Raw genomic sequence first — 115,343 nt, 5'->3', positions numbered from 1 at the left:
GGGCCTCCCCAACCGCCATCGTAGATGCACACGTCCCAGGTCTCGGTCTCGCACAGAAGCGTTCCATCGGAGGAATAGGAGCGCCCTGTCTGCTTCGACAAGCACCCGCGGCCCTCACCGCGGTCGTAGAGCGCGTCCTGCGTGACAAACGTCTCCACGCGGTCGCTCATCTTGAAAGGCGCATGCAGGCGGATCTCGAAGCCGTAGTGGAGCGAGCCGTCGTAGTTGTAACCGTAATCGAGCGTGCGCGTCATCTCCTCGTGCACCGTCAGCGGCACGCCGAAGATGGGCAACACCTTCAAATCGGGGTTCGCCGCGTCGTGCTCGTTCACATACTCGAGGTCGGTCCGGCCGTCGTAGCCGGCATTGCAGCCGAGCGCGCATATCTCCAGGTCTTTGAACGTGTATTCCCGCACGAACGGCCCGAACTCCCTGCCCACGATCTCAGTGCTGATAGCCATATGCTTTCTCCTTAATCTCCCAAGCCCTCCAAAAAAGGGCTTCTGAGCAACCGAAGATGTTGTCACCTCGAGCGACGACTAGGCTGGGCCGGACGGGCGGTGCCCATCAAGCGAGTTCAGCAGCGAAGCGAGTGCTGCTCGAGCGACTGGGCACGGCCCGTCCGGCCCAGCCTAGTCGTCAGGTGGGTTACCGAAGTAGCTTCTTCTCGATCTTCATGGAGCACGTCCGTGGAAAATCTTCCACGAACTCGATGATCGAGGGCACCTTGAATGCGGCCAAGCGCTCCTCGCAGTGCGCGCGCACCTCCTCCTCGGTCAGACGCGCACCGGATTCGAGTCGCACGAACGCCTTGACGGCCTGATCGCGGATGGGGTCGAGCACGCCGATCACCGCCGCTTCAGCGATGGCCGGATGACATTCGAGTACCTGCTCCACCTCGCCGGCGGAAATGTTCTCGCCCGCTCGCTTGATCATGTTGGCCTTGCGGTCGACGAAAAAGAACCAGCCGCTTTCGTCGACATAGCCTTTATCGCCGGTGCGCAGCCACCCATCGGGGGTGAACGCCTGGGCCGTAGCTTCGGGGTTGCCGAAATACTCCTTCATTACCGTGCGACCAGGTATGCCTTTGACCTGGATCTCCCCCACTTCGCCGACGGGTGCCTCAGCGCCGTCGTCGGCCACGATACGCGCCTGGTACCCAAGCCCCACGCGGCCCACGCTCGGCCAACGCCGCGGGCCTGTGGGCGGATCGGTGAGCACCCAGCCGATGGTTTCGGTCGAGCCGTAGGTATTCATGATGCGCACGCCGAAGCGACGCTCGAACGCCTCCTTTTCCTCCGTCGTCACCGGCAAGAAATAGAGGATCTCGCGCAGCTCGTGATCGCGCTCAAGCGCGTCTTCGGGTTGCAGCATGAGCGTACGCAGCATCATGGCAACGCACTGCGTGACCGTAGCCCTGAACTCGCGTATCTGCGACCAGAAGCGGCTCGCGCTGTATTTCTCGATCACGATAAGCTCGGCACCAGCGGTGAGCACGGGCATAAGTGCCGCCATCTGAAAGTTCGAGTGACAGGCCGGCATCGTGGTGAGCAGTCGATCGTCACGCGTGAGCGAAACCTCCCAATCTGCATACAAACCGCTGAATAGGATATTCGCATGCGTGAGTACGACACCCTTCGGACGCGAGGTGGTGCCAGACGTGAAGATGATCTCCGCAGGATCGTCTGAAGAAAGCGCACAGCACTCGGCCAGCTCGACTGCAGCCCGTGCGCGCAGCGCCGTGAAATCGCGCAGCAGCGGATCGGAAGCCAGCGCCTCACGCGCCGCATCCGCACCCTCGACGTCTTCTTCGTTCATACGCGCAACGAAGAGCCCCTTGGGCAGGCGCCCAGCCTCGTCGCGCAGTCCGCAGTAGAGCCCAAGGAACTTCGGCTCGATGACTGCGCAGGTGGCGTCCGTCTTTTCAAGCACGTAGTCCGCCTCTTCAGCGAGGTATTGGTCGTTCATCGGCACCATGACCGCGCCGATCTTCGCAAGCCCGAAGAGCGCGATCATGAACTCAGGGCACGTGCACAGCTGCACGGCCACGCGCTCGCCATGCTTGACGCCGAGCGACAAGAACACGTTGGCAGCCCGATTGATCTCCTCGTTGAAGGCGCGGTACGTAAAGGCGCGCGTCTCGTCGGCGCGGTTGCGGAACCTCAGGAAGGTACGGTCGCCGCAGGCCGCCACGAGACCGTCCCAGAGACTGCGCACCGTTTCGTTTCCCACGATGTCCGTCACTCGACTCACCCTTCTTGTCGTCAGATCCGGATGCGCGGCGCCCGCTTCTGCTCGAGGCCGCGCATCCGAATGCGCCGAGAGGTTCACCCCTCGGCGCGCATCAGCGCTACTCGCCCACTTTGACGACGCCGGCTGCGGCCAGCTCGTCGATCTGCTCTTTGCTGTAGCCCAGCTTCGTCATGACGTCGACGGTGTCGCCGCCCTGATGCGGCATCGGACGCCAGATCGTCCCGGGGTTGTTCTTAAACTTCGGGAACACGCCAAGGCCGTGGAACGTCTCGCCGTCGGCCGTCTCCCAGTCCACCCACGTGTTGCGGAGCTTGAGGTGCTCCTCCTCGACGAGATCCTCCATGTCGTTGACCACCTGGGCGGCGATGCGATGCGCCGCAAAGTCCTCTTCGATGTCGTACTTGGAGTTGGCCAGGCAGTAGTCCTCGAACGCCTTCTGAATCTCGTCGGCGTGCGGGTTGGACAGCCACAGCCCGCTCGTGTCCTCGGGGATGTCCTCGGTGCCCCAGAGGTGCCCCAGGCCGATCGTCTCGAGGAAGTACTTGTTCTGGTCGACGCCGTACAGGCACACGCCCAAAAAGCCGTCCTTGCACTTGAACTCGCCTATGCCGCAGAGGTTTTGGTTGCGGGCGCCGGGACGGGGCCACTTGATACCCTCGTTGAGGTAGTCCACCAGGTAGTACTGGCCGATGGCCAGCAGCGTCTCGTACATGGCCAGGTCGATGGACTCGCCCTTGCCGGACTTCTCGGCCTTGTAGAGGGCCGCGAGTGCCGAGGAGGCGATCATGAGCGTGTTGAAGTAGTCGCCGGCATAGGGTCCGGGAAGCATGGGCTGCTCCTCCGTGCCGTTCTGCATGATGATGCCGGAGTAGGCCATGACCGTCAGGTCGTAGGCGGCGCGCTTGACCATCTTGGGGTCGCCCTCCTGGCCGAATCCGGAGACGTGCACGATGACCATTTTGGGGTTGATCTCCCACAGCACGTCATCGGTGATGCCCTTGCGGGCCCAGGTACCGCCCTTGGAGGCCTCCATGAAGATGTCGGCGTCGCGCACGAGGTCGAAGAAGACCTTCTTGCCCTCTTCGGAGAAGTAGTTCAGGGCGACGGAGCGCTGGTTGCGGCGCTCTGCCTGCTTCACGTACGGAGTGTCGCGGATCGTGTCGCCCGCGCCCGTGTTCTCGAGCCAGACGACGTCGGCGCCCCAGTCGGCCATGAGGTCGGCTGCCTTCGGGCACGCCAGCTCCACCGCTGCGTAGACAACCTTGACGCCGTCGAGGGGGCCGTAGGACGGCTTTTCAGTGGGAAGTGCCATGGTGGTGTCCTCCTTGTTCACATTAGTGTCTTCGATGCGGGGGGGGGCATCGCCCCCCCCGCGGTCGTGCGGACCGGCTACTTCTGCTTGTACTTGATGGAGGCGCCCTTAGAGGTGGCGAGGATCATCATCTCGTCGGTGCCGCCGGAAACGCGATCGACGCGGAGATCGCGCCAAATGCGCTGAATGCGGTGCTCGCCTGCCACAGCCACACCGCCCATCACCTGCATGGCATCGTCGACCACCTTGAAGGAGGCGTTCGCGCAGTAGTACTTGCACATCGCGGCCGCAGCGGCATCGAAGTTGCCGCCGTCGTTATCGGCGTTCCATGCAGCCTCGTAGAGCATGTTCTTCATGTTGGTCAGCTTGATGCACATCTCGGCGATCTTGAGCTGGTTGAGCTGGAAGCGGCTGATAGGCTTGCCGAAGGCGATGCGGGTGTTCGCATGCGCCATGGCATCCTCGAACGCGCAGATGGCGGTGCCGTAGTCGCAGGCGCCCACAAGCCAGCGCTCGAAGTTGAAGTCGGATACGCCGCGGTTGAAGCCATTGCCCTCTTTGCCGAAGATGTCGGACTCTTCAAGCTCGACGTTGTCGAGGTAGACCTCGCAGCAGCTATCCATGCGCAGACCGAGCTTCGGCAGGGGCCCCAACTTCACGCCGGGCTTGGACATGTCGACGAAGAATTCGGTGAACACCTCGGGGTCGTCGGCATTTTTCGCCATGATGACGAGATACTTCACGCCAGCAGACGAGGTGATGAAGGTTTTCGTGCCGTTGAGGTAGATCTTGCCGTTCTCGCGCTTGTAATTCGTGGTGAGCGAGCTCACGTCGGAGCCAGCGCCCGGCTCGGTGCAGGCGGAGTTCCAAATCTGCTCGCCCGTGCCAAGCGTGGCCATGACGGCGTCGATCTGCTCCTGCGTGCCTTCCCGGATGATGGTCTCGAAACCAGGAAGCTGGTAGAGCACGTAGGTGGGAGCGCCGTAGCGGCCGAGCACCTCGTAGACGGCCATGAGCGTCACGCAAGGTTGCTCAAGGCCGAGCCCGCCGTGGCTCTCGGGCAGCATGATCTGGTCGAAACCCAGCTCGCAGAGGCCGCGAACCCAACGCAGGGGGTACTCGTGCTTCTCATCGCACTCGGCGAAATACCCTTCCCAGTTCTCGCTTTCCATGTAGTCGCGATAGCTGTCGACCATCAGCTCCTGCTCGTCCGTCAACTTGAAATCCATGACGATCCTCCTTTTAGTGTGTCGGCACCTCCGTGATGCCGTTGAACCCTGGTTTGATACGTAGTTTCGACTCGGGCTTTCGACCTCTGCTCGTCCCGATCGGAAGCTAGAGTCCCAGCTGCTGGCGGTAGAAAGCCGCTCCGTGCTCGAGGGCGTCGTTCGCCTCGTCAAGCATCTTGGTGTAGTGCAGAAACGCGTGGATGACACCCTTGAACACCTCGTAACGATACGGCGTGCCGTACTGTTCGCAGATGGCGGCAAGCGTCGCCGAATCGTCGCGCAGCGGGTCGTACTCCGCGGCGGCGATATAGCAGGGCGGCACAGCGTGCTCCAAATCGTTCAGGAACAGGTTCGCATACGGACTCGTCGCGAGGCCGGCGGGGTCTTCGGCGTACATGCTCAAATAGAACTGCCAGTCCTGCTCGGTGAGACCGTCCCATGGGCCTCCGAGAAGGCGCATCGAGGACGAATCGGTCAGACCGAACCAACCGTAGAACAGCAACAGGCACTTCACGAAGGCGCTGTCGCCCTGCTCCTCTCGCAGATACATCGTCGCCGCCAGCCCCAAGTGCGCACCGCCGGAATCGCCCGCGAACGCCAGGCGTTCGCCGTCGATGCCGAACTCCGCGCCGTGCTCATGCAGATGCCCTGCAACAGCGGCCACTTCTTCGACGGCGCTCGGGTACTTGGCCTCGGGCGAGAGGCGATAGTCGACAGCGACTACCGAAGCGCCGGTCTTTTCGGCCAGAATGCGGCAGATCCGATCATGGGTGTCGAGGTTGCCGAGGACGAACCCGCCTCCGTGGACGTACACAATGCCCGGCGTCGAGCCCTCACCCGCCGCGGCGGCCGAAGCAGCCTCGGCAGTCGGATAGTAGCAGCGCAGCGGGATCGGGCCATGGGGACCGGCAACCGCAACGTCGGACTTTTCAGCCATGACGGGGCCGCCTTCGCACCAGAATGCGCGCCCGGCCACATAGTTCTCGCGCATCTGCTCGAATCCCACGGACGTGTCGTTCGCATCGCCAGCCAGCTCGTCTTCTTTCGCGAGCACGGCCTTCATCTGCGGGTTGATCAGATTCAGCACGTCGAGCTTGTTCATGTGGAACTCCCTTTCGCTTGAGCTTTGCGCGTACCGTCGGACCTCGGCCGGGTGCGCGGGGGTGCTTCGCACGACGCCCCCGCGCCCCGATGGCAAGGCGCCTAGGCCGTCGTCGCCTCGTTCTCGGCCTCGTTCTCGGCCTCCGCGGCTTTCTCACCGAAGTGCTTCTTCAGGGTGCGCAGCACCATGACAAGGCAGAAGCAGCCGACGACCGCGAACATGATCTCGAAGCCGAAGATGGCGTTGAAGGCGGCGGTGCCCTGGGCGTCGATCATGCCGCCATACCACGTGTGGATGAACACGTCGGGAAGGAAGCCGATGACCGACAGCAGACCGGAAGCGGTGCCGAAGATGGCCATCGGAATCTTGACCTCGGAGAGGGGCGACGAGCCGATGGAGAAGGCGCCGTAGGTAGTGAAGCCGAACACGACCACCAAGATAGAGGCGACGATGGCGCCCGAGGGATCCTGTGGGAACAGGATGAAGCCGACGAGAGCCGCGATCGAGAGGATGAAGCCTCCCAAGATGGCCTTCGAGGGGCTCTTGATCTTCGTGGCGATCCACCCGACGACCGGGCCTGCGATGAGGCCGATTCCGTAGGTGCGGATGAGGCCCACGATGTTCACAAGGTTGCCATCGGCATTGAAGCACTGGGTGAGGTACGGAGTGGTGTAGGTAGCGCCCTGGTACACAGCGTACACGCAGAAGTAGGCGACGCAAGCCCAGATAACGCCCGGATGCTTAATGGCCTGGAGGGCCTCCTTGATGCTGAACAGCTTCGCATCCTTGTTGATCTCGCCCTTGAAGTCCGGGATGAGGAAGAAGGCGGCGACGCCCAGGAGAGCGATCATGACACCCAGAAAGACGAGCATGGCCTGCACGCCAGCCGAACCGGAAATAGCGGCGATGATGCCTGCGTTGATAAGTCCGATCACGAGGCCAGTCACGCCGTAGATGGAATAGCTGATGCCGATTTTGCTGGCGTACTCGTTTTCCTCACAACAAAGGCGAATGACTTTAAAGCGAGTGCCCCACCAAATCAGGATCGAGGTGACGCCCATCAAAACGAACAAGACGAGGCATACCGTGACGGAAGGAAGCATCGCGTAGACGAACACGAGTACCGCCGTCGCGAGAAAGCCCACCCAGGCCAGCGTGCGCATGCGAAACTTGTCAGCCACGATGCCGGAGGGCAGGTAGCAGATCATGGCGGCGATGCCGTAGGCCGACACCATGAGGCCCAGATCGGCGTTGGTCGCACCGAGCGCCTGCATCAGGGGATCGTAAAACACGTTCTTCAGATACATGGGGGCGTAGATGATCGACGAGCCCATCGAAATGAGCACGACGAGCGCCCACTTGTGCACTGTGGTGAGCTCCTTGTAGGTCACCTCACCTTTGCTCTTGGCAAGCAACGACATCGTTCTTCCTTTCTCGTTGTTTTGCCCGGCTTCACAATCGGTCGTCGGCCTATAGTATCCGGCGACCGGTCGTCAACCGAACCGTTGCCCGCATTGTGTGCGCATGCTGCAGATTTGCCATCGCAAAGTAGCCGTGAATATCTGATTACTCATGTTTTGACGAGGAGCAGTCCGAAACGCACGTGCTCCCGACTGAAACCGTCGATCGTCTTACTCACGAGTTGGCGAGGTTTTGCCGCCATCGCCAATTCGCCATGAAAGGCCGAATACTTATTTTTTTGCGAGGCAGACCAATTCATGCTAGTGATACATTTCTCGTCGTGGCACAATAGATGCCAGGGGTTGCATGAACGTGCTGTACCTCGCGGTTTAGGCAGTTCAGAGGCATCGTTATCCATCGCAAACTGCTGATAGAAGGGTGTCGGGCATGGGGACTACGTCTGGACAGGGCAAAACCGCCGGCAGAGGGGAAGGCCCGCTTGCCGCCTTCGCGAAGCGCCCCATGCTGAAATACGCCGGCTTCTCGCTTCTGCTCGCCTGGCACTACACACTCTGGTTCGTCCCGCATTCTTTCGCATTGGTGCCGTTGCTCGACGACCGCGTCACCTATTCATGGCTCGTCAACTTGGGATCTACCGTCGTCTTCCTGCTCCTCATCGCCCTCGCCCTCGGTCGCAAGCAGCGGCTGTCGAACTACCGGTGGCTGCGCATCGCGGCACCGACGCTCATGTGTGTGGGCACGCTCGCGCTCACCCTGTGGGCGGTATCGCTTCCTACCCCGCTGCTCGCTTACGCCATTGCGTTCCTGCTGGGACCGGCAGAGGCGGCGCTTTGGATCCTCTGGGGCGAACGGTATGCCTGCGTCAAAGCGAATTTCTCAATTCGCCATATTGGCACCGTATTCGGTATCACCATGATCGTGTGTATGGTGATAGCCTGGGCGCTGCCCGCATATGCATCGAGCGCGTTCACGTCGCTTCTGCCCCTTGCCTCGGGCGCCCTGCTGATCGTCTCGCAACGGGATGGACAACGCCGCTTCCCAGTGCTCTTGCCCGAGCAGGCAAGCCGGAGCGGCCTCAAAAACATGGCCATGGTGAGCACCATCACGTTCTTGGCGAGCGTCGCGTGCTACTTTCTCGTGGCCATCATCCCCTGGGAGGTTTTACCCACCGGCGACACGAGCTTCACCATCGGCACGCTGTGCGGCGGCGCCATCATGCTCGCCATCGCCGGCGTCTGCGCACTTTCAAAGGATAGAACCAACGTCTTCAAGCTCTACCCCTGGCTCCTCGTATTCGAGATCGTCGCGTTCTCGCTGTTCCTGTCCGATGAAGCGGCCTTCTTCCCCGCCTTCTTCGTAGCGCTCGGCATCTCAGCGCTTTTCGAGATCCTGCTCATCATGTACTTTGGCATCCTCACCTCGAAGGGCTACACGACCCCCGCCGTCGCGTTCAGCTTCTCAGGGAGCTTTGCACGCGCCGGCATAGCCGTCGGCAACACGCTCGCCGTGTCGTACGAGCATACACCCGAGCTTGCCGCCGCCATCACCCCCGAAACGTGCCTCGCGTTCATCTGCGTCCTCGCCGCACTGCTCATCCCCCTCGTCCGTCAGGAATACAACATCGTGGCCCTCACTGCAACGCCCCCCTCTAAAGACGAGATCGGCGAGATTTGCGCAGAAGTAGCTGAGGAGTTCGGCTTATCGGCTCGCGAGCGCGAAATCCTGCTACTCATCGCGCGCGGCTACACGACGAACAGCATGGCCTCGAAACTGGTCATCTCGCCCTACACCGTCAACACCCATATCCGCCACATCTACGACAAGATGCAGATACACAAACGAAGCGAGCTTCTGAACTACCTCAATATGCAGCGCAGCGACTACTAGCCGCTACCGGCACGACGCTCGACCGTCCCGTTTCGAGCCCTTCAGCTTGATGTCTTTTGGCGGTTTCGACCACGTGGGCCTTCCATCCGGCGCATGCGCCAGACGCACACCAAAATCCCGATCCATGCAGCCGTCCTGCTATAATGACCGATGCGAGAGAACAGACGCGCGCAGCCTGAGGGCTGCTCCGTGACGAGGAGGATACAATGAGCAAGAAAGACGAGAAACCGGCAACCAAAACAGCATCGGATGTGAGTCCGACGCGCACAAAGGCGACGTGGAAGCCCGGGGTGACCGACGACTCCATACCCTTCTTCCGCTGCGCCACGTGCGGATCGGTCGTGCAGGGCATCGACGGGCCGAATGGTCCGACATTCTCCGGACTGGTACGCCGACCCGACGTCAAGCTTCCCTATGCTACCAACTCGTTCGCCCCGTCGTGTTGCGGCGCCCCCATGGAGCCTCTCACCGGCCCAACGGCCCAAACGAGCGCGGCTTTCGAGCTCCGCTACGACATCGTGGGCGGGTTCGACGAAAACGCGCTGCGCGTGTACTGGACGTCGAACGAGGGGGCCGCGCCTCGCTGGATCGCCCTCAAGACATTCATGGGCTCTCAGCTCAAGTACGTGATGCCCGACAAGCAGCCCCCCCTCGTGTTCGCCCTCGGCGACGAGGACGCGTATGCCTATTGCGATGAGGATCCCTGCGTCTGCTGCACGTTCCATTGCAAGCGCGGCTTTGAGATTTACGCCTACGTCGACGGCATCGGGCTGGTCTCGATGCCCATCCATCGCGAGGATCTGCTCGGGTAAGCAGGCTGTCGTTCCCCGCAGGAGAAGCCTTTGCAGACACGCGGGTACGCACAAAAGCCGGCCCTTCATCGAAGCGGCCGGCTTTTGTGCGTTCTCAGGCCGTGCGCGCGAGCGAAGCCGCGCCTCACCGCGCTTCGCGCGATGCGCGGGCAAGGCAGTGCCCCCGCCGGCCGAAGCCTGCGGGGGCACCTAAGAAGCACGCTTGAGTTATCGAACGAAGTGCACTCGATTCCTCATATCAAGCACATGCGCTTACTTGCCTTCCTTCTGGAGATCCTCGTCGTCGACGATAGCGCCGGACTTGAGAGCCTCCATGCGGATGCGCAGAGCCTCGAGCTGGCGAGCGGTTTCCTCGTCCTCGATGCGCTGATGATCCTTGTTCCAAGCATAGTCTTCGCGGATCTTCTGGTTGTTGGCGATGATCAGATAGAACGCGATAGCCGCAGGAAGGGCGATCTGGGCGCCGCGGGCCACGAAGAAGCCTGCGCACATACCGGCGATACCCTTGTCGAGAACCTCGCGACCTTCCATGAGGCCGAAGGCGATCGTGGCGCACGCCCAACCCTGCACGACCAGGATGACCACCAGCAGTGCAGCGGAGGCGGCCAGGGAGGCCTCGTAGAGCGGGAAGATAAACAGGCCGACGACCGTGAAGATCAGGTTCGTGCCGGAGCCGTCATAGATGGAGTCCATGCCCTCGCGACCGTCCTGCTTGTAGCGCGCATAGGTGGCGATGCAGTACGGGGCGCTCAGCGGGCCGGCAAGTGCCGGGTATGGAGCGAACAGGGCCAGGATGACGTTACGAATGCCGCAGATGACGTTCGTGCGGTTCGCGTCGAACTCGATGTGCTCGTCCTCGCGGACGGAGGACATGCCGAGTTCCTGCACGGTGACGAAGTCGCCGTAGGCGATGATCCATGCGGTGAGTGCATAGGGCAGGGCCATGAGCCACACGCTCGGCTCAGCGAAGCCGATGAAGAACGGGCAGACAGCCATGAACAGGCCCATGAAGTCGGGCACCTTGAAGATCTCGCCGGAGAAGTTGTACTGGACTTCACCGGAGAGGCCGCCGACCAGGAACAGCACGATAACGGCCCACAGGAAGCTGTAGTTGCCCATGAAGGAGAGAACCTTGTTGCTGTTCATCTTGTTACGGACGCGCTGGCTGAACATGAACAGGCAGACAACGACCAGGCCGCAGATGCAGGCGATGGTCATCGTGTCGGTGGCGCCGCCTTCCTTGAGGCGCGAGACGACGGCGTTGATGCCGGCGCCCAGCACGATGCCTGCTTTCAGCGCTGGCGGTACCAGCGTGTTCAGCTTTTTCGATAGGCCTGTAAATCCGAGTATTATGAATAAGAGGCCTAATTCAAGCTGGATCGCTGTCAATGCCTGCAGTCGCGCCACCCCTTCCGGCAAAGTCTCAAGGAATAGCACCATAATGGCCATAGCGGGAGTGATCCAACCGCAAATGGAAGGCTCACCGAGCAACCAGTTCAGCGTGTACATAGCCGTTTCGAACACGACCAGCGCCCACGCGACCTCGGGATCGAGGCCCAAAGTGGTAATGAGAACGGCGAGCGCTCCATAAGAGGTACAGGCGTTCATGAGGCCCGTAACGATCTCCGGAGGAGAAATCTTAAAGTGGATGAAAGGAATACGAATGCGGAAGATACCCGCACGAATGCAGGGCTGGATACCGCCGTATTCACGTTTTAAAGCCATCGATAAACCCCTTTCTTTCCTCGTTCCCCGGAAGGGAACGAGCGTTCCCGAGTAAGTGCGAGCACCTCCTCCTTCCTCTCGTGCCGACGGGAATCAGCCGCAGTGCCTGAGCCGACCCCTTTCTTTCCTCCTTGTATCTGGATGAGGAAGATTCCTCAAAATCCACGATCCCGCCCCTTCGACGGATGGCGCTTCCGATCGCATCGCATTCTTCCATTCACAGAGAAATAATCGATAGGATCGAACCCTTGCAATTATCATCCCCGACGAATGCTTTAATCCAATCGATTTTAAATGGGTTTCGATCGTAAACGAAAATATCATTCTCAGAAGCTATCGTTTTACCACCCATCGATAGGAACTACCCTATTGATACAGCGAAACAGAAAGAAAGAGGACCATCAGATAAGATGGTTTGTCCCATATTTTTACGTCAACTATTCTCAGAATCAATAAATGGGCATGCGCATGGGAGGAACGATCGGATTGACGGTTGAGAATGTGCTTCGCTATCATGCATCGAACGTTGTCGAATCGTCATGGAGCACCGACGGTTCAGCCGCGATTCTTCGCTTTCAGCACGGCTTGGCCGCGAAGGATGCGTCATTGCCTGCCTACGACAAGGAGCGTGTCCCCCTCATGATTGCCCTGACCACGGCACAAATCATCTCGATCGTTGTATTCGTCGTCGTAATGGCCCTCGTCGTTTCCGAGAAGGTCCATCGCGCGACCGCGGCGCTTGCCGGCGCCGTCGTCCTCATTCTGCTCGGCATTGTCAGCTTCGATACCGGCATGGAGCACATCGACTTCAACACACTCGGCGTGCTGGTGGGCATGATGATGTTCGTCGCCGTCGTGAAGTATTCGGGCATCTTCGAATACCTGGCCATCAAGTCGACGAAACTTGCGAAGGGCAACCCGTGGATCATCATGATCCTGTTCTCGTTGATCACGGCCGTCCTTTCGGCTTTCTTGGATAACGTGACCACCGTGCTGCTCATCGGGCCGGTCACATTCACCGTCTGCCGCATGCTCAACATCAACCCCATCCCCTTCTTCATCACCGAGATCATTGCATCCAACGTGGGCGGTACCGCCACGCTTATCGGTGACCCGCCCAACATCATGATCGGCTCGGCGGCCGGCTTGTCGTTCTTCGACTTCCTCATATATAACGGACCCGCCGTCGTCATAATGATGGCCGTATGCATCGGCATCTTCTACGTTCTGTACGGACGCAAGATGGGCGTGGCCGATGCCGAGAAAGCAGCCGTCATGAAACTGAACGAGAAGGAGGCCATCAGCGACCCGCGCCTCTTCAAGAAAAGCGTTGCGATGACCGTCATCGTGGCGATCGCTTTCATTGCGCACGGCGCCTTCCATATCGAACCGAGCGTCATCGCGCTGACTGCGGCCGCCGTCATGCTCATCATCAGCCGCACGGACATCGAGAAGATCATCAACGATGTCGAATGGACGACGATCGGTTTCTTCGCCGGCTTGTTCATCGTCGTCGGCGGCATGGCGGAAACTGGCGTCATCGAGTTGATGGCCCACGCGCTCATCAACGCGACAGGCGGCGATCTCATGATCACCATCATCGTGCTGGTATGGGCCTCCGCCATCCTCTCCTCCTTTCTCGACAACATTCCGCTGGTGGCTACGCTCATCCCTATCATCACAACCATGGAGATGAGCGGCATCGACGTAGGGCCTCTGTGGTGGTCCATCTCGCTCGGCGCTTGCGTCGGCGGCATCGGCACCCTCATCGGCGCCTCGGCGAACGTCGTGCTGGCCTCCATCTCCACGCGCAACGGCTGCCCGCTTACGTTCATGGAGTACACCAAGGTGGGCTTCCCGGTTATGATCGTGCTTACGGCTATCTCCTGCGTGTATCTCGTTTTGCGCTTCGTCGTCCTGGCTTAGCGACGAAGCTGCGCCGAACATACGCCGAGAATCCGGGCGTTCGAAGGGAAGCGGTCTGCCGAAAGCGGGCCGCTTTCCTTCGCGAACAGCGCGTTCGACATGACGAAGGCGGCGCCGATTTGATCATCGGGAGGACGATGGATATACTGAACGCCGACACGAGCGAAGGGACGTACCGGGATGGATTTTGAGCTCAACGACAAGCAGGAACGGCTTGTTGCCGTTTTCCGCGAGTTCGGGCGAACGTACTTGAAAGATGCGCAGGTCATGCAATGGTGCCGGGATCAGGGTCTGCCCGATGAAGTTGCGCAGGGCTTCGTCAGCCTGTACTTTAACCTGCCCGAACTATGGGACAACGACACGAACGACGCTTTCACCCTCACGTCGCAGGCCCTGATCCTCGAGGAGCTGTCACGTTGTGCCGGTGCGACGCTGCCGTTTCAAAACGATCTGTTCAACCTTCGTATCATCGAGGAGTTCGCGACGAGCGGCGAGTTCCTCCCCATCCTCGAAGATTACCGTCATACGGGCCGGCTGCTGTTTGGTCTCGCCATCTCGGAACCTGATGCTGGCTCGGACTGCATGAACATGCAAGCTTGCACGCGCACCGTAAACGGCAAACCGGTGTTGAACGGCGTGAAGACCTACGTAAACAACGGCGAGTACGCACCGTTCATCCTCGTAGCGGCCATCGACCAGGACGAGGAGGAGCCGGGGAAGTACCCTTCGCTCGCCTTCTGGCTCGTCCCACGCGATCTGCCGGGGATCACCGCCTACCCCATCAGCAAGATCGGCCAGTCGATGCTGCCGTTCGCCACCATCGTATTTGACGGGGTTCAACTCTCTCCCGATTTTCGCCTGACGGGCGGCTCCGGCGGCTTCCGGCAGCTCTTCCGGTTGCTTGAGATCGGACGCGTGTTCACGTGCGCTTCGTCGGTGGGGATGGCGAGCGCCGCCATGCACGACGCGGTAAACCATGCATGCCGCCGGACGGCGTTCGGAGCCAACATCGGTAGCTTCCAGCAGATCGAGCTCATGCTGACCGACATGGAGGTGAGCCTGTGCAACATGCGCTCCATCCTCTACCGCGCCGCACAGGGCATCGACAACCGCGCCCTCGACGAGCGGCTGAACGTGGCCCTTATGAAGCGCTTCGTACCTGAGACCGCCACCAAAGTGGCGAGCGACGCCATGCAGATCCTCGGTGGCGGAGGTTATTCCGAGCGGTGCAGGACAGGCCGTATCTGGCAAGACTGCAGGGGCAACCAGATAGCCGAAGGCACCGACGAGATCATGGTGTACATTGCCGCACCGCTCATCTTGGAAAAATACCGCGAGGATGAATCTGCGGCCGGCTTCGATGGAGACTTCCGCGCGTAGCCTCGAAGGCTTCGCGCATTCTGCCCGACAGCGACACGAAAGGCCGCGCATGTCGAAGAAGAAGAACAAAACCAAGCCGACGCCTCAGGCGACTCCGGCGAACCCCTACCGCAAGATCGTCCTCATCTTGAATCCTCTCGTTCTCGTGGTGCTGGCCGCCTGCATCTACGCCGGCTTGCCGCTCGAGGCGATCGTCTCCCTCGGCGTCGTCGGATACGGGATATGGGGATACCTCTTCTTCAAAGCCCGTCGCGTGGACCGCGAGAACCTCGGACGCTGAACACGCCGCGCCCGCCGCTTCAGAGGCAATAGCTCCCAAGCCAGCGGCGAACACTAGTCATTTCAAATCATCTGTGTGACCGCCAATGGCGTGCTTTTCGCCGAGTCAAGTGGTCTCGGTTGTTTGCGGGCGGGCTGTTTCCCCACAATCTTACAACTGTCCATAGAATGGGCTGCTGTTCCATGAGATTATACGATTGGGTTTACACTCATACTGCGAAATTCGAGGCACATAGGTTACGAAAGGGGAAAATGCGCATGTCAGTTACCGAAAAGCTGAACGGCTACGGCCCGCTCGCGGGCATCAAAGTGGTCGAGGTGTGCACGTACGTCGCGGCCCCCGCGACCGTTCGCGTCCTGTCCGAAATGGGCGCCGAGATCATTAAGGTCGAGTCGTTTGCCGGCGACACCCAGCGCACGCAAGGCCCGGGTTTCGGTTGCGAACTCACCGAGACCGAAGATCCCACCATCGATCTCAACAACACGAACAAGAACTGGGTCTCCCTGAACCTCAAAACCGAAGAGGGCCTGACCATTCTGAAGAAGCTGATCGCCGATGCCGACGTCTTCATGAACAACATGCGCACCGGAGCCCTCGAGAAGCTCGGCCTCGACTATCCCACCCTCTCCAAGGAATTCCCGAACCTTATTTGGGCCCAGATGCGCGGCTATGGCGAGTTCGGCGAGTTTGCACACTCCCCCGGCTACGACGCGGTCTGCTGGGCCGCTCGCGGCGGCGTCTCGGGCACGTTCCCCGAAAAGGACACGGCTCCGGCCATCCCGCCGCAAGCCTTCGGCGACTACAACGCCGCCATCATGATGGCGGCCGGCATTCTGGGCGCGCTCGTAAACAAGCTGCGCACCGGCAGGGGCGACAAGGTCGTCGTCAACCTGTACCATGCGGCTATTTGGGCTGGCGGCATCGGCTTGGTCGCTCAGCAGTTCGGTGCCGACTACCCCAAGTCCCGCAAATCCGTGCCGAACCCGTTCAACAACACGTATAAGACCGCTGACAACAAGTGGCTCTACATCTGCCAGCCCGAATACAACCGTTACTACAACGACATGATGAAGATCATCGGGCGCGACGATCTGGTCGACAACCCGGCGTATTGCACGATCGAGACCGTCAAGCAGAACGATTCGCAGCACGAGGTCATCAACATCCTCGAAGACGGTTTCGTTCACAAGGAACTGGAGGAGTGGCTGAGCATCCTGGCCGAGTGGCAGGTGCCGAGCCAGAAGGTATTCCGCTTCACCGACATTCTCAAAGATGACGAGGCGTATGTGAACGACGCGCTGCGCAAGGTCGAGTACAACGCCTTCGGCGAGCATGCCATTACCACCACGCCTATCCGCTACGCGAACTTCGGCGATCCTCCGATGATCCTGTCCAAGCCCATCGGCTATCACACCGCTGAATACCTGCATGGCCTCGGCTACGACGACGAGCAAATTGACGCGCTCGAGGAGCAGGGCGTTGTCAAGTGCTGGCACGGCGAAGACGTACCTGACGTAATCTTCAAGTCCCAGCGTCAGGCTGCAGGCGAAGCCGAGTGCAAGTGGTAAGTCCTGAGTGAAATCGTTTGTCGAGCGGGTTCCAAACCGCTTGCATATGGAAAAGGGGCTGCGAAGCCCCTTTTCCATATCATGTCGAACGCACCCTCCGTCGGTCTTGATACGTGCTCGGGAAGGATAGGGCACGGAAGCGTCTGCCCAGCGGCCTGCCCGGAGCCGTATCCCCGGCACGGCCTACGGCGCCGAGAGCCCTCCGCTTCGGCTTGCAACGCTCATGCTGAGCCGGCTCCGCATGAGCGTGAACCTGAAAGCCGCTCGGCGAGTTCGACCAAATCGCCTCCCAGTTGACGCGCACAGGCGAATGCGGCGGCATCGCGCTTCACCGAGCGCCAAATAGGCTTCCCTTCCTCATCGAGACCCGCAAAGCCGGTCGCAGTTGCACCGCTGCCCAAAACCGGCCCCGCAGGACGCGCATGAACGACGAGCATCTCGTGGGTTGCAAACCAGCGTTCCATGGCGGCCATGGTTTCCTCGATGCCGCAATTATCGAGTCCCGCCGTAGCTACCATGCCCCCTACCTTGCCCTTGAGCGCGTTCTCCACCATATGGAGGGGGCGCGTGCGCTCCATGAAGGATTTCATGCGTGCCGTAATGCTCGAGAAATAATCAGGAGATGCCAAGACGATGCCGTCGGCCTCCCGCATCTTTTCGATGAGGATGTCCATATCGTCGTGGAGCGCGCATGCCGCCTTACCGAGACATGTATTGCATCCGATGCAGAAGCCTATCTCAAGCTCGGCCAACTCGACCTGCTCGACGTCAGCCCCCTGCTCCTGCGCTGCCTCCAGAACCGCCCCCAAAAGAGCCGCTGTGCCCCTGCCAGGCCTATGGCTGCCGTTGATTCCCAGGATCTTCATGCGAGAGAGCCCCCTTTGCCTGCTCATCGCGCTTGCACGCCTTCGACGAAGGCATGCAGTCGCCAGATCGCCCGAATGCCCGCATCCAGACGATCCGATCCAATAACGAGGAACGCCCCCGCCAACGTTCGACGGGGGCGTTCCTGTGCGCGTCGACATCAAGCCGGCGCGATCGACCCGCCGTCCTACATGTTGTGGAACGCGTACTTATCAGGGTTCGCCTTGACGTCCTCTTTGTTCTTCGGGTTCATCTTCAGCGTGCCCATGATGCCGTCGTGCGTGTTGGATGCGAGCACCTGGTTGCGGTTCTCCATCTTGATCTGGGTCTCAAAGCTCGTGCCGTCAAGCGAGGACTTCAGAGCCTCCTTCGTGAGGCGCAGACCGAACGGAGCCGTCGAATCGCAAATCTGCTGGCCGAGCGCAACGGCCTCTTCGACGACGTCGTCATCGGCGACAACCTTGTTGGCGAAGCCCCACTCGTAGAGCTTTTCGGCACCGAAGCGCTTGGGGTTCATGAGGATCTCGCACGCGCGGGCGTACCCGACGATCTTCGGCAGATAGAACGAACCACTCATGTCCGTGCCGGTGTAGCCAATGGACAAGTAGCCCGCGTTCATCTTGAAAGACTCGCCAAGGATGCGCATGTCGCAGGCGCACGCCAGGGAGAGCCCGCCGCCCACGGCGTAACCCTTGAGAGCGCCGATGATGGGCTGCTCGCAGCGGTGCATGTTGACGACCTGATCGGAGCACATGCGCTGCATGACGTAGAAGTCGCGCTGGATGCGGCCCATATCCTCAGGCGGATCGAGCGCAAGATCGTTGAGGTTGAAACCGGCGCAGAAGGACTTGCCTTCGCCCGTGAGGACAATCACGCGGCAATCCTTGTCCAGACGCACCTTGATGAGGAAGTCGTTGAACTCGCTCATCTGCTGGTACGACATGGCGTTGAGGTTTCCGGCGTCGTTGAACGAGCAGACGTAGACCGGACCGCGCTTGTCGATCAGCAGCTTCTCGTAATCGTAGTCGAACTCCGGCAGATGGTAACTCTCCTGGTACACGCTCATAGGTTCAGAACCCCTTTCCCTGTGCTCCACTTCTCTACTTTCGATCAGGCTGATCGGCTTTCACAGACACAGTTGTAGCATATAATCACACGACGCGCGCAGGCTTGCCATGGGCAATTGAAACCTATTGTTGACCGCCCGAATCGCCGCGGCGGACACAGTTCGTCCAAACTGTTCAGCCTCGCCCGACCACAGCGGCCGCAATCGGGCCCCTCGGGCCGGACGCGTCTTCATCTGACCTATAAAATACTTTTTGACCAGGTGTTTCCGTGCACGTCGTTCCAGAGTGCTGCGCCGGCCGTCGCCGTACCCCCAAAAGACAACAAAGACTTTCCTACCTTATATTTGCAGTTTCTATGGTTTCATAGAAACTGCTGATGGAAGATCATGCGATTCACCGATCGGTTTTGCCGTTGAGCGTCCTACAATAGCAACATGCATGTTCCAAGGGGGAGCACCGAATCCAACCGTCGGATCGCGCCTCCCTCCGACGGAACAGGGAGTCACGTCTATGCCGAACGACGTCCGAAACGCCTACGGGCCGGGCAGCCTCGCGCAGCCGAACCGTCCGTGGCGTGCGGCCAGGAGAGGACATCAAGGCGATGATAACGGATCTTAAGATCAACGACGAACGTAAGAACCTGTACTACGAGCAAGGCTACTGGACGGAACAAACCCTCGGGGATATCTGGCTCGAACAAGCCGCGCGTTTCCCCGATCAGGAGTATGTGAGCGACGATCAAGGTTCGCGCTTCACCTATCGGGAAGTGGATGATCGCGCGTCGCGCTTGGCGGCATGGCTTGTCGAACAAGGCGTTCGACCCGGCGACGTCGTATCGTTTCAATTGCCGACCTGGGCAGAGTTTTGCATCGTGTATGTGGCCGCGCTCAAAACGGGGGCCGTCATGCATCCCGTCCCGCGCAAGTACAACGACGCCGATCTAATCTACGACATGAACCTCGTAAGCACGAAGGCGTTCATCTGCCCCACGAAGGTGGCGAAGATCGATTTCGAGGAACAGATACTCAGCATCCTCGAAAGCATACCGTCGCTTGGGCCGGTGGCACTCGTGGACAAAGCCGCGCCCAAGCACTCCGACCTGCCCACGATCGACGAGATCTGCGCACGCTACGAGCCGCTCGTCGAACGTCCTGCCATCACCTCCGACGACGTAACCTGCATCCTTTCGACGTCCGGCACAACCGGAAAGCCAAAAGCGGTACTGTTCACCCACAACAATCTCATCTTTTCGGAGAAGTCATTCGTGGCAGGAGCCGAGCGCACCCGGGATGATGTCATGTTCATGGCGTCGCCCCTCAATCATGCGACAGGGTTTTTTCACGGGCTAATCTCGCCTATGCTGCTGGGGGGGCGGACGGTCCTGCAGCAGGACTTCCGCCCGGCGAAAGCTCTTGAGATCATGAATACCGAACGCTGCACCTGGTCGATGGGCGCTACGCCGTTCATCTACGACATGCTCAAGTGCATCGAGCTGGGTGAAGGACCGCGCCTGGAGACGCTCAAGGTCTTCATCTGCGGCGGAGCCCCCGTGCCGAGTTCTCTGGTGCAGTGCGCGTTTCAGCACGGCGTGCTCCTGTGCGAGTGCTACGGCTCGACGGAAAGCTGCCCGCACATCCTGGTGCCGCCGTCGGAGTGCATGGAATGGAACGGCGCCTGGTCGGGCGTGGCCCTCCCCGGCATCGAAACGCGCATCGTCGATGCGAACCGCATGGATGTGCCGCTCGGCGAGCAGGGCGAGGAGATCTCCCGCGGCCCGCACCAGTTCGTCGGCTATCTCAACGAACCCGAACGAACGGCGCGCGCCCTCGACGACGACGGCTGGTTCTACAGCGGAGACCTCGGCTTTATGGACGCGCGCGGCCGCATCCGCATCAACGGTCGCAAGAAGGAGATCATTATCCGCGGCGGTGAGAACATCTGCGCGAACGAGATCGATGACGACCTCATCGGCTGTCCCGGCCTCGACGAGACAGCCACTATCGGCATGCCCGACGAGCGGCTTGGAGAGCGCATATGCACGTTTGCGGTGCCCTCGGACGAACGCCGCCCCACCGTGGCCGATGTCACAGCCTATCTTGCCGAGAAGCATGTTGCAAAGCGTCTGTGGCCCGAGCGCATGGAATACATCGACGCCATCCCCAAAACCGCGACAGGCAAGGTCAAGCGCCACGAGCTGGCCGACGAGCTGGCGCGCCGCATGCAAGCCGAGCAGTGCTTGTAGAACGGCGCCTCATCGACGGAATACGGCAAGGCCCTCGCGCGAGGGCCTTTTTCGTTATCGTTTGTTCGCACGAGGAAGGCTCTCGCGTGCTCGTGCGGTCGTCTCGGCTCGTTCGAAGAACAGCCTCCAACAGCCGTTACAGCTCGCCGTGTTCTTCGAGATAGGCGAGTTGGGCTTGGATGTTGCACCGCACCGCCGCATTCAAACGCACATCGACCCCCTGGTAGACGCGCTCCGTGATACGTTCGATGTCGCGCCCTGCGCCCTCTTCGATCACAGCCCTGACCCGGTCGAGACGGCGTCTGCGATGTGCCTCCTGACGTTCGATCGCAGGAAGCGGATCGACAATGGGAAGCCCATGCGCCGTGAGCAGCCGCTCGATCCCCTGCTGACTGACGACACGATGCAGCGCATCGAGGCTCTCCAAGTACGCCGACAGGCTGCCATCGGGCCAACATATGAGCGTCGAGCTCTGAAGGAAGATGAAGTCACCGGTGACGATGGACGCATCGGCGGGGAACACGAGGCCGATTGAGTCGCTCGAGTGGCCTGGTAGCGATAGCACTTCAAGGAGCGGCCCCGGCTTCTCAAGGCGAAGCGGGCCATCCTGCAGCGTCCCCTCGCGACGCCCCACGATCGGCGCCCCGACGGTATCGGCAAAAGCTTGCGCACCCTGAGCGTGGTCGATGTGGTCGTGCGTGAGCACCACGAGAACCACCTCGAGGCCGTCCTCGTCAACGGCGGCTTGCACCGCGCGCAGATGGGCCTGCTCGGCAGGACCCGGATCGACTACGACGCAGCCCGAACAGCCCGGCTCGGACAGAATCCACGTGTTCGTGCCAAGATACGTCAACGGCGACGGATTGTCCGCCAGCACGCATCGCGCGCGCGGCGACAGCCGCCCGCCCGTCCATGTATCGGGAGCCCTCTCGATGATATCCGGTGCGCGGCGGGCGGCGTCCGCTAGCGTCGGCGGCGTGGCGCCGCCTGGCTGCTCTAGGGAAGTCGACATCTGAGCACCGCCTCCCCCGTCTCACGCCGGGAGGGCTCCAGCATGATGCGCTCGACTCGCGGTACGCCCGCAACGAAATCCTCGGCGCCCAGCGAACGCGCATACTGCGCAAGATTGTACGCGGTCGGAGGCATGAGTAGCACCTTGCCGCGCTCTCCTCCTTCAAGGATGCGGCGCGCATCAACCCATCCTGCCCCGTTTGCTTCAGTCGTGCGATCATCGGGCACCTGGCCTTCGGGCGCCAAAGCCGCGAAGAAGTATGTATCGTAGCGACGGGGTTCGTATACCGGTGTTAGCCAGTGCGAACGCAGGCCCAGCAGGTCGGCGCGCAGCACTAATCCATGACGCATCAGCACTTCGGCGAACGACGATTCATGCTCGGACAGGCGCTGGCGCTCCTCTCGCCACTCGGGCCGGCCCACATCGGAGACCACGCTCCCGCCCTCACCGGCCAACAGCACCCCGCATTCTTCGAACACCTCGCGGGCCGCGGCCACTACAATGCTTCGAGCCGTCTGCTCGTCGACTCCCATCCGATGCGCCCATTCGCCGGACGTCGGTCCCGTCCACGGCAGGCGCTCGTCCGCATCGCGTGGATCGACGCCGCCGCCGGGGAACACCACGGCATCCGGCACGAAGGCCATCGTCTTAGCACGGCGGAGCATGAAGACTTCCTGCGATGCATCGTGGAAGGAGTCGGCACGCGGTGCCTCCTTTTTCTGTCCGGGACCGCGGACGAGCATCACCGTCGCCGCAAGCCGCGGCGCAACGGGTTCTGCGCGGTGCTCGAGAAACGATCGATACGTCTCCAGAGACGACGCCTCCATCGGCACCTCGAGCAGTTCCCCCGGCAGCCAAGCATCCATCAGCCCTCTCCTTTCCGCCGCGGCGCCTCTTCGACGCCTTGGCCGTTCGCCGTTCTCGATTGTATCGCAAACGCAACGCGAACGGGCGGCCCTAGGGCCGCCCGCTTCTGGCGATTCGGTATGAGGCGATCGGTCGCCCCCGTCGGCTTTGCAGCAGGCAGACGGGATCGCGGCGAGCGCCTGGACAAGCCTGAGGAGTCCTAGAAGGCCATACCCGCCTCGTAGCCGCCCTTGGTGGCTTCGAGCGTGCGGTAGACCTTGCCCTCGGGGGTCGTGGCGTCGCCGATGAGCTTGGCGTTCGGGAACTCCTTGACGATCTTGTCGTAGAGGTCGGTGTTCTGCTCGACGCCGAGCGAGGTGAGCACGGTATCGCACTCGATGAAGGTCTCCTCGCCGGTCTCGACGTTCTGGACGCGCGCACCCTTCTTCGTGACCTCCACGAGCTTCGTGAGGGGCATGAGCTTGACGCCCTTGGACTTCACGAGATTGATGGTGGGGTTCTTGTCGATGATGCCAATGCCGTTGCCGAGCTTCTTGGCCTCTTCGATGACCGTGATCTCGCGGCCCTCGCACATCGACTCGGCGCACTCCAGGCCGGCGAAGCCGCCGCCGACGATGACCACGCGCTTTCCAACGATAGCCGTCGGGCCCGTGGACATGTTCAGGCCGAAGCGCATGAAGCCGACCGTACCGCCCTGCGCCTTGATCGCAGCCACAGCGGCCTTCCAGATCAGGCCTTTGCCCTCGGGCACATGTCCGGCCACCATGGCCTTGATATCCTCGGACTTCACGACGTTCTTGCCGTCGATGCCGGGCACGTCGATCTGGATGACGCCGCCGCCGGGAGCGACGACAACCTCGTCAGGATTGAGCGCTTTGATATCGGCTGCGGTGACCTCCGTCTTGAGGCGCAGATCAACGTTGGGATGCAGCTTGATTTCGTTGCCCCACCACGTGACGAACGGCTCCATGTTGGCGTTGAGAACCTGAGCCATATTGAGCAGGCCGCCGACACGGTCGGCCTTGTCGATGAGCGTGACCTTATGTCCGCGCAGCGCAGCAACGCGGGACGTCTCCAGGCCACCAGGGCCGGCGCCAATGACGACGATGTGCTTCTTCTGCTCGGCCGGCTTGTCCTGAGGCAGGCCCACCTCGGCGCCCTGCCACACATTGGCGTTGACCGAGCACTGGCACGGCTTGCCGATGAAGATATTGTCAAGGCAGCGGCTGCACACGATGCAGGGGCGAACCTGCTCGGGATGGCCAGCGGCCACTTTGCCGGCGGTCTCGGGATCGGCTATAAACTGACGGGCCATACCCACCGCGTCGCCGTATCCCTGCGTGACGACCTTCTCGCACATGTCAAGCGAGTTGATGCGCGTACCGGGGAACACAGGCTTGTTCGTGACGGACTTGACCTCCTTGGCCAAATCGATGAACTCGCCTTCGGGCACGATCTGGTTCGCCACGGGGCGCGGCGCTTCATGGAAGCCTGCCTGGACGCTCCAGGCATCCACGCCGTGGGCTTCGATGATGGGAACGAGCTCCTTGGTGTCCTCGATGCGGTTGCCGCCGGGCATGAGATCGTCGGCGGAGATGCGGATGAGGATGGGCATGTCGTCGCCGCAGGTCTTATGCACCTCATCGATGATCTCGGTAAGCAGACGGGCGCGATTCTCGGGGCTTCCGCCATATTCATCGGTACGATGGTTGGAGTACTTCGACAGAAAGCGCATGACCATGTAGCCGATACCGGCATGAATCTCGATGATATCGATGCCCGCATCCTTGGCGCGCTTGGCGGCCTCGCCGTATTGCTTCACGACGATGGCGATCTCCTCTTTGGTGTACTCGCGTTCGGGCATTCCCACGAACGGGCCGCTCTGAACGTCTTTGGAAGGAGCATACGACAGCAGCGGGTCATCTCCCGATGCACGCCACTCGTAGCACAGCTGCAGCTGAACAGCCACCTTGGTGCCGTGCTTGTGGCAAACCTCGGCGACACGCTGGAGACCGGGGATGAACTGGTCGTCCCAAATACCGCAGGCACCGGTGGTGGTATGGTACTTCGGCTCGGTGTCGAAGCAGTCGCACACATAGGCGCTGCCAATCTCGATGAGGCTCACGCCGCCCTTGGCGCGCTGCTCGTAGAAGTCAATCAGGTCGTCGGTCACATGATAGTTGTCGACCTTCTCGATCGTCATGGGCAGCATGACGAACCGATTGCGCAACTCGACGTTGCCGATTGAGAACGGCTCGAGCAGCTTCTGATACTTTGCCACGTCAAAACCCCTTTCCGCTTCGCTTTGCAAAGCGTTCTTACCTGCGGTATGCCCCGTGCGGCGCTCGTAAAGCCCCGGGAGCGCGCGGCGCCGATCCTTCTCGTCTCGCGATCCCCGTCGGATGCCCTCGGTGCACTCTCGCCCACGTCCACGCGGAACATCTGATTCCGCGCAGTCTCTAAGTATGTATTGTACGTGATCGTTATTCGAGTGACGATGGACAGATGGGATGTATTGTTGGATCGAATCGGCGCTTTAGCGGCTTCTTTGCAACAATCGGTCGTATCACAAGGCCGCTTTAGGACATACTTCCTGCACTTCTGGGGGTTTACGAAAGGAAGTTTTGCACATATACTACTTTTTGTCCAACAGCACCGATCGCCACGTACGACGATGCCTGAGAACGCGCTTTAGCACTGCAATCGAGAGTGAGGCAAGGTCCATCATGAACGCGCTCAGCACGATGCTCCTCATCGCGGACACGTTCGTCGAGCTCTGCGACGAAACGCCGCTGAAGAAGGTATCGATCAGCGACATCATCGAACGAACCGGCAAGAACCGCAAGACGTTCTACTATCATTTCGAGAACAAGGATTCCCTCATCACATGGATCTTCCGCTACGATCTTGGGCAGGAGCTGAAGAAACGGTTCCCCGAGAGCGCGCTCGTATACGAGGAGAACATCGGCGATTCGGCGTCGCAGTTCCCCTACTACATCCTACAGAAGTCCGGTGTCCGCTCGCTCGACCATTCCGATTTCTTCGAGTGCTTCGGCAACGTCCTAGAGGCGAAACGCACTTTCTACACCCAGGCTCTCATGGACAACAATCCTTATTCGCTCCGCAATTACCTGTACAATCTCTACCTGCCGGCGTTGCGCCGCGATATCCACATCATCCTATCGAACCGCTACCTCCCCGAGGAAAACATCCAGTTCCTGGCGGAGTTCTACACATGCGCGTTTCTGTACTACCATATCCGCAAATGCGACCAGCCCCTCTCCGAGCGGCTGACAGGCCAAGCCGGCCCGTTCGCCAACATCATACATAGCTCCATCGAGATGCAGATCAAGGAAGCCCAGCTGCGGCGCAATCTTTGACGTCCGTCAACGGAACGGAAACGGAGGCGCACGGAGCGCAGGAGCTGTTACACTGCTGCCATGCGGCCTTGCGTCGCCCCAACCTGAATCCGCTTATGGGAAAGGAATGCATATGGAAAACGGAACCCCGGATCCCTTCGCGATGCCCTCCGGCATGGGAGGGGCCTTCTCCGCGTACTCCGCCCTCGCCGGCCTCGGATCGACCCGCTTCATCGAAGGACCCGACGGCACGCGCGTCGTGTTCTACGAGCGATCGAACGTCGTCGACGAGTCGGTTCCCGACGTCGAGACGCGCATGACGTTCGCAGGGCACTTCGCCGTCAATGATAGGTTCTTTACGCCGGGCGCACCAAACCTCGACGGCGGTCTCGGAGCCGACTTCCAAGACGAAGGCGAGCCTGTGGCAGCCTGGGTCTGGCTCAAGGAACCTGCCGACGAAGAGAATCGCGCTAAGCTCGAGGCGTTCTTCGACTCCTCCTTCGGCGAAGACGGACTGCGCATGGACATCGCTCCCGAAGCGTTTCTGGACTTCGCGGACTCGAACTCGTGGGATGCCGACTCGGACAGCGAGGATGAATCCCTGTTCGAATAAGTGCGGCATTCGATCTGCATGCTCGAATCCGGCCTGCGCGCATGTCGCACGAGGGCAACGGCGGCGAAGAAGCCGCCGCACGCCCGGACGCAGAAACCAAGGATCGAACGGAACGGGGCCCGGCATACTTGCCGGGCCCCGTCTCATACCGTGCTGGAAGGAAGCGCTAGCTCTCAGGGTAGAACCCGCTGGGCTCCTCGCCGAGGTTGATCATGATGTTCTTCGTCTGGGTGTAGTGCTCGAGCATGACCTTGTGCGTCTCGCGACCGATGCCGGACTCCTTATAGCCTCCGAACGGCGCGCCGGACGGGATCTGGTTGTAGGTGTTCACCCACATGCGGCCCGTGCGCACGCCCTGCGCCACGCGGAAGGCGCGGTTGATGTCACGGGTCCACACGGCGCCGCCCAGGCCGTAGACCGAGTCGTTGGCCAGGTCGATGACCTCCTGCTCGTCCTTGAACTTGATGACCACGGCCACGGGGCCGAAGATCTCCTCCTGCGCCACGCGGCACGAGTTGTTGGGCACCTCGATGAGCGTCGGCTTGAGGAACGCGCCTTTGGCCAGCTCGCCCTCGGTGGCGCGCTCGCCGCCGCAGAGGACGCGTCCGCCCTCCTGCTTGGCAATCTCAATGTAGTCGAGGATCTTGTTCATCTGGCCTTGGTCGATCTGGCTGCCCATCTGGGTGTCGTCCTCCCAAGGCATACCGACCTTCACCTTCGAGAACGCCTCGCACGCGTCCTCGACGAACTTGTCGTAGATGTCCTCGTGCACGAAGATGCGGCTGCCGGCGCAGCACACCTGGCCCTGGTTGAACAGGATACCCAGCTGCACGCCGTCCAGCATCATGTCCCACTTGCAGTCGGGGAAGATGATGTTGGCGGACTTGCCGCCCAGCTCCAGCGTGGCTGGGATCAGGCGCTCGGCAGCCGCACGGGCCACGTCGCGGCCCACCTCGGTGGAGCCGGTGAACGCGAGCTTGCTGATCTTGGGATTGTCGAGGATGTACTGGCCCGACTTCGAGCCGCGGCCCGTGACCACGTTGAACACGCCGGCCGGGATGATACCCTCGGTGAGCTTCGCCAGCTCCAATACCGTGAGCGAGGTGGTGGACGACGGCTTGAACACCGTGCAGTCGCCGGCGGCGAGCACCGGGGCCAGCTTCCAGGCGGCCATGAGGAATGGGAAGTTCCACGGCACGATCTGGCCCACGACACCGATGGGCTCGTGCAGCACGAGGGACATCATATTGCCGGGAAGCATATCGGCCTCGCCGGTGTCGGCCAGGAGCACGCCGGCGAAGTAGCGGAAGTGGTCGACGGAGTACGCCACGTCGATGGCGCGCGTCTCGCGGATGGGCTTGCCGTTGTCGAGCGACTCGAGCAGCGCGAGCTTCTCGGCGTTGGCCTCGATGACGTCGGCGACCTTGTTCAGGATGATGGCGCGCTCGGCCTTGTCGGTCTTGCCCCAGATCTCGAAGGCCCTCCACGCCGCGTCGACCGCGCGGTCGACGTCGTCTTTCGTGGCGTCGGCGATGGTGGAGAGCTGCTCGCCGTTGGCGGGGCAGAACACATCGAGCGTGCCCCCGTCCGAGGCGTCAACCCATTGGCCGTCGATGTAGAGCTGGTAGGATTTCTGAGCGGGATTTTCCATTCGTGCATCCTTTCTTCCGGCGACGGGCGCGCCGCCACTCCCAACCTCGCGGCCAGCATGACCGCTGCCCTCAGCATACCGCGCGCCTCCCCCGCGTGTCAGTCGACGTTTTATGGAAAGCCGTCAACGGTCGAGAAACGCTGCTGATGAAGTAACATTCGGAGCGTCCGACGAGCCGACGGTACGTCGGCGCCCATGAACGACCGACCGCGCGAAGGTAAAAGCTCTGTTAAATCGGCGGGTGCAAGGGCCGAGCGGGTTTACCATGCGGGGCAACGATCCGAACCGCAAAGGAGCCCGCATGCAAGACATCCTCCCGTTCGCCAAGCTGCAAGGCTTGGGAAACGATTTCATCCTGCTCGACGGGCTTGCGAAGGGCATCGACCTCTCGCCCGGCCAGATAGCGCATATGTGCGACCGTCATTTTGGCATCGGGGCCGACGGCGTGATCGTTGTCCGTCCTTCCCCGCAACCCGGATGCGCAGCCTACATGCACTACGTAAACGCCGACGGCACGCCCGCCCAGATGTGCGGCAACGGCGTACGCTGCTTCGCGAAGTTCCTGGTCGACAACGGATACGTGCCGGCGGCGAACGGGAAGCTCGTGGCCGACACACCCGCCGGCCCGCGGCCCATCGCATTCGAGGTGGACGCCGCGGGGATGCTGACGCGCGCCACGGTGGATATGGGGCGGCCCGTGCTCGACCCGGCGCTCGTGCCGGTGGACGCCGAGCCCGATGCGGTGGCGCTCTTCGGCGAGCCGTTCGCGGGCGCGCTCTCGCTCGACTCGCCCTGGGGGCCGTTCGCGTTCGCGTGCGTGTCGATGGGCAACCCGCACGCGGTGTGCTTCCTGGACGACGTCGATCTCGACGTGTTCGACGTGGACACGATCGGGGCGTTCTTCGAATCTCACCCCGCCTTCCCCGAGAAGGCGAACGTGGAGTTCGCCGTCGTCGGGCCGCACGGCATCGCGATGCGCGTGTACGAGCGCGGGTGCGGCGAGACGCTCGCCTGCGGCACGGGCGCGTGCGCGACGGCCGTGGCGGCCTGCCTGACCGGCCGCGCGACTCGCGAGACCGACGTGCTGCTGCGCGGAGGCGCGCTGCACATCCGTTGGGCCGACGACGGGCACGTCATGATGACCGGCCCGGCCGCAGAGTCGTTCCGCGGCACCGTATCCCTGCGAGAAAGGAACCCTGCATGAGAACCGCCGCCTGCCTCGACCGCATGGCACCCTACCTGTTCGCCCAGATCGATGCGAAGCGCGACGCGCTCAGAGCGCAGGGCGCCGACGTCATCTCCCTCGGCATCGGCGACCCCGACACGCCCACGCCGCCACATATCGTGGAAGCCATGGCCGCCGCCATCCGCAAGCCGGAAAACCATCGGTATCCCGACTACGCCGGCTCGCTCGCGTACCGCACGACCTGCACCGACTGGATGCGCTCACGTTTCGGCGTGGAGGTGGACCCTGAGCGCGAGGTGCTCGCGCTCATCGGCAGCAAGGAGGGCATTGCACACTTGCACACCGCGTTCGTGGATCCCGGCGACTGGGTGCTCGCGCCGTCCATCGGCTACCCTGTGTACTCCGGCGGCGCTACGCTGCAAAGTGCGAACACCTTCTTCATGCCCATGCGCGAGGAAGACGGCTTTCTGGCCGACTTCGCGCAGGTGCCCGCCGACGTGCTGGCGAAGGCGAAGATCATGTTCCTGGGCTACCCGAACAATCCCACCGGCGCCTGCGCCACCGAGGGGTACTTCGACACCGCCATCGCGTTCTGCCTCGAGCACGACCTGTTGCTCGCGCACGACAACGCCTACTGCGACATCTGCTTCGACGGCTACCGCGCGCCCTCCATCTTGGAGCGGCCGCGCGCGAAGGAGTGCTGCATCGAGTTCTTCAGCCTGTCGAAGTCCTACAACATGACCGGTTGGCGCATCGCGTTTTGCTGCGGCAACGAGGCCGCCGTGCAGGCATTGGGTATGGTGAAGAACAACCTGGACTCCGGACAGTTCGCCGCCGTGCAGGACGCCGCCATCGCCGCGCTTTCCGGCGACCAGCAGTGCGTGGCCGACCTCTGCGCGCTCTACCGGCGCCGTCGCGATCTGGTGGTGGAGGCACTGCGCGCTATCGGGCTTTCGTGCGATGCGCCGAGGGCCACCATCTACGTGTGGGCGAAGGTGCCCGCCGGCGAGACGAGCGAGTCGTTCGCCACGAAGCTGTTGGTGCGCGCGCACGTCATCGTCACGCCGGGCAGCGGCTACGGCCCCGGCGGCGAGGGCTACGTGCGCATCTCGCTCACCACGCCCGACGATCGCCTGCTCGAGGCCGTTCGCCGCATCAAGGAGACGATGGCGTAGAAGCGAGGGAGCAAGCGGACCCCCCCCCGGTTCGCAGCAAGCCGGGGGGGTCCGAAGGATACCAGCTCCCGTCTTCTGCAGAAGCCGGCTATCCACGGGCAGACGCCTTTTCCTCGCATAGATATAGTACGCAAAGGTAGAAAAAGGGCAAGATCGGAACTAAGGGCCCTTCGCAGCGTCGAGTAGTTTCGGCGGCTGGCAAGCCGCCGAAACCTTACATGTAGAACAGCAGGTCGTTGTAGGTGGGCACGGGCCAGTGGTCGCGGTCGACGACGACCTCGATGGCATCCACGGCGGCGCGGAGCTTCTCCATGATAGGGAGGACGCGGTGCGCGTTGTCGCTCGCGCGCTCCTGTTGGTCGGCGATCTCGACATTGGCGTGATGGGCCGCGTCGAGCGCTTGCAGCTGCGCGTCGATCTCGCGCACACCGGCCAGCAGCTTCTCCAGCAGCTTCTCCTGTTGGCCCACCTCGGCATCGGCGTTCACGGCGCGCACCGCGCAGATGTGACCGGCCACCTCGGCCGCGTAGCCGTTGATGGCGGGCAGGTAGGCGCGGCGCACCATGCGCTTCATCGTGCGTGCCTCGATGTTGATGAGCTTGTTGTACTTCTCCAGCTTCACCTCGTAGCGGCTGTGCACCTCGGCCTCGGTGAGCACGCCGAACTCCTCGAACAGCGCGATGCTCGCAGGCGCGACGAAGCACGGCAGCGCGTCGGCCGTCGTGCGGTGATTCGCCAGGCCGCGGCGCTCGGCCTCCGCCGGCCATTCGTCGGCGTAGCCGTTGCCGTTGAAGATGATGCGTCGGTGCGCGACAAGGACGTCTTTGAGGTAGGCGAGGGCGGCCGCCTCGAACTCCTCGCCGGACTTGCCCTCCATCGCGTCGGCGAAGCTTTTCAGGCTCTTCGCCATGGCCGTGTTGAGGATCATGTTGCAGTCCGACAGGTTCACGGCCGAGCCCGGCATGCGGAACTCGAACTTGTTGCCCGTGAACGCGAACGGCGAGGTGCGGTTGCGGTCGGTGTTGTCCTTGAGGAAGTTCGGCAGCACGGCCACGCCCAGATCCATGGCCACCTTGTCGGCCGAGGTGTAGACGTGGTCGTCGATGAGCGCGTCAACGATGGCCCCCAGCTCATCGCCCAGGAAGACGGAGATGATGGCGGGCGGGGCCTCGTTCGCGCCGAGGCGATGGTCGTTGCCGGCCGAAGCCACCGACATGCGCAAAAGCTCCTGGTAGTCGTCCACCGCCTGGATGACGCCCGTCAGGAACACGAGGAAGCGCAGGTTGTCCATGGGCGTCTCACCCGGGTCGAGCAGGTTGGTCTTGCCGGCCGATATGGACCAGTTGTTGTGCTTGCCCGAGCCGTTGATGCCCTCGAACGGCTTCTCGTGCTGCAGGCACACCAAGCCGTAATGGCTGGCCAGCAGGCGCATCTTCTCCATCGTGAGCAGGTTCTCGTCGATGGCGCGGTTGCTGTTGGTGAAGATGGGTGCCAGCTCGTGCTGGGCGGGGGCCACCTCGTTGTGCTTGGTCTTGGCGGACACGCCGATCTTCCACAGCTCGTCGTCGAGCTCCTTCATGAACTCATTCACCGACGGGCGGATGGCGCCGAAGTAGTGCTCCTCGAGCTCCTGGCCCTTGCAGGGCGGATAGCCGAACAGCGTGCGGCCGCACATGATGAGGTCCTGACGCTTCGCGTAATCCTTCTCTGAGATGAGGAAGTATTCCTGCTCCGACCCCACGGTGGTGGTCACGCGGGCCGGTGCCTCCCCGAACAGCTCGAGCACGCGCTTGGCCTGCTCGTCGATGGCGCTCATGGAGCGCAGAAGCGGCGTCTTCTTGTCAAGCGCCTCGCCGGTATAGCTGCAGAACGCAGTGGGGATGCACAGCACCTCATCCTTGATGAACGCGTAGCTCGTGGGGTCCCAGGCCGTGTAGCCGCGGGCCTCGAAGGTGGCACGCAGGCCGCCGGAGGGGAACGACGACGCGTCCGGCTCGCCCTGGATCAGCTCCTTGCCAGAGAAGCTCATGATGGCGCGGCCGTCGGGGCCGGGATCGATGAAGCTGTCGTGCTTCTCCGACGTGATGCCGCTCAAGGGCTGGAACCAGTGCGTGAAGTGCGTGGCGCCCTTCTCAATTGCCCACTCCTTCATGGCGTGGGCCACGACGTTGGCCACCTCTATCTCCAGCGGCTCGCCTTGCTTCATGGTTTTGAGCAGGCTCTTGTACGTCGCCGAGGGCAGACGCTCCTGCATCGTGTGCTCGTTGAACACCATCGAGCCGTACGTATCCGAAACTCGTGCCATAGGGTAGCTCCTCACTCGTCGATGCCGGCCCACCTTCGCCAGCCTTGCCGTTCCCACTTCCCCATCCACGCTACCGTCGCTGTGTTTCAAGGGGTTTTCCACTTGGAAAACTCCTGTTACGTCGAGGCGTCCATCCGGGTCATGCGGCGACACCGTGTTTCCAACAGGTGAAATCATGTGGCGAGCGCCACGGAGACTGCATCGGGCGCGTACAATCGAAAGACGTTTGGAGAACGCCTTTGAACGTGAGGAGACCCATGGCAAAGCACATTTTCGTAACCGGCGGCGTCGTCTCGTCGCTCGGCAAGGGCATCACCGCAGCCTCGCTCGGCCACCTGCTGAAAGCGCGCGGCTACCGCGTGACCATGCAGAAGATGGATCCCTACCTCAATGTGGATCCCGGCACCATGAGCCCCTTTCAGCATGGGGAGGTGTTCGTGACCGAGGACGGCCATGAGGGCGACCTTGACCTTGGGCATTACGAGCGCTTCATCGACGAGAACCTCTCGCGCGAATCCAACTTTACGCAGGGATCTATCTATCGCTCACTCATCGCGCGCGAGCGGCGCGGCGACTTCCTCGGCGGCACGGTGCAGGTGATCCCGCACGTCACCGAGGCCATCAAGGAACGGCTGCAGCGCATCGCCAAGCAGTCGGGCGCCGACATCGTCATCTCCGAGATCGGCGGCACCATCGGCGACATCGAGTCGCTGCCTTTCATAGAGGCCGCACGCCAGTTCAAGAAGGAGCGCCCCGTCGGCGACGTGCTGTTCGTGCACGTTACGCTCGTGCCCTACATCGCCGCGGCCCACGAGGTGAAGACGAAGCCCACGCAGCATTCGGTGAAGGAGCTGCGGTCGCTCGGCGTGCAGCCAGACTTCATCGTGTGCCGTAGCGACCATGCCGTCACCAAGCCTGTTCGCGAGAAGATCGCGCTGTTCTGCGACGTGCGGCCCGAGGAGGTGCTGGCCTGCGTCGACGCGGAATCCATCTACGAGGTGCCGCTCATGCTGCACGACCAGCGTTTCGACGAGTTGGCGCTCGCGCGGATGGGGCTCGAGGCGCCCGAGGCCGATCTTGCGCCCTTGCGCTCGTTCATCGGGGCCTCGCGCGCCTGCGAGGGCCAAGTGCGCATCGCGGTGGTGGGCAAGTATGTGAGCCTGCCCGACGCCTACCTCTCGGTGATGGAGGCGCTCGGGCACGCGGGCGTTGCCTGTGGACGCCATGTGGACGTGCGCCTCGTGGACGGCGAGGAGGTCGGAGACGGCAACGCCGCCGATGTGCTGGCAGACGTCGACGGCGTTCTCGTGCCGGGAGGCTTCGGCGAGCGCGCCTTCGAGGGGAAGATAGCCGCCGCACGCTATGCGCGCGAGAACGGGTTGCCCTTCCTCGGCATCTGCCTTGGGTTGCAGGCCGCCGTATGCGAGTTCGCGCGCCACGTGGCCGGCATGCCGGGCGCGACCTCCGCCGAGTTCGACGCGGAGGCGGCCTTCCCCGTGATCGACCTCATGCCCGAGCAGGAGGATGTGGAGGATAAGGGCGGCACCATGCGCTTGGGAGCCTACCCCTGCCGCGTGATGCCGGGCACACGCGCGCACGGGGCATACGGGGAGGAAGTGGTCTACGAACGGCATCGCCATCGCTACGAGGTGAACAACGCGTATCGCGATGCGTTGCAAGAGGCGGGGCTCGTCGTATCCGGCGTGTCGCCCGACGGCCGGCTCATCGAGATGGTAGAGCTGGAAGAGCATCCCTGGTTCGTGGCCAGCCAGGGCCACCCCGAGTTCAAGAGCCGTCCCACCCGCCCGCATCCGCTGTTCCTGGGGTTGGTCGAGGCGGCCGTAGCGAGACGGGGCGGAATGCCGTCTTGAGCCCCCCCCCGACGATCTCGGCGCCGCCGCTCAGTTTGCGTACAGGGCGGCGTAGGGTCGGACGGTGGTGGGCCTCAAGCGGTGGAAGCCTTCACCGGACTCGTCCAGAGGCTCGTCGAGGTCGGCGGCAAAGCACTCGTTATAGCGCCTGAGCAGCGCGCCGATGACCGTGCGATCCACTTCGTCGGCAGGCTCCTGCACGAGGCCCGCGGACACCTCGTCCTCGCCGATCGGGTGCCTCAGGTAGATCACGCCGCCGTGCATGCCGGTGGCCAGATGCCTTCCCGGCTTCCCCAGAAGCACGATGATGCCGCCGGCCAGGTACTCGCCGAGAAAGCTGCCCGCGTCGCCGCCGATGACGATGGCAGGGCGCTTGCCCTCGAACTGCTTCATGTGGATGCCCACGCGCCAGCCGCAGCCGTCGCGCACGAGGATCTGCCCGCCGCGCATGCCGTATCCCGCCGCGTCGCCGCAGCGGCCGTGCACCACGATGCAGCCGTCGTTCATGGTGTTGCCGATCTGGTCCTGCGCGTTGCCGAACACCTCGATCTCGCCGCCGTCCAAATAGCAAGCCAAGTCGTTGCCGGGGACGCCGTGTATCCTGAGCGTCTTGCCCGCCGGCATCGCGCAGCCTAGATAGCGCTGGGCGAACACCCCGTTCACTTCTACCGTATCGTTCTGCGAAAGGGCCTCGCGCACCGTCGCGTTCGCCTCGGCGAAGTGCGCGGTGCCCAGCGTCACGGAAACCGTCTTGCCCATCGTATTCCTCACTCTCCCGCATGCTTCACGCCGAGGATCTCCCGTTCCTTATCGCTCAGCCCCACGCCGCGCAGCATGAGGCGGTTGCCCCGAAGGCTGTCGATGGCGTTGATGCCCATGCCGCCCATCATCTCCTGGATCTCGTGGTTCCAGGCGCGCACGAGGTTGACCACGCGCTCGGCGGCGATCTCCGGGTTGAGCCGGCGCGTGAGCTCGGGACGCTGCGTGGCGATACCCCAGTTGCAGCGGCCGCTCGCGCAGTCCTGGCACTGGTGGCACCCGAGCGCGATGAGCGCAGCGCTCGCGCAGTACACGGCGTCGGCCCCGAGCGCGACCGCGCGCACCACATCCGCCGAGTTGCGGATGGATCCCGCGGCCACGAGGCTCACCTTCGAGCGAATGCCCTCGTCGCATAGGCGCTGGTCGACCGCCGCGAGCGCGAGCTCCAGAGGAATGCCCACGTTGTCGCGAATGCGCAGGGGCGCCGCTCCCGTGCCGCCGCGGAAGCCGTCCAACACGATGACGTCCGCGCCGGCGCGCGCCATGCCGCTGGCGATGGCGGACGCGTTGTGCACGGCGGCGATCTTCACGGCGACGGGCTTCTCGTAGCGCGTGGCCTCCTTGAGCGAGTAGATGAGCTGGCGCAGATCCTCGATGGAGTAGATGTCGTGATGCGGCGCGGGCGAGATGGCGTCGGTGCCGCGCGGAATCATGCGGGTCTGCGAAACCTCCTCGTTGATCTTCTCGCCGGGCAAATGGCCGCCGATGCCCGGTTTCGCGCCCTGGCCGATCTTGATCTCAACCATCGCGCCCGCGTTCAGATAGCGCGCGTCCACGCCGAAGCGGCCGCTCGCCACCTGCACCACGGCGTGTTCCCCGTAGCACTCGAGGTCTTTATGCAGGCCGCCCTCACCGGTGTTGAAGTAGGTGCCCAGCTCCTCGGCGGCCATGGCGAGCGCCTTCTGCGTGTTGAGCGAGATGGAGCCGAAGCTCATGGCCGAGAACATCAGCGGCACGTCGAGCTTGATCTGCGGCGGCATCTTCGACATCACCCGGCGCCCGCACTCGTCCACCTTGAGCGCATCGGGGCGGCTGCCCAAGAGCACACGGGTCTCCATGGGCTCGCGCAGAGGATCGATGGACGGGTTCGTCACCTGGCTCGCGTTCAGCAGCAGATGATCCCAGTAGAGGGGATAGGGCTGCGGGTTGCCCATCGACGAGAGCAGCACCGCGCCGGTCTGCGCCTGTTTGGCGATGTCCTGCATTGCGCCGAGCGTCCAGTTGTTCGAGCCGTTTCCCACCTGGGGCCACCGCGTGATGGCGAGGGCCTGCGTAGGGCACATGACCACACAGCGCTGGCAGTTCACGCACGCGCGGTGGTTGGCGATGACGCGTCCGAGCTCCTCGTCCACCTTGTGTACCTCGTTGCTGCACGAGCGCTCGCACACACCGCACCGGACGCACTGGTCGGCGTCGCGCAGCACCTTGTAGCGCGGAAGCAGGTAGTCCTGCATGCCCCTCACGCCCCTTTCTCACGTTGAACCACGAAAGGCTCGCCGCCTTCGATGGAGCGCACGTTCTGCACGTCGGGGCAGACCACCTCGATGGCAGCCTGCTCGGAAGCGAGGTACACCATGCTGCCCTTCTCGCCCGCCATGAGCGCGCGCAGCTTCAGGCGGTCGTTGAGCGCGAGCAGCCCCTCGTCCGAGCCGAGGATCACCGACATCGGGCCGTTCACGAGCGCGCTCGCGTACACGCAGCGCAGCGCCGTCTCGAACGCGGCACGCCCGGATTCCATCTTGTCGATCTCGTCCCAGGCGCTCGCGCACATGATGTGTGCGGCCATCTCCTGCGAGAAGCCGTGCCGGCGCACCAGCAGGTCGAACAGGTACGTGATGACCTCGGTGTCGGTTTTGAGCGTGCAATCATAGCCGAACTGCTCGACGTAGCGGCGGTTGGCGTCGTAGCTGGATATCTCGCCGTTGTGCACGATGGACCAGTTGAGCAGCGTGAACGGATGCGCGCCGCCCCACCATCCAGGTGTGTTCGTGGGAAAGCGCCCGTGCGCCGTCCACAGCCATGCCCCGTATTCCTCGATGCGGTAGAACGCGCCGATGTCCTCGGGATAGCCCACGCCCTTGAACGCGCCCATGTTCTTGCCCGACGAGGCCACGAACGCCCCGGGGATGTCCGCGTTGATATGGAACACGTGCTGCATGGTGTACTCGGCCTCGTCGAGGCCGCTCAGCGAGAGCTTTATCGGATGCGGCGCGAGGAAGTAGCGCCAGACGTCCGGCGGATCCTGGATGCCCTTCACCGGCTCGGTGGGGATGCGCTCCTGTTTCTCGCTCGTGAAATGCTCGTCAAGGTATGCCTCGGTGCGGTCGCGCGCCTCCTTGCTCTCGTACATGACATGGAACGCGTGCAGCTCCGCGAACTCGGGGTAGATGCCGTAGGCCGCGAACCCGCCGCCCAGTCCGTTGCTGCGATCGTGCATGAGCGCGATCGATTTCAGGATGTCGCTGCCGCCATGGCGCGCACCGCTTCTGTCCATGATGCCGGCGATGGCGCATCCGGAGGGAATGCGCACGTCGCCTTCGCGCAGTGTCGCCCGCTTTCTCATCGATGGGCTCCTCGTCTCTTGCATGCGTCTCACGTTGGTCTCCTGAGCGGAAACAGAGGCTGCATCCTCGCAGAAAGGCGCGGGCAAGGGAGGTCCGCCAAAAGCACCGCGCCTTTCCATGAGGATGCATGGCCCTCGTTTCCGCTATGACTTCAGCTTACGGGGTCAATGTTTCCGCCGTGTAGAGCCCCTGTTTCGATCGGGTTTCAACGTGAAAGAGGGCGGCATCGCTGCCACCCTCTTTCACCAACGCGCCCTGTTCTTTGCGCGCTCATCGGTTTCGTCCGTCCCGAGACGGTCGGTCTTTTCGACGCCGCCCTAGCCGCGCTTGCCCTGCTTGTCGTTCAGCAGGCGGTTGAGCGCGTTCAGATACGCCTTGGTGGATGAAACCACGATGTCGCCGTCCGCCCCGCGGCCCGTGTATACGTCGCCGTCCGGCGCGGTCACGCGGATGGTCACCTCTCCAAGGGCGTCGATGCCGCGGGTGACGGACTGCACCGAGAACTCCGTGAGATCATTGTCGACCTGGACAATCTTGTTCACGGCCTTGCACATGGCGTCGACCGGGCCCGTGCCGAACTCGCACGCCGTGACCACTTGGTCGGCCTGATTGCGAAGCGTAACCGTCGCCGTGGGCGTGAGCGGGAACCCGCAGCTGATCTGCACGCCTTCGAGCGAGTACAGCGCGCTCTCGTTGCGCTCGCGCTCGTTGACCAGGCTCTCGAGATCCTCGTCATACACTTCCTTCTTCTTGTCGGCCAGATTGAGGAAGGCGTCATACACCTGGTCGAGCGGCTCGCCCTCCAGCTCGTAGCCCAACTCCTCCAGGCGGTGCTTGAGCGCCGCATGGCCCGAGCGCGCCGTGAGCACGATCTGGCTCTGGCCTGCGCCCACGTCAGCCGGGTCGATGATCTCGTAGGTATCGCGCTTTTTGAGCACGCCGTCCTGGTGGATGCCGGAGGAGTGCGCGAAGGCGTTGGCCCCTACGATGGCCTTGTTGGCCTGCACGCCCATGCCGGTGATAGATGATACGAGACGGCTCGCCTTTATGAACTCACGCGTGTTGATGTCGGTGTGGGCGTCCAGCTCCTCGCCATGCATCTTTATCGCCATGACCACTTCCTCCATAGCGGTGTTGCCGGCGCGCTCGCCCAAACCGTTGATTGTGCATTCGATCTGCGCTGCACCGCATCTTACGCCGGCAAGCGACAACGCCGTAGCCATGCCAAGGTCGTTATGGCAGTGTACCGACACGGTGGCGTTCTCGATGCCGTCCACATGATTCATGAGGTATTCGATACGCGCGCCGAACTCCTCGGGAAGAGAATATCCCGTCGTGTCAGGAATGTTCACCACCGTCGCACCGGCTTTGATGACGGCCTCGATGACGCGCGCCAGAAAAGCGTAATCGCTGCGCCCGGCATCTTCGGCATAGAATTCAACATCCTCGACGTACTTCTTGGCGTAGGCGACGCACTTCACAGCGCGCTCGACGCACTCGTCCTCGGTGATGCGCAGCTTGTCGCGCATATGGCTGGGGCTCACGCCGATACCGGTATGAATGCGGGGACGCTTGCAGTACTTGAGCGCATCGGCCGCCGAATCGATATCCTTCTCGACTGCGCGCGTGAGGGCGCAGACGGTAGCCTGATCACCGGCAAGTTCAGCGATGCGACGCACGGACTCGAAGTCGCCAGGGCTCGAGATGGGGAAGCCTGCCTCGATGACGTCGACGCCCAAGCGTAGAAGCTGACGCGCGATGACCAGTTTCTCCTCGGTGTTCATGGATGCGCCCGGCGATTGCTCGCCGTCGCGCAACGTGGTGTCGAAGATGGCAATCTTGCGCGTCATATGCGTACTTCCTTTCCGTGTTGTGCCAGCCGCAGCGTGCCTCTCTGCACGGCGGCCCTATCAAGTACCTGCACCATCATAACAAAGCAGCACCCCGCCAGTCGCGGGATTCGCGCCGCTCGCTCCGAAGCTACAATCTGATGTACCAGAGGTTCGCAAGGCCGCTCACGCCTTCGCGCAGCTCGGCGAGCACCGTATCGTCCACGGCGCCTTCAACGTTCACGTATACGAGCGCTCGCTGCTCGTCGGGTTTCGTGCAGATTTGCATCGTGGTGATATTGATGCCCTGCTCGCCCAGGATCGTGCCGATAACGCCGACGCGACCCGGAGCATCCTCGTACTCGAACACGAGCGATTGCCCAGCTGGAGCGATGTCCAGCTTATAGCCAAGCAACGAGACCAGACGGGCGCCGTGAGCCTCATCCGCGAGCGTGCAGGCTATCTCGGTACCGTCGGCCACGATGGAAACCGCCGAGGCATAGCCCTCCGCGTCGGCATGCGACAACGTTTCGACCTTGATGCCGTGGCGCTTCGCCATAGACTCGGCGTTCACCGGCGTGACCATGGCCACCCGCTTGTACGAGAGCAGGCCCTTGAGCGTGCCCGCTACGAGGATGGACAGGTCGACCGTGGAGAGCGATCCGGCCGCAGTGAGCTTGAGGTACTGGGGTATCTCGCCATCCATCTGGGCAAGGATGCTACCCATCATCTGGCAAGCGGGCACATAGGGTCCTACCGCATCCATGACCTCGGGCGGCAGCGGCGCCATGTTGAGAGCCGTGGGCACAATGGACCCATCGAGACCTGCGGCCACGTACTCGGCCGTCTGCACGCCGGCGCGGCGCTGGGCTTCAACGGTGCTCGCGCTCAGATGGGGCGTGAGGATGGCGTTCTCGAACTCATGGAGCGGGCTTTCCGCACAGGGCTCGTCCTGGAAGACGTCCAAACCGACCGCGCCTATCTTGCCGGCAGCCAGGAAATCGGCAAGCGAGTCGACGTTGTAGATGCCGGCCCGAGCCGTATTGATCAGGATGACGCCGTCTTTCATACGGGCAAACTGATCGGGACCGAACATGCCTATGGTCTCCTTCGTCTTGGGAAGGTGCACCGTGACGAAGTCTGCAAGCGGCAGAATCGCCTCCACGTCGTCGTACAGCGTTACGCCCAGCTGCTCCGCGCGACCAGGGCTGCAGTACGGGTCGTAGCCGATAAGCTTCATACCGAACGCTTTGGCCCGCTCCGCCACGAGCCCGCCGATGCGGCCCAGGCCGAAAATGGCGAGCGTCTTCTCGTACAGCTCGGTGCCGACGAAGCGGTTGCGCTCCCATTTGCCCTCATGCATGGAAGCATTCGCCTGCGCGATGTTGCGCGCGCAGGCCAGCATAAGCGCCATCGTATGCTCGGCCGCCGACACGAGGTTGGAAGTGGGAGCATTGCATACGATGATCCCGCGCTCAGTGGCGGCATCCAGGTCCACGCTGTCGACCACCACGCCCGCGCGCCCGATGACGCGCAGCTTCTCGGCGGCTTCGATAACGTCGCGCGAAACCTTCGTAGCCGACCTGATAACGAGCGCATCGTAGTCGGGGATGGTCGCTATAAGCTCCTCTGGCGTCATGTCCAGCCTGACGTCGACCTCAAGCCCTCTGTCGCGCAGAGCCTCGAGTCCGGCGTCAGCTACCTTCTCGGTCACGAGCACTTTTTTTGCTGCCATACCAATACGCTCCCATCCTGCCGACGACGATTCCACCGGTTCGATATTCTACCGCGCGTACAGCGCACTCGACACAGAATATAACGAACGACATGAGAAAACGCCGCTGCCGGCACCTGCCGACAGCGGCGGCGCGTTCGGCAGAGCGATATGATCGCCTCACCGGTACGCGTCGGGCTTCCGCAACGCCCAGAAAGCGATCATCGCTCGCGGAAGTCGGCATCCCGAAGATCGCTCTGCTTTCCGGGTGGCACGCAACCCGAGCGCGGCGCGCAGCACATCCCTGTCGGACGGCACGTCGGGCAACATGCGTCCCGGCCTACCTCCGCACGAAGGAGAACATGGAGCGAATGCTCTCGCCCACCTGCTCGATCGGGGCCTGGGCGTGCTCATCGCGCTGCTCCTTCAGCCATGCCTGGCCGTTCTCGGAGTCCTCCATGAACTCGTGGGCGAAGCTGCCATCCTGGATGCGCTCGAGGATGGTCTTCATCGCAGCCTTCGCCTCGTCGGTGATCACCTGGGGACCGGCGTAGTAGTCGCCATACTCGGCCGTGTTCGAGATGGAGTAGCGCATGTTCGACATGCCGCCCTCGTACATGAGGTCCACGATGAGCTTCATCTCGTGGAAGCACTCGAAGTAGGCCATCTCGGGCGGGTAGCCCGCCTCGACGAGCGTCTCGAAGCCGGCGTTGATGAGGGCCGTCACGCCGCCGCAGAGCACCGCCTGCTCGCCGAACAGGTCGGTTTCCGTCTCGTTCTTGAACGTGGTCTCGATGACGCCGGCGCGCGCGCCGCCGATGCCCCACGCGTAGGACAGCGCCACGTCCTTGGCTGCGCCCGACGCGTCTTGGCTCACGCAGATGAGGCACGGCACGCCCGCGCCCTCGGTGAACACGCGGCGCACCATGTGGCCCGGGCCCTTCGGCGCGATCATGACGACGTCCACGTCCGCGGGCGGCTCGATGTAGCCGAAGTGGATGTTGAAGCCGTGCGCGAACGCGAGGGTGTCCCCCGCCTTGAGGTGCGGAGCGATGTCGGCCTCGTAGGTGGCGGCCTGGGTCTCGTCGGGCGTGAGGATCATGATGAGGTCGGCTTCCTCGGCGGCCTCGGCGACGCCCATCACCTTGAGGCCCGCCTCCTCGGCGGCCGCGCGCGACTTCGAGCCATCGCGCAGGCCCACGCGCACGTCGACCCCCGAGTCCTTCAGGTTGAGCGCGTGGGCGTGGCCCTGGCTTCCATACCCGATGATGGCCACCTTCTTGTCTTGGATGAGCTGGGGGTTCGCGTCGTTCTCGTGGTAGATCGTAACAGCCATGGTTGGTTTCCTTTCTGTTGGCTGAGGTTGCTAAGGTCAAACTGGTCCGGCAATGTCAGCGAGGAGCATCGGCCCGTTCCGCCGTTCGGCACGTGCGCTTTGCGCTACCCCGCGGGGAACGGCGGAATCTCATACGTCCTTGCTGTTGCGGGACATGGCGATCTTGCCGGTGCGAATGATCTCCTTGATGCCGTAGGCGCGAAAAAGGTCTTCCATACCTTTAAGCTTGCTCTCGTCCCCGGTCGCCTCGATGGTGAGGGAGCTCTTCCCCACGTCGACGATCTTCGCGCGAAAGACATTGGCGATCTCGATGATCTCGCTTCTGCGCTCGGGCGTGGCGTTCACCTTGAACAGCACGAGCTCGCGCTCGATGGCGCCCTCGTCGGTGAGGTCGTTGATCTTGTGCACGCTGATCAGCTTGTGCAGCTGCTTGGTGATCTGCTCGTAAGCCACCTCGTCGGCGTTCACGATGGCTGTGACGCGCGACATGGTGGGGTCCTCGGTGGGGCCCACCGACAGCGACTCGATGTTGAAGCCGCGCCGCGAAATGAGCCCCGTCACGCGCGAGAGCACGCCCGGCTTGTTCTCCACCAAAACGGATAGAATGTGCCTCATCGGGTGCCCCCTTTCCCGCCCGCAGCGCCGTCCGCCTCGGGCACGTCCGTGCGCACGGCCCCCACTGCCGCATCAATGGCTCCAATAACGTCATCGAGCGCACGGCCGGGCGCCACCATGGGGAATACGTTCTGGTCGCGCGAGATGGCCACGTCCAGCAGGTACGGCCCCTTGGCCGCCAGCATCGCTGCCAAGGCGGCGTCCAGCTCGTCGGGGCCCTCGACACGCGCGGCCTGCCAACCGTACGCGTCGGCCAGCTTCACGAAGTCGGGGTTGGCGTCGAGCAGCGTCGACGAGTAGCGCTCGCCGTAGAACAGGTGCTGCCACTGGTGCACCATCCCCAGGCAGCGGTTGTCCATGACGAGCACCTTCACCGGCACGCCGTGAATGCCCGCCGTGGCCATTTCCTGGCTGTTCATCTGGAACGACCCGTCGCCAGCCACGCACACCACCGTCTTGTCGGGACACCCGATGGCGGCTCCGATGGACGCCGGGAAGCCGAAGCCCATCGTGCCCAGGCCGCCCGACGAGATGAACGAGCGCGGGCATTCGCGCGCGATGTGCTGGGCGGCCCACATCTGGTGCTGTCCCACCTCGGTCACGACGATGCTCTGCTCAGGATCGAGCGCAGCGGAGAGCTTCTCCATCACCACCTCGGGCACGATCTCATCCGGAGCGTCGCCGACGTTCGGATGGTAGAACGGGTGGCGAAAGCGCCATTCGGCGATCTGCGCGAGCCACTCGGCCGTTCGAGGTTGGGCGTTCTCTTTCACGAGCTGGGCAACGACGTTCGCGAGAACGCCTTTGAGGTCGCCCACGATAGGGATCTGCGCCTCGCGCACTTTGCCGATCTCGGCCGGGTCGATATCGATATGGATGACCTCGGCATGCGGCGCGAACTCGTCGAGTCGCCCTGTCACACGATCGGAGAAACGAGCACCTGCCGCGATGATGAGATCGCTTTCCGTCATGGCGAGGTTCGCGTACTTCGAACCATGCATGCCCACAGGTCCGAGGTTCAGCTCATGCGACGCAGGGAACGCGCCTTTGCCCATAAGCGTGGTGACCACCGGGATGCGCATAAGTTCGGCAAGCGCCCTGAGTTCTTCCGAGGCGCCGGAGGACACCACGCCGCCGCCCACGTAGAGAACGGGCCGCTCGGCGCGGCGGATGCGAGCGACCGCCTGCCTGACCTGCTTGGCGTTGCCGCGGTAGGTGGGCTTGTATGAGGGCAGGCTCACCTCGTCGGGATACTCGAACACCAGCTCCTCACTGGCGAGGTCGCTCGGCACGTCGATGAGCACGGGGCCGGGACGCCCGGTCTTGGCGATATGGAACGCCTCCCGGAACGTAGCCGTCAGCTCGTCGGTGGATTGCAGCAGGTAGCTGTGCTTCACCACCGGCATGGTGATGCCCACGATGTCGGATTCCTGGAACGAGTCAGTGCCGATGACGCCGCGCGGCACCTGGCCCGTGATCACCACGAGCGGCACGCTGTCCATATAGGCCGTCGCGATGCCCGTCACCGTGTTCGTGGCGCCCGGGCCGCTCGTGACGATGGCCACGCCCACGTTGCCCGTGGCGCGCGCATAGCCGTCGGCCTCGTGCACGGCGCCCTGCTCGTGGCGCGACAGTACGTGCCTGATCCGGTCGGAGTCGTACAGCGCGTCGTAGATCTTGATGGCCTGCCCGCCCGGGTAGCCAAATACGAGGTCGACACCCTCGGCCTCGAGCGAGGCGACGACCGCCTGAGCTCCCGTCATCGTCATGCCCTGTTTGGGATTCTTGCTGCCAAGCCCTCGCGGCGCGCCCTTGGCCGCCGCCGTCGCGCCAGGCCGCGCGGCCGGCTGCTCGCGGCCCTCAGACGCGGCGGTCTCGGCGCCCTCCGATTGCTTGCGTGTATTCGTCATGACACATACGCCCCCTTGTCCGCTGATGAGACCAGTCTCGCGTACTTCGCGAGCACGCCATGGTCGTGCTTCGGCGCCGGCGGCGTCCAGACCGCGCGGCGGCGTTCGAGCTCGGCATCGTCCACGCGCAGCGTGAGCGCGCCGCCCTCGATGTCCACCGTCACCTGGTCGCCCTCCTCGATGAGCGCGATGGGGCCGCCCGCGGCCGCTTCGGGGCTCACGTGTCCCACGGCCGGGCCCTTCGTCGCGCCCGAAAAGCGCCCGTCGGTGATGAGCGCCACGCTCGTGGACAGGCCCATCCCCACGATGGACGAGGTGGGCGTCAGCATCTCGCGCATGCCCGGGCCGCCCTTCGGCCCCTCGTAGCGGATGACCACCACGTCGCCCGCCACGATCTTCCCGGCGTTGATGGCGGCGCAGGCCTCCTCCTCGCTGTCGAAGCAGCGCGCGGGGCCGGTATGCGTCATCATCGAGGGATCGACGGCCGACTTCTTCACGATGGCGCCATCGGGAGCGATGTTGCCGTGCAGCACCTTGAGCGCGCCCACTGGGGAGAAGGGGTTGTCGTGTGCGCGCACCACCTCGCCGTCCGCGCCGGCGCAGTGCTCGGCCATGTAGTCGAGGTAGTCCCCCATCGGGCCCATGCAGGTGAGCGCGCTGCGGTCGATGAGCCCTAAGCGGTCGAGTTCCGCCATGACCACGGGCACGCCTCCCACCTCGTACAGGTCGGTGAGCGGGCGCGGCCCCGAGGGCGCGAGCTTCACGAGGTGCGGCGTGCGCGCGCTCGCCGCGTCCCAGTCGTCCATCGTGATGGGATGGCCCGCCTCGCGGGCGATGGCCGTGAGGTGCAGCACCGTGTTCGTGGAGCCGCCGAAGGCCATGTCGCACTCCATGGCGTTGCGGATGGCGGCCTCGTTCACGATGTCGCGCGCGCAGACCCCCTGCTCCAAGAGCTCCATCACCTTCATGCCCGCGTGCTTCGCCAAGCGGATGCGCTCGGAGTACACCGCGGGGATGGTGCCGTTGCCGGGAAGCGCGATGCCGAGCGCCTCGGTGAGGCAGTTCATGGAGTTCGCCGTGAACATGCCTGAGCAGCTGCCGCAGGTGGGGCACGCCGTGTCCTCGTAGAACTTGAGCTCGTCCTCGGTCATCGTGCCGTTCGTGACCTGGGCCGCCCCGTCGAACAGTGTGTTGAGGTCGGTGGAGGGGCCGCAGCCGCCCGGATGGGTGCCAGCCAGCATCGGGCCGCCCGACACGAACACCGTGGGAATGTTCACGCGCAGCGCGCCCAGCAGCATGCCCGGCACGATCTTGTCGCAGTTTGGGATGCACACGAGCGCGTCGAAGGCGTGACCCTGCACCGCGCACTCCAGCGAGTCGGCGATGGCCTCGCGCGACACGAGGGAGTAGTGCATGCCGTCGTGGTTCATGGCGATGCCGTCGCACACGCCGATGGTTGATATCTCGAACGGCACGCCGCCGGCCATGTAGATGCCGGCCTTCACGGCCTCGGCGATCTTGTCGAGGTTGTTGTGCCCCGGGATGATGTCGTTTCGGGAGTTGAAGACGGCGACGAGCGGCCGCTCCAGCTCCTCGTCGGTGATCCCGTCGGCCTTGAGCAGGCTGCGGTGAGGGGCGCGCGCCGTGCCGCATCGTACGGCATCGCTGCGTAGCTGCATGTCCGATCCCTTCTCTCTGGATGCCCGGTTCCGGGTTCCGCCCATAAAAAAATCCTGCTGCAAGCAACGAGCTGCACCAGGACCACGGTTGCGAGAAAGGATGCACGACGGTCTAGCCGCAGCGCACGCTTAGACAAGTAACGGTTGTCGCCGGTTCAGCCCTACTTGCCCCGCGCACCGGACCGGAGATCGTCCATCCGCGCGCGAAACGTTCATGCCGAACTGCTCGGAGGGGGCTTTCGGACCGTCCACCGCCGGCTCGCAGCTTTCCGCCGGCTCTCTGGAAGATGGATTCGTCCCTACTGGTCCTCGTCATCGCATTTCGATCTATGAGGTTGTTGGACGCCAGTATACCTCTCGTTCGAGCAGCCGCAAGCAAAACTTCGACGATCGAAGGATTCCCGCAGCAAATCCACATGGCCGCGGTCGATGAGAAAAAACGCCGTCGGCCCACGATCGGACTCAGGCGGCGTCCCTGAGAAGATGCGAGCGAGAAGGTCAGTGCATGCTGGCCATGATCATGATGGCGACGGCAGCCTTGGCACCCTCCACCGACTCAAGAAAGCGGTCAACGTCCTCGTCGGTGTTGTACAGCGCCAGGCTCGCGCGACAGGTGGCCCGCTCGCCGAGGAAGCGCACGAGGGGCTCGGCGCAGTGCGCCCCCGCACGGACGGCGACGTTGTCGCGCGCGAGCGCAGCGGCCACGTCGTTCGCGTCCACGCCGCTGACGTTGAACGAAACGACGCCGCAACGCAGAGGCTCGTCGTCCTCGAACGTTCCGTCCGCCCGCGTCGCGCCATGCACGCGCACACCCGGAACGGCCGCGAGGCCCGAGAGCAGGCGCTCGAGCAGATGCCGCTCATGGTCGCGCACCGCATCGTAGCCTAGCTCCAGCATGAACCGCATGGCCTCGGCCAGGCCCACGGCTCCAGCGATGTTCGGCGTGCCGGCCTCGAATCGCGCGGGAGCGAGCGCGAACGCGGCATCCTGCTCGAACACGCTCTCGATCATGCCGCCTCCTCGCAGCAAGGGCTCCATGCCCTCAAGGAGCTCGCGACGGCCGTACAGCACTCCCGTACCCAGAGGCCCGAACATCTTATGCGCAGAAAACGCCAGGAAGTCGGCCCCGAGCGCGGAGACGTCGACCGGCAGATGCGCCACGCTCTGCGCACAATCCGCCACCAGCACGCCGCCCACCGCATGCACGGCGTCGGCGATGCGCCGCACAGGCTGCACGCTTCCCAGCACGTTCGACACGTGGGCCACGGCCGCGATCCTCGTCCGCGGGCCCACCTTTTCCGCAATCTCCTCGTCCGAGATGCGGCCCTCCTCGTCGGGCAGCAGGTACACGAGCTTCGCTCCCGTGAGCTTCGCCACGGCCTGCCAGGGCAGGAGGTTGCTGTGGTGCTCGGCCATGGTGATGGCCACCTCGTCGCCCGGCGCCAGGCGGTTCGCGCCGTACGAGAAGGCCACGAGGTTGAGCCCCGCTGTCGCTCCCGACGTAAATATGATCTCGTCGTCGGCCGCGCCGATGAAGGCGGCCGCCATGCGCCGCGCCTTCTCGTAGAGCTTCGTCGACGTCTTCGCCAGCGAGTATACGCCACGCGAGGCGTTCGCGTTCGCACACCGGTAGAAGTACTCCTGCGACGACAGAACGCATTCGGGCTTGTGCGTAGTGGCGGCGTTGTCCAAATACGCGAGCGGCCGCTTGAGCTGCTGCCCCGCCGCCACGAGCGGAAACTGCGCGCGCACGGCCGCCACGTCGAGCGAGCCCGCGCCCCCCGAGGCGGAGCTCGCCGCCGGGCGCGGCGCCGAGCTCCTCTCGGGGAAAGTATTGTGGTTGGTGGGAAGTCCCATCCTCTCCCCTATTCTCCGAGCTTGCCGAGCTCTTGCAGGCGCTGCGCCACGTCGTCGAGCCCATATTTCGCAAGCTCTGACTTCTTCGGATAGCCTTTCTCGTTCAGGCCGTCATGGGCGTAGAGCTTCGTCTTCACCTCTTCGAACTTGTCGCGGTCGAGCGTGCGGCCCATGTTCGTGCTGTACACCCACTCGCCGTTCTCGACGGCGGGCATGAAGTACGGCGTGCTCGTGGGCACATCGTAGATGTACTTCGCGAACTGCTCGTCCTCCCGCTCGCGACCCTGCTCGATCCAGATGGCGCGGTCGAGGAGGAGAAACTTGCGGCCGTAGTCCAAGCTCTCCTCGTATGTCAGCTCTCGCCCGGTGACCGCCTTGAAGAATCCCAGCTCGAAGCGCGGGGATGCGCCGCCGTAATCGTCCGGGCTGAAGTTCACGAAGTTCACGAGGTTCGGCCAGGCCCAATCGCACATGCCCATGCTCTGGATCCAGAAACGTCCGTGGTAGCGGTACCATTCGGTAGTCTCCACCATGAGGTCGGAGTACATGCCCTCCTCGCTGAAATCGAGGCACTTCGGATCCGAAAGCCCCACGAGTCCCGTGATCTCGGACACGAAATCCTCGGCGGAGAGCCAGTCGCCTCCCAGGCCCTTCCACAGCATGGGCGTCCAATGGATGATCCAGTTGAGGCCATGCTCGTTGATGTCGCGCTCGTTCAGGATGGTGGCGTAGCCCCACTCCGCCTCGACGCGCGGGTCGTAGTGCATGCAGTAGCCCCAGTACGGGCGCTCGAGCAGCCCCGTAGCGGTATCCTCCTCCCAGCGTCCCCACTTCATGGCCGCGCGCGCCAAGCCTTCGGCCAGATCGTCGCCGATCTCTTCGCGGTACGCGATGCGCTTGATCAGCGTATCGGGAAAGACCACGTTATCGAACCGGTCGAAGGGTAGATCGGTGTCTATTTCCATACCCTCGCCCAAAACGCCCATCTTGTTGAGGTTGCGCAGATACGGGAGGAAATCGACCTCGAATGCGTCGATGCCCAGGTCGTTCAGGATCGTGTTCACGTACAGCTGATCCTCCGTCTTACCGCTCGCAGTGTAGTACAGGCTGGAGTTGCACGTGGCTTCATTGCCGACGCGGCCCGCTACGTTGATGCGGCAGTTGCGGAAGCAGCCGAGGCATCCTTCGGGACGGCCCGTGGTGTCCTTGAGGGTCAGGTTGAACGTGCTGAAACCGGGCTGACGGATGATCTCGCCCATGGCGCCGAACGACAGGCTCGCCAGCTCGGCAGTGGGGTTGTCCACATGGTAGCCATAATCGCGCTGCAGTTCGATGCGCAGGTCGATGAGGGTCGCAGGATCGGCCACCTCGAAGCTCTTCGATCCGAGGAAGCTGATCGCCTTCAGGTTCTTCGCGCCCCACACAGCACCGAAGCCGCTTTGGCCGGCCACGTGGCCGGCGTCGTGCGTGATGGTGGCCGTGCGCACGAGATTCTCGCCAGCCGGCCCGATGGCCAGAACCGAGGGCCTATCCGTCGAGCGGCCGCCGTCGCGGCTGCGGGTGAACTCGAACCAGCCGCCGTCGGGAGTCTGGTGCGTCACCTCGCTCCAGATCAGCTCCTGGGTTTCCCATGTGCCCTTGCCCCAGAGCCCTTCGGCATCGTGGAAGGTCACCTCGTCGTTCACCACGCTCACCCATACGCGCCGCTCGGCTTTGCCGAGGACGACGCACGCGTCGAAGCCGGCGGCCTTCATCGAGCCTGCGATGCGCCCGCCAATGCTCGATCGCGTGTACCATTCAGGATACGCGAAGGGCCCGAGCCCCGTCATTTCGATGCGGGCCGAGGACGCCGGGACGAGCGTGCCGGAGAAGGGGTTGCACGAGAAGACGATGACGTTCTTCGGGTCGTAGGCCTGCACGCTCTTGTCCTCGCAATAGTCCCAGAACAGCTTCGAGCACAGGCCGTGCCCGCCTATCCACTCGTCGACGTAGGGGGCGCTGTCGACGATCTCGTAACTCTCGTCGGCGAGGTTGATGACGAGGATGCCCCCCGCGTAACCGTATTTCGTATCAGACATCGTGGTCCTTCCTTCCCGTTAGGCCTGAGGTTGCGGACTCGGCGTGATCGAGTCGATGTACACTTGGGCGGGAATCTTCGCCTCGTCGTCGACGGGGAACGCCATCCTCGCATAGTGAACGGTGCGTAGGTTCACGTCATAGCCCTGGTCGGTTTGCACGGGAATATCATTGGTGAACTTGATGGCGTCCATGGGGCACACCTTCACACACGCCTGCTCGCCCTTCGGGCCGCCCTCGTGGTTCCAGAACGGCGTGTTCTTGCACAGGTCGCACTTCTGTGCGTGCCGCTCCTCGAAGTTCCACTGAACGCGCGAAGGGGTGAACGGACACGCCTCCACACAGCGCTCGCATCCGATGCACTTGCCCTCGTTCACGGTGCGGACGTTCGTATCGGGATCGACGTGCATGGCGCCCGTCGGGCAGGCGTTTACACACGACGGCTCGGGACACTGACGGCATTGGTACTGGAAGATGTCCTCGCCGAAGCCCTTCAGAACGTTCTTGCTCACCTGGATGCGCGACAGCGATAGGTTCTCCTTGCCGCTGTGCACGAGCGAGCAGGCCAGCATGCAGCTTTGGCAGCCGGCGCATTTTTTCGTGTCGACAAGCAGGTAGCCATCGGACGCCTCGATGGCGTACACGCCGTCGGGCAGCAGCAGGCCCACGATGCTGCCGCCGATGACGGCGCCGATGCCCAAACCGCCCAGTCCGACGAGGAACTGGCGGCGGGAAAGACCGCTCGGCTCGATCTGGGGAGAGGGCGGCTGCGGCATGCCCTCGGTCGCGCTCTGTTCGGTGTTCGTCATGCTTGCTCCTCCTCGTTTTCGTCCTCGTCCGCACCTTCGTCGCCCGCGCCCTCGCCTTCGTCGGAAGGCAGGTAGGGCCGATACTGCGTCATGCGCAGGTCGAGCAGTTGGCGCAGCACTTCTATCTTGTCGTTGTAGGTCTCGCACCCACCCAGGCGCTCCTCGAGCACGTTCGCGAACGCGGTGTCTCCAAGAACGTCGCGCAGCCACGCGACGAACCGGTCGAACTCCACCCACGCGAACGACCCCGACGAGCCCAAGCTCGCGCTGCCGCTGTTGCCGTCGAGAAGGAACGCTGCCGCCTCGCGCAGACTGTACAGGTACATCGTCGAGTTTCCACGGGCCGCCGCCATGCGAGTGCACACGAAATGCTCGCCCCAGACGAGGTCGCGCAGAGCATGCTCCGCCTCCTCGGGCGTGGGCGGGGCGAACAAGCGGTCGGCTTCGGGAACCTCGAAAGCATCCTCGCCCAGGCCGGTCTCGTCCACGGCCGGAACCGTTGCATCCTCAGTGCTCATTGTGCACCTCCGTCCTCGATGGGCGTGTTCACGGCGGGCGCCTCGGCACCCTGCGGATCCTCGATGACGCGGCCGGACTCCTTGAGGCGGCGCACCCAGATCTTATGCTCGCGCTCGGCCTCCTCGCGCGGCATCCAGCCGAATATCATCGAAGGGAACGTCTTCCATGAGAAGGGCACCACGGCTGCGAAGAACACGTGCGCCAGGAAGAACAGAAGCATGAGCGCGGCAGCGACATCGTGAGTCCACGTGATGACGTTCATGAACGGATCGGGCAGCGTGAGCACCACATGCGCGAGCGCCTTCACTAAGCCGGACACCACCAGCAGCACCGAGCAACCCAGCGCCATGAGGTAGGCGATCTTCTCGCTCTCGAAGTACTTGTCCTCCTCGACGGGCGAGAGCTTCTTGAAGCCCAGTTTGCGCCCATAGTGGTGGATGGTGGTGACCACGGCATCGCGCGTGGGAAGGTGCTCCTTGAAGCGATGACTCGAAATGACTGTGTTGCCCAGGTAGAAGAACGTCCCGAACAGAAACGATACGGCAGCCACGAAGTGCACGTTCATCCAAAGGACGGCCTCGGGGCCGTCGGTCACGAACGCGGGCGTAAACCGAAGACCCAGGACGATGCCGGAGATGAGGCACACGGCAACGCCCAGTGCATGGGTCCAGTGCGAGACGCGAGCCGGCGGGTCGTGTCGGTAAACCCGATCCCCCGCAATCATCGGATCGCGCCGCTTGACGAGCGCCGCGCAGAAAAAGCCCGCGAACGGCGCCAATGCCACGAGCCACGGCAGTTGGTCGAACCAAGGCATAGCTGCTCCTTCCCTTCGGACCGACGTTTGATCATCGGCTTCTCTGCGACCATGATGCGATCCTGCGATTTTCTTTAGCAGGCTTGCGAAGTTGATCGGCACGTCATCGGATGATGAACGGTGAATTTTTTGAGGATTTTTCCGTAAGCGGATGACAAACGGAGACTACTGGTGTTTGTCATGATGCCGTTCACCTCGGTTTCCCGGCCGGCCGCTTGGACAAATGATTTTTTCTCTCCGCACGTTCGATAGAGCCGCAGCCCGACAAGCTCGTCCACACCGGCATGCGGTCCACCATGCGCGCGCCGCCTTCCACGTCGGCGCGCGCGATGCGAGGCTCTCCGAGCGGATTCGCCGCGCCGCCGCATGGCGATGCCGTCTCTGCACTCCGCCGGAGCCTTTCCGGTCGATGCCGGGTTTCCGACAGACCCGCGACAACGTTTCGGCTTCCTGACCGCTCGCTCTACAGGGGGAAACGGCTCGAAGGGGCCGCGAGCGCGCAGCGCACGTCGCCCTACACTCACGTAATGCAAACCAACGGCTTCTTTCCCCTCTGGGGCCGAAGCCTCGACACCGTACCGATAATCGAATGAGCGGAAGGAGGCGTCCGTGCCGTACCGGGGCCTACCCTACATCGTCACCCAAAAAGCCGACTACAACAGCCGCGTCGACCTGTACGCGAGCGAGCACCGCCGCCTCCCCAGCAGCACGCATGGCATCCGCTACTCGTCCACCCCTCGTCGCAAGCCGAGCATCGCCACATTCACGCCCTCCGAAACGGTAAGGCCTCTTGCAACGGAGCCGGATTCTCGCGGTGAACTCAAGCTCGAGCGCGTAAATCCCAAGCGCGCGCTCGCGGCCATTGCGGCCATCGTCCTCTTCGCCCTTGCGTGCGCGTTCGCCGGCGTCTTCGCCGCGCGGGCCATCACCGGATTCGTAGGCGGCGGAGAGGCCAATCCCTATGGCAACGACAATGCCACGAGAGCCGCAAGCCTCAGCGAATCCCAGTCAACCTGGAAGAAGGGATCGGTTCCCACGCTTTACCAGGACGACCCGCAGTGGGCTGATCGCCCGTATGGTTCGGGCACGGTCGCTTCGGCAGGCGCTGCACCGTTATGCCTGGCCATGGTGTATATCGAATCGACCGGGGACGTCCAGACCGATCCGGTCGAAGTGGCTTCCTTCTCCCAGCGCAGCGGATTCGCCGACTCGTCCGATGCGGCACCGCTCCTCACCGACGGGGCCGCTGAACTGGGCTTGGCCGTCGAACCGGTGGAGGCAAGCGAGTCTTCCATCCGGCACGCTCTTGTGGGAGGCCGGCCCGTTATCGCCGCAGTCGGGCCCGGTGCTTTCGGGGACGAAGGCACCTATATCGTGCTTGCCGACATCGACGAGCATGGCATGCTCATCGTTCACGACCCCCTGAGCAGCGAGCGCTCGAGTCGCCATTGGTCGTTCGAAGAGATCTGCTCGCAGTCGAAAGCCCTGTGGTGCTATCAAGCCTCCTAGGCCCGCCGCACCGCGCAGTGCGCGCGCTCGCGCCGTTCCTCGCCTTTCTCATCGGCGCGATGCCCCTATAATGGCCTTCGTCGAAAACCCGCGACCGATCGTCACGGCGCGCCATCATCCACGGAGGAGAGAGCATGGAGGACTACTACCGGCTGAGCATCGATCCCGAAGCGCGCATCGCGCCCAACGCCACCCTCGTGGGCGATATCGCGCTTGAAAGGGACGTGACCATTCTGTTCAACGCCACGCTGCGCGCCGAAAAGGGCGGGCGTATCGTGGTTGGCGAAGGAACAAACATCCAGGAGCAATGCTGCCTGCACATCGAATACGGCCGCACCCTCACCGTCGGCCGGGGAACGACCGTGGGTCACGGCGCCATCCTGCACGGCTGCACGATCGGCGACAACACGCTTGTAGGCATGGGCGCCATCGTCATGAACGACGCGGTGGTAGGCGACAACTGCCTCATCGGCGCGGGCGCCCTCGTTCCCAACGGCATGAGCATCCCCAATGGAACGCTCGTGGTTGGCATGCCGGCCAAACCGCGTCGCATGCTCACCGATCAGGAGATCGCGGCCAACCGCCGTTCGGCTGAAGGCTACGTTGACGACGGAATCAACCTCGCCGAGAACGGCATCATCTTCAGCGGAGCGAACCTGCCGGCCACAAGCATGACCATCGCCATCAGGTAGCCCGTCGCCGGCCCCGAGCAAGCGGGCGCATGCTACAATACGTTGCGTTTTGCGCGCTGGGGCCTGTCGGCTGCGGCCGCGACCAGGGGGATACCGCAAGCGAGAACGAGGATGCGACCGTGATCTACAACAATGTGCTGGAAGCCATGGGGCGCACGCCCCTCATCCGCCTTAACCGCCTCGCCGAACCCGGCGCCGCCGAGATACTGGTGAAGTTCGAAGGCGTGAACGTGGGCGGATCGGTGAAGACCCGTACGGCTTTTCAGATGATCGAAGAGGCCGAAAAGCGCGGCGAGATCGGCCCGGACAGCATCATCGTCGAGCCGACGAGCGGCAACCAGGGCATCGGCCTGGCGCTCGTATGCGCGGTGCGCGGCTACCGCGCGCGCATCATCATGCCCGATAGCGTATCGGTCGAGCGTCGCAAGCTCGTGCAGCATTACGGCGCGGAGGTGGTCATCGTGCACGACGACGGCGACATCGGCAAGTGCATCGCCGAATGCATCGCCATCGCCGAACGTATGGCGGCCGAGGATCCGCACGTCTACGTGCCCCAGCAATTCGAGAACGAAGACAACCTGTTCGCCCACAAATACCACACGGCTCTCGAGATCGTGGAGGACGTGGAGGGTCCAGTACACGGATTCTGCTCGGGCATCGGCACGGGAGGCACCATCTCGGGCGTCGGCCAGATTCTCAAGCGCCTGTACCCCGAGGTGCGCATATGGGCCGTCGAACCCGAGAATGCAGCCATTCTCTCGGGAGGGGGCATCGGAACGCATTTGCAGATGGGCATCGGCGATGGCCTGATCCCTGACATACTCGATCAGCATATCTATGACGACATCTGTATCGTCTCCGACGAGGAGGCCATTGACACTGCTCGTGCGCTCGCACGCGAGGAGGGCCTGCTCTGCGGCGTATCAAGCGGCACGAACGTGGCGGCCGCACGCCGTCTGGCGCGCACACTCGGTCCTGGCAAGACGGTGGTCACGCTGCTGCCCGACACCGGCGAGCGCTACTTTTCGACCGCGCTGTTCGACGGCGAATAGCGAGGGCAGCGCGTAGCCGAGCGTGAACTACCGAATGCTCACGAGCATAGACTGATAGGCCGCCTGCACGCGCGCGCCGTGGCTCATCCGGGCGCACGCCGCAGCCAGCGCATCGACGGGAAGGCGATAGGTGTTGTTGTTCTGCGAGATGTGCATAGCCACCACCTGCTCGAGGCGGTCCGACAGCAGCGTCTCCAGCTCGGCGGCAGCCTGATCGTTTGACAGGTGCCCTGCATCCGATCCCACTCGACGCTTGACCGGGTAGGGATACGGACCGTCGGCGAGCATCTGCACGTCGTGGTTGCTCTCGAGCGCGAGTATGCGCACGTTCGTGAGAGCCTCATGAGCCGCGCCCGTCACCCTACCGGTGTCGGTCATGAACCCTACCGCGTCGTCACCGCCTTCGAAGCGGAAGCCGCACGATGATGCAGCGTCGTGCGAGGTACCGAATACGTGCACCGCCATGCCGGCCACCGAAAGCATGCCGCCAATGGGCAGGGCTCGCAGATCGCAGGCGTCTTCAACAGATTCGATCTCCTTGCTGGCGGCCCGCACGGCATCGTCCACGTACACCGTCGGCTCGACGCCCTGCTTCGCCAAGCCCCGGAGCACCACACCAACGCCCTTGGTGTGATCGGTGTGGTCGTGCGTGACGAGAATAGCCGCAAGCTTGGCAGGATCGAAGCCCGCCTCGTCGCAGCGGGCAAGGAAATCGCGCTTGCAGATACCGCAGTCCACAAGCACGCCCGCACCCGTGACGGTGTTTTCCACGATGGCCGCATTGCCGCGGCTGCCGCTGGCCAGCACGTGCAGGCGCAAGCCGCCAGCGCCCATGGCGCAGGAGCCGTCGGCGCCGTCGGCCTCCGTCCATGCCGCCGCGCAGGCGTCCGCCCGTCTGCAAGCGACCACCGCTTCTCGTGATACCGTCCCTTCAAAGGAAAGCTGCACGCTCCACCCCGTCTTTCACCGCTTCTCGATGCGGCTTCGATTGTACCCGAAAGCGGGTGCGAAATCGGGCCGTTCGCCAAGAACGACGCAACTCCTTCGACGTCTGCCGATACTCGCTACGACAGGACGGCAGCCTTGTGTACCCGATCTCGCACGATCCGGTACAACTGGATGACGAGCGTCGGCGCGAAGGCGAGCAGGACGATCTGGCCCGCATGCGCAAGCGTTACGTCGGCCACTAGCAGCAGAGGATGCAATGCGGGGACGAATAGAACCGCCGCCAGCAGCGCAGCACCGCCGGCGAAGGCAAGGAGCGTAAAGCGGTTCGTGAACAATCCCAGTTTGGGAAGCGGCGCATCGGCGCGGCAGTTGAACCCGTGGAACAGCCGCGCAAGCGAGAGCGTGGCGAACGCCATGGTCATGGCAAGCGGAAGACCCGCGTCGCGTTGCCCAATAAAGAACGCGGCCATCGTGGGCACGGCGATGAGCGCACCTTCGACGACGATCTGCCCGATCAACCGCCGGTCGAGCAGCGGCGCTTTCGGATCGCGCGGCTTCTGGCGCAGAAGATCGTGGCGCGCGGGCTCCATGCCGATAGCCACAGCGGGCAGACTGTCGGTGAGCAGGTTGATGAACAGCAGATGCACCGGCGCAAAGGGCGCAGCCAATCCCGCGATCGAGGCGAACAGTACACACATGATGCCTGCCATGTTGCCCGACAGCAGAAAGTGCACGGTGTTCTTGATATTGGCGTACACGCTGCGACCGTTCACGACGGCCTTCACGATGGTGGCGAAGTTGTCGTCCGCGAGGATCATCGAAGCCGCATCTTTGCTGACCTCGGTTCCGGTGATGCCCATGGCAACTCCGATGTCGGCCTTTTTGAGCGCAGGCGCGTCGTTCACGCCGTCGCCTGTCATCGACACGATGCAACCGCGGCGCTGCCACGCGTCCACGATGCGTATTTTATGCTCAGGCGACACGCGCGCGTACACCGAGACGTTCGGCAGAATCCGATCGAGCTCCGCATCGTCCATCTCGTCGAGCTCCACGCCAGCGATGGCGCGATCCCCCTCCTCGAAGATGCCGATCTGGCGCGCAATGGCGGTGGCCGTGACCTTATGGTCCCCTGTGATCATGATGGTACGGATGCCTCCCTCCTTCGCATCCGCAACCGCCTGCACCGATTCAGGCCGAGGCGGGTCCATCATCGCCGCGAGCCCGACGAATGTGAAGCCGTACTCGTCGTCGAGCGTGAGCGGACGCGCTTCGGCAAGCTCCCGCTTCGCGAAGGCGAGCACGCGCAGTCCTTCCTCGGACAGACGCTCGTTCACGCGTAGAACGGCTTTTTTCGCAGTCTCGTCCAGAGGGACAGGGCCCGCATCCGAGAGCACCGCGTCCGAGCGGTCGAGTAGCACGTCGAGCGCGCCTTTGGTGAGCATGGTGGGCACGCCGTCGAGCACGTGCAGCGTGCTCATGAGCTTGCGATCGGAATCAAACGCAAGCTCGCTCGTTCGAGGATGCTCCGAGCGGTAAGACACCTCGTCGATGCCGAGGGCGTCGCCTATCTGCACGAGCGCCACCTCGGTGGGGTCTCCGATGGACGTGCCCGCGTTCTCGTCGGTGATCGCGTCGCTGGCCAGAAGGCCAATGCGAACGAGCTCGTGCTGCGGGCCGTCGCCGTAATCGACATCCGCTGTATCCACCAACCTGCCAGCCGCATAGAGCTTCTGCACGGTCATGCGGTTCTGCGTGAGGGTACCGGTCTTGTCCGAGCAGATCACCGACACGCTGCCGAGCGATTCGACGGCTTTGAGGTCCTTGATGATGGCATGCTGGCGTGCCATTTTCTGCGTGCCGATGGCCAGCACGATGGTCACGATGGAGCTGAGCGCCTCAGGGATGGCCGCCACCGCCAGCGCCACGGCGAACATGAGCGCATCGAGCACGCCCGTGCCGCTGCGAACCACCGACAGCACGAACACGAGCACGCAAACGGCCATGACGCCCACCGCGAGTTTTTTCGAGAATTCGTCAAGGCTTATCTGGAGCGGGGTCTTACGCTGCTCGGTCTCGTTCATGAGCGACGCAATGCGGCCGATCTCAGTTCTCATGCCCGTGGCCGCAACCACCGCCTCGGCGCGCCCGTACGTGACGAGCGACCCCGAAAACACCATGTTCGCCTGATCGCCGATGCCCACCTGGCCCTCCTCGATGGCGTCGGCGGACTTCTCCACCGCCTCGCTCTCCCCCGTCAGCGCGCTCTCGTTCACTTTGAGCGAAAAGCTCTCCAGCACGCGTCCATCGGCCGGCACGAGGTCGCCCGCCTCCAGCACAAGGATGTCGCCCGGCACCACATCGCGCGCGGGCACCTCGACCAGCTCGCCATCGCGGCGCACCTTGGCTACGGGTGCGCTCATGGCCTTGAGGCTGGCCAGCGACTGCTCCGCCTTCACCGTCTGCACCGTGCCCAGCACGGCGTTCAGCACGAGGACGACCAGGATGACGACCGTGCTCTCAACGTTGCCCGAGACGGCCGAGACCAGCGCGGCAACGGCAAGAATAGCCACAAGCAGGTCCTTGAACTGGCTGAGAAAAACAGCGGCGACGCTCTTGCGACCGGAGTCCTCCAGCTCGTTCGCGCCGTCGCGTTCGAGCCGCGCAGCCGCCTCCGCGGCCGTAAGACCCTGCCTATCCGCATGCAACTTGGCCAGCGCCTCCTCAGCCGTCAAGCTGTACGCCTTTCCTTCCATCGCCCGCCCCTTCCTGAAAGCCCACGTTCGCACCCTCATTTAATCACGCGTCGCTCAAGGGCATGGAACACCGTTACCCTGCCGTCACGCGGCACCGCTCCCGATTCACCGACGTTTGCCGAGCAGTTCATCCCCTCGCGACCCGTTTCCGCTATCATAAGTGGCTCAACGAGAAGACCGATGCAGGGGAGACATCATGGGGGCAGGGTCGTTTTCTAGCTTTTTGCAGCGCAAGGATATCGTGATATCGTTTCAGCGCTACGCCATCGACGCGCTGGCGGCCATGGCGCAAGGCCTGTTCGCATCGCTTTTGATCGGTACCATATTCGGAACTGCGGGCGATCTTTCAGGCATCGCCTTTTTCGGCGAGATCGGCGCATTCGCCAAGAGCGTGGCCGGACCGGCCATGGCTATCGCCATCGGCTACGCCTTGAAAACCCCGCCGCTCGTGCTGTTCTCGCTCGCCGCAGTGGGCTACGCCGCCAACGACGCTGGCGGGGCAGGCGGTCCTCTGGCCGTGCTCGTCATCGCCATCGTCGCTTCCGAGTTGGGCAAAGCCGTTTCGAAGGAGACGAAAGTCGATATCATCGTCACCCCGGCCGTCACTATTATGTGCGGCTGCGGGCTCTCGCTGGCTCTTGCACCGTGGATCGGGGCGGTCGCCTCGTCCATTGGCGGGTTCATTATGTGGGCGACCGAGCTCCAGCCACTGTTCATGGGCATCATCGTCTCCGTCGTTGTAGGCATCGCCCTCACGCTGCCCATATCGTCGGCCGCCATCTGCGCAGCGCTCGGACTCACGGGCCTGGCAGGCGGTGCAGCCCTGGCCGGCTGCTGCGCCCAGATGGTAGGGTTCGCCGTGATGAGCTTCCGCGAGAACGGCTGGGGCGGCGTCCTGTCGCAGGGCATAGGCACGTCGATGCTCCAGATGAGCAACATCATGCGCAAGCCGCTGGTCTGGATCCCGCCCATCGTCGCCTCGGCCGTCACCGGCCCCGTGGCCACGTGCCTGTTCCAGCTGCAGCAAAACGGCCCCGCCATCGCCTCGGGCATGGGAACATGCGGGCTTGTCGGCCCTATCGGCGTGTACACCGGATGGGTTGCAGACGCGGCGGCAGGCGCCGCCGGACCGGGCGCGTTCGAGTGGATCGGGCTGATCGCGATCTGCTTCATCCTGCCGGCTGTCATCAGCTGGGCCGTCTGCGCGCTCATGCGAAAAGCGGGCGCCATCGACGAGGGAGACCTGAAGCTGGAAGACTAGCCCCGCGGCGAGACGATGGAATGCCTGTCGACGGATCGCACAAGATAAGCAGTCTATCGAGGGCGCGTAGCGCGGTCCATCGATAACCGGGCGCTGCCGACGGACCGCGCGTTCGGCTATACTGGATCGCCGAAGCAGAAAGCAGGTGACAGCTCATGGCCCCTTCCGAAACAGGCATCCCTCTTGAAACCAGACAGCTCGTCTACCGCGTCCTCGTCGATGAATTCGGGTTTGCAACCGACGTTCCCATGGCGAAGGTGGGCGCCGCGCTTCTGAGCGCGGGCATCGACAAAGAGGATTATGGGTACTCGAAGCTCAAGGCGTTCCTATCCGACCTTGGCGGCTTCCTCACCTTCACGGACATCGTGGCCAACGGCGTTCCTCAGCGCCTCGTCACCATCGTGGAGCGCGACGGCTGGACAGCCGCCAGCAGCAAGCCCACCCTCTCCCCACGCCCCGTTGCGCCAAGCAAAGAACTCGAGCGATTCGCCTGGCTAGGACCTTGGGACGTCTTTTTGCCCAAGCTCGCATCACTTGCATTGCCCGAGTCCTGGGACTTCGGCACGCCGGATCCGAACGGACATCGCAACGTGATCTTGAAAAGCTACATCTGCACAACGTTCTATCGGCTGAAGCTCGAGGGCAAGGTGTTCGTCGATGCGGAAGCCGGATTCGCCGCGTTCAACACCGGCCTTGTCGATAGGCGCTACGACGATATCTTCGCCTGCTTCGAGCCGAGCACGAGCGGCATTCCATGGCGCTTTACCGGGTTCTGCACGCGTGGTTCGCGCGGCCTCGGCAAGCGGCTCGTAAGCTTGTTCAACCCACTGCCCGAACCCGCCTCCTACTTCGAACGCAAGGAGGATCTGCTATTCGATGCGGAGAGGGAGCTGATCATCGACTTCGATCACGTGCTCGTCGACAACCTGGCACGGCTCCCCATGGACTTCCTCGAAGACGAACTCCATGGCAACGACGAGGCACAGACTCTGCTCGAAACGGCACGGGCGGCAGACCCGACCGAGCGGGCGGCCTGCTTCGAACGGGTGGGTCGCATCGTCGAGAACGATGCGCGACTGTTCCGCCGACTACGCTCCCGTCTGAAGGACGCCGTCGACATGGCGCGCAAGCGCGTGCGTTGGAACTTCAAGACGGCCATCCCGTCATACTACCCGCGCGCGAATGCGATGAGCCTGCTGCTCCCCCTGTGCCTTACCGACGACGATCAGGTGGACGCCGCCCTTGTCGTGCAGCTTGTCGAATCGGGCAACTACCAGGGGCAAACCGTCCTGACGATGGAGCAGGCGTACATGAATGCGCGTCTTATCTGCCGTCCGGATAGCGACTGGCTCACCCCACTTCGCTGAAGCGCAGGCCGACGGACGCGCCTACAGCTGCTCGACGATACCCGTGATTAGACGCGCGAAGTCCGCCTCGCGCGTCTTCGCCACGTCGAGCACTTCGAGGCCGGTGGGGCTCGCGCCCTCGATGCCGCAGCCCATGTTCGACACGAGCGAGATGCCGAGCACGCGCATCCCCACGTGCCGCGCGGCGATGACCTCCTCGCACACGCTCATGGCCACCGTGTCGGCACCCCACGAGCGGAACATGCGGATCTCGGCCGGCGTCTCGAAGCTGGGGCCGAGCGCCCCGAGGTACACGCCCTCCTGCACGCGCACGCCGCGCTCGGCGGCAACGTCGTGCGCGATGGCGCGCAGCTCGGGGTCGAACGCGTCCGCCATGGAGAAGAAGCGGTCGGACAGGTTCGCCGGGTCGGGCGCGGCGATGGGGTTGCGCCCCGTGAAGTTGATCTGGTCGCTCATGATGCAGAAGTCGCCTACCTCGTAGTTCGGATTGAGCGCGCCAGCCGCGTTCGTGGTGATGAGCGTGCGCACGCCGAGGCGCTCCATGAGCCACACGGGGTACGCCACCTCCTGCGCGCTGTTGCCCTCGTAGGCGTGCAGGCGGCCCTGCATGGCCAGCACGCATTTGCCGCCGAGCGTGCCGCACACGAAGCGGCCCACATGCCCCTTGGCCGTCGACATGTTCATGCGCGGAATCTCCACATAGGGTATGCGCACGGCATCTTCGATCTCATTCGCGAGCGGATTCAAACCCGAACCCAGCACCAGACCGATCCTCGGATCGCGGCCATCCAGGCGCTGGCGCATGGTGTACGCCGAAAGTGTGAGATTGTCATCAAGGATGTTGCGTTCCAGCATAGGGCCCTCCCTTGTTCGCGCGTTCACCTCATTATAGCGAACCCCTCCGTGCCCCGCATGGCCCCAAGGTTCGCCGCGGAACGTGAAACCGGCGTCTGCGATTGCCGTTTTTGACCCGCGCCGACGCGAAGCGACGCGGGACGGCGCGCCTACGGGCGGCGCGCGGTCAGAATGCGGGGACGTCCGGCGAGGTCATGTGCGATGCGGATATCCGTGAAGCCGGCATCGCGGGCGAGGGCCGCAGCCTCACCCAAGCAGGTTTCATGCAGCTCGAAGGCGAAGGCGCCGTCGGACCTAAGGGCGCGGGCGCACCAGGGCAGCAGGCGGCGCAGCACATCCAGGCCATCCGCACCGCCGTCGAGCGCGAGCGTCGGCTCGAAGTCGGCCACAGCGCGCGGAAGCTCGGCCAACACCGACGTCGGCACGTAAGGAGGATTCGACACCACGAGGTCGAAGGTGCCCATAAGCTTGGCGTCGATACCCTCCCCCAAGTCGCACTGAACTACCTGTACGCGCTTATCCAGGTTGAGGGTGGCAACGTTCTCGCGGGCAAGGGCGATGGCCTCAGGCTCGATGTCAGTGGCAATGACATGCACGAGCGGATGCTCGTAGGCGATCGAACAGGCGATGCAGCCCGAGCCCGTACAGAGATCGGCCACACGAAGCGGCCCGGATAACTCGGAAGGCATGGAGGACGCAGGTGCCAGCTGAACCTCGGTGGCAGGCTGAACCTCACCCCGATCGGGCGCTCGCAAGGGACGTTGGGCTCCGAGCGCATCATCCGGTGACGCCTCGGGGGCGGAATCCATCGCAATCCGCTTCGGCACGGGCGGCAGGAGCGTCAAAGCCTCGCTCACCAGCACCTCGGTTTCGGGACGCGGAATGAGCACGCCTGTACGCACGCGCAGCGTGATGTGCCGAAATCCCACATCGCCCGTGATGTACTGCAACGGCTCGCCCGTGCCGCGGCGGGTGACGTAGCCGCGCAGCACATCGCGTTCGTCCATCGACAGCGGACGCTCGAAGTTTGCATACAGCTCGATGCGAGAAAGGCCTGTTGCCTCGGACAGCAGCCACTGCGCGGAGAGGCGCGGGTTCTCGTCGCCCTTGCGCTCAAGATAGCCCACCGTCCAATCGAGGGCGGCCTGAATGGTCCAGATATCGTTTTCCATATCGCTTCCTCTGCAAACCGCCCGCACGAGACGACGGATTCGGCACTCCCGCACCCAACATGCCTGTTCGCGCACTTCCACAAGGCGAAGCCTGTCATCTTCGGACCGACGCATCTCGCAGGTGCGAAAAGGGGCGCGACCAAGCCCTCTCCGGCACGAGCCTTCGACTTTTCGTACTTCAGAGCCCGTTTCGCCGCATGCCGACCACCTCGGGGCCGATCGACGAAATATTCGGAGTTACACGGCCGCTTCCAGCTTCTGCGCGCGATCGGCTGCTTGCAGGGCGGTGATGACGTCGCCCAGGCCGTCGCCCAGCAGCACGCCGTTGTAGGTGCCGTTGAAGCCGATGCGGTGGTCGGTCACGCGGTCCTGCGGACCGTTGTACGTGCGGATCTTCTCCGAGCGGTCGCCCGAGCCGATCTGCGCGAGGCGCTTGGCGCCTTCGGCGGCCTGCTGCTCGGCGAGCATCTTCTCGTACAGGCGCGCGCGCAGCACGGCCATGGCCGCGATCTTGTTCTGCAGCTGCGACTTCTGGTCCTGCGACTGCACCACCAGCCCGCTCGGCAGGTGCGTGATGCGCACGGCCGAGTCGGTGGTGTTCACGCACTGGCCGCCCGGGCCGCCGGCGCGGTACACGTCGATGCGCAGGTCGTTCTCGTTGATGTCGACCTCCACCTCGTCCGCTTCAGGCAGCACGGCCACCGTTGCCGTGGACGTGTGGATGCGGCCCTGGCTCTCGGTTTTCGGTACGCGCTGCACGCGGTGCACGCCGCTCTCGAATTTCATGACCGAGTACACCTTGTCGCCCTTGACTTTGAACTGGATCTCCTTGAAGCCGCCGGCTTCGGAAGGCGACACGTCCATCGTCTCGGTCTTCCAGCCCTGCGCGCCTGCGAAACGTTCGTACATCTTGTAGAGGTCGCCTGCAAAGAGGGCTGCCTCGTCGCCGCCGGCTGCTGCGCGGATCTCCACGATGATGTCCTTGTCGTCGGCTGGGTCGGCCGGAATGAGCATGAACTTGATATCCTCTTCGAGCGCAGGCAGCTTAGCCTCGATCTCGGCGATTTCCTCCTGCGCGAACTCCTTCATGTCCGCGTCGGCGAGCATCTCCTTTGCCGCAGCCAAATCGTCGGCTGCCTGCACGTACTCGGACGCCTTGTGCGCGAGCGGCCCCTGGCTCGCATACTCCTTTGCCAGGCGGTTGTATTCCTTCTGGTCTGCGAGCACGGCGGGATCGCCCATGCGCCCCTGCAGGTCCTCGTAGGCCTGGATGATCTTGATAAGCTTTTCTCGCATATCGGTTTCTTGCATGTGCATGCTGCCCTTCACCACGTGGCCGCGCACTCGGCAGGCCGAGTGCGCGGAGAGCGCCCACTCTGCTCGCGCAAATGGGCGCTCGTGCTGTTAACCGGAATATGATACCAGATCGAATGACGCCGCGCAGCATCCCGCCGGGAAACGTCCCCTAGATGGCCAAGTACTCGGCCGCCTCCTCGGCGCACAGCGCGCCATCGGCCACGGCGGTGACCACCTGGCGCAGGCTCTTCGTGCGCACGTCGCCGGCGGCGTACACGCCGGGCACCTCGGTCGCACCCGACTCATCGGCCACGATGTAGCCGGTCTCATCGCGCATGAGAGCGTCGTCCAGAAACTCGGTATTAGGCTCGGTGCCCACGGCAACGAACAGGCCGTCAACCGCGATGTCGCGTTCCTCGCCCGTCGCAAGCATTTCCACCCGCACGCCAGCGAGCGCGCCCTCTTCGGCCACGAGCTTGCGCGGAACGGCGTTCCATACGAACTCGAGGTTTGGCAGATCCTCCAGGCGCTTGTGATAGATGGCGGTGGCGCGCAGCTTGTCGCGCCGATGCACGAGGTACACCTTCTTGCAGATGCGCGACAGGTAGATGGCATCGCCTGCAGCCGTGTTACCGCCGCCCACCACCATGGCCGTCTTGTCGCGGAAGAAGTTACCGTCGCAGGTGGCGCAGTACGAAACGCCGCGGCCCTGCAGCTCTTCTTCCAATTCGAGGCCCAGTTTGCGCGGGCGGGCGCCCGTGGCGATAATGACACTTTTCGCCCGGTATTCGCCGAACGCGGTCCTGAGCACCTTGGGATTCACGGTGAAATCGACGGAGAGCACCTCCTCGCCGATATGACGGCATCCGAAGCGATCGGCCTGCTGCTTCATCGAGAACGCCAATTCGAAGCCGTTCGCGCCGTCGGGAAAGCCGGGATAGTTCTCCATGTGCTCGGTCTGAGCAAGTTGCCCGCCCGGCGATATGCGCTCGAACAGCACGACGTCGAGTCCCGCCCGCGCAGCGTAGAGCCCTGCAGTCATACCCGCCGGCCCTGCGCCGATGACAGCAAGATCGATGACGGGGTCCTGTCCGTCTGTCGCAGCCTGCTGGTGTGCAGTATCCATGGTGCAAGCCTCCTGTGAAAGCCCGATGTTTCGTCGCAGTATAGGGCGCATGGAGCCGTGCGTAGGTCGCCGCTGCTATTCTGCGCAGAATCTTCGGGAAAAGGTTACCGGAAAAGCAGCAAAAGGGCGACGAGCCGATACCGAGCTGAACCCTCGAGCTTGAAGACGCCACCTCGCCCGGCTCGCGCGCTTGCCTCCGCCGCACGCCAGAGGAGTACGAGCGCGCAGGGCAAACCGACAACGCGCACGTGACGGATCGGATGAGGGGAAGGCGGATAGCGCTTTGCGCGGTACGATGTCCCCATCGAAAGGAGCTCAACCATGGACCCTGCCAACGACGCCGAACGGCGCGACGACGCGAGAGGCGCCGACCTGCATACCATCTACCTGGCCGGCGGCTGCTTCTGGGGGCTTGAAGCCTTCTTGAGGCGGCTGCCCGGCGTCCGTGAGACAATAGTCGGCTACGCAAACGGATCGACCGAGAATCCCACCTACCGGGACGTGTGCCGATGGAACACCGGGCACGCCGAAACGGTCGCGGTCACCTACGACCGTCGCATCATGCCCACCGAAATGCTCCTCGATGGCTTTTTCGAAGCCATCGATCCCACGAGTGTCAATCGCCAGGGCAACGATTGCGGCACGCAGTACCGCAGCGGCATCTTCTGGCAGGACGAGACCGACCTACCTGCCATCGAATCGGCCGTGCGCCGGCAGCAGGCGCGCTACACTGACCCCGTCGTGACCGAAGTGGAGCCGCTCGACGGATTTTACCCGGCCGAAGAATACCATCAGGATTACCTCACGAAGAACCCTGGGGGATACTGTCACATCGACATGCGCGCAGCCGATGCATTCGTCAAGCGCATGGGCCTTGCCGAGGGACGCGCCTGCGTACAATACGACGGGCTCTGCGAAGCCGTCGACGGCGGTCTGCACCCAGCGGAATCCGAGCATCCGAGCAGCCGTTCGGACGGGGCTGCGATGCCGGCGGGCGCCAAGGAGCCCGCAGCGGCGACCACTGCCGAGGAAGCGGCCGCGGCCATTGCCTCGCGCGTCTACGCGGCGCCCGACGACGCCGAACTCCGCCGTTCGCTGAGCGACCAGCAGTACCGCGTCGTGCGCGAAAACGCCACCGAGCGCCCCTTCTCAAGCCCTTACGACCGCCTGTTCGAGCCGGGCATTTACGTGGACGTCACGAGCGGCGAGCCGCTGTTTGCAAGCTCCGACAAGTACGATTCGGGCTGCGGCTGGCCCGCGTTTTCACGCCCTATCGCATCCGACGTGGTGGCCGAACGCCTCGACCGCAGCTTCGGCACGCTGCGCACCGAAGTGCGCAGCCGTGCGGGAGACGCCCACCTGGGCCATGTTTTCACCGACGGTCCCGCCGATGCGGGCGGTCTGCGCTACTGCATCAACGGTGCCGCACTGCGATTCGTGCCGCTCGCGCGCATGGACGAAGAGGGCTACGGATATCTGAAGCCTCTCGTGGAGCAGGAGCCCGTCATGCGCTGACGCGTGAGCAGATGGAGGGCCCCCTCTATCCCGTTGCGCCATCCCGCACGCAACGAAGGCTGAAACCGATGCTCGACGGCTCCGCTTCGAACGCTCGGAGCTAGCAGGCCTCGCCCGCAGGACGAGGAGCCGTCGCGGCAGCCCTACGGCGATGGCGGAAGCGCAGAAGCGCGCCAGCCGCGCAGGCCAGCACCGTCTGCACGATGGTCACGGAGAGCCAGATGCCGTCCACGCCGGCCACCTGGGCGATACCGAACACCACCAGCACGACGAGCACCGCCTCACCGTACACGATGGCGCTCGAGGCCTTCGCATCGTCCACCGCATAGAAGTACGAGGTGGATGCATGCGTAAAACCGTAAAACACATAGGCCGTAGAGAAAATCGGCAGCGCCCAGGCCACGATGGCGGCCGTCTCCGCCGACGAGCCGAACAGAAGCGGCACTTGGTTGCGCAGCAGGTACATGGCCAAGAGCCCCAGCGCGCCCAAGCTGATGGTAATGAGGTAGTTCGTGTTCCTAAACCGCCGCACGCCGTCGGCGTCGCCCGCGCCGTAGTGCTTGGAGATGAGCGGTTGCGAGCCGTCGCCCACGCCCTGGATGAGCATCTGGATGACGCAGGCGGTGTAGGACACCACGGCGTAGGCCGCGAGAGCCGTCTCGCCGCCGTAGATCGACAGGTTGATATTGATGGCCACGACCGTGGCCTCGGGCAAAAGCGTCAGGCCGAACGGCGCCATGCCCAGCTTCAGCGCATGGGCTGCGATTTTGCCGTCGGGACGCAGGTCGGCCCGCGCAATGCGGTTCTTCTTCAGCAGGAAGAACGCGAGCACCGGCACGAACGCCGCAGCCTGCGACACCGCCGTGGCCGCGGCGGCGCCGGCTGTGCCCCAGCCCAGCAGCATGACGAACGCATAGTCCAATGCCACGTTCATCAGGCCCGCGAACACCTGCACCGCCATGGCGAAGCCCACGCGCCCCTGGTTGCGGATGAGGGGCGTACAGCCCGTGACGAATATCTGGAACGGGACGCCCCATGCGATGACGCTCGTGTACGCCACAGCCTGCGCGAGCGTGCCGCCCTGGCCTCCCAGGAGTCGGCAGATAGGCTCGGCCGCGAACAGCAGCAACGCCATGACGGGCAGCGCCGCCAAGAGCAGCATGATGAACGTCGTGCCCACGGCGCGCCGCGACTTCGCCTCGTCGCCCGCGCCGCGCGCGATGGACGAGATCACGCCGCCGCCCATGCCGATGCCCGTGCCCACGGCCATCACGAAGGCCACGAGCGGGAACGCCACATTGATGCCGGCGACGCCCGCGTCACCCACCGCGTGCCCCACGAACATGCCGTCCACGATGCTGTAGACGCTTGCCAGCGTGAACGTGAGCATCGTGGGCAGGATGTAGCGCAGGTACTCTTTAAGCATGCTTCTCTTGATCATAAGTATTCGACTCCGTCTTGGACCTTGCCCTTGATTCGACCGGATGGTACTCTAAACCTTAAAGTCGCTTGAAGGTAAAGATGTCCTATCCGATCCTTCTTCTAATCTTCAAAAAGAGGACGGGTGCGATCAGGAAAGGGCCTTCCGGATCACAGCCCCTCGCATCAGGAGCGCCCATGGGAGAGCCCAGGTTCTACGACATCAAAGACGCGGCGCGCTATCTTGGCGTCGCTCCTTCCACGCTGCGGTACTGGGAGAGCCGCGGCTTGATAAGCGCCGGGCGCAACGCGGCGAACGATTACCGCCGGTATACGGTTCACGACCTCATCCATGCGAGCGAGATCGCATTCTACCGCAAACTCGGCGTTCCTGCGAAGGAGCTCGAATCCTATCGCACGCTGAGCGCGAAGGGCCTCGATGCCGCGCTCGCCCTTACCGAGGCGAACATCGAGCAACGCATTGCCGAGCTGGAAGCCATGCGCGCCAGGCTTGCCCAGCAGCGCGCGCTCAACGCCGCCGCTGAGCAGCTGCGGCACTCGGGCATGCGCCCTGCCCGACCCGCCATCGCCCGCCTCAGCGCCATCGACTACGATGCTCCCGAGCCTTGGAAGGTTCTTGTCGAGGAGCCCTGGCGCTACGGTGTGTTCATCGACGCGCGTAATCCCGCCCTCGTGCATGAAGCAGTGGCCGACGCCCACCCCGGCAAAGAAACCGTTCTTTGGCAACGCATCGAGGCTGAGCACAATACGGGCTGCCTCGAATGCCTGCTCAAGGTTGCACCTTCCATGGATGCAAGCAACGTCGACGAGCTCCTAGACCGGGCGCGCGCCAGCGGGGTTGAGCCGGAAAACGTCGCGGGCACCTATCTTCTCACCGCGACCGATGATGAAGGCCGCTGGGACTTCTATCGCGCATGGATTGGAGGAATGCGCACGCAGCCGACGGCGAGCTGCTAAGCTTTCCTTCGCACGTCACATGTTCTTGCGTTCGTATTCGATGATGTCGAGCAGCGCCTGCTGAGAGTGTACGCCAAGCTTGCGGTACACCTTGCGGATATGCGTCTTGGTAGTCGCCTCGGTCACAACGAGCTGGGTGCTGATGTACTCGCAGTTGCGTCCCTTGGCCAGCAGGTGGAATACTTCCGCCTCGCGCGGCGACAGGCCGCGCGTCGAGGCAATGGCGTCACACACCTTACGGAACTTGGATTCTGGCGCCACCACATCGCCCCACGGTCGCAACACGCCCCATCCCACCTGGGACAGCGAATTGCCGAACGCGAACAGCGCAACGAGGAGAATGACGAACACCGCGACCACCGATATCATCGCCACCTCGTAGCGGCTGGCAGCGGCTTCCATGAGCGAAGCGCCGATGGTCGAGCCCACGAGCTGGCCCGCCTGGATGGAGGCGATGCCTGCAGCGCAAAACTTCATGGCGGGCACATGTTTGTTCTTGCGCGCGAGCGCGGGCCAAAGCGCCCAAAGGATGATATAGAAATACTCGTAGCCCAGCTGGTGGAAGAAGAATCCCAGAACCTCGAACGATCCGGGCAACGCCACGCAAACGAAGCCCATGGCCATGAGAGGCAACGCCACCTGGTAGGTCAGATGGTTGAAGTCCATCTTGAACACGCTCATGGTCAGCAAGATGGTCAGCGCCCCCAAGACGAGAGCAACGATGTTGATGATGTCGCGCAACGCCAGCAGATCGGCACCCGCGAAGACGAACATGCCCTTCATCACGCCGTACGACGTAGCGAAGAACATCGAGATCACGATAAGCCCGATCAGATCCTTGCGGTACTTGACGCGCGCCGGCTTGCCCACCGAGCCCGGCTCCTCACGCGCAAGCTGGGACGTGCCCGCGCGGTAGCGGAGGACGACGTCGCGCTGGAACCAGAACAGGCCCATTTCCAACAGAGGGAACAACGCCACCGCGAACTGTACGACCGAAGGGGCGAAGAATATCGAAACCATATAGAAAAGGCCGCCGACGATGGTGGCCGCCACGCCGTACACCACCGTTTGGCGCATTCCGAGGATGGCGAGCAGTTCGCCCCAGAGCACAAACTCAATAGCCGATCCTGCTCCGGTGAGCACCGCGCCTGCCACATAGCCCGCGAATCGTGCGCCCGGCGCGAACAATGCATCGGGATAGGCCACCATAAACGTGCCCAGCGATGTGAGTACGGCGGCGGCCACCATAAGCGGCACCCTCCACCCAACCGAGCCAAGGCGCTTGCCGAGGAAAAACAACACGATAGGCGTCGCGAAGTTCGACAGAAGCGAGAAGAACCACAGCGGGTCTACGAGTAGCGCGCCGCCGTGCTGCAATCCCGCAGACTCGAACACGGGGTAGAACGACGAGCTCCAGAAAAGTATCCAAATCCACGACCAGTGCAGAGCAAGGCCGACGACGATGGCTGGACGCACGTCGAAGTCGAACATCTTCTTGACTTTCTGAAGCACGGGCACGGCTCCCACCCCCCTTTGGCGGCCCCCCTGGCTCGCCCATTGTAATCGCAAACACAGGATAGCGCATCTGAGGGGCATCATCCCAGAAGGATGATTTCACCGAATCATCCCTGCGTATTCGAAACCGTGCCGCGCAAGATGCTAGTCTTCGAGCATCGGACAAGGGCTGCGATACGCGGGGGAGGTGGTGCCCAAAAGCCGATGCAGGGGCAAGGACGAGAGAAGAGCACTTCGATCAAAGAGGAGAGGATATGAGCAAAGAGAGCAGCACGCACGTGATCGCCGACGCGGAGAACGCGGCGGCGGAGCGCGCACAGGGACACGCCAACCTCAGCCGCCGCAGCTTCGTCAAAGCCGGCGCACTGAGCGTCGGCGCGCTCGGCGTTGCAGGAACGCTCGGCGCCTGCGCGTCGGAGGAGTCCGGCAAAGCCGGTACCGATAAAACGGCTGACGAAGGCGAATGGCTGCCGTCGCAGTGCAACATGTGCTTCAACGCTTGCAGCATTCTCGGGCACGTCGTCGACGGCAAGCTCGTGGAGATCAAGGGCGACGACCGCAGCCCGGCTGGCTGGGGCCACCTGTGCGGCAAGGGAACCGCGGGCATCATGCAGCTCTACGATGAGAACCGCATCACCAAGCCACTCAAGCGCACCAATCCCGAGAAGGGCGTCGGCATCGATCCCGGCTGGGAGGAGATCAGCTGGGACGAGGCGTACGACCTCATCAACGAGAAGCTCGACGAGCAGAAGGAGAAGGGCAACCCCGTTATCGTGTTCGCCCTCATCACGAGCATTATCTCGTGGATCGACTCCATGAACTGGCTCGGCAGCCGGGGCAACATCCCCGTGCCGTTCAAGGCCGACATCTGCGGCGCGCCCACGCACACCATCTCGTCGCTGCTCACAGGCTGCGGTAACGCCATGCCCGACTACGGCAGCTGCAAGTACCTCATGCAGTTCGGCACGCAGGCCGGCGTGGCCACGCGCCACGGGACGAGCATCACCGCCAAGATCTTCGCCGAGAGCCGCAAGAACGGCTGCAAGCTCGTGAACTTCGACCCGCACATGTCGGGCTCGGCGGAGAAAGCCGACGAATGGGTGCCCATCCGCCCCGGCACGGACGCCGCGGTAGCGCTCGCCATGGCGAACCTGCTCGTCAACGAGTACGGCATCTACGACGCCGAGTTCCTGACGAACCGCACGAACGCCCCCTCGCTCATCGACCCGGACACCGGTCGCGTCATGCGCGACGCCGCCAACGGCAACAAGGCTCTGTACTGGGATGGCGATGCGAACGCTCCCGCAACCTACGACAAAGCCGCCGCACCGGCCCTGGAAGGCGAGTTCGACGTTGACGGCAAGAAGGTCCGCACCGCTTTCAGCGTGTTCAAGGAGCATGTCGCCACCTACACGCCCGAATACGCCGAGCAGGTATCCACGGTCCCGGCCGACACCATCCGTCGCCTGGCCAAGGAGTTCGGTGAGGCCGCTTGCATCGGCGAGACGGTCGAGGTCGACGGATTGACCGTGCCCTACCGCCCTGTCGCGGTGGACACGTTCTCCGGCATCGCCCGCCACAAGCACGGCTTTCTGTCCCATTGGGCCATCCTGCAGCTGAACACGCTCGTGGGCTCCACGTTCTCGCGCGGCGGCTACCTGGGCTACTACACCAAGAACGCCCACGGCTTCTACGAGGGCGACAACGTCCACTCTTGGGAGTTCTCCGTGTGGGAGGAAGACGGCCTCATCGAAGAGCTTGGTATGGCGCATGGGTATCCCGACCAGGGCTCGCACTACAAGAAGGTCCGCGAGATGAGCTACACGCCCACCACCCTGGCGCTCGAGGAGCTGCAGCCCCTCACCATGGACCAGCACTTCGGCTACATATCCCAAGTGCAGCCCGACATTTACAAGACCAAGCCTTCCGAAGTGGCGTTCTGCATGGCGTCGAACCCGCTGAAGAACTGGTGCAACCATGATTACCAGGCCAAGGTGCTCGAATCGTTCAACTGGATCTTCGCCATGGACATCTACCTGAACGACTCGTCGTACTACTACGACCTCATCATCCCGGAGCCATGCTATCTGGAGCGCTTCGATCCCCTGCCGCTGTCGTTCAACAACCACCGCGTGCCTGGCGCGCTCGAGGTTCCCTACATCGTGGCCGGCCGCATGCCCATTGTTGAGGCGAAGGACGGCTGCCCCTCCGCGCTCGATTCGTTCGGTGCAATGGCCGAAAAGTCCGGTTCGACCGCAGCGTTCGCCGGTGCACTCAACGACTACTACCGCCTCACCGACGAGAACAAGCTGAGCGAATCCGAGCAGATCACCGCCGAAAAGGTGTGCGACGCCGCCCTCAAGTCGCTAGCCGGCGAAGGCCGCGGCGTCGAGTGGTTCCGCGAGCACGGCGTGCTGACGCGCGAGCGCACCCCCGAGGAGGTGTACGTATTCGCCGCCGGCCAGGAAGGCCGCATTCCGCTGTACTTTGACTTCATGTTCGAAGCGAAGGAGAAGGTGGAGGCTGAAGTTGCCAAGCTCGGCATCCCCTGGGAGACCGACGACTACGTACCGCTACCGGAATGGAAGGCCTGCATCGACCACGAGGTCGAAGAAGAGGGTTTCGACATGTTCCCGGTGTACTGGACCAACGCCATCAACACCGACACTTGGCAGGTGGAGAACGCCTGGATCAACGAGATCAACGAGATGGACGACACCACCTATCTGCTCGAGATCAACGAACAGACGGCCGCCGCAAAGGGCATCGCATCCGGTGATAAGGTGCGTCTGTCCAACCGCGAAGGCGCCACGGTTGAGGGCATCGCCGTGGTCACCGGGCTCGTGCATCCCGAATGCGTCGCTTCCGTGGGCGGGCACCTCAACGCGAAGAGCGAGTTCCAGCCCATCGGCAAGAGCAAGGGCACGGCTGTGAACCATCTCGTCCCCGCCGGCGTCCCCGAGCGCATGGACCATCTGTGCTCCGGCGTGGAACAGTGTGTCCGCTGCAAGCTTGAGAAGATCGGCTAGGAGGCTGGTATCCATGGATTACGGATTCGTTATCGATCTGGAGAAATGCGTCGGTTGCCACGGCTGCTCGGTGGCTTGCAAGCAGGCTAATGGCACGCCTCCCGGCGTCACGCGGTCCCATGTGGAGCGCGGCAGCGAAGGCACCTATCCCAATGCGGTTCGCACCATCCGCCCCATGCTGTGCATGATGTGCGAGAACCCCTCCTGCGTCGAAGCGTGCCCTCAGGAAGGCGCCACCTACCGTCGCGAAGAGGACGGCATCGTGGTGATCGACAAGGAGAAATGCATCGGCTGCAAACTCTGCGTGGAAGCCTGCCCCTATGGCGCCCGCTATGCCGTCGAGGATAAGCGAGGCTACTTCGGCGACGAGCTGAACGAGTACGAGCAGGTGGCCTACGCCGACATGCCCGAGAAATGCGTCGATAAGTGCGACCTGTGCGTCAAGTATCGCGAAGCCGGAAACGACCAGCCGGCGTGCGTGCGGGCCTGCATGGCTGAGGCGCGCGTGTTCGGCGACTTGGACGAGATCAAGAAGATGGTGGAGAAGCGGGGCGGCGACGTCTACCTTCCCGAAAGCGGAAACTCTCCGCGCGTCTTCTACCTGCCGGTGGTAAAAGCCTAACGGCCGCCCCCCCAACCAGCTGCCGGGCCGCATGCCCGGCAGCGGCATCGCCCCCTCCCGACGCCGGGGATCACTCGATCCCCGGCGTTTCGTCTGCCGAAATCCCGCCGATGAAAGGCCGGCACAGCCCTCGAGCATAGAAGAAGCCGGCGCCACCGCGACCGGCTTCTTCCTGCACGCTCGTGCGCTCTTGCAGGCTTTCGAGCGCGTGCGCGCTACGCCAACATCGAGAGGATGTTCTGCTTGGGTTGCACGCCCACGGCCTGCTTCTTCACCTGGCCATTCTCGAACACCATCAGAGTCGGCACGCTCATCACGCCGTAGCGCTGAGCAATGTCGGGGCTCTGGTCGATATCGAGCTTGTACACGGCCGCTTTGCCCGCCGTCTCGCCGGCCACCTCGTCGATGGTCGGAGCGAGCATTTTGCATGGTCCGCACCATGTTGCGAAGAAGTCCACAAGCACGGGGCCTTGCGCGTCGAGCACTTTGGACTGAAAATCCGAAGAGGTTACGATCTCGCTCATGTGCTGCCTCCTTTGACAGTGCACCCGGAACCGAGATGGGCCGGACGCCACGAAGCCGGTTCACAATGTCGGCCTGCTTTTTCTCGGACTATTGTATCCGCTCTCGCGAGCGCCTGCATCAAATGTTACCAAAAAGGAGATAAATCTAGAAAAAGCTGACATATTCTGCGAGGAGGCATTCCACTCCGAAGGCTATAATTGACGACGATCGAAGAAAGGATCTCCGCATGAGCACGGTATTTCGAACGCAAGGCGCTTCGAACCCCATCGGATCGACTGCACCTGAAACGAGCTTCCACGAACCTGCCTGGAACGGTCACGACGCATATCCGGCAAACCTCGTGCTCGAAGGCGGCGCGATGCGCGGTCAGTTCACGGCGGGCGTCCTCGACTGCTTCATGGATCGCAAGCTGTTCTGTGAGCTTGTCATCGGCGTATCCGCGGGAGCGCTCTGCGGGTACAACTATGTTGCCGGCGAAGACGGACGCACCTGCTATGTCAACACGAAGTACAGCGCCGATTGGCGCTACCTGTCTTTGAAGAGCTTTGTACGCACGGGAAACGCCTTCGGGCGCGACTTCGCCTTCGACGAGGTGCCTAACGCGCTCGAGCCGTTCAACTACCGCGCTTTCGATGAATCGCCTATGAAGCTCGTGGCGGTTTCGAGCAACCTCGTGACCGGAGAGGCAGACTACCACGACGTGTCGGATTCCGTCGCCGACCTTCCCTATCTCATCGCATCGTCCTCCATGCCCCTCGTCAGCCAGATCGTCGACGTGGACGGCAAGCATCTGCTCGACGGCGGCACGTGCGACAGCGTGCCCATCGTGCATTCGTGGCTGACCGGCGCGAAGAAGCACATCGTGGTGCTCACTCAAGCAGCAGACTACGTGAAGGGTCCCAACAAGCTCATGGCCCTTCTGCGCCAACGCTATGGCGACTACCCCTTCTATCTCGAGCGGCTCCAGCATCGCCATTACGAATACAATCGCCTGTACCGCGCGCTGCCGAGCCTTCACGACGAAGGCCGGCTGTTCCTCATCCGCCCGCCTGAACCGGTGACCGTCGGCAGCATGGAAAAGGATCCCAGCAAGCTGTTCGCCCTCTACGAGCAGGGCTACGCCGAAGCTGCGCGCATGTGGCCAGCCCTCGAACGATACCTTTCTGAGTGAGCCGCCATACCGCGAGGCACGGCCCGTGCAAACTCGGTGGAGACGAAGCGCCACAGGAGAGCCGCGCGCGATTTCGCGGCGATGGAGCCCGGCACGGTCAACCGTCCGTTTAACACCTGAACTCAAGAAAGCGGGCATGCTATCATAGTATTCGTTCGAAGCACGACGTGATGCCCAGGTTCGCGCTACACGGGAACCTGCTTCAGGAAAAGAGACGTATGAGCAAGCGAATCACCTGGCATGCGAATGCGTTGATCTGTGCCATCATCGTGCTGGGCTTCGCGCTCACCTCCTATATCAGCTACCATTCTAATCGCGAGGCGTTCGAAGAGGATGCCGAGCGCGTGTCTATGCTCACGTCAGATAGCATAGCGCGCGATATCGATGCGCGGTTCACGCAGCCTATCGACGTGTCGCTCACGATGGCCAACGACAGCCTGCTCAAAGAACGCCTCGCCTCGGAACTCGACCATTTCGACGAAGGCGCTTACGAGGAATCGCTGCGCTCATACCTGGACGCCTACCGTGAGAAGTACGGTTACGATTCCGTCTTCCTCGCTTCCGCCGCGACAAACCGTTACTATCATTTCAACGGCATCGACCGCATGCTCGAGGCCGACAACCCGGAGAACGACTGGTTTTACGCCTTCCTTGAGAGCAGCGAGGAATATTCGATCAACATCGACAACGACGAAGCCACCGATAATGAGATCACCGTCTTCATAAACGGCCGCATACTCGACGACGAAGGCGAGACCCTTGGCATCGTGGGCGTCGGATTTCGGATCGACGACCTGCGCGAGATGTTCGCCGAATACGAGGAGCAGACTGGCACGAGCGCATACCTTGTCGACGGCGAAGGAATGATCGAGGTTTCCGCCGATAGCGCCCAGGACGGCCGTGCAGATCTGTTCGACGCAGGGGCGCTCGACGGATTGGAGAGCCAGGCGCTTCGCGATCGAGATGATCCGAGCAGCCTTTGGTACTCGTCATCAGGCGGATCCGGCTACCTCGTGACGCAGTTCATCCCCCACCTCGACTGGTTCCTTGTCGTCGATCACGACACGTCAGAACTGGACGCCCAGATCGCATTCCAATTCGCGTTGGCCGTCGTCGTCATAGCGATCGTGATCGTCCTCGTGCTGCTGGCCACGACGAGTATCTTCCGACGCTACAACAGGCTCATCGCGATGCAGGCGACCGCGGCCGAACAGGAGCGCAAATCCATGTTCCAGGAGGCGGCCGAGCAGGTCTACGACAACATCTACGAGATCGACGTCACACACAACCGCGCTGCGAGCGAGGAGACCGAGCAGTACTTCAGAAGTCTGGGCGCGCCGCCGGGCACACCGTTCGTCAAGGCGCTTTCCATCATTGCCGAGAAGCAGATCAAGGATGAATTCCGCCAGCGCTATCTCGAGATGTTCACCCCCGCGTCGGTGCTCGAAGCGTACGCACGCGGCGAGGACGAGCTGACGTACGACTTCATGAGCACGGTGGACGGCAAGACGTATACCTGGATGAGGATCAATGCGCACCTGTTCACATGGAGCCAGGACGGGTCGGTGCGCATGCTGGTCTACCGACAGAACATCGACGAAGAGAAACGTCGCGAGCATGCCCTGATCGAGCAGATGCAACGCGACTCGCTCACCGGCCTGTACAACAAGGCGGCGACTCAGGAGCACATACGCGCGAAGCTAGCCTCGGCTCCTGAAGCGTCATTCGCATTCCTCATTCTCGATATCGACAATTTCAAAGCGGTCAACGACTGTTTCGGTCACAGCGCGGGGGATACGGTGCTCGCACGGTTCGCCCAGACGGTGGAAGGGCATTTCCGCCGCGAGGACGTCGTCGGGCGCATAGGCGGCGACGAATTCGTGGTGTTCCTGCCCATGGACGACGCCGCATCCGCCGAGAAGAAGGCCGCCGATCTCGTCGAGGCCCTGCGCATGGATGTCGAAACCGATGCGGGAACGTGCAGCTTGTCAGCTAGCGTGGGCGTGGCGTTCGCCCCCGAAAGCGGGCGCGATTTCGAAACGCTGTACCGACGCGCGGACCGGGCGCTCTACCATGCCAAAGCCTGCGGCAAGAATCGCTACGCCGTAGACGGCGCTTAGAGACCAGGGTCGTCCGCGCTCACTCGCCTGGGCTCGCGTCTGAGGTTTCGCTTTCCAGGCTTTCAGAGCCTTTCGAATGCGCCTGCACGCGAGCATCCTGGGCGCGGAATTCCGCCACGAAGCCGGCCGAGAAGATGCCGGCCGGTATGGCAACCACGGCGATAGACAGTAGCATGGTGGCGAAGCCGATGAGCCGTCCCGCAGCCGTCACCGGCACGAGGTCGCCGTAGCCCGTGGTGGTGATGGTGGTCATGGCCCAGTACATGCCCGTGAGCACGCTGTCGAACTTGTCGGGCTGTACAGGATGCTCCATCTCGTACATGAGCACGCTCGCCGTAACGGTGAGCAGCGCGAGCACTGCGAACGCTGCGACGATCTCCGGCCGGCGCTTCTCGAACACGCGCGCAATGGAGTGCAGCCCGCGCATGTAGCGCGATAGCTTGAAGAGCCGCACGAGCCGGATGACGCGGGCAGCGTTGAGCGCGGACGGCGAGACTGGGACCACGAGCACAAGTAGGCCTGGCAAGAATGCGAGCAGGTCGACGATGCCCATGGGCGAGAACATGTAGCGAAGGCGCGCGCGCAAGGGCGAACGACCGGGGTATACGAGATCGGCTATCCACAGGCGGGCGACGTATTCGACGCCGAACGCGACGCTCGAAGCAAGACCGAACGTCACGAATCCCGCAGCCAAGGCCGACGACGCGTTGATTTGAGGCTCCGCAAAAACGAGCAGCGCATTTGCAACGATGAGGATGAACAGCGCGATGCTCACCGCCCGCGCCGCCCCGTGCGCGCAGCGCACGTCCTCGAGCGCGAGATACGTCCGGCGCTTGCCGGCCGAAACCCGCCCCATCCCGCTCTCTTCCCTACCGGTCATACCGTACCTTCCGCTGTTTCCGCACCTCGGCTGGCACGCTCGCGATCGGCCAGGCGATCCGGCGAACGCATAAGGGCCGAATCATAGCCGAAAGCACCATGCGCATGACGGCATGGCTCCTTGAACTCCGCAAGAACGCGCTTTTCTACGCCTGTTCAAGGGTTACGGCGGTGCCGGAAGCCGTCACCATGAGCATATTGCCCTGGCCGAGCACCTCGTAGTCCAAATCGACGCCGATAACAGCATGCGCGCCCAGCTCTTGCGCACGCTGCTCCATCTCGGCTAGCGCTTCGGAGCGCGCTTGCAGGAGCTCTTCCTCGTAGCCGGCGCTTCGTCCGCCCACCAGGTTGCGTATGCCGGCGCCAAAATCGCGGACAAGGTTGATGCCGGTTATAACCTCACCGAATACGATGCCGTAATAGCCCGATACACAGTATCCGTCGACGGTGGGCGTCGTGGTGATGATCATGGTGCATGCTCCTTCCGTTTTGCAGGAGGCGTGCAGGGCAACCGAAACACGCCTTCTGCACAGTCTACCATGACGAGCCGATTCCAACCCGCATCGATGCAAGGCGCTGGTTCAAGCACAGGTTCAAACGAGGCCAGAAGTGCTGGAATTGGCCGGGAGTTATCGCGCGAAACGCCTGAGCGTTCAAAGCAAAGGTATACAATGATACGGTTTGTTCGAGAGAAACCGCACGTCCGAAAGGCTTCTATGACCGTCGATCTCGTTTCGCTCGCCATCATCGCCCTCGTCGCGGCGGTTAGCCCTATCGTCGCAAAGCTCATCCCCAACAAACTCGTCCCTGAGACGGTGTTCTTGCTCATCGCCGGTGCGGTGCTTGGGCCAAACCTGTTCGGCGTGATCGATCTTACCGACTCGGTTGGTCTTCTGTCGGATCTGGGTCTCGGCTTTTTGTTCTTACTCGCAGGTTACGAGATAAACCCGAAGAGCCTCACGGGCTCTCAGGGCAAGCGAGGTCTTGCCACCTGGGCCGTGTCCATCGCGCTCGCGTTCGCGGTCGTCATCGCAGCCGGGCTCATGAAAACCAACGAGCTCGAAGCCGTGGCCGTGGCCATCGCGCTCACCACAACGGCGCTTGGCACGCTCATGCCCATCATGAAAGAACGCGAGCTCATGGGCACGCGCGTGGGAGACTCGATCCTCGCTTACGGCACCTGGGGCGAATTGTGCCCGGTGCTGGCCATGGCGCTCCTGCTTTCGACGCGTGCCGAATGGCAAACCGCGCTTATCCTCATTGCCTTCGTCGCCCTGTGCGTGATCATGGCCATCGTACCTGCCAAGGCGAAGAGGGCGGGGCATCGGCTGTTCCGTTTCCTCACCGAGAACGCCGAGGGCACCTCGCAGACCATGATGCGCTGCGTGGTACTCCTGCTCGTGGGGCTCGTAGCCGTCTCGGCGGTGTTCGATCTCGACATCGTACTCGGCGCCTTCGCAGCGGGCTTCGTCCTACGCTATATTGTGCCCGAAGGAGACCATGCGCTTGAGCATAAGCTCGACGGCGTGGCCTACGGGTTCCTCATTCCCATATTCTTCACGGTGTCCGGTGCGAAGATCGATCTTCTGGCCGTGTTCGCACAGCCCGCCATGCTCGTAGGCTTTATCGTGCTTTTGCTGCTTGTTCGAGCGGTTCCCATCTTCATCGCGCTTTCCACGGGCAAAGACACACGCGATATCTCCACGCACAACCGCTTGACCGTCGCGCTGTACTGCACGACGGCGCTGCCCATCATCGTGGCCGTGACGTCGGTGGCCGTGAGCTCGGGGGCCATGCCGCAGGAGACGGCCAGCGTGCTGGTGGCTGCCGGTGCCATTACCGTGTTCCTCATGCCGCTATTGGGCATGCTCACCTATCGCGTGGCCGACGCGAAGCCCATCGAGGCTGCGCGCGAGATCGTTCACAATCCGCGCGATATCGGCGACATCCTGCGCGAGCACTGGGAGCTCGAGCGGATGCTCACCCGCAAGGAGGCCCTCGAACGGCTGGCGGCGCGGCGTGTGGGCCGGAGCTTCGACGACTTGGACTGGCAGGATCGTGCTGCGATCTTGCAGCGGCGCTCGGCCCGCAAGCGCGCTTTCGACGAGGCGCTCGACTTAGCGGCGCAGGAGATGGCGCGCCGCCACCCCGCCCCCGATGCCGATCCCGACGGCGATGGACCGCTGCTTTCGCAGGCCCAGCAACACCGCGAGGATCGCCGCCGCCGCGTGGCCGAGCATGTCGTGCGCGAGTACAGCCGCCGCATGACGGAGATGGGACGGGTCGCCGAGCGCATGGGACTCGACGAGGAGGACGCGCGACGGATGTTCGAGGATGCGCGCAAGGAGCGACGACACTAGTCGGAGCCGATCGCGTTCAGACTCCCCTTGCCTTCGTTTGCGCGACGCTTGGCGATGACGACCCCGGTGCTGCAGGCCGGGGTCATCATCGCAATGCCGGATATGCCGGAGCGTCCTACAGCGCAGCTTCGCGGATCTTCTCGAGCAGCTGGTCAATCGGCCAGGCGCCCAGGTCGCCCTCGTGGCGGTCGCGCACGGACACGGTGCCGTTCTCGATCTCCTTGTCGCCGAGCACCACCATGTACGGGATCTTCTGGCTCTGGGCCTTCGCGATCTTCACGCGCATGGGCTCGTTCTGATCGTACACCTCCACGCGCCCGCCCGCGGCCTTGATCTGCGCGGCCAGCCCAGCCGCGGCGTCGTTGTGGCGGTCGGCCAGCGGCAGCACGGCCACCTGCACGGGAGCCAGCCACAGCGGCAGCGCGCCGGCGTAATGCTCGATGAGAATCCCTAAGAAGCGCTCGATGGAGCCGAAGATGGCGCGGTGGAGCATCCAGGGGCGCTCCTCGGTGTTGTCCTCGGTGCGGTAGGTCAGCTCGAAGCGCTCGGGCATGTTGAAGTCGACCTGCACGGTGGAGCACTGCCAGGTGCGGCCGATGGCGTCCTTCACCTTGATGTCGATCTTCGGGCCGTAGAACGCGCCGTCGCCCTCGTTGATCTCGTAGGCGAGGCCATGGCGCTCGCAGGCTTGCTTGAGCGAGCTCGTGGCATGGTCCCACATCTCGTCGGTGCCGATGGACTTCTCGGGACGCGTGGAGATCTCGGCCTCGTACTGGAAGCCGAAGGTGGACATGATGTGGTCCACGAGGTCGAGGATAGCCACCACTTCGTCGACGACCTGGTCTTTCGTGCAGAACACGTGCGCGTCATCCTGGGTGAAGCCGCGGGCGCGCAGCAGGCCGTGCACCACGCCCGACATCTCGTGGCGATACACCGTGCCGAATTCGAAGTAGCGCAGCGGCAGGTCGCGGTAGGAGTGCAGCTCGTTCTTGTACAGCATGACGTGGCCCGGGCAGTTCATGGGCTTCACGCCGTACTCGCTCATGCGCGGGTTCTCGTCGTCTCCCTCGTTGATCTCGAAGAAGTACATGTTCTCCTTGTAGAAGCCGTAGTGCCCCGAGGTCTTCCACACGTCGGCGTTGTAGATGTGCGGGGTGATGACCTCTTCGTAGCCGCGCTCGTACAAGTCGCGGCGCAGCCACTCCTGCAGGGTGCGGATGACGCGCGCGCCCTTGGGAAGATACATGGGAAGGCCCACGCCCGCCATGGGGTCCATCATGTAGATGCCCAGCTCGCGGCCGAGCTTGCGGTGGTCACGCTTCTCGGCCTCGGCCAGGTTGTGCAGGTGCTCCTCGAGCTCCGCCTTCTTGAAGAACGCGGTGCCGTAGATGCGGGTGAGCATCTCGCGCTCCGCGTCGCCGCGCCAGTAGGCGCCGGCCAGCTTGGTCAGCTTGTACGCGCCCAGCTTGCCGGTGGAGGGCAGGTGCGGCCCGCGGCACAGGTCGGTGAACTTGCCGATGGTGTACGTGGTAATGGTCGCGTCCTCGGGAAGCTCGGAGATGAGCTCCAGCTTGAACGGCTGGTTCGCGAAGATCTCCTCGGCCTCGGCACGCGTGACCACGCGGCGCTCGAAGGGCTCGTCGGCACGCGCGATCTCGGCCATGCGGGCCTCGATGGCGGCGAAGTCGTCAGGCGACAGCGCGCGGTCGAGCTTGACGTCATAGTAGAAGCCGTCCTCGATGGCAGGGCCCACGCCGAACTGCACGTCACCGTAGAGGTCGACGAGCGCGGCGGCCATGACGTGCGCCGTGGAGTGGCGCAAAAGCTCGAGGCCCTCGTCGCTCTTGGCCGTGACGATGGCCACCGCGTCGCCCTCCTGCACGGGAGCGGAGAGGTCGACCGGCTGGTCGTTCACGATGCCGGCGAGCGCGGCCTTCGCCAAGCCCGCGCCGATGGCGGCCGCCACGTCGGCGACGGTGGCGCCTTCCGCCACATCTTTGGTCGAGCCGTCGGGAAGTACGATATTCATAACAGTTCCTTTCCTGTGCCGGGTGCGCACAAAGCACCTGCACGATCGGTTCGGCCGCGTCTTGAGTGCGCAACCGTTGTCAAGTATGACACGAACGACTGCAGTGCCGCACGCGCACACGGTTTCAACAAAATGCCAGACCGAGTTCTCAGTTTAGGCTTATGCGAAGGCCGACCCCACTCCGTGACCCCATATCCGAACGCAAAAAAGCCGCCTTTCGGCGGCTTTGCATGAAAACGATGCTATTGGGCGCGATCGGGCTGCGCGCCGCGAGCCTGCCTCTTCTGCTGAGCCGCCGGCGGTTGCGGCTGCTGCGTTCGGCCACGCTGGGGGGCGCGGCGCGGACGCGGTCCCGCCGCCGTAACGGGCGTGGCGCAGTAGGGGCAGACGGTCCAGGTGGGATCGAGCGCATGGTTGCAGGTGCCGCAGAGGTTCTTCAGTCGCTGATGACAGTTCGGGCACAGCACGAAGTCGGCTTCCACAGGATAGCCGCAGTTTGCGCATTCGCCGAACTTCATGAGCTCACGCTGCTTAAGTGCGATTTCGAGCTCCTGCTCGTCGCGATCGATCTGCAGCAGAGGCGGACGCAGCAAGCAGTATGCTATGACGCCAACCAGTGGGACGAGCGAGACGATCGCCCAGACATACCAATACGATCCGCGCAGATACGCATCGCGAACCACCCAGACGATAGACAGCACGTACAGAATGACAAGCAGCACGACGACTGCCGTGAAAGCGGCTTGCAGCTCGGGGGTCCATAACTGGGCCAGCAGTTCGCTCATGATAACCTCGTTTTCTAGTGTAAGCTTCGAGCTTTGCGCACGTAAGCCGCCAGCGGACGACTTCCATCATGCACACGATCAAAGATTATAGCAAAGAAGCGCGGGAGCGTATGGATTAGCAGGCAATTTCCTCAAGCTGTAGAAATTGCGGGAGGCTAATTAAGAGTACCCGGTCCACCATGGAGGTTCAGACCCATCTCAGGAACTTGTGATCGATCCGCAAAGAAATACCCGATGAGCCTCCGTCATCGAAACGACACCGGACCCGCGTCGAGTAATTTCCAGCACATCTGCAAGCCCTTGATGAGCGGCATCACCTCGTCAAGCGACGGCTCCTCGTCGAAACCGCCGCGCATCATGTCCACCACGGCGTGCATGAGGAAGTCGATCCCCACCTTCCTATGGTCGACAATGGATTTCGACATGGTGTATACGAACAGGTTCTCCACGTCTTTCGCGAGCACGCCCTTCGACGAGAACGTGTACTTGTAGGCCATCACGTCCACGCGCACGATGGAGTAGTTCTCCGGGTACACGAGTACCAGCTTCTCCTCGGTCTCGCCGATGGACATGTCGCGGATCAAGCCGGAAAGGCCCTGTTTGACAAGCTTCTGAAAGGCCGCTTTGACCTCCTTGCCACCCTTGAAGTACTCGTCGATCGCCCTCATGATGGCATCGTCGCATGTTCGCGAGATGTTGACGTGCTGCCCGTTGCGGTACTCGAAGGCCTTGTCGCCCACGATCTCCAGCTCGCCCACCGATTCTTTATTGCTCAGCATGAGCTTAAGTCGGTTCTCGAACGTCTCCGACTTCGCGCTGGCCATCTTCTGAAGGAAGCTGTACTGTTCCCTCATGCGGATCTCCTCCTCGGTCTTGCCGGTGAGGTCGTAGATCAACATGCTGATTTTCGCCACGGTTCGCCCTTTCTCACGTAAAATCGAACCCATATGCTCATCCTATCTTCTACCGAGGAGCTATGCAATGTATACGGCGAGAAAACAAGCGGAAGGATGCCGCCATCCGAACATGCAGCTTGCCACCACACCCCGAAAACGCCGCGGGCCCCGCCTCCAAACAGAGACAGGGCCCGCAACCATCGAAAGGGACGTCTACCTTAACTCCGCCAGCTGAGCCTCCACGCGGGCGAGCTTGTCGGCAAGCTCGGCGTGCTTGGCGCGGTCCTTCTCCACGATCTCGGGCGCGGCCTTGGCCAGGAAACCCGGGTTGGAGAGCTTCTTCTCCAGCTTGCCCGCATCGGCGGCGAGTTTGGCCTGCTCCTTCGCGAGGCGCTCGCGCTCGGCGCCGAGGTCCACGAGACCCGACAGCACCAGGTACACCTCCAGCCCCGCGCCCAGCACGGCGCTGGACTCGGCCGGCTTCTCCACCTGCGCGCCGATGACGAGCGACACCGTGTTGCCCATGCCCTCGATGAGCCCCCGCTGAGCCTCGAGCAGGGCCGCGTCCGTCTCGTCGGCCTTTACGACCACGGCCAGCTGGGACTTCGGCGATATGCCGTAACGGGCACGCGTGCTGCGGATGGCCGACACCGTCTCGCACACCATCTCGATGGCGCGCTCAGCCTCGGGATCCACATACTTCGCCAGCCCCTGCGCGTCGGGCCAGGCGGCCCCGATGAGGTACGGTGAGCCGCTGCGGTCGATGGGCAGCTCCTGGTAGATCTCCTCGGTCACGAACGGCATGATGGGGTGCAGCAGGCGCAGCGCCTGGTCGAGCACGAACACCAGGTTGCGCTGGCACGCCAGGCGGTCGGCTGCATCGGATCCGGCGCCCAGGCGCGCCTTTGAGAATTCGATGTACCAGTCGCAGAACTCGTTCCAGAAGAACGCGTACAGCTCGCGCGTGGCCTCGCCGAACTCGAAGCCGTCGAACGCGGCGTCAAGGCGCGCGACCAGGCCCGCCAGCCGCGAGAATATCCAACGGTCTACCGGCGTCACGGGCGCGGGCTCGCCCGGCTCATAGTCGTCCAGGTTCATCATGGCGAAGCGCGCCGCATTGCGGATCTTGTTCGCGAAGTTGCGCGAGCTTTCCAGCTTCGCCTCGTTGAACTTGAGGTCCTGCGCGCCCGTCACCTGCATGAGCAGGCCGAAGCGCATGCCGTCGGCGCCGTAGTCTTCCATGAGGCGCAAGGGGTCCACACCGTTGCCGCGACTCTTGGACATAGGCTTGCCGTCAGCTGCCATCACCGTCGGGTGGATGATGACGTGCTCGAACGGGATCTGATCCGTGCAGTACATGGACGCCATCACCATGCGCGCCACCCACAGCCCCATGATGTCGCGCGCCGTGGACAGCACCTGCGTGGGGTATGCGGCGCGCATCTCGGGCGCGTCCACCCCCTCCTCGGTCCAGCCCATCGTGGCGAACGGCCACAGCTGCGACGAGAACCACGTGTCCAGCACGTCCTCGTCTTGGCGCACGGGAGCACCGCACACGGGGCACACCTCGACGTCCTCCACCGACGCATCCTCCCAGCCGCACGCGTCGCAGTAGAACATGGGAATGCGGTGGCCCCACCACAGCTGGCGCGAGATGCACCAGTCCTTGAGGTTGGCCAGCCAGTCGAGGTAGACCTGCTTCCAGCGCTCGGGGTGGAACTGGATGGAGCCGTCCTCCACCACGCGCGCCGCGTCCAGCTTGAGGCCGTCCACGGCCACGAACCACTGCTCCGACTCCCAGGGCTCGAGCTTCGTGTGGCAGCGGTAGCACGTCATGACGGAGTGGTCATGGTCCTCCACGTGGTCGAGCAGCCCGAGCTCGTCGAACGCGGCCACGACGGCCTCACGAGCCTCATCGCGGTCCATGCCCGAGAACTTCCCGTAGCCGTCCACAACGTGCGCCGTCTCGTCGAAGATGTTGATGCGCTCGAGTCCGTTGCGCTCGCCCATGGCCCAGTCATTCGGGTCGTGCGCGGGCGTGGTCTTCACGCAGCCGGTACCGAACTCCCTGTCCACGTGCCAATCGGCGAAGATGGGGATCTCGCGGTCGACGAGCGGCAGCGTCACCGTCTTGCCCACGAGGTGTTTGAAGCGCTCGTCCTTCGGGTTCACCGCCACGCCCGTGTCGCCGAGCATCGTCTCGGGGCGCGTCGTGGCCACCACGAGGTACTCCAAGCCGTCCACCGGCTCGGTTAGCGGGTAGCGCAAGTACCACAGGTGCCCCGCCTCGTCCACGTACTCGGCCTCGTCGTCGGAGATGGACGTGGTGCAGTGCGGGCACCAGTTCACGATGCGCTTGCCCTTGTAGATGAGGTCGTCGTGATACCAGTCCACGAACAGCTTGCGCACCGCCTTCACGTAGGCCGGCTCTAGCGTGAAGTGCTCGTCGTCGTAGTCGCACGAGCAGCCCATGCCCTTGATCTGGTTCACGATGGTGGTGCCGTACTCCTTGTACCAGTCGTAGCACGCCTCGATGAACGCCTCGCGACCGATCTCCAAACGGCTGATGCCCTGGTCGGCCAGCTTCTTGTCCACCTTCGTCTGCGTGGAGATGCCGGCGTGGTCGGTGCCGAGGATCCAGCGCGTGGGACGGCCCTGCATGCGGGCGCGGCGGATGCACGTGTCCTGGATGGTGTCGTTGAGGGCATGGCCCATGTGCAGCACGCCCGTGATGTTCGGCGGCGGGATGACGATGGTGTAGGGCTGCCCCTTCTTGGCGCCGAAGCCCTCGCCGCGCTGGAAGTAGCCGGCGTCCTTCCACGCGTCGAACAGCGGCCGCTCGTGCGCCGCGAAATCATAGTCGATCTTCTTTTCTGCCATGGTCCGCTCTCTCGTCTCGCTTGCCTGCTTTGCGCTTATGCGCGAACGGGCGCTCATGAAAGAGCGCCCTGCGAAATCCTGCCTTCTGCCCAACTGCGTGAAGCCCGCTATGCGCTCTTGTTCACGCTCTCCTCCGCCGAAACGATTTCCGGCTGCGTCTCGCCCTCGATGTCGCTCGCCCGCACCGTGACGACAGTTGCGCCCTCGTGTTCCGGTAAGTCGTACATCACATCCATGAGAACGCGTTCGCAGATCGAGCGCAAGCCGCGCGCACCCGTGCCGTGCTCCACTGCCTCGTGTGCAATGGCGCGCAGAGCATCGGGTTCGAAGGAAAGCTCAGAATCTTCGAACTCGAACATCTTCGTGTACTGCTTCACGAGCGCGTTCCTCGGCTCGGTGAGGATACGCACAAGATCCTCCTCCGACAGCTCGTTCAGCGACGTTACCACGGGGATGCGGCCCACAAACTCGGGAATCATACCGTACTTGTTGAGATCCTCCGGCAGCACTTGAGCGAGCAGTTCCGCTTCGGCCTGCTTCTGGCTTTCCGGCAGCTCGGCGGTGAAGCCGAGACCACTCTTGCCGACGCGTGCGGCGATGATATCGGCTAATCCCACGAAGGCGCCGCCAAGAATGAACAGGATGTTCGTGGTGTCGATGTGCAGCAGCTCCTGCTGGGGATGCTTGCGGCCGCCTTGCGGCGGGACGCTCGCCTCCGCACCCTCGACGATCTTGAGCAGCGCTTGCTGCACGCCTTCGCCCGACACGTCGCGCGTGATGGACAGGTTCTCGGCCTTGCGTGCCACCTTGTCGATCTCGTCGATGTAGATGATGCCTATCTCGGCGCGCGGGATGTCGAAGTCGGCCGCCGTCATGAGCTTGAGCAGGATGTTCTCAACGTCCTCACCCACGTAGCCGGCCTCGGTGAGCGTCGTTGCATCGGCGATGGCAAACGGGACTTTCAGCGTGCGCGCAAGTGTTTGGGCCAAAAGCGTCTTGCCGGAACCCGTGGGACCCAAGAGCATGATGTTGCTCTTGGCCAACTCTACGTCGCCGTCCTCGGCATCTGCACCCAGGCTGATGCGCTTGTAGTGGTTGTATACGGCCACGGAGAGCGCGCGCTTGGCCTGCTCCTGGCCCACCACATGCTCGGAGAGCTCGGCGTATAACTCGTGCGGCGTAGGAAGCTCGGCCAGTACGTCCTCCGGCGCAGGCTCCGCCGTCGATGCGGCTTCGGCTGCGTACCCGCGCGCATGGCGCCCCGCCTCGGACCGCGCATCCTGCCCTGCATCCCCATCGTCGGAGCCGGGCACGCTCAGCCCCAAGTCGCGCATCATGGCGTCGGCGCACACCGATATGCACTCGTCGCAGATGAATATGCCGTTCGGCCCCGATATCATCGCCGCCACCTGGTGCGGCTGCTTGCCGCAGAAGGCGCAGACGATTTCGTCGCCTCGGCTTCCGAACTCGTCGCGTCTATCGTTCATGTATCCTATTCGTTTCTCTACTCGTTGGAGCTAGCAGTGAGAGCGCGCGAAGAAGTGATGCGATCGACCAATCCGTAGGCGACGGCCTCTTCTGCGGTCATGTAGTTGTCGCGCTCGGTGTCGTTCTGGATGGTCTCGAGCGTCTGGCCGGTATTGTCCGCCAAGATCTTGTTCAGGCGGTTGCGGGTCTTCAGCATGAAGTCGGCCACGATGGCGATCTCGGTCTGCTGGCCCTGGGCGCCGCCCGACGGCTGATGGATGAGCACCATCGAGTTCGGCAGACACAAGCGCTTGCCCTTGGCACCGTTGGACAACAGCACCGCAGCCATGGAAGCGCACTCGCCCAAGCAGATCGTGGACACGTCGCACTTGATGAAGTCCATGGTGTCGAGGATGGCGAGCCCCGCCGTGACCGAGCCGCCCGGCGAGTTGATATAAAGAGAAATGTCCTTATCGGGGTCGGCGCTCTCCAGGTGCAGCAGCTGTGCTACCACCGAGTTGGCGACATGGTCGTCGATAGCCTCGCCGAGGAACACGATACGATCGTTGAGCAGGCGAGAATAGATGTCGTAACTGCGCTCGCCGCGCGGCGACTGCTCGATGACGTAGGGAATCAATGCCGATTTCGTGTCAAACATGGTATGCCTCGCTTATCTCTTGCGGCCGCTCGGCGGCCTGCTTGCATCTCTGTCATAGTGCGGTTAAACGTCGCGCTGCGCAAGGCCCGGGAACCGTATCGTTACCTGTCCCCGACGCGCCGGAGAAGGCGCGTCGGGGACAGGCGTGGTGCAGATGCTATTCTGCGGCTTCGGAGCCCTCCTCCTGCTTTTCGGGCTGTTTCTTCTCCGTAGCCTTCTTCGAGGAGGCCTTCTTCGCAGCAGGTTTCTTGTCGCCGTTATCCTGGGCCTCGTCGGCCTTCGCGGCTTTCTTGGAAGAAGCCTTTTTCGCGGGCTTCTTTTTTTCGTCTTGGGCTCCGGGCTCGACCTCCGTGACAACGGCCTTCTCCATCAGGTCCATGACCGCTTTCGTGCGGCTCACGCCTTGACGTACCAGATGCAGCTGGCCGTTCTCGCGCCACTCCGCCTTGAGAGCCTCGGGCTTCTCCGCGCCGCTCTTGGCAAACTCCGCAAGCACGTCCTCCTCCGTGGCTTCCAGACCGAAGTGACGAGCCCAGGCGTCGAGCGCAAGATCCTGGGCGGCAATATCGGCCGCCTGGAGCTTAACATCCTCTTTGAACTGGTCAGGCGTCATACCTTGCTGGGCTAGGTACAGATCGAAGGACATGTTCTGACTCTGAAGCTGCTGGAAGAAGTCCTGGATGAGCGTGGATTCGGCCTCCTCGCGCATGCTCTCGGGGGCCTCCCCTTCGAGGCGCTCGGCAACCGCTACCAGGACCGCGTTCTCCTTGATGCGCGGCATCATGGCGGACTTCTGCTGGGCGATGGAATCGGCGATGGTGGAGCGCATGGACGCGACATCGTCGAAGCCGATCGTCTCCTTCACCCACTCGTCGGTAACTTCAGGAAGGATCTTCTTCTTGACAACCTTCACCTCGACCTCGAAATCGATCTTCGAGGTCTTGCCGGAGAGAGCCGCCAGCATGATAGGAGGATCGTCGGGCATATCGATGGAGAACGTCGTCGTCTGGCCCTTTTTCAGGCCGACGAGCTGCTCGTCGAACTCGGACGGAAACAGGTTGCCGCCCAGGCTGTAGGGACGGTTCTCGGTCGTGAGCGAGGGGATCTCCTCGCCCTTGTCGTCTGTCGCCTTCATAGCCAGATCGATATGGCTGTCGGCCTTCACCTTCGTAGCGGCCGAGCAGTCCTCGAACGAGTAGTAGTGCTCGCGCAGCGCGTCGATCTGATCGTCGACGTCCTTATCGGATGCGCCCTCGGCGGGCAGCTTGATCTCGACCGGATCGTAGCCGGACAGTTCAAGCTCCGGCTTGACAGCCACGGTGAAGGAGAACGAGAAAGGCTTGCCGCCCTCGACGAGGTCGGTCTCGTCGAATTCAGGCTTGGACACAGGGTACAGGCCGCAGTCGTCGATGGCGAGAGGATAAGATCCGTTGACGAGGTCGTCGGTCACCGTCGCAAGGACAGCATCCTTGCCCAGGGCGTTGTCGATGATCGGGCGCGGGGCCTTGCCTTTGCGGAACCCGGGGAAATTGTACTTGTGCGCGAAATCCTTGTAGGTCTTCTTGATGCGGGCGTCGATATCCTTGGCATCGACAGTAACGGTCACTTTCGTGCGGTTATCCTGCAATGCCTCAACTTTTGTTTCCACGTAACTATCCTCCATCGTTTCTATGGTCGCCTTGCGGCATCTTGCGGCGCGCTCGCCCCCGCTCGGATGCGCGGCCCGCAGCGGCCCGCAGACTCGACTGCCGGATCGCGCTCTGAGCACACCAAAACGGAATTATCGCATATATAGTACGGATGAGGAAGATCGTTCACGAAGAACTGACGAACGGATCACGCCCTTCGGGATGCAGTTGATTGCATTCGCAACCTGGACACTGCAATAGCAAGCTGGACGTTCGGGGTATCAAAGCACATCATGAATGAGAATAGTCCTTAGGCCGTCCAGTTTGCTTTCAATTTTGCAATCGAAGGGTCGGTTCGAGGGCGCTCTGAACGGATGATTCGGGCAGGCGGTCGAACGAGGGCATGCTGGCGCAGGCCTCCGTACAAGTTTTGCAAAAGCAATCCGGACGCCCGATACAAATAGATATGCAGACCCTCGCCCCGGCCCTGATGAATCAATTAGAATGGAATCGCTAAAGCCCGAGCAGCCTGGGCGTCATGATCACGTCGTCTGGCGGGACGGCATGGACACCGAGGCTCTCGAGCAGGTTTGCAGGCAGGGTCAGGGAGGCGAGCCGAATGGGCGCCGCCCCCTGGCCGGGCCTGGGATACGAGTTCACGTGCGAGCACGCCTCGGCAACGTCGTTGAACGTGAGGGCATCGAAGTCGGTCCCCTTCGGCAGTATCTTCCTCAGCTCCACATGGTTCTTCTCGCACGCCCCCTTCTGGCCCGGCTTCACCGGATCGCAGTAGAACATCCGGGTGCGGCGCGATCCGCCCGCGCCGGTCTCGATCTTCGCGAAGTCCAGGAACTCCGAGCCGCGATCTCCCAGCATCACCGGGAAGACGTCTTCGAAAACGCCTTCGCAATAGGCCTCCACCGCGTCGAGGGCGGCCTTCACGTGGGCCTGGTCCTTGTTCTCGAGCAGGATGAAAAGCTGGAAGAACAGGCGGACGAAGTGGAGCGTGAGGATGCACTTCGAGTTGCGGCGGAGGCCTTCCACGCAGTCCACCTGGACGGTGAGCAGCTTGAGGTCGTCGGGCAGGGCGAGCCAGTCGGCGTAGGTCCTGCCGGCAAGGTCCATCTTGGGCTTGCCGTCCGCCCACTCCTTGCGAGGGGCGTGCTTGACCTTCTTGGGCAGCTCGATGTTGGCTAGCCCCATCACGCCCTTGTCCATGTAGTTGTAGAAGGTGCGCTCGCACACCGGGAACTCGGATCTATGGGTGAGCCAGATGGCCTGAAGGCTCTGCCCTTGGGAAAGGAGCCCCTTCACCTTGCCCACCATGTCTTCCAACTCGCCCGGCTCGCAGGCGATGCCGGCATGGGCCGCGCTCAAGCGGGCGTCGTGGGCTGCCTGTGCCTTCGAGGCGACGTAGCGCGCTTTCTCAAAGGTGCAGTAGGCGCGTTTGTCGCACTTCGAGCAGACGAACGGCGCGCGCTCGCGGCGCTTGCAGGTGTGCGGGTCGAACTCCCTGCAGATGTCCCAGCAGCGCTTCATGCCGCAGCGCTTGCAGGCTGCGGCGCGGGAGGAGCACAAGGGGCAGAGCGCGACCTTGGTGCAGCCGCGGTACTTCGCACACCTTGCCTGGGCCTTCTGCGGCATCGCCTTGGGCTTGAAGAGCACCCTGTTGAGCCTCACCTCGTTGGATACCGTCGTGGGCGACACCTCGAGCTTCCGGGCGATCTCCCGAAAGGACGCGCCCTCTTTGAGCATGTCCTCTATCTCGCACCTGTCGTCGAAACCCAGGTGCGCTCCCTTCTTCTTGGGCATGGCATCCTCCTTCCCTGGGCCGGGAGAAGGGCTTGTCCATGGTAGAGAAACAGCTCGAAGAAGAAAAGCGCCCCATGCTCGGGCCAGAAGGCCTTCGCACAGGGCAAGGGCTTACGCTATCCGATTGCAAGTTCAAACTGGACAGGTGTCCAGCTTGCGAATTCAATTAAGGCCCTTCGGGATGGCCCTTCGGGATGCCATGAATAACTCTTCCCGGCCGAAAGCCGAGGGCCCGAGGTCCGTCGAACGCGACGAGCTGCTACAAGGCAGCGCCAGCCGCACGGTACGGGCAGCATGCATGGCATCGCGCCGGCTGCAAGAGCGGCATCCGGGCGTACGACCGTTCGTCCTTTCCCGTCGGCAGGCCGCCTCGTAGATATTGGTTTTCCCGCTACCATTGATCGGCGAGTCACGGTATCATGAAGGTCGACAAAAAACGAAGCTCAAACGAAGGATGTCATGTCGAATCTGTCCCTCAACTTACTGCAGGAACGCGAGTTGGCGCGTCTGCTTGACTACGAGCACGCCACGTGCAGCGTCGGCGGCGAGCTGGTGTACCGCTGCGCCTTCCCTTACCGGCCCGATGACGACCTGCAACGCGAGCTCATCGAGAACGGAGCCCTTGCCGCAAAGCAGGACGACAAACGAGGGGTCGTGGTGACCATAACCTCCGACGGCCGTTCGTATTTTCCCGAGCTGAGACGCGCAGAAGCAGAGCGCCTGCGCGAACAGCGCCGCGATGCGCGCCTCGTCGCACTGTCAGCGCTGTTCGCCGCCGCCTGCACCGTCGCGGGCTTCCTTCTCGGGCGGTTCGTCGCCTAAGGCGCACGAGCGCACCTCGCCGCTCTCCGATTCGGATAATTCGAGGGCAGGCGAACCTGCGCGGATCACCACGGAGGCGCGACCGGATCCAGGCAGCAAGACGTAAAAAAGCCAGGACGCTTTACACGATCCCGGCCTCGTTCTTTTCATGGTGCGGGCGAAAGGACTTGAACCTTCACACCTCTCGGTACCAGAACCTAAATCTGGCGCGTCTGCCAATTCCGCCACGCCCGCACGCTCACGTCGGTTCGACGCGGCGACCATCATACCAAAAAAAGACGGGAACGCACAGCGTGAAAGCTCTCCGCCGCCCCCATGAACGTTCACCAGCATCACCCGTGCGCTCCGACCGCTTTGCCCAGCCGGACTCCCGACAACGTAAAGTTTCTGCTACCATGAGCCAGGCAGTGCAGAACGACGCATGCACGCCCGCACGACCGCGCTTCTCGATCGGAGCATGCTCGCGCGAGCGTCCGCGCACAGGAGAAACGAGGACCGCATGGAGAATCAAGGGAACAAGATTTGGGAGCTCGTCAAGAGAGCCGGCCGAGCATGGAACAGCATCAGCCTGATTAAACGAATCGTGATCGGCCTCGTCATCGGCGGCGCGCTGGGCCTATTCGCGCCAGCCGGAATCGAGTTCGTCGAGCTTTTGGGCACTTTGTTCGTCTCGGCGCTGAAGGCGGTGGCGCCTATCCTCGTGTTCTTCCTCGTCATCAGCGCACTTGCTAACGCGAAAGCCGCCGGATCCATGAAGACGGTAGTGCTGCTCTACATAGTGAGCACGCTCATAGCGGCACTCGTCGCCGTGATCGGCAGCTTCCTGTTCCCCATGACCATTACGCTCGTTGAACCCGCAGTCGAGCAATCTTCGCCCACCGGCGTGGCCGACGTGCTGACCACGCTCGTCATGAATATCGTCTCAAATCCAGTCGACGCCCTTATTAATGCGAACTACATCGGCATCTTGGCGTGGGCGCTCGTGCTGGGCATCGCGCTCAGAGCAGCCGGCGAATCCACCAAAGAGGTGTTCACCAATGTGGCCGATGCCGTGTCGAAAGTGGTGCGCTGGGTAATCAGCCTTGCGCCGTTCGGCATCCTGGGACTCGTATACACGTCGGTATCGCAGAACGGTCCTGAGATATTCGCCGAGTACGGCTCGCTCATCCTGCTGCTCGTAGGCTGCATGCTCGTCATCGCGCTTATCACGAACCCGCTGCTCGTGTTTGCGTGCGTTCGGAAAAACCCCTACCCGCTCGTCTTCCGCTGTCTGAAGGATAGCGGCCTTACCGCCTTCTTCACCCGAAGCTCCGCCGCGAACATCCCCGTGAACATGGAATTGTGCCGCAAACTGGGTCTGGACAAGGACAACTACTCGGTGTCCATCCCGCTCGGCGCAACCATCAACATGGCTGGGGCGGCCGTCACCATTGCCGTCATGACCATGGCCGCCGCGCATACGCTCGACATTTCAGTCGATCCGATCACGGCCGTCATCCTGTGCGTCCTCGCCGCGGTGTCGGCATGCGGGGCATCGGGCGTCGCCGGGGGGTCGCTGCTGCTCATCCCGTTGGCCTGCTCGCTGTTCGGCATCGGCAACGACGTGGCCATGCAGGTGGTAGCCATCGGCTTTATCATCGGCGTGATCCAGGACTCGTGCGAAACAGCGCTCAACTCGTCCTCCGACGTGCTGTTCACCGCCACAGCCGAATATCGCCGCATGAACGCGGATGGCGAGGACTTCAAGCTAGGCAAGGACACCTTCAGCGAGAACGAGCTGGCCTAACAAACAACCGAAACCCCCTGCCTCCGCTGCGAGCAGGGATCTTCAAACCTGCAAGAACGCCACCCGCCCCTTCGAGGTACGGGTGGCGTTCTTGCTGATGGATAGCGCGAAGCACCGTGATGGACCAGTCCAGAAGACGGCCCATTGCGCAAAATCGGCGCGTCCACGAGCCACTATCGCGCCGGCAACGGCTATCCACCCGCAAGTTCGTACCCGTTAGTCTGCCGCAGCGGAAAGCCGGGAACAGGGAGCGGCCAACTTGCAGGCCGGGGAATCAGGCGGCATCCACGATGCTCACGACGTAGGCGTTGTCGCCCTCCTCGAACGGAGAGAGCAAGCTCTCCACAAGCGCATGGGCCTGACCACGTGCCTCGGAAAGCAAGTTCGACTGGCTCACCTTACCCTCGGCGTCCTGCTGGGCGACAACGAGGGCCTTCGCGGTATCATCTTTGTTCTCCCAATTGAACAAAGCGAACGAAGAGTCGTAGAACTCGATGGAGTTCGGATCGATCTCGATACCGAACAGCTGAGGCGCCGGCAGGGTCACGGTAACGTTATGTCCGTTCACTTTGACGTCCGCCTGAGACAGATCGACGCCGGCGCGCACCTCGGCATCATAGACCATCGAGAAGCGCTTCTTGTTGATGAAATCGATGTCGCCATCCTCGTAGCGCACAAGCCCTCGGTATTCGAGCTTCGCCGTAGCAAGCTCACTGCAGTTAGAAAGCTGCTCCTGTATGGACGTCGAAGACAATGCGACGCTTGGTTCGAAAAATCGCTGGAAGCCCAACGCACCCAACGCGCCGAGCGCCACAAGCGCGACAGCAACGATGCCCATGACGAACTTTTTCATGATCCTCCTCGATCGATTCGGTTGCCGGGCCAGCATAGCACGGCAAAGGTGGGGCGACTTCGCCGATCGACGCTCACACCAGCTCGGAGGGATCCCACCTGGCCGTTCGCTTTGCGCCTTCCCTCTACATCAACGAACAGCTGAACGAACGAGACGCTCGGCGGAGTTCCTCAACCGCCCGGCAAGCAGGAAGTTTTCAGCGCGCGACGCAAGCGAAAAAGACTTTGCCACGCTGGTCGAGTTCGATGCCATCCAAATCGCCGACATAGGAGCGAAACTGCGTGTAACCGAGGTCGCGCAGCTTGAACGCGCGGAACTTCCCGCGAACCCGCTTGCCGAGCACCGAAAGCTCCACTCCCTCTTCACCTGCACCGTCAACGATTTGGCGAATGAAACTCTCAGGGCCGTCGGAAACGGCAGGCTGCAGCATCTTCTGAGGATCCGCGACGCTTTCTTCGCCGGCAGGCGGAACTCGCTTCGCCGCTGTCTTTCTCCGAACCGCTCGGCCCGGCCTATTGTCGACGGCGCGCTGTTCGCTCGACCCGACCGCTCCGTGCTGCGATGCCGAGGTCGAAGGCTCAGCTGCAAGCTCAGGCTGTTCAGATCCCGTATCCTGCTCGAAAGCAGGTTCCACCGACTGCTCGCGCTCGAGAGCTCCTTCTTCTTTTCGCTCGATGCGCGCGGAACGGCCTCGCGGAGCGCGCCTTCCCTTCGACGGCCGAGAAACCGGAGCCGTGCCTTCGGGGATCGCATTTTGGCCGCCTTGCTTCAGCAGATCCTCCTTCGACGCATCATCGGGCGCGTCCTCGTCGGTCTGCGTCGTATCCGGTACGAACGGTGCGCTCCTCGGCACATCCCGCCCAACAGTTCGGGAGTTCCGCAATGGTCTGGCCTCGCGCTCCGGACGCCGGTCGGCATCGCGCTCGCCTTTATCGCGTGCGGACGATTCGATGCGTTTCTCGCGTGCGTCCTTTGTCTGGTCCTTGTCCTCGGCGAGCTCCACAGACACGTTGCTGCCATCCTTGATGACAACAATGCCGGCGAACTCGTCGAGGAGCTTCTTCAGCTGGTTCGTCCCGTAGCTGCGTACGTCGAAGTCGGGATAGCGCTTCAAGAGGCGGCTGCCCACCTCGCCGAGGCCCGTGGATTTGCCGTTGTTCTGATTGTCCGTGACGATGTTCGCCACGGCTTGTTCGATCTCCTCGATCGACGGGCCCGCATTCTGCACGCTCCCTGCACCGGACTGTTCCGAGCGACCGCCTTTGGAGCGCCCGTTCGGCTTCGACCCCGCATTCGGCAGCAGCAGCTCGAGCGTGGTGAAGATGTCGCACGCCTTGCGGAACGGCGTGGGCGTCTTCTTCTCCCCCATGCCGATGACCGTGAGGCCGCTCTCGCGGATGCGGCTGGCCAGGCGCGTGAAATCGCTGTCGCTCGACACGATGCAGAAGCCCTCTACCGAGCGCGTGTACAGGATGTCCATCGCGTCGATGATCATGGCCGAGTCGGTGGCGTTCTTGCCCTGCGTGTAGCCGAACTGCTGGATGGGCGTGATGGAGTTCTCCAGCAACGCGTCCTTCCATTTAGCGTGGAGCGTGAGCGTCCAATCGCCGTAGATGCGCTTGTAGGTGACGGTGCCGTACTTCGACAGCTCGTCGGTGATGGGCTTTATGTACTTGGCCGACACGTTGTCGGCATCGATCAAGAGGGCGAACCGCTTCTCAGACGATTGCTTAGTATCCACTTTTGTCGCTCCTCGGTTTTTGCACGGGAAAGCTTTGCGCCTGCCCTGGAAGATGCCGAAGACCCTGCATTCGCAGGCATCTCGACGAGCCGCTTCGACATCGTTTACGATCCCATACTACTCGATAGCCGCACGTCGACGCCTATTTGCAGGATGGCTGATACAATTTGTCCATAATCCTCTTGCACTCGCACATAAAAATCCGTATACTTCCACCTTGCGCCTTGGTGGGTGTAGTTCAGTTGGCTAGAACGCCAGATTGTGGCTCTGGAGGTCGTGGGTTCGAGTCCCATCATCCACCCCAGCGCGAATTTTGAAAAAATGCTTGCAAAGGCAGAAGGCATCGATTAACATATCAAATCGCTTTGCGTGTCGAAGGCAGCTTGATATGGACCGTTAGCTTAGTTGGTAGAGCAGGGGACTCTTAATCCCAAGGTCGTAGGTTCGAATCCTACACGGTCCACCATCGAAACCGCAGGCCAGAGGGTTGAACCTCTGGCTTTTTTGTTGTGTGGCGGATCGCCGCCGACAGTCCCCATTCCACGCGATCCCACCGATCAGGCAAAGTTCTACGACGCATCCGGGCGCCTTCCCCGACCTCGCCTGAACGGGCCGCCCCTCGCAATACTCAGTCACCGAGTCTGCTGACTATGGCCGCCAATGCCTCCGCGCTCGGTTTGTCGTAGTGTTTGAACGTGGTGACGGGCGTTGAATGCCCGAGAAGCTTGGCGATCATGCCCAGCTCCACGCCCGCCTCGTGCAGCATCGTCGCGTAGCTGTTCCGCAGATTCTTCCACGGTATGTACCGGTGCGCGCTTTGCTGGAACCAGCGCTGGTACGCCTTCGCGAGCGTGTCCGGATTCAGCGGATTGCCGAAACCGTCATCGAGCATCCAGAGTTCGCCGGGGCGTGATCGGACGAGTTCGAGCAGCCGGTCGGAAAACGGCCGAGGGATGATCGCCATGCGCTCGCTCGCCTCCGTCTTCACACTCGTCTCGCGCACAACCCCGTCGATACACTGCACCCCTCGGCGAACCCGCACAATCGCATACCCCTCGGCGAACTCCACATCGGGCCGCTGCACCCCGCACGCCTCCGAACGGCGCAGCCCCCCGAACGCTGAGAAGATGAACCCCGGCTCCCACACCTCTCCCCGACAGTCCGCGAGCACGGCTTTCAACGTGCCGAGATCGTGGATGTCTTCGCAAACCATGCGCGCCGCAGAAGATCTCCTCGGAAGCTTGAAGCGGCGATCCATTACGTTTCTCACTAGAAGTTCCTGATCGGCTGCGAAATTGAAGAGGGCGCGCATAACCGCGAAGCTCTTCTTCGCGGCACCGTACGACATCTCATCCAACCAGCGCTGAACCTCGGCAGGTCCGATATCCTCCATAATGCGGCAGCCGAACGTCGGCTCGATATGCGATGCGTAGGCGCTTTCATATCCTTTGACGGTCGAAGGAGAGAGGTCGCCGATATAGGGGCGGTAGTGCCGCGTCCAGCAACGCCGAACCGTCATGCAGGGGCCCACCGAATCCCCATCCGCGCCATGCTCGGCCCTGAGCTCGGCCAGCAGCTGCTCGGCAGCCTTCCGCGTGCCGCGCACCGTTTTGCTGCCCTGGCGCCGTTTCCCCGTCGAAGGGTCGCGTGGAAGAGGATAGCGCACTTCCCAGACGCCGCGATCCTTCTGCCTGATGCTACCCCATGTGCTGCGAGCCATCGCGCTCAGCCCCTAGCCGCTACAGACGATCGTCGTCGACGAGGTAGTGCCAGACGACTTTTCCGATAATGCGCACGGCGGGCGCGTCCGGGTCGTTGGAATCGATCGCGCGATCCCTGTGGGCCGGATTCGAGCTCTCCGGATGGAGAACCACCGTGTCGCCGGCGAAGAAGATGCGCTTTATCGTGGCATCGTCCCCGTTCACCGTTATCGCCGCGACATCTCCGTTCGCCACAGCTGCGCGGGGATCGACGAATGCGAGGGACCCGTCTGGCATGATCTTGTCCATGGAATCGCCCGACACCGTCAAGAAAAAGCCGTCGGGATGCCGCTGTGCCACGTCAGGATGCAAATAGGCCACCTCGTCGTGGTCGACCATCATCTCCAGAGGGTCGCCTGCCGCAATACGCCCGTATACCGGTGCCATTGTCGACATCACGGCGTATTCGTACTCGCGAATCGGTCGCTCCTTACCCCTGCGGGAGGCCAGGCCGCATTCGTTGCTGAGCAGATCGTCGGTGGTGAGACCGAAGGCCTCGGTCAGGCTCTTGATGTTCCTGGCCGACGGGAACGACACGCCCCGCATCCAAGACGAAACCGTCTGTTTCTCGATGCTCGATCTTCGAGCGATCTCGGCTTGGGATACGTTCTCGAAGCTCATCAGCGCCTTCAGATTTTCAATGAGCACATCCTGTATCTCCGCTTCGGACAAAGGCTTCATAACTGACTCCATCGGTACATTTCAATCTGTCTGGCAATTTATTATATACGTCTTATTGACTTTGCTATAGTGTAAATTTATTATTGTCTGTAAGCGAGGAGGTGAGGTATGGGACAAGATTTTTTAAAGATAGCTCGTAGCGTCTCCGGTTATCAAAGCACTGACATCGCGCGGATCATCGGCCTTGACCCCTATACGTACCGACAACTCGAGCTTCATCCAGACCGCATTAACCTGCATATGATCGAGTTGATTCTGCCGAATCTGAACCGATATAGCGTGCGCATAATCCACGATGCCGTCGATGATATTTTTTTACCCTTTGAGTAAATTTATATTTGTCTTATATGCAAGGAGAGAACCTATGACGGCAAAGCCGCCCGTGAGAAACAAGCTGTACCGCATTCCGGAGGCTGCTCGGCTCTGGGACGTGCCCGAAACCGTGCTGTACACCGAGATAAAAGCGGGCCGACTCCACGCCAAGATGAGAAGAGGGGCTGTGCGGGGATACTTCGTGACCGAGGCGATCATGGACGACTGGATTGAGAACAGCATGGTCGACGTGTTCGATGCAATGCACGCCTCAGACATCGGAACATCGGTATGATGCCCGGAAAAGCCGCGCTCGTCGCGGAGATCGTCTCGACATCGCACCTGGACGACGCGGAGGAAGCCGTCCGCTGGGCTGCAAGCCAAAGTCCCTTCCTCTTGCGGACGAATTACGCCCAGCTGCTCGAACAAGTCTGCAGGATCTCCTCTCGGCCGGAATCGGCAAACGCCGAGCGCATCCGAAGAGCGGCGCTCGCATGTGGCGCAAAGCCGGTTTGGTGGCCTTGTTTGTCTCGCCTGCTCCTCATGGACGAACCCGAACTCGCCGAAGCTATCGGCACGCCTCATTACCAGCGCGATCTCGACTCCCCCTCCGGCGCCGCCCTCGTCCGGATCTGGTTCCGTCGCATAACAGGCCGAACCCCCGCTGCACGGACTTGGCGACATGCGCGCAAGGAGTCGGACACATGACCCGCGGCGGAAGACATCGTGCATGGACCACGCGGGAAGTGGCCTTCTTGATCGATGCGGCGGGAAGGCTTCCTCTGCGCACCATCTGCAAAAGGCTCGGGAGAAGCGAGAGCGCTGTGGAATCCATGGCGTCAAAGCTGAACCGATCGGGCGAGCATTTGACGCTCAAATGCTGGTCGTCTCGATTGGTCTGGTGCAACGAATGCGCTACCTGGCGCACCGGCATCGATGACAAGACAGGACGATGCCGCGTCTGCACGATGCGCGAGCAGCTGCGAGGACGCGAAGACGCATGCTCGCGCGAACTGGCGATTATGACTCCTGAACAGCGGCTCGTCTATGAGCGGACCGAAGCGCAAAGACGGACGCGCAAAGCGCTCGAGCGCCCGCAGAAACGGGGAAGCTGTCCTATGAGCCGCTACGAGCGATCGAAAGCCGAGGAACGCTACCTGATCGACCTTGAAGAATGGGAGTACCGTACGCTCAGATTGCGCTACGACGCGGCGAAAACAAGGCTGCGCCGCATGCGCGAAAAAACCGGCAGAAACCCTCGAAAAGGAAGACCTCCGTCGCCGAGCGAAAGCAGAATATGACACCCGGGGAAAGGGACGCGCAATGGAAAGAACGATGCTCGAGTCCCTCGCCCAAGCCCTCGACGCGATCGATCCGTCTCTATGCGATTACGGCGCCTGGCTACGCATCGGCATGGGTCTGCATGCCGAACAGGCCCCCTTCGAACTCTGGGACGCCTGGAGCCGGCGAGATGTCGCTCGCTACCGTCAAGGCGAGTGCGCTCGGAAATGGGCCGGGTTCTCCCCCGTCGCAGGAGGCGTGACGGGCGCAACGATCTTCGCGCTCGCCCGAAAGGCCAAGCGCGGGCCTGCTTCCGACAAGATGTGCAACGCGTTCGAAACCAAGTGCACGACCGGCCTCCCCGATACCGAAGGCACCCCTGAAGCCCAACTGAGAACCTACCTCTCCGCCCTCTTCCGGCACGACGAGTTCATTGGCTACGTGTGCGACAGCCGCCCTGTTCGGTTTCGGGACGGCACGGTAAAATACCGGCCCGCCTCATGCGGCGTCACCTCGAGCACGGCAGGCGACTTGATGCGGCGGCTTGCGAGCTCCTCCCTGGAAGAAGCCGTTGGGGCCTACGACGCCCGCGCAGGAGCCTGGATACGCATCAACCCCCTCGACGGCAAGGGCGCACGTGACGCGAACGTGTCCGCCTTCCGGCATGCACTCGTGGAATCGGACGAAGGATCCGCAGAACGGCAGCTGTCGACTATAGAGAACTTGGGGCTCCCCGTCGCAGCCGTCGTGCACAGCGGAGGCAAGAGCGTGCATGCCGTCGTGAAGATAGATGCCCGAACCGCGGAAGAGTATCGAACACGGGTGGCTACGTTATACGACACGTGCGTTAAAGCAGGCCTTGCAGTCGACCAGCAGAATCGCAACCCCTCTCGGCTTTCGCGTCTCCCCGGCGCGAAACGGGGCGATCGCCAACAGACCCTGATATGCGTGGACGGAGGATGCCCCTCATGGGACGACTGGATTCTGTCGCAGAATCCAGTCAGAAAAGCATCCCGCACGTCGTTCCCGCCCATCGAGCAAGCCCGTCACGCCGTACACGATATTCCCCCGCTCTCTCCGCCGCTGATAGAGGGCGTGCTCCGGCAAGGTCATAAGATGCTCCTTGCCGGCCCAAGCAAAGCGGGAAAGAGCTTCGCGCTCATCGAACTCTGCATGGCGCTCTCGACTGGTACCGCATGGCTTGGAGCGTCCTGCGCACGCGGCCGAGTTCTGTACGTGAACCTGGAAGTCGATCGAGCGAGCTGTCTTCATCGCATGGAAGAAGTCCGCAGGGCAAACGGCTTCGAAGACGACGCGCTCGACGGGATCGACGTCTGGAATCTGCGCGGGCGATCGTACGCTCCCCATGAGCTCATTCATGCCCTCGTCGAGCGCGCGGCCGGCAACGGGTATTGCGCCGTCGTGATCGATCCCCTCTACAAGCTGCTCACCGGGGATGAGAACAGCGCCCACGATATGGCCGACCTTTGCAGTTTATTCGATCGGGCCTCATCCGCCCTCGGTGCCGCCATCGTCTGCTGCCATCACCATAGCAAAGGCAGCCAAGGGTGGAAGGCGGCGGCCGATCGCGCGAGCGGATCGGGCGTGCTCGCGCGCGATGCGGATGCCTTGCTCGACCTGCTCGAGCTCGACATACCCGACGAGATCCGCCGCATGCACGGCACCGGAAATCGGGAGGCGACGGCATGGCGCATCGAGAGTACTCTGCGGGAATTCCCCGCCCATCCTCCTTTGAACGTATGGTTCGATCATCCCCTCCATCGCCTCGACGAGTCGGGGGAGCTCGCCGCCTGCCTTCCGAAAGAGTCCCTTCCGCCCCACTACAAAGGAGGCCGCTCCACGAAGGCGAGGCACGAGCGGGAAAACGAGACGAAGGCCCGCGAGGTTGCACGCGTCTGCGAGCAGCTCCATGCGGAGAAGAACGGGGAACCCTTTATGATAGGAGACCTCATAAGCCGGCTCGGATGGTCGCGCAACACGGTTAAGAAGCACCTCGACGCTGCTGAAGGCTGGAAGAGGATCGAGCTCAACGAGAACACGACCATCGTGCAGAAATGCGGCTGATCGACCTGAGACGCTGACCCGGGCTTCCCATCGGCGGCGCGCGCCCATCGCGTGATCCGCAGCCTATCAGCCCGTCAATGACACGTTGACAGGAACCGCTTCCCTTCCCGTTCTCACAGTTCGACATGCGAACTCGAACCCTGTCGAAGAGCTTTAGCCTTACAGCCACCCCCTGTCAGGATGCCCATATAACTATGGCGAAATGCTCACATGCGCAGCCGTGCTCGCCCCGCGCCGCGCAATCCGAGCGCGGGCGCAAGCAACCTGATGGACGAGTGACAGATACCCCATCATGCATCCAGCCGGCATAATGCCGGTCCTCCTCGCGGGCCGTGTGGCACCGTCTTGCCGCACGGCCCGTACCTTTGGCGAAAGGAACCACCGTGGCAGAATCAACCGGTCGCTCGAGCGTGGCTGTCAGTGTCTTCGAGGCCCTCGAAACGCTTGTCGGAAGGCTCCCGAATGCTTTCGTTTGCGATTTCGACCATCTTCCAGACGATCAGTCCCAATTGCCCGTCGTCGCCGTGCAGACATTACAGGAAAAGCCGAGCGGGCGGCCCTACGTGGACGGCGGAAGCGTATCGCGCTGCCAGATAGCGCTTGCGCTGCGCCGCACGGGAGACGATGCAGCCAGCAGGATCGAGGCGTGCGAGCTTTTGAACTCGATCGCGTCCGCACTGTCGAACGCGACGGGCGGCGGAACCGGAACGGGGGTCGATTGGCGCATTGAAGACCATTCCCAGCCCTACTTCTCAGAATCGGCTGCGGGCCGTTCGGATTACCGGGTGACACTCACCGTAACGTATCGAACACACCTCTAGAAAGGAGCAGCAATGCCCGAAAGCACCGTCCCTGCATGGGGATACCAACTGGAGTACTACGTCAACGTCGGGAAGGCCGATACCTCGGAATGGGTCAAGGCGACCGAGCTTCTGTCGTGGGAGATGGCGGGAGACGCGAAAACCTACGAGGCGGCATGGATCGACCACAAGAACCCTCCTGTGTTCACCTACGCCCGCGCCTGCGTGATCAATTTCGAAAAGGACACCGTCATCGGCAACGCTTTCGACGCATGGATCATGGAGCACCGCAACGAAACCGACCTCCCTTGCGAAATCGTGCGCGTATTCACGTGGCTCGGTTCGGAGAATGCAAAGACTGCCGATAAAGCGTCGTTCCTGTTCACTCCGAACGCCCCACACAACAACAACCAGGGGCAACCGGTGACGGGCTCCGGCACGTTCAACATGGTCGACGAAACGTGGACGGAAGGAACGTGGAACCCCGCTACGAAGGTTTTCTCCGACGGACAGGAACCCGCACCGGCGGCATAAGGGCCGATGCATCAGAGCTCATTGGAAAACCGTGGATGACCCGCGCATGTAGACTGCAAGCCGCCATCGGACCGATGGCGAAATCGAGGAGGGCGAGAATATGGGTTTTTCGTTTCAGAAGCATATCGTCAGCGTTGAGATCGAAGGCAAAGACTACGTCATCGACCTGGGCGACGCCGAGGTCTTCGACAACATAGCCTCTTGGGGCGAGCGAATCCAGAACGAGGACTACGCCGACGCGACCGAAGGCCAGGCGCAAGCGCTTTCAGCCGATGTGAAAGGCTACCTGAAAATCTTGCTTGGGCAAGAGCAGTTCGAGGACATCTTCGAAAGCCGTCCCTGGAGCATGCTCGACGGCCTCGAACTTTTCGCCTACCTGTACTCCAAGATCGCCGAAGCGCAGATCGGCGATCGGTTCGACGAGGCGATCGCCTGGTACGTACCGGACATGCCCGAGGCGTAAATGCAGCCCAACATCCTTCTTCAGGGAGCGCCGTCGACCGTCGAGGTCGACGGCGCTCCCGTCCCCATCAACTGCGATTGGCGGACGGGGATACGGGCCATGCAGGCCATGGACGATCCGCGCCTCGGTCGAAACGACAAAGCGCGGGTCATCATCGCTTTGTATTACGGCAGGTGGGACAAGGGAATATTCATGGTTCCAGAAGCTGCGAGAACAGCCGCGGCCATGGAAAGCGCCGTTCGCTTCTTCGCGCTCTGTGAGCCGAGAAAACCGGAAGGCGCACCAGGATCGCGGGCGGCGAGCCGAGCGCGCCTCTGGGATTGGGATTTCGATGCACCTCGCGTCATAGCCGATTTTCAACGAGAATACGGCATCGACCTCACGGAGCCCAAGCTGGATATGCATTGGTGGCGGTTCTGGTCGCTCTTTAGAGAATTGAGTGACACGTCTAAGACGATGCAAGCCATCGGCATCCGAGGAGCTCGGCCCTCCAGGAACATGGGAGAGAACGAGAAGAAACAGCTCCTCGAGCGCCAGCGGGAGCTGGCGCTCCCAGCCCGAACCGAAGACGAGGCGCTCAAGCTCACGAACATGATATGGGAGATCGCATGACCGACACGGGCAAGATAACGGTCGACGTACACGACATCGACGTGAATATCAATATCGACATCTCACACGTCCAAGCGGCGATCTCGTCCTTCGTGAACACGATCGGCAATCAGCTTTCGACGACGAAAAGCTTATTCGCATCCGCATGTTCAGGCCTTTCAACCGCTTCGAAGGTTGCGATGGGAGTCGTCGCAGGCCAGATGATAAAAGGCGCGTTGAGTTTCGCCAAGCTTGCGGGCAGCGCAAAACAAGCTGGCGAAGGAATCTCCTCCAGCCTGTCCGATGCATCGACGCAAGCGTCGAGCGGACAGCTCGAAGCGGCAGCTGAAAAGCCGGCAGCATCCTTCGAACGGCTCAAAAGCGCGGCGTCGAAGCTAGGCGCCGGCCTATCAGGCGCCTTGAAATCGATCGGAACCACCTCGATCAAGCTTGTAAAGCTCGGCTACGATGCCGCAAAAAGCGGCGACGGGTTCAATAAAATGGCCACAGATGCTATGAAAACCATGTCGAGTCTCGCAACTACCATACCAGCCATGGAGACGCAGGTAGCAACGGTATTCCCTAAGCTTGTAGAGGACGTGGCCGCTGCAGCGCCGGGCATCGCAACCGCTATCTCCGGCCTGATCGCTCAACTTGCCACAACCTTACCCCAGCTTGCACCCATTGTTCTTGGCATATTGCCAGGAATCTTGCTGTCGTTAGTAAATGCAATCACATCTGCCGCCCCTGCGCTTGCTCAAGCGGCAATGCAATTGTTCCTCGGGCTTTCGCAAGCATTTAACGCAGTCGCCCCCATTATTGCCACGAGCATTCCTCCGCTCGTGGCCACCTTGTGCAAAGGCCTTGCAAGCGCACTCCCCATGATTGTGGAAGCGGGAATTCAGCTTTTCGTGGGACTCGTACAAGCTCTTGGCAGCATCGGACCCATTGTCGCAGAGAGATTACCCGGTATCGTAGCCGCTACATGCAGCGCGATCATAGCAGCTCTCCCCCTGATCATTGCGGCAGGAGTTCAACTCTTCACGGGTCTCGCGCAAGCATTCGCGGGTGTTGTCCCAATCGTCGCGGCAAGTATTCCCGATTTCATCTCTGCGATAGGCGAGGCCCTTCTTTTCGCGCTCCCATTGCTGCTGCAAGCAGGGATGCAGCTTTTCATGAGCATCGCCCAAGCGATTCCTATGGTGCTGCCCGCGATCATCGAGCAGCTTCCCCCTCTCATTGAAGGCATCGGAAGCATATTGATCACGTTTCTCCCTATGTTAATCCAGGGCGCATTTTCCTTGTTCATGGGCATCGTCCAAGCACTGCCCATGGTGCTACCCGCTGTCATCGAACAGCTTCCCATGCTCGTCGAAGGCATCGTTGACATGCTGATCACGTTCCTCCCCCTGTTGATCGAGAGCGCGCTCGCTCTGTTCATGGGTATCGTCCAGGCGCTTCCCCAGATCATCCCCATGCTTTTGGAAGCGCTCCCCACCGTTATCAGCTCGCTTGTCGCCGTACTGCCGACGCTCATACCGTTGCTATGCAGTGCGGCGGTGCAGCTGTTCACGGCGCTGGTCGATGCCCTTCCCTTGATACTGCCCCAGCTGCTCGCTGCCATACCGGCGGTCATCGACGCGGTCGTCTCCCAGCTTCCCACCCTCATCCCCATTCTGCTCGCCGCGGCGGTCACGCTCTTCATGGCCATCGCGGACGCCGTGCCGAAAGTTCTCGACGATTTGCTGAGCGCGGTGAAATCGCTCATCGACCAGGGAATCGACAAAGTAGGTTCCAGCATTTCCGAAATGGGCGACGCAGGCGGTCAGCTCATCCAGGGTCTCGTAGACGGCATTGAAGGCGCTGCGCAATCGGTGCTCGACGCGATAGGAGGAGTCGTCAACGACGCCATCGAGGGCGCCAAGCGCCTGCTCGGAATAGCTTCCCCTTCAAAAGTCTTCGCCGAGTTCGGACGATTCGTCTCCCAGGGGCTGGCCCAAGGTATCGACGAAAAAGCGTCTGCAGCCATCGGCGCGGCACGATCGATGGTGAAGGATATGACCGCGGCCGCCCGTTCCGGGCTCTCGCAAATCCCATTGCCCTTCGATGATTCCATGGACAGGATCGCCGACCTGCTCGGAGGATTCGAATTCGAAGCGGCGTTTCGAAGGGGAACAGCCTCCCCTGGTGCGGCAAACCTCGGAGGCTCGGCTGGAAACAGCGCCGTAATCTCCGCCTTGCGCGAAGTCAAAGAGAGCATCGAGGGATTCCGAGCTGGCATCGGCCGCGAAATCGCCGCCAATGCCCCTGCGGAAATCGAAGCGACCATCGCCAATCCGCGCGCCTTTGCCCGCGCACTGAACAGGTAGCCTTATGGATATGACCATCACATACACGAATCGCAATGGAGAGGTTCTCGAATTCGGACCTCAGTCTATCTACCATTACGGAGCGCATGCGCTCAGGAATTGGTCGCTTGACGCCTCCATCGAAAATGGACGCGTGACATCGATAGCGCGCACACCGAAGGCCATGTCAATTCCCATCGCGCTTTGCTGCAAAAAGGAAGACGGCATAGCCGCGCGCAATCGTCTCGCCAAGATCATAGAAGCCGACGCCGCCGGCGGCGAACCCGGCACGATACGCATCGGTGCATTCTCCCTAGACGCCTTCATCGTTGGCAGCTCGAAGGACAACTGGTGGTTCGATGACGGCATCATGGAAACGACGCTCGATATCGTGCCCGTCACGGGTGCGTGGACAAGGGAGACCACTGTCTCGTTCGTCATCGATCAGACAGCCGGCCCCCTTGGGCCGGGCGCCCTCGACTTCCCCTACGACTTCCCTTACGACTACGCGCCGAACAGGGCTGCGAAGCGCTTCAACAACCCCTCGGCGGCGCCTTCGCCATTTAGGCTCGTGGTGTTCGGACCGGTATCGTCGCCCTTCGTGTGGGTTGGAAACAACCTTCATCAGGTCGATGTCAACGTGCCGCCCGGCTGTCTTCTGACGATCGACAGCCGTGACAAAAGCATCCTCCTCGTCGACGCTGGCGGAAAAACCGAAAGCGCGTTCTCAAAGCGGCTCCGCGGCGCCAAGGGCTCAGGAACGTACGTCTTCGAACCGGTTCCGACCGGCGAGTCCATCATCTCCTGGAACAACACCTTCGGATTCAACCTCACGATCTTCGACGAGAGAAACGAGCCGGAATGGACGTAGTCTTCACCGATACCTCCGGACACGACCTCGGAGTACTCCGAGAAGCGGAGATCGACATCACCTACGGGAACAAGGGGAACGACTTCGAACTCAAGCTGCCTGTCGAAAGCGATCAATCGATTCCTATCGGCGGGTTCGTGTACCTCGAGGGAACCGAATACGGCGGCATCGTCGACGAGGAGGGAGCCGATAGAACCTCTAAGCGCCCGGTCAAGCTGTACCGAGGTCGCACATGGCACGGCATCCTGGCCGGGAAGACGCTATACCGCGAGGACGGTTCCGACATCGTGTTAGCCGGCGACGCCCACGCTGTCATCCAGACAATCGTGTCTCTCGCCGGGCTCGAAGACATCTTCGCCGCATCCGCAGACCCGAGCGGTATCACGGTGTCGTCCAGCATCCCGAGCTTCACCGATGCGTACACAGGACTGCGGAGCATGCTCGGATCGTCGTCGGCTAAGCTCGTCGTTGCATACAACGGATTGAACGTGGTGCTTTCCGCAAAGCGGATTGCAAACCACACTTCCAACGAGGAGCTTGACTCCGACCTGCTCTCCTTCAAGGTCTCGCGCAATCACCGACCCATCAATCACCTTATCTGCCTCGGATCCGGCAACGGTGCCGAGCGCGCCGTCGTGCACCTCTACGCGGACGATGAGGGAAACGTGACGCAAAGCAAATCGCTTGCTGGTGTGGACGAAGTTTCCGCCGTTCTCGAGTTCTCGAACGCACAGCAGGAGGAGCTCGTAGAAAAGGGCACGGAGAAATTGGCTGAATGCCAAAACGCCGTAGAGTGCGATGCTTCCGACACCGGAGCCCAGCCCTACGATGTCGACGACGTCGTCAGCGTCTACCAAAACGATCTCGGACTGCAAGTAAGCGCCTCGGTCATCCAGAAAACCGCGACCATCGATCGTCATGGAGCGTCCGTTTCATACGAGATCGGCGAGATCGTCGCCGCATCAAAACAACTTGAGACAGGTGGGTCTTACGCCACAGGGACCGCATACACGGCCGGCAAAGGCATCCGCATCGAAGGGATGGCCATCAGCGCAGAAGTCGACGCTGAAGACGTCGCGTCGATTGAAGCGCTTGCAAACAACGCGGTGGTGGCCTCTTCCAACGCAAGCGAACTTGCAAGCGCAGCGCAGCGCGCCGCCAATGCTTCCGTGAAAAGCGTCGTCGGCTCCGCACCCTTAACCGTTTCGCGAAACGCAGGCGACGTCCTGCTTTCGCACACGGCTAGCGGCGTGATCGAAGGAACATACGGCCCTGTCGCCGATGCGGCTCCCTCTTGGGGTGCTCAAGTGACAGTCGGCCCACAATTGATTTTGGATGCGATGGGGCACGTCACATCCGCCGAAGAGCGAACCGTCTCGTTTCCGACACTGCCCATCGGCACGGCATCCGTGCCCGGCGTATTGAAGCCCGACGGAGTGACGATCACCGTTACAGACGAGGGGACCATCACTGCACAAAGCGGGGGCTCCGCAGCTTTTCTGAATTCTCATCCCGTCGGAAGTGTGTTCGAGTCCTCCCATCCGGACGATCCCGCCATGAGCTACGGAGGCGTGTGGGCGCGGGTGCCTTCGCTCGGAGGTTTTCGATGGAAACGAATGCAATGACCCTCCTGACCGCAAGAACAAACGATCGGGAATCCGATAAGGAATCGGCGGCCGCAAACCGCCCAGAACACGACTTAGGAGTTGATGATCGATGAGCGTCAGTCTCGTCACTGGTTTCGCAGGCGAATCCCATATCACCTCGGAGCAGATCGCCCGATTCAACGCATCCGTATTCGGATCAGGCGAATACGTGACCACCGGGGCGGGCAAGACCATTTCCGCCGCCCTGCAGTCCGCGAACGTCGTCAGGGTCATGCCTGGAGACATCATGATGAAAGGCCGCCACGTCGTCATCGATTCAGCGCAGGATCTTTCCATCGAGAACGGAAGCCAAACCCTTAAGCGTAATGATCTCATCGTCTGCAGGTACGAAAAGAATGCCTCGACGGGAGTCGAAACCGCTTCGCTCAATGTGATCAAAGGAACGCCGGGAGAAACAGCTGTCGATCCGAGCTGCATATCTGGGGATCTGCTCAACGGAGGAGCACTCATCAACGAGATGCCCTTGTTCCGCATATCGCTCGACGGCCTCACGGTGAAGGATCCGGTTCCGCTTTTTTCAAAGTACCTGCTTCGCGGTGATCAAATCGCAGACAATGCAATCACTACGGAGAAGATCGCGAACGGCACCATCACCGCCAACGATCTCAGCAACGATTTCGTAAGCCGCATTACCGATTTGGAAGCAGCTTGGGATTCCGTATCCCACATCGAAATGGCCGGCGCTAAAGTGCTCAAACACCCTGACGGAGAGGCGGAGGTGTACTTTTCGGTAAGCAACCCGAACCACAAGGCGCAGAGCAGCTTCGGCGGGTTCTACGT

The 115,343-nt window shown here is 62.5% G+C and carries 89 protein-coding genes and 3 tRNA genes (1 of these 92 running past the window's edge); 40 read left to right on the top strand and 52 right to left on the bottom strand.

Features of this window, described 5'->3' with window-relative positions; all coding sequences use genetic code 11:
* From C2L71_RS06055 to C2L71_RS06030, 6 genes are all read right to left on the bottom strand, one after another.
* Nucleotides 1-461: the 5' portion of a MaoC/PaaZ C-terminal domain-containing protein gene (locus C2L71_RS06055; protein WP_103264890.1), read on the bottom strand. The gene continues 421 nt to the left of window position 1, outside the view; 461 of the gene's 882 nt are visible here — the first part of the coding sequence; the start codon lies at nt 459-461; the stop codon falls past the left edge of the window.
* 187 nt (nt 462-648) lie between these two features.
* Nucleotides 649-2,244 carry a crotonobetaine/carnitine-CoA ligase gene (gene caiC / locus C2L71_RS06050; RefSeq protein WP_103264889.1) on the bottom strand — a complete coding sequence of 532 codons (1,596 nt, stop codon included), beginning with the start codon at nt 2,242-2,244 and terminating at the stop codon, nt 649-651.
* A gap of 106 nt (nt 2,245-2,350) precedes the next feature.
* Nucleotides 2,351-3,565 (bottom strand): L-carnitine CoA-transferase, encoded by a 1,215-nt coding sequence (caiB, locus tag C2L71_RS06045; protein ID WP_103264888.1) that lies wholly within the window; start codon nt 3,563-3,565, stop codon nt 2,351-2,353.
* A gap of 77 nt (nt 3,566-3,642) precedes the next feature.
* Complete coding sequence (caiA, locus tag C2L71_RS06040; RefSeq protein WP_103264887.1) at nt 3,643-4,794, bottom strand: crotonobetainyl-CoA dehydrogenase; 1,152 nt, start codon at nt 4,792-4,794, stop codon at nt 3,643-3,645.
* 106 nt (nt 4,795-4,900) lie between these two features.
* Nucleotides 4,901-5,896, bottom strand: a complete 996-nt coding sequence (aes, locus tag C2L71_RS06035) for an acetyl esterase (RefSeq protein WP_103264886.1) — start codon at nt 5,894-5,896, stop codon at nt 4,901-4,903.
* 101 nt (nt 5,897-5,997) lie between these two features.
* Entirely contained in the window at nt 5,998-7,317 is a 1,320-nt protein-coding gene (locus tag C2L71_RS06030; protein ID WP_103264885.1) for an MFS transporter, read from the bottom strand.
* 427 nt (nt 7,318-7,744) lie between these two features.
* Here C2L71_RS06030 and C2L71_RS06025 point away from each other — a divergent pair, with 427 nt between their 5' ends.
* Together C2L71_RS06025 and C2L71_RS06020 are read left to right on the top strand one after the other, a co-directional pair.
* Nucleotides 7,745-9,205: a helix-turn-helix transcriptional regulator gene (locus tag C2L71_RS06025; RefSeq protein WP_103264884.1), complete on the top strand. Its 1,461-nt coding sequence runs from the start codon at nt 7,745-7,747 to the stop codon at nt 9,203-9,205.
* A 206-nt stretch (nt 9,206-9,411) separates the two neighbouring features.
* Complete coding sequence (locus tag C2L71_RS06020) at nt 9,412-10,017, top strand: hypothetical protein (RefSeq protein ID WP_103264883.1); 606 nt, start codon at nt 9,412-9,414, stop codon at nt 10,015-10,017.
* 252 nt (nt 10,018-10,269) lie between these two features.
* Here C2L71_RS06020 and C2L71_RS06015 read toward each other — a convergent pair whose 3' ends face one another.
* Nucleotides 10,270-11,742 carry a permease family protein gene (locus C2L71_RS06015; protein ID WP_103264882.1) on the bottom strand — a complete coding sequence of 491 codons (1,473 nt, stop codon included), beginning with the start codon at nt 11,740-11,742 and terminating at the stop codon, nt 10,270-10,272.
* 639 nt (nt 11,743-12,381) lie between these two features.
* On the opposite strand from C2L71_RS06015, the gene C2L71_RS06010 reads away from it, so the two are divergent.
* The 4 genes from C2L71_RS06010 (at nt 12,382) to C2L71_RS05995 (ending at nt 16,896) form a co-directional block, all read left to right on the top strand.
* Nucleotides 12,382-13,668, top strand: coding sequence for an ArsB/NhaD family transporter (locus C2L71_RS06010; protein ID WP_103264922.1), 1,287 nt, complete (start codon nt 12,382-12,384; stop codon nt 13,666-13,668).
* Between the two features lie 180 nt (nt 13,669-13,848).
* A complete protein-coding gene (locus C2L71_RS06005) occupies nt 13,849-15,048 on the top strand; it encodes an acyl-CoA dehydrogenase family protein (protein WP_103264881.1) in 1,200 nt (399 codons plus the stop codon).
* Between the two features lie 49 nt (nt 15,049-15,097).
* On the top strand, nt 15,098-15,328 hold the full coding sequence (locus tag C2L71_RS06000; RefSeq protein WP_129588477.1) for a hypothetical protein: 231 nt from the start codon (nt 15,098-15,100) through the stop codon (nt 15,326-15,328).
* Nucleotides 15,329-15,585: 257 nt separating this feature from the next.
* A complete protein-coding gene (locus tag C2L71_RS05995; RefSeq protein WP_103264921.1) occupies nt 15,586-16,896 on the top strand; it encodes a CaiB/BaiF CoA transferase family protein in 1,311 nt (436 codons plus the stop codon).
* Nucleotides 16,897-17,117: 221 nt separating this feature from the next.
* On the opposite strand, the gene C2L71_RS05990 is transcribed toward C2L71_RS05995, so the two are convergent.
* Complete coding sequence (locus tag C2L71_RS05990) at nt 17,118-17,762, bottom strand: flavodoxin family protein (RefSeq protein WP_103264879.1); 645 nt, start codon at nt 17,760-17,762, stop codon at nt 17,118-17,120.
* 185 nt (nt 17,763-17,947) lie between these two features.
* A complete protein-coding gene (locus C2L71_RS05985; protein WP_103264878.1) occupies nt 17,948-18,826 on the bottom strand; it encodes an enoyl-CoA hydratase/isomerase family protein in 879 nt (292 codons plus the stop codon).
* A 602-nt stretch (nt 18,827-19,428) separates the two neighbouring features.
* Here C2L71_RS05985 and fadK point away from each other — a divergent pair.
* Nucleotides 19,429-21,069, top strand: coding sequence for a medium-chain fatty-acid--CoA ligase (gene fadK, locus C2L71_RS05980; protein ID WP_103264877.1), 1,641 nt, complete (start codon nt 19,429-19,431; stop codon nt 21,067-21,069).
* Between the two features lie 136 nt (nt 21,070-21,205).
* Here fadK and C2L71_RS05975 read toward each other — a convergent pair whose 3' ends face one another.
* From C2L71_RS05975 to C2L71_RS05965, 3 genes are all read right to left on the bottom strand, one after another.
* Nucleotides 21,206-22,081 (bottom strand): MBL fold metallo-hydrolase, encoded by an 876-nt coding sequence (locus tag C2L71_RS05975; RefSeq protein WP_103264876.1) that lies wholly within the window; start codon nt 22,079-22,081, stop codon nt 21,206-21,208.
* Nucleotides 22,066-22,947 (bottom strand): NUDIX hydrolase, encoded by an 882-nt coding sequence (locus tag C2L71_RS05970; RefSeq protein WP_103264875.1) that lies wholly within the window; start codon nt 22,945-22,947, stop codon nt 22,066-22,068. The genes C2L71_RS05975 and C2L71_RS05970 overlap by 16 nt, the downstream gene beginning before the upstream one ends.
* A 200-nt stretch (nt 22,948-23,147) precedes the next feature.
* Nucleotides 23,148-25,229 (bottom strand): oxidoreductase, encoded by a 2,082-nt coding sequence (locus C2L71_RS05965; RefSeq protein WP_103264874.1) that lies wholly within the window; start codon nt 25,227-25,229, stop codon nt 23,148-23,150.
* Between the two features lie 445 nt (nt 25,230-25,674).
* Between C2L71_RS05965 and C2L71_RS05960 the strand changes: the two genes are divergently transcribed.
* Nucleotides 25,675-26,328 carry a TetR/AcrR family transcriptional regulator C-terminal domain-containing protein gene (locus C2L71_RS05960; protein ID WP_103264873.1) on the top strand — a complete coding sequence of 218 codons (654 nt, stop codon included), beginning with the start codon at nt 25,675-25,677 and terminating at the stop codon, nt 26,326-26,328.
* 112 nt (nt 26,329-26,440) lie between these two features.
* A complete protein-coding gene (locus C2L71_RS05955) occupies nt 26,441-26,920 on the top strand; it encodes a hypothetical protein (RefSeq protein WP_103264872.1) in 480 nt (159 codons plus the stop codon).
* A 166-nt stretch (nt 26,921-27,086) separates the two neighbouring features.
* Here the strand turns inward: C2L71_RS05955 and C2L71_RS05950 are convergent, their stop codons facing one another.
* Nucleotides 27,087-28,571: an aldehyde dehydrogenase family protein gene (locus tag C2L71_RS05950; protein WP_103264871.1), complete on the bottom strand. Its 1,485-nt coding sequence runs from the start codon at nt 28,569-28,571 to the stop codon at nt 27,087-27,089.
* A 301-nt stretch (nt 28,572-28,872) separates the two neighbouring features.
* Here C2L71_RS05950 and dapF point away from each other — a divergent pair, with 301 nt between their 5' ends.
* Entirely contained in the window at nt 28,873-29,775 is a 903-nt protein-coding gene (gene dapF / locus C2L71_RS05945; protein ID WP_157938932.1) for a diaminopimelate epimerase, read from the top strand.
* Nucleotides 29,772-30,932: an LL-diaminopimelate aminotransferase gene (locus C2L71_RS05940; protein ID WP_103264869.1), complete on the top strand. Its 1,161-nt coding sequence runs from the start codon at nt 29,772-29,774 to the stop codon at nt 30,930-30,932. The genes dapF and C2L71_RS05940 overlap by 4 nt, the downstream gene beginning before the upstream one ends.
* A 214-nt stretch (nt 30,933-31,146) precedes the next feature.
* Here the strand turns inward: C2L71_RS05940 and C2L71_RS05935 are convergent, their stop codons facing one another.
* On the bottom strand, nt 31,147-33,237 hold the full coding sequence (locus C2L71_RS05935) for a glutamine synthetase III family protein (protein ID WP_103264868.1): 2,091 nt from the start codon (nt 33,235-33,237) through the stop codon (nt 31,147-31,149).
* Nucleotides 33,238-33,494: 257 nt separating this feature from the next.
* On the opposite strand from C2L71_RS05935, the gene C2L71_RS05930 reads away from it, so the two are divergent.
* Nucleotides 33,495-35,108, top strand: a complete 1,614-nt coding sequence (locus tag C2L71_RS05930) for a CTP synthase (protein ID WP_103264867.1) — start codon at nt 33,495-33,497, stop codon at nt 35,106-35,108.
* A gap of 30 nt (nt 35,109-35,138) precedes the next feature.
* Here the strand turns inward: C2L71_RS05930 and C2L71_RS05925 are convergent, their stop codons facing one another.
* The 14 genes from C2L71_RS05925 to C2L71_RS05860 all read right to left on the bottom strand — a co-directional run bounded on the left by C2L71_RS05925 (nt 35,139) and on the right by C2L71_RS05860 (nt 53,649).
* On the bottom strand, nt 35,139-35,867 hold the full coding sequence (locus C2L71_RS05925) for a GltB/FmdC/FwdC-like GXGXG domain-containing protein (protein WP_103264866.1): 729 nt from the start codon (nt 35,865-35,867) through the stop codon (nt 35,139-35,141).
* A gap of 8 nt (nt 35,868-35,875) precedes the next feature.
* Nucleotides 35,876-37,381, bottom strand: coding sequence for a glutamate synthase-related protein (locus C2L71_RS05920; protein ID WP_103264865.1), 1,506 nt, complete (start codon nt 37,379-37,381; stop codon nt 35,876-35,878).
* A gap of 5 nt (nt 37,382-37,386) precedes the next feature.
* Nucleotides 37,387-38,490, bottom strand: coding sequence for a class II glutamine amidotransferase (locus C2L71_RS05915; protein WP_103264864.1), 1,104 nt, complete (start codon nt 38,488-38,490; stop codon nt 37,387-37,389).
* A gap of 318 nt (nt 38,491-38,808) precedes the next feature.
* On the bottom strand, nt 38,809-40,341 hold the full coding sequence (locus C2L71_RS05910) for a 2-isopropylmalate synthase (RefSeq protein ID WP_103264863.1): 1,533 nt from the start codon (nt 40,339-40,341) through the stop codon (nt 38,809-38,811).
* Nucleotides 40,342-40,471: 130 nt separating this feature from the next.
* Complete coding sequence (serA, locus tag C2L71_RS05905; protein ID WP_103264862.1) at nt 40,472-42,055, bottom strand: phosphoglycerate dehydrogenase; 1,584 nt, start codon at nt 42,053-42,055, stop codon at nt 40,472-40,474.
* Between the two features lie 319 nt (nt 42,056-42,374).
* Nucleotides 42,375-43,370 carry a ketol-acid reductoisomerase gene (gene ilvC / locus C2L71_RS05900; RefSeq protein WP_103264861.1) on the bottom strand — a complete coding sequence of 332 codons (996 nt, stop codon included), beginning with the start codon at nt 43,368-43,370 and terminating at the stop codon, nt 42,375-42,377.
* Between the two features lie 129 nt (nt 43,371-43,499).
* Nucleotides 43,500-43,985, bottom strand: a complete 486-nt coding sequence (gene ilvN, locus C2L71_RS05895) for an acetolactate synthase small subunit (protein WP_103264860.1) — start codon at nt 43,983-43,985, stop codon at nt 43,500-43,502.
* Nucleotides 43,982-45,895, bottom strand: coding sequence for a biosynthetic-type acetolactate synthase large subunit (ilvB, locus tag C2L71_RS05890; protein ID WP_103264859.1), 1,914 nt, complete (start codon nt 45,893-45,895; stop codon nt 43,982-43,984). The genes ilvN and ilvB overlap by 4 nt, the downstream gene beginning before the upstream one ends.
* Complete coding sequence (gene ilvD / locus C2L71_RS05885) at nt 45,892-47,574, bottom strand: dihydroxy-acid dehydratase (RefSeq protein ID WP_103264858.1); 1,683 nt, start codon at nt 47,572-47,574, stop codon at nt 45,892-45,894. Before ilvD ends, ilvB begins: the two co-directional genes overlap by 4 nt.
* A gap of 498 nt (nt 47,575-48,072) precedes the next feature.
* Nucleotides 48,073-49,431, bottom strand: coding sequence for an aminotransferase class V-fold PLP-dependent enzyme (locus C2L71_RS05880; RefSeq protein WP_103264857.1), 1,359 nt, complete (start codon nt 49,429-49,431; stop codon nt 48,073-48,075).
* Nucleotides 49,432-49,439: 8 nt separating this feature from the next.
* A complete protein-coding gene (locus tag C2L71_RS05875) occupies nt 49,440-51,509 on the bottom strand; it encodes an aldehyde ferredoxin oxidoreductase N-terminal domain-containing protein (protein ID WP_103264856.1) in 2,070 nt (689 codons plus the stop codon).
* A gap of 18 nt (nt 51,510-51,527) precedes the next feature.
* On the bottom strand, nt 51,528-52,316 hold the full coding sequence (locus C2L71_RS05870; RefSeq protein WP_239926404.1) for a 4Fe-4S dicluster domain-containing protein: 789 nt from the start codon (nt 52,314-52,316) through the stop codon (nt 51,528-51,530).
* On the bottom strand, nt 52,313-52,834 hold the full coding sequence (locus C2L71_RS05865; RefSeq protein WP_103264855.1) for a hypothetical protein: 522 nt from the start codon (nt 52,832-52,834) through the stop codon (nt 52,313-52,315). The genes C2L71_RS05870 and C2L71_RS05865 overlap by 4 nt, the downstream gene beginning before the upstream one ends.
* Nucleotides 52,831-53,649 (bottom strand): cytochrome b/b6 domain-containing protein, encoded by an 819-nt coding sequence (locus tag C2L71_RS05860; protein WP_103264854.1) that lies wholly within the window; start codon nt 53,647-53,649, stop codon nt 52,831-52,833. The genes C2L71_RS05865 and C2L71_RS05860 overlap by 4 nt, the downstream gene beginning before the upstream one ends.
* Nucleotides 53,650-54,258: 609 nt before the next feature.
* On the opposite strand from C2L71_RS05860, the gene C2L71_RS05855 reads away from it, so the two are divergent.
* The 3 genes from C2L71_RS05855 to cysK all read left to right on the top strand — a co-directional run bounded on the left by C2L71_RS05855 (nt 54,259) and on the right by cysK (nt 56,902).
* Entirely contained in the window at nt 54,259-55,158 is a 900-nt protein-coding gene (locus C2L71_RS05855; protein ID WP_103264853.1) for a cysteine peptidase family C39 domain-containing protein, read from the top strand.
* Between the two features lie 134 nt (nt 55,159-55,292).
* A complete protein-coding gene (locus tag C2L71_RS05850) occupies nt 55,293-55,850 on the top strand; it encodes a gamma carbonic anhydrase family protein (protein ID WP_103264852.1) in 558 nt (185 codons plus the stop codon).
* 29 nt (nt 55,851-55,879) lie between these two features.
* Nucleotides 55,880-56,902 (top strand): cysteine synthase A, encoded by a 1,023-nt coding sequence (gene cysK, locus C2L71_RS05845; RefSeq protein ID WP_239926402.1) that lies wholly within the window; start codon nt 55,880-55,882, stop codon nt 56,900-56,902.
* Between the two features lie 27 nt (nt 56,903-56,929).
* On the opposite strand, the gene C2L71_RS05840 is transcribed toward cysK, so the two are convergent.
* Together C2L71_RS05840 and C2L71_RS05835 are read right to left on the bottom strand one after the other, a co-directional pair.
* A complete protein-coding gene (locus C2L71_RS05840; RefSeq protein ID WP_103264918.1) occupies nt 56,930-57,736 on the bottom strand; it encodes an MBL fold metallo-hydrolase in 807 nt (268 codons plus the stop codon).
* A 230-nt stretch (nt 57,737-57,966) separates the two neighbouring features.
* Nucleotides 57,967-60,603: a cation-translocating P-type ATPase gene (locus C2L71_RS05835; RefSeq protein WP_103264851.1), complete on the bottom strand. Its 2,637-nt coding sequence runs from the start codon at nt 60,601-60,603 to the stop codon at nt 57,967-57,969.
* A 196-nt stretch (nt 60,604-60,799) separates the two neighbouring features.
* On the opposite strand from C2L71_RS05835, the gene C2L71_RS05830 reads away from it, so the two are divergent.
* Together C2L71_RS05830 and C2L71_RS05825 are read left to right on the top strand one after the other, a co-directional pair.
* Nucleotides 60,800-61,864, top strand: coding sequence for a PTS sugar transporter subunit IIC (locus C2L71_RS05830; protein WP_103264850.1), 1,065 nt, complete (start codon nt 60,800-60,802; stop codon nt 61,862-61,864).
* A 155-nt stretch (nt 61,865-62,019) separates the two neighbouring features.
* Entirely contained in the window at nt 62,020-63,231 is a 1,212-nt protein-coding gene (locus C2L71_RS05825; protein ID WP_103264849.1) for a DUF3825 domain-containing protein, read from the top strand.
* A 21-nt stretch (nt 63,232-63,252) separates the two neighbouring features.
* On the opposite strand, the gene C2L71_RS05820 is transcribed toward C2L71_RS05825, so the two are convergent.
* From C2L71_RS05820 to trxB, 4 genes are all read right to left on the bottom strand, one after another.
* Nucleotides 63,253-64,086, bottom strand: a complete 834-nt coding sequence (locus C2L71_RS05820) for a purine-nucleoside phosphorylase (protein ID WP_103264848.1) — start codon at nt 64,084-64,086, stop codon at nt 63,253-63,255.
* A 149-nt stretch (nt 64,087-64,235) separates the two neighbouring features.
* Nucleotides 64,236-65,258, bottom strand: coding sequence for a N5-glutamine methyltransferase family protein (locus C2L71_RS05815; RefSeq protein ID WP_103264847.1), 1,023 nt, complete (start codon nt 65,256-65,258; stop codon nt 64,236-64,238).
* 237 nt (nt 65,259-65,495) lie between these two features.
* A complete protein-coding gene (gene prfA / locus C2L71_RS05810; protein ID WP_204600461.1) occupies nt 65,496-66,569 on the bottom strand; it encodes a peptide chain release factor 1 in 1,074 nt (357 codons plus the stop codon).
* A gap of 154 nt (nt 66,570-66,723) precedes the next feature.
* Complete coding sequence (gene trxB / locus C2L71_RS05805) at nt 66,724-67,680, bottom strand: thioredoxin-disulfide reductase (protein ID WP_103264845.1); 957 nt, start codon at nt 67,678-67,680, stop codon at nt 66,724-66,726.
* A 321-nt stretch (nt 67,681-68,001) separates the two neighbouring features.
* Here trxB and msrA point away from each other — a divergent pair, with 321 nt between their 5' ends.
* A complete protein-coding gene (gene msrA, locus C2L71_RS05800; protein WP_103264844.1) occupies nt 68,002-69,195 on the top strand; it encodes a peptide-methionine (S)-S-oxide reductase MsrA in 1,194 nt (397 codons plus the stop codon).
* 100 nt (nt 69,196-69,295) lie between these two features.
* Here the strand turns inward: msrA and C2L71_RS05795 are convergent, their stop codons facing one another.
* Nucleotides 69,296-70,636 carry an MATE family efflux transporter gene (locus C2L71_RS05795; RefSeq protein ID WP_103264843.1) on the bottom strand — a complete coding sequence of 447 codons (1,341 nt, stop codon included), beginning with the start codon at nt 70,634-70,636 and terminating at the stop codon, nt 69,296-69,298.
* 176 nt (nt 70,637-70,812) lie between these two features.
* On the opposite strand from C2L71_RS05795, the gene C2L71_RS05790 reads away from it, so the two are divergent.
* The gene (locus C2L71_RS05790; RefSeq protein ID WP_103264842.1) at nt 70,813-71,592 is read left to right on the top strand and encodes a MerR family transcriptional regulator; all 780 of its coding nucleotides are present in this window, start codon (nt 70,813-70,815) and stop codon (nt 71,590-71,592) included.
* Nucleotides 71,593-71,607: 15 nt separating this feature from the next.
* Here the strand turns inward: C2L71_RS05790 and C2L71_RS05785 are convergent, their stop codons facing one another.
* Nucleotides 71,608-73,110, bottom strand: a complete 1,503-nt coding sequence (locus C2L71_RS05785) for a helix-turn-helix domain-containing protein (RefSeq protein ID WP_157938931.1) — start codon at nt 73,108-73,110, stop codon at nt 71,608-71,610.
* A gap of 251 nt (nt 73,111-73,361) precedes the next feature.
* Here C2L71_RS05785 and C2L71_RS05780 point away from each other — a divergent pair, with 251 nt between their 5' ends.
* Together C2L71_RS05780 and C2L71_RS05775 are read left to right on the top strand one after the other, a co-directional pair.
* Complete coding sequence (locus C2L71_RS05780) at nt 73,362-76,136, top strand: molybdopterin-dependent oxidoreductase (protein WP_103264840.1); 2,775 nt, start codon at nt 73,362-73,364, stop codon at nt 76,134-76,136.
* A 13-nt stretch (nt 76,137-76,149) separates the two neighbouring features.
* Nucleotides 76,150-76,758: a 4Fe-4S dicluster domain-containing protein gene (locus tag C2L71_RS05775; protein ID WP_103264839.1), complete on the top strand. Its 609-nt coding sequence runs from the start codon at nt 76,150-76,152 to the stop codon at nt 76,756-76,758.
* A gap of 215 nt (nt 76,759-76,973) precedes the next feature.
* Here C2L71_RS05775 and trxA read toward each other — a convergent pair whose 3' ends face one another.
* Complete coding sequence (trxA, locus tag C2L71_RS05770; RefSeq protein ID WP_103264838.1) at nt 76,974-77,282, bottom strand: thioredoxin; 309 nt, start codon at nt 77,280-77,282, stop codon at nt 76,974-76,976.
* A 227-nt stretch (nt 77,283-77,509) separates the two neighbouring features.
* Here trxA and C2L71_RS05765 point away from each other — a divergent pair, with 227 nt between their 5' ends.
* Both C2L71_RS05765 and C2L71_RS05760 read left to right on the top strand, forming a co-directional pair.
* Nucleotides 77,510-78,454 (top strand): patatin-like phospholipase family protein, encoded by a 945-nt coding sequence (locus tag C2L71_RS05765; RefSeq protein WP_103264837.1) that lies wholly within the window; start codon nt 77,510-77,512, stop codon nt 78,452-78,454.
* Between the two features lie 218 nt (nt 78,455-78,672).
* Nucleotides 78,673-80,574 carry a sensor domain-containing diguanylate cyclase gene (locus tag C2L71_RS05760; RefSeq protein ID WP_103264836.1) on the top strand — a complete coding sequence of 634 codons (1,902 nt, stop codon included), beginning with the start codon at nt 78,673-78,675 and terminating at the stop codon, nt 80,572-80,574.
* Between the two features lie 19 nt (nt 80,575-80,593).
* On the opposite strand, the gene C2L71_RS05755 is transcribed toward C2L71_RS05760, so the two are convergent.
* Both C2L71_RS05755 and C2L71_RS05750 read right to left on the bottom strand, forming a co-directional pair.
* Nucleotides 80,594-81,454 carry an ion transporter gene (locus tag C2L71_RS05755; RefSeq protein ID WP_103264835.1) on the bottom strand — a complete coding sequence of 287 codons (861 nt, stop codon included), beginning with the start codon at nt 81,452-81,454 and terminating at the stop codon, nt 80,594-80,596.
* Between the two features lie 145 nt (nt 81,455-81,599).
* The gene (locus tag C2L71_RS05750; RefSeq protein ID WP_103264834.1) at nt 81,600-81,923 is read right to left on the bottom strand and encodes a heavy metal-binding domain-containing protein; all 324 of its coding nucleotides are present in this window, start codon (nt 81,921-81,923) and stop codon (nt 81,600-81,602) included.
* Nucleotides 81,924-82,169: 246 nt separating this feature from the next.
* Here C2L71_RS05750 and C2L71_RS05745 point away from each other — a divergent pair, with 246 nt between their 5' ends.
* The gene (locus C2L71_RS05745; protein ID WP_103264833.1) at nt 82,170-83,813 is read left to right on the top strand and encodes a cation:proton antiporter; all 1,644 of its coding nucleotides are present in this window, start codon (nt 82,170-82,172) and stop codon (nt 83,811-83,813) included.
* A 115-nt stretch (nt 83,814-83,928) separates the two neighbouring features.
* Here the strand turns inward: C2L71_RS05745 and thrS are convergent, their stop codons facing one another.
* The 8 genes from thrS to C2L71_RS05705 form a co-directional block, all read right to left on the bottom strand.
* Nucleotides 83,929-85,842 carry a threonine--tRNA ligase gene (thrS, locus tag C2L71_RS05740; protein ID WP_103264832.1) on the bottom strand — a complete coding sequence of 638 codons (1,914 nt, stop codon included), beginning with the start codon at nt 85,840-85,842 and terminating at the stop codon, nt 83,929-83,931.
* A 242-nt stretch (nt 85,843-86,084) separates the two neighbouring features.
* A complete protein-coding gene (locus C2L71_RS05735; RefSeq protein WP_103264831.1) occupies nt 86,085-86,627 on the bottom strand; it encodes a zinc ribbon domain-containing protein in 543 nt (180 codons plus the stop codon).
* A gap of 245 nt (nt 86,628-86,872) precedes the next feature.
* Nucleotides 86,873-87,541 (bottom strand): hypothetical protein, encoded by a 669-nt coding sequence (locus tag C2L71_RS05730; protein WP_129588476.1) that lies wholly within the window; start codon nt 87,539-87,541, stop codon nt 86,873-86,875.
* A 195-nt stretch (nt 87,542-87,736) separates the two neighbouring features.
* The gene (locus C2L71_RS05725) at nt 87,737-90,403 is read right to left on the bottom strand and encodes a valine--tRNA ligase (RefSeq protein WP_187143288.1); all 2,667 of its coding nucleotides are present in this window, start codon (nt 90,401-90,403) and stop codon (nt 87,737-87,739) included.
* A gap of 107 nt (nt 90,404-90,510) precedes the next feature.
* Entirely contained in the window at nt 90,511-91,890 is a 1,380-nt protein-coding gene (gene clpX, locus C2L71_RS05720) for an ATP-dependent Clp protease ATP-binding subunit ClpX (protein ID WP_103264828.1), read from the bottom strand.
* 17 nt (nt 91,891-91,907) lie between these two features.
* Entirely contained in the window at nt 91,908-92,528 is a 621-nt protein-coding gene (locus tag C2L71_RS05715) for an ATP-dependent Clp protease proteolytic subunit (protein WP_103264827.1), read from the bottom strand.
* 157 nt (nt 92,529-92,685) lie between these two features.
* Nucleotides 92,686-94,176 carry a trigger factor gene (gene tig, locus C2L71_RS05710; protein WP_187143286.1) on the bottom strand — a complete coding sequence of 497 codons (1,491 nt, stop codon included), beginning with the start codon at nt 94,174-94,176 and terminating at the stop codon, nt 92,686-92,688.
* Between the two features lie 493 nt (nt 94,177-94,669).
* Nucleotides 94,670-95,968, bottom strand: a complete 1,299-nt coding sequence (locus C2L71_RS05705) for a helix-turn-helix domain-containing protein (RefSeq protein WP_103264825.1) — start codon at nt 95,966-95,968, stop codon at nt 94,670-94,672.
* A gap of 459 nt (nt 95,969-96,427) precedes the next feature.
* Here C2L71_RS05705 and C2L71_RS05700 point away from each other — a divergent pair, with 459 nt between their 5' ends.
* Nucleotides 96,428-96,790, top strand: a complete 363-nt coding sequence (locus tag C2L71_RS05700) for a hypothetical protein (RefSeq protein WP_103264824.1) — start codon at nt 96,428-96,430, stop codon at nt 96,788-96,790.
* 149 nt (nt 96,791-96,939) lie between these two features.
* Here C2L71_RS05700 and C2L71_RS05695 read toward each other — a convergent pair.
* Nucleotides 96,940-97,024 (bottom strand) — tRNA-Leu (locus tag C2L71_RS05695).
* Nucleotides 97,025-97,289: 265 nt separating this feature from the next.
* On the opposite strand from C2L71_RS05695, the gene sstT reads away from it, so the two are divergent.
* A complete protein-coding gene (gene sstT / locus C2L71_RS05690; RefSeq protein ID WP_103264823.1) occupies nt 97,290-98,576 on the top strand; it encodes a serine/threonine transporter SstT in 1,287 nt (428 codons plus the stop codon).
* Nucleotides 98,577-98,850: 274 nt separating this feature from the next.
* Here the strand turns inward: sstT and C2L71_RS05685 are convergent, their stop codons facing one another.
* Nucleotides 98,851-99,429, bottom strand: a complete 579-nt coding sequence (locus C2L71_RS05685; protein WP_103264822.1) for a DUF4230 domain-containing protein — start codon at nt 99,427-99,429, stop codon at nt 98,851-98,853.
* Between the two features lie 196 nt (nt 99,430-99,625).
* Nucleotides 99,626-101,170: an NYN domain-containing protein gene (locus C2L71_RS05680; RefSeq protein WP_103264821.1), complete on the bottom strand. Its 1,545-nt coding sequence runs from the start codon at nt 101,168-101,170 to the stop codon at nt 99,626-99,628.
* 227 nt (nt 101,171-101,397) lie between these two features.
* Here C2L71_RS05680 and C2L71_RS05675 point away from each other — a divergent pair.
* Together C2L71_RS05675 and C2L71_RS05670 are read left to right on the top strand one after the other, a co-directional pair.
* Nucleotides 101,398-101,474, top strand: a tRNA-His gene (locus tag C2L71_RS05675).
* A gap of 86 nt (nt 101,475-101,560) precedes the next feature.
* Nucleotides 101,561-101,636 (top strand) — tRNA-Lys (locus tag C2L71_RS05670).
* A 162-nt stretch (nt 101,637-101,798) separates the two neighbouring features.
* Here C2L71_RS05670 and C2L71_RS05665 read toward each other — a convergent pair.
* Together C2L71_RS05665 and C2L71_RS05660 are read right to left on the bottom strand one after the other, a co-directional pair.
* Nucleotides 101,799-102,890, bottom strand: a complete 1,092-nt coding sequence (locus tag C2L71_RS05665) for a site-specific integrase (protein WP_103264820.1) — start codon at nt 102,888-102,890, stop codon at nt 101,799-101,801.
* 19 nt (nt 102,891-102,909) lie between these two features.
* Nucleotides 102,910-103,611 carry a LexA family protein gene (locus C2L71_RS05660; RefSeq protein ID WP_170042442.1) on the bottom strand — a complete coding sequence of 234 codons (702 nt, stop codon included), beginning with the start codon at nt 103,609-103,611 and terminating at the stop codon, nt 102,910-102,912.
* A 108-nt stretch (nt 103,612-103,719) separates the two neighbouring features.
* Here C2L71_RS05660 and C2L71_RS05655 point away from each other — a divergent pair, with 108 nt between their 5' ends.
* From C2L71_RS05655 to C2L71_RS05595, 12 genes are all read left to right on the top strand, one after another.
* The gene (locus tag C2L71_RS05655; protein WP_103264818.1) at nt 103,720-103,941 is read left to right on the top strand and encodes a hypothetical protein; all 222 of its coding nucleotides are present in this window, start codon (nt 103,720-103,722) and stop codon (nt 103,939-103,941) included.
* A gap of 34 nt (nt 103,942-103,975) precedes the next feature.
* On the top strand, nt 103,976-104,218 hold the full coding sequence (locus tag C2L71_RS05650) for a MerR family transcriptional regulator (RefSeq protein WP_103264817.1): 243 nt from the start codon (nt 103,976-103,978) through the stop codon (nt 104,216-104,218).
* Between the two features lie 823 nt (nt 104,219-105,041).
* Nucleotides 105,042-105,224 (top strand): hypothetical protein, encoded by a 183-nt coding sequence (locus tag C2L71_RS12005; RefSeq protein ID WP_147585037.1) that lies wholly within the window; start codon nt 105,042-105,044, stop codon nt 105,222-105,224.
* A gap of 22 nt (nt 105,225-105,246) precedes the next feature.
* Nucleotides 105,247-107,289 carry an AAA family ATPase gene (locus C2L71_RS05635; protein ID WP_103264814.1) on the top strand — a complete coding sequence of 681 codons (2,043 nt, stop codon included), beginning with the start codon at nt 105,247-105,249 and terminating at the stop codon, nt 107,287-107,289.
* Nucleotides 107,290-107,672: 383 nt separating this feature from the next.
* Nucleotides 107,673-108,110: a hypothetical protein gene (locus C2L71_RS05630; RefSeq protein ID WP_103264813.1), complete on the top strand. Its 438-nt coding sequence runs from the start codon at nt 107,673-107,675 to the stop codon at nt 108,108-108,110.
* Between the two features lie 12 nt (nt 108,111-108,122).
* The gene (locus C2L71_RS05625) at nt 108,123-108,623 is read left to right on the top strand and encodes a hypothetical protein (RefSeq protein WP_103264812.1); all 501 of its coding nucleotides are present in this window, start codon (nt 108,123-108,125) and stop codon (nt 108,621-108,623) included.
* 100 nt (nt 108,624-108,723) lie between these two features.
* Nucleotides 108,724-109,086 (top strand): hypothetical protein, encoded by a 363-nt coding sequence (locus C2L71_RS05620; RefSeq protein ID WP_103264811.1) that lies wholly within the window; start codon nt 108,724-108,726, stop codon nt 109,084-109,086.
* Entirely contained in the window at nt 109,087-109,698 is a 612-nt protein-coding gene (locus C2L71_RS05615; protein ID WP_103264810.1) for a Gp15 family bacteriophage protein, read from the top strand. It abuts the gene before it with no gap.
* The gene (locus tag C2L71_RS05610; RefSeq protein ID WP_103264809.1) at nt 109,683-112,046 is read left to right on the top strand and encodes a phage tail protein; all 2,364 of its coding nucleotides are present in this window, start codon (nt 109,683-109,685) and stop codon (nt 112,044-112,046) included. The genes C2L71_RS05615 and C2L71_RS05610 overlap by 16 nt, the downstream gene beginning before the upstream one ends.
* A 4-nt stretch (nt 112,047-112,050) precedes the next feature.
* The gene (locus C2L71_RS05605) at nt 112,051-112,896 is read left to right on the top strand and encodes a hypothetical protein (RefSeq protein WP_103264808.1); all 846 of its coding nucleotides are present in this window, start codon (nt 112,051-112,053) and stop codon (nt 112,894-112,896) included.
* A complete protein-coding gene (locus C2L71_RS05600; RefSeq protein ID WP_103264807.1) occupies nt 112,887-114,521 on the top strand; it encodes a hypothetical protein in 1,635 nt (544 codons plus the stop codon). The genes C2L71_RS05605 and C2L71_RS05600 overlap by 10 nt, the downstream gene beginning before the upstream one ends.
* A 91-nt stretch (nt 114,522-114,612) precedes the next feature.
* A partial coding sequence (locus C2L71_RS05595; protein ID WP_103264806.1) for a hypothetical protein occupies nt 114,613-115,343 on the top strand: 731 nt, incomplete at its 3' end.

It is taken from the genome of Enteroscipio rubneri (assembly GCF_002899715.1).
GTDB lineage: Bacteria > Actinomycetota > Coriobacteriia > Coriobacteriales > Eggerthellaceae > Enteroscipio > Enteroscipio rubneri.
The sequence above is the reverse complement of the archived record's forward strand: the minus strand, read 5'-3'. Positions and strand labels throughout refer to the sequence as shown.

Excerpts from the sequence above, each read along its gene's own strand:
- caiB (WP_103264888.1), bottom strand. The coding sequence starts at position 3,565 with ATGGCACTTCCCACTGAAAAGCCGTCCTACGGCCCCCTCGACGGCGTC.
- caiA (WP_103264887.1), bottom strand. The coding sequence starts at position 4,794 with ATGGATTTCAAGTTGACGGACGAGCAGGAGCTGATGGTCGACAGCTAT.
- aes (WP_103264886.1), bottom strand. The coding sequence starts at position 5,896 with ATGAACAAGCTCGACGTGCTGAATCTGATCAACCCGCAGATGAAGGCC.
- C2L71_RS06030 (WP_103264885.1), bottom strand. The coding sequence starts at position 7,317 with ATGTCGTTGCTTGCCAAGAGCAAAGGTGAGGTGACCTACAAGGAGCTC.
- C2L71_RS06025 (WP_103264884.1), top strand. The coding sequence starts at position 7,745 with ATGGGGACTACGTCTGGACAGGGCAAAACCGCCGGCAGAGGGGAAGGC.
- C2L71_RS06020 (WP_103264883.1), top strand. The coding sequence starts at position 9,412 with ATGAGCAAGAAAGACGAGAAACCGGCAACCAAAACAGCATCGGATGTG.
- C2L71_RS06015 (WP_103264882.1), bottom strand. The coding sequence starts at position 11,742 with ATGGCTTTAAAACGTGAATACGGCGGTATCCAGCCCTGCATTCGTGCG.
- C2L71_RS06010 (WP_103264922.1), top strand. The coding sequence starts at position 12,382 with ATGATTGCCCTGACCACGGCACAAATCATCTCGATCGTTGTATTCGTC.
- C2L71_RS06005 (WP_103264881.1), top strand. The coding sequence starts at position 13,849 with ATGGATTTTGAGCTCAACGACAAGCAGGAACGGCTTGTTGCCGTTTTC.
- C2L71_RS06000 (WP_129588477.1), top strand. The coding sequence starts at position 15,098 with ATGTCGAAGAAGAAGAACAAAACCAAGCCGACGCCTCAGGCGACTCCG.
- C2L71_RS05995 (WP_103264921.1), top strand. The coding sequence starts at position 15,586 with ATGTCAGTTACCGAAAAGCTGAACGGCTACGGCCCGCTCGCGGGCATC.
- C2L71_RS05990 (WP_103264879.1), bottom strand. The coding sequence starts at position 17,762 with ATGAAGATCCTGGGAATCAACGGCAGCCATAGGCCTGGCAGGGGCACA.
- C2L71_RS05985 (WP_103264878.1), bottom strand. The coding sequence starts at position 18,826 with ATGAGCGTGTACCAGGAGAGTTACCATCTGCCGGAGTTCGACTACGAT.
- fadK (WP_103264877.1), top strand. The coding sequence starts at position 19,429 with ATGATAACGGATCTTAAGATCAACGACGAACGTAAGAACCTGTACTAC.
- C2L71_RS05975 (WP_103264876.1), bottom strand. The coding sequence starts at position 22,081 with ATGTCGACTTCCCTAGAGCAGCCAGGCGGCGCCACGCCGCCGACGCTA.
- C2L71_RS05970 (WP_103264875.1), bottom strand. The coding sequence starts at position 22,947 with ATGGATGCTTGGCTGCCGGGGGAACTGCTCGAGGTGCCGATGGAGGCG.
- C2L71_RS05960 (WP_103264873.1), top strand. The coding sequence starts at position 25,675 with ATGAACGCGCTCAGCACGATGCTCCTCATCGCGGACACGTTCGTCGAG.
- C2L71_RS05955 (WP_103264872.1), top strand. The coding sequence starts at position 26,441 with ATGGAAAACGGAACCCCGGATCCCTTCGCGATGCCCTCCGGCATGGGA.
- C2L71_RS05950 (WP_103264871.1), bottom strand. The coding sequence starts at position 28,571 with ATGGAAAATCCCGCTCAGAAATCCTACCAGCTCTACATCGACGGCCAA.
- dapF (WP_157938932.1), top strand. The coding sequence starts at position 28,873 with ATGCAAGACATCCTCCCGTTCGCCAAGCTGCAAGGCTTGGGAAACGAT.
- C2L71_RS05940 (WP_103264869.1), top strand. The coding sequence starts at position 29,772 with ATGAGAACCGCCGCCTGCCTCGACCGCATGGCACCCTACCTGTTCGCC.
- C2L71_RS05935 (WP_103264868.1), bottom strand. The coding sequence starts at position 33,237 with ATGGCACGAGTTTCGGATACGTACGGCTCGATGGTGTTCAACGAGCAC.
- C2L71_RS05930 (WP_103264867.1), top strand. The coding sequence starts at position 33,495 with ATGGCAAAGCACATTTTCGTAACCGGCGGCGTCGTCTCGTCGCTCGGC.
- C2L71_RS05925 (WP_103264866.1), bottom strand. The coding sequence starts at position 35,867 with ATGGGCAAGACGGTTTCCGTGACGCTGGGCACCGCGCACTTCGCCGAG.
- C2L71_RS05920 (WP_103264865.1), bottom strand. The coding sequence starts at position 37,381 with ATGCAGGACTACCTGCTTCCGCGCTACAAGGTGCTGCGCGACGCCGAC.
- C2L71_RS05915 (WP_103264864.1), bottom strand. The coding sequence starts at position 38,490 with ATGAGAAAGCGGGCGACACTGCGCGAAGGCGACGTGCGCATTCCCTCC.
- C2L71_RS05910 (WP_103264863.1), bottom strand. The coding sequence starts at position 40,341 with ATGACGCGCAAGATTGCCATCTTCGACACCACGTTGCGCGACGGCGAG.
- serA (WP_103264862.1), bottom strand. The coding sequence starts at position 42,055 with ATGGCAGCAAAAAAAGTGCTCGTGACCGAGAAGGTAGCTGACGCCGGA.
- ilvC (WP_103264861.1), bottom strand. The coding sequence starts at position 43,370 with ATGGCTGTTACGATCTACCACGAGAACGACGCGAACCCCCAGCTCATC.
- ilvN (WP_103264860.1), bottom strand. The coding sequence starts at position 43,985 with ATGAGGCACATTCTATCCGTTTTGGTGGAGAACAAGCCGGGCGTGCTC.
- ilvB (WP_103264859.1), bottom strand. The coding sequence starts at position 45,895 with ATGACGAATACACGCAAGCAATCGGAGGGCGCCGAGACCGCCGCGTCT.
- ilvD (WP_103264858.1), bottom strand. The coding sequence starts at position 47,574 with ATGCAGCTACGCAGCGATGCCGTACGATGCGGCACGGCGCGCGCCCCT.
- C2L71_RS05880 (WP_103264857.1), bottom strand. The coding sequence starts at position 49,431 with ATGGGACTTCCCACCAACCACAATACTTTCCCCGAGAGGAGCTCGGCG.
- C2L71_RS05875 (WP_103264856.1), bottom strand. The coding sequence starts at position 51,509 with ATGTCTGATACGAAATACGGTTACGCGGGGGGCATCCTCGTCATCAAC.
- C2L71_RS05870 (WP_239926404.1), bottom strand. The coding sequence starts at position 52,316 with ATGACGAACACCGAACAGAGCGCGACCGAGGGCATGCCGCAGCCGCCC.
- C2L71_RS05865 (WP_103264855.1), bottom strand. The coding sequence starts at position 52,834 with ATGAGCACTGAGGATGCAACGGTTCCGGCCGTGGACGAGACCGGCCTG.
- C2L71_RS05860 (WP_103264854.1), bottom strand. The coding sequence starts at position 53,649 with ATGCCTTGGTTCGACCAACTGCCGTGGCTCGTGGCATTGGCGCCGTTC.
- C2L71_RS05850 (WP_103264852.1), top strand. The coding sequence starts at position 55,293 with ATGGAGGACTACTACCGGCTGAGCATCGATCCCGAAGCGCGCATCGCG.
- cysK (WP_239926402.1), top strand. The coding sequence starts at position 55,880 with ATGCTACAATACGTTGCGTTTTGCGCGCTGGGGCCTGTCGGCTGCGGC.
- C2L71_RS05840 (WP_103264918.1), bottom strand. The coding sequence starts at position 57,736 with ATGGGCGCTGGCGGCTTGCGCCTGCACGTGCTGGCCAGCGGCAGCCGC.
- C2L71_RS05835 (WP_103264851.1), bottom strand. The coding sequence starts at position 60,603 with ATGGAAGGAAAGGCGTACAGCTTGACGGCTGAGGAGGCGCTGGCCAAG.
- C2L71_RS05830 (WP_103264850.1), top strand. The coding sequence starts at position 60,800 with ATGGGGGCAGGGTCGTTTTCTAGCTTTTTGCAGCGCAAGGATATCGTG.
- C2L71_RS05825 (WP_103264849.1), top strand. The coding sequence starts at position 62,020 with ATGGCCCCTTCCGAAACAGGCATCCCTCTTGAAACCAGACAGCTCGTC.
- C2L71_RS05820 (WP_103264848.1), bottom strand. The coding sequence starts at position 64,086 with ATGCTGGAACGCAACATCCTTGATGACAATCTCACACTTTCGGCGTAC.
- C2L71_RS05815 (WP_103264847.1), bottom strand. The coding sequence starts at position 65,258 with ATGGAAAACGATATCTGGACCATTCAGGCCGCCCTCGATTGGACGGTG.
- prfA (WP_204600461.1), bottom strand. The coding sequence starts at position 66,569 with ATGCAAGAAACCGATATGCGAGAAAAGCTTATCAAGATCATCCAGGCC.
- trxB (WP_103264845.1), bottom strand. The coding sequence starts at position 67,680 with ATGGATACTGCACACCAGCAGGCTGCGACAGACGGACAGGACCCCGTC.
- msrA (WP_103264844.1), top strand. The coding sequence starts at position 68,002 with ATGGACCCTGCCAACGACGCCGAACGGCGCGACGACGCGAGAGGCGCC.
- C2L71_RS05795 (WP_103264843.1), bottom strand. The coding sequence starts at position 70,636 with ATGATCAAGAGAAGCATGCTTAAAGAGTACCTGCGCTACATCCTGCCC.
- C2L71_RS05790 (WP_103264842.1), top strand. The coding sequence starts at position 70,813 with ATGGGAGAGCCCAGGTTCTACGACATCAAAGACGCGGCGCGCTATCTT.
- C2L71_RS05780 (WP_103264840.1), top strand. The coding sequence starts at position 73,362 with ATGAGCAAAGAGAGCAGCACGCACGTGATCGCCGACGCGGAGAACGCG.
- C2L71_RS05775 (WP_103264839.1), top strand. The coding sequence starts at position 76,150 with ATGGATTACGGATTCGTTATCGATCTGGAGAAATGCGTCGGTTGCCAC.
- trxA (WP_103264838.1), bottom strand. The coding sequence starts at position 77,282 with ATGAGCGAGATCGTAACCTCTTCGGATTTTCAGTCCAAAGTGCTCGAC.
- C2L71_RS05765 (WP_103264837.1), top strand. The coding sequence starts at position 77,510 with ATGAGCACGGTATTTCGAACGCAAGGCGCTTCGAACCCCATCGGATCG.
- C2L71_RS05760 (WP_103264836.1), top strand. The coding sequence starts at position 78,673 with ATGAGCAAGCGAATCACCTGGCATGCGAATGCGTTGATCTGTGCCATC.
- C2L71_RS05755 (WP_103264835.1), bottom strand. The coding sequence starts at position 81,454 with ATGACCGGTAGGGAAGAGAGCGGGATGGGGCGGGTTTCGGCCGGCAAG.
- C2L71_RS05750 (WP_103264834.1), bottom strand. The coding sequence starts at position 81,923 with ATGATCATCACCACGACGCCCACCGTCGACGGATACTGTGTATCGGGC.
- C2L71_RS05745 (WP_103264833.1), top strand. The coding sequence starts at position 82,170 with ATGACCGTCGATCTCGTTTCGCTCGCCATCATCGCCCTCGTCGCGGCG.
- thrS (WP_103264832.1), bottom strand. The coding sequence starts at position 85,842 with ATGAATATCGTACTTCCCGACGGCTCGACCAAAGATGTGGCGGAAGGC.
- C2L71_RS05735 (WP_103264831.1), bottom strand. The coding sequence starts at position 86,627 with ATGAGCGAACTGCTGGCCCAGTTATGGACCCCCGAGCTGCAAGCCGCT.
- C2L71_RS05725 (WP_187143288.1), bottom strand. The coding sequence starts at position 90,403 with ATGGCAGAAAAGAAGATCGACTATGATTTCGCGGCGCACGAGCGGCCG.
- clpX (WP_103264828.1), bottom strand. The coding sequence starts at position 91,890 with ATGAACGATAGACGCGACGAGTTCGGAAGCCGAGGCGACGAAATCGTC.
- C2L71_RS05715 (WP_103264827.1), bottom strand. The coding sequence starts at position 92,528 with ATGTTTGACACGAAATCGGCATTGATTCCCTACGTCATCGAGCAGTCG.
- C2L71_RS05705 (WP_103264825.1), bottom strand. The coding sequence starts at position 95,968 with ATGCCCAAGAAGAAGGGAGCGCACCTGGGTTTCGACGACAGGTGCGAG.
- C2L71_RS05700 (WP_103264824.1), top strand. The coding sequence starts at position 96,428 with ATGTCGAATCTGTCCCTCAACTTACTGCAGGAACGCGAGTTGGCGCGT.
- sstT (WP_103264823.1), top strand. The coding sequence starts at position 97,290 with ATGGAGAATCAAGGGAACAAGATTTGGGAGCTCGTCAAGAGAGCCGGC.
- C2L71_RS05685 (WP_103264822.1), bottom strand. The coding sequence starts at position 99,429 with ATGAAAAAGTTCGTCATGGGCATCGTTGCTGTCGCGCTTGTGGCGCTC.
- C2L71_RS05665 (WP_103264820.1), bottom strand. The coding sequence starts at position 102,890 with ATGGCTCGCAGCACATGGGGTAGCATCAGGCAGAAGGATCGCGGCGTC.
- C2L71_RS05660 (WP_170042442.1), bottom strand. The coding sequence starts at position 103,611 with ATGAAGCCTTTGTCCGAAGCGGAGATACAGGATGTGCTCATTGAAAAT.
- C2L71_RS05655 (WP_103264818.1), top strand. The coding sequence starts at position 103,720 with ATGGGACAAGATTTTTTAAAGATAGCTCGTAGCGTCTCCGGTTATCAA.
- C2L71_RS05650 (WP_103264817.1), top strand. The coding sequence starts at position 103,976 with ATGACGGCAAAGCCGCCCGTGAGAAACAAGCTGTACCGCATTCCGGAG.
- C2L71_RS12005 (WP_147585037.1), top strand. The coding sequence starts at position 105,042 with ATGAGCCGCTACGAGCGATCGAAAGCCGAGGAACGCTACCTGATCGAC.
- C2L71_RS05635 (WP_103264814.1), top strand. The coding sequence starts at position 105,247 with ATGGAAAGAACGATGCTCGAGTCCCTCGCCCAAGCCCTCGACGCGATC.
- C2L71_RS05625 (WP_103264812.1), top strand. The coding sequence starts at position 108,123 with ATGCCCGAAAGCACCGTCCCTGCATGGGGATACCAACTGGAGTACTAC.
- C2L71_RS05620 (WP_103264811.1), top strand. The coding sequence starts at position 108,724 with ATGGGTTTTTCGTTTCAGAAGCATATCGTCAGCGTTGAGATCGAAGGC.
- C2L71_RS05615 (WP_103264810.1), top strand. The coding sequence starts at position 109,087 with ATGCAGCCCAACATCCTTCTTCAGGGAGCGCCGTCGACCGTCGAGGTC.
- C2L71_RS05610 (WP_103264809.1), top strand. The coding sequence starts at position 109,683 with ATGGGAGATCGCATGACCGACACGGGCAAGATAACGGTCGACGTACAC.
- C2L71_RS05605 (WP_103264808.1), top strand. The coding sequence starts at position 112,051 with ATGGATATGACCATCACATACACGAATCGCAATGGAGAGGTTCTCGAA.
- C2L71_RS05600 (WP_103264807.1), top strand. The coding sequence starts at position 112,887 with ATGGACGTAGTCTTCACCGATACCTCCGGACACGACCTCGGAGTACTC.